This is a genomic window from Nocardioides anomalus, from assembly GCF_011046535.1.
In the GTDB taxonomy this organism is placed as follows: domain Bacteria; phylum Actinomycetota; class Actinomycetes; order Propionibacteriales; family Nocardioidaceae; genus Nocardioides; species Nocardioides anomalus.
The window spans coordinates 2,030,430-2,141,857 of record NZ_CP049257.1 but is presented as its reverse complement, the minus strand read 5'-3'; the positions used below and the strand labels follow the sequence as shown (position 1 = coordinate 2,141,857).

The 111,428-nt window shown below is 73.3% G+C and carries 115 protein-coding genes and 1 tRNA gene (2 of these 116 cut by a window edge); 49 read left to right on the top strand and 67 right to left on the bottom strand.

Translation table 11 applies throughout. The features are described from left to right. Together G5V58_RS10855 and G5V58_RS10850 are read left to right on the top strand one after the other, a co-directional pair. Positions 1-227, top strand: partial view of an aldo/keto reductase gene (locus tag G5V58_RS10855; RefSeq protein WP_230487268.1) — the final stretch only. Its footprint begins 727 nt before the window's first position; only the last 227 of its 954 coding nucleotides appear in the window; its start codon lies off the left edge, out of view; the stop codon is at positions 225-227. Then, on the top strand, positions 224-442 hold the full coding sequence (locus tag G5V58_RS10850; RefSeq protein ID WP_230487267.1) for a DUF5703 family protein: 219 nt from the start codon (positions 224-226) through the stop codon (positions 440-442). Before G5V58_RS10855 ends, G5V58_RS10850 begins: the two co-directional genes overlap by 4 nt. Here G5V58_RS10850 and G5V58_RS10845 read toward each other — a convergent pair whose 3' ends face one another. Continuing rightward, the gene (locus G5V58_RS10845; protein ID WP_165232214.1) at positions 443-1,756 is read right to left on the bottom strand and encodes a M20/M25/M40 family metallo-hydrolase; all 1,314 of its coding nucleotides are present in this window, start codon (positions 1,754-1,756) and stop codon (positions 443-445) included. A gap of 76 nt (positions 1,757-1,832) precedes the next feature. Between G5V58_RS10845 and G5V58_RS10840 the strand changes: the two genes are divergently transcribed. Further along, positions 1,833-1,920: transfer RNA gene (locus tag G5V58_RS10840), tRNA-Leu, on the top strand. Between the two features lie 77 nt (positions 1,921-1,997). Here G5V58_RS10840 and G5V58_RS10835 read toward each other — a convergent pair. The 12 genes from G5V58_RS10835 to G5V58_RS10780 all read right to left on the bottom strand — a co-directional run bounded on the left by G5V58_RS10835 (position 1,998) and on the right by G5V58_RS10780 (position 13,070). Continuing rightward, entirely contained in the window at positions 1,998-3,263 is a 1,266-nt protein-coding gene (locus tag G5V58_RS10835; protein WP_165232211.1) for an MmgE/PrpD family protein, read from the bottom strand. Positions 3,264-3,325: 62 nt separating this feature from the next. Next, positions 3,326-4,330 (bottom strand): LacI family DNA-binding transcriptional regulator, encoded by a 1,005-nt coding sequence (locus tag G5V58_RS10830; protein ID WP_165232208.1) that lies wholly within the window; start codon positions 4,328-4,330, stop codon positions 3,326-3,328. A 9-nt stretch (positions 4,331-4,339) separates the two neighbouring features. Then, complete coding sequence (locus tag G5V58_RS10825) at positions 4,340-5,002, bottom strand: SDR family NAD(P)-dependent oxidoreductase (protein ID WP_165232205.1); 663 nt, start codon at positions 5,000-5,002, stop codon at positions 4,340-4,342. Beyond that, positions 4,999-5,781, bottom strand: a complete 783-nt coding sequence (locus G5V58_RS10820) for an HpcH/HpaI aldolase family protein (protein WP_165232202.1) — start codon at positions 5,779-5,781, stop codon at positions 4,999-5,001. Before G5V58_RS10820 ends, G5V58_RS10825 begins: the two co-directional genes overlap by 4 nt. Next, the gene (locus G5V58_RS10815) at positions 5,778-6,863 is read right to left on the bottom strand and encodes an ABC transporter substrate-binding protein (RefSeq protein WP_165232199.1); all 1,086 of its coding nucleotides are present in this window, start codon (positions 6,861-6,863) and stop codon (positions 5,778-5,780) included. The genes G5V58_RS10820 and G5V58_RS10815 overlap by 4 nt, the downstream gene beginning before the upstream one ends. Beyond that, entirely contained in the window at positions 6,860-7,720 is an 861-nt protein-coding gene (locus G5V58_RS10810; protein WP_165232196.1) for an ABC transporter permease, read from the bottom strand. The genes G5V58_RS10815 and G5V58_RS10810 overlap by 4 nt, the downstream gene beginning before the upstream one ends. Next, positions 7,717-8,511, bottom strand: coding sequence for an ABC transporter ATP-binding protein (locus G5V58_RS10805; RefSeq protein ID WP_165232193.1), 795 nt, complete (start codon positions 8,509-8,511; stop codon positions 7,717-7,719). Before G5V58_RS10805 ends, G5V58_RS10810 begins: the two co-directional genes overlap by 4 nt. After that, positions 8,511-9,446: a polysaccharide deacetylase family protein gene (locus G5V58_RS10800; protein ID WP_165232190.1), complete on the bottom strand. Its 936-nt coding sequence runs from the start codon at positions 9,444-9,446 to the stop codon at positions 8,511-8,513. Before G5V58_RS10800 ends, G5V58_RS10805 begins: the two co-directional genes overlap by 1 nt. 44 nt (positions 9,447-9,490) lie before the next feature. Next, a complete protein-coding gene (locus tag G5V58_RS10795; protein ID WP_165232187.1) occupies positions 9,491-10,525 on the bottom strand; it encodes a quinone oxidoreductase family protein in 1,035 nt (344 codons plus the stop codon). Beyond that, complete coding sequence (locus G5V58_RS10790; protein WP_165232184.1) at positions 10,522-11,493, bottom strand: asparaginase domain-containing protein; 972 nt, start codon at positions 11,491-11,493, stop codon at positions 10,522-10,524. Before G5V58_RS10790 ends, G5V58_RS10795 begins: the two co-directional genes overlap by 4 nt. 176 nt (positions 11,494-11,669) lie before the next feature. Continuing rightward, a complete protein-coding gene (locus G5V58_RS10785) occupies positions 11,670-12,149 on the bottom strand; it encodes a nucleoside deaminase (RefSeq protein ID WP_165232181.1) in 480 nt (159 codons plus the stop codon). A gap of 69 nt (positions 12,150-12,218) precedes the next feature. Continuing rightward, on the bottom strand, positions 12,219-13,070 hold the full coding sequence (locus G5V58_RS10780; RefSeq protein WP_165232178.1) for a helix-turn-helix transcriptional regulator: 852 nt from the start codon (positions 13,068-13,070) through the stop codon (positions 12,219-12,221). 101 nt (positions 13,071-13,171) lie between these two features. Here G5V58_RS10780 and G5V58_RS10775 point away from each other — a divergent pair, with 101 nt between their 5' ends. Continuing rightward, positions 13,172-14,653, top strand: a complete 1,482-nt coding sequence (locus G5V58_RS10775; protein ID WP_230487266.1) for an MFS transporter — start codon at positions 13,172-13,174, stop codon at positions 14,651-14,653. Between the two features lie 35 nt (positions 14,654-14,688). Here G5V58_RS10775 and G5V58_RS10770 read toward each other — a convergent pair whose 3' ends face one another. From G5V58_RS10770 to G5V58_RS10760, 3 genes are read right to left on the bottom strand one after another with little or no spacing between them, the layout of a single operon-like run. After that, positions 14,689-18,108 carry an error-prone DNA polymerase gene (locus G5V58_RS10770; protein ID WP_165232175.1) on the bottom strand — a complete coding sequence of 1,140 codons (3,420 nt, stop codon included), beginning with the start codon at positions 18,106-18,108 and terminating at the stop codon, positions 14,689-14,691. Continuing rightward, positions 18,108-19,658, bottom strand: a complete 1,551-nt coding sequence (locus G5V58_RS10765; RefSeq protein ID WP_165232172.1) for a DNA polymerase Y family protein — start codon at positions 19,656-19,658, stop codon at positions 18,108-18,110. The genes G5V58_RS10770 and G5V58_RS10765 overlap by 1 nt, the downstream gene beginning before the upstream one ends. 7 nt (positions 19,659-19,665) lie before the next feature. Then, entirely contained in the window at positions 19,666-20,340 is a 675-nt protein-coding gene (locus tag G5V58_RS10760) for a hypothetical protein (RefSeq protein ID WP_165232170.1), read from the bottom strand. A 130-nt stretch (positions 20,341-20,470) separates the two neighbouring features. Between G5V58_RS10760 and G5V58_RS10755 the strand changes: the two genes are divergently transcribed. The 3 genes from G5V58_RS10755 to G5V58_RS10745 all read left to right on the top strand — a co-directional run bounded on the left by G5V58_RS10755 (position 20,471) and on the right by G5V58_RS10745 (position 23,856). Beyond that, positions 20,471-20,905 carry a Fur family transcriptional regulator gene (locus tag G5V58_RS10755; protein WP_329957565.1) on the top strand — a complete coding sequence of 145 codons (435 nt, stop codon included), beginning with the start codon at positions 20,471-20,473 and terminating at the stop codon, positions 20,903-20,905. A 28-nt stretch (positions 20,906-20,933) separates the two neighbouring features. After that, complete coding sequence (katG, locus tag G5V58_RS10750) at positions 20,934-23,213, top strand: catalase/peroxidase HPI (protein WP_165232167.1); 2,280 nt, start codon at positions 20,934-20,936, stop codon at positions 23,211-23,213. A 67-nt stretch (positions 23,214-23,280) separates the two neighbouring features. Beyond that, entirely contained in the window at positions 23,281-23,856 is a 576-nt protein-coding gene (locus G5V58_RS10745; protein ID WP_230487265.1) for a LysR substrate-binding domain-containing protein, read from the top strand. Here the strand turns inward: G5V58_RS10745 and G5V58_RS10740 are convergent, their stop codons facing one another. Further along, the gene (locus G5V58_RS10740; protein ID WP_165232165.1) at positions 23,857-25,293 is read right to left on the bottom strand and encodes a GuaB1 family IMP dehydrogenase-related protein; all 1,437 of its coding nucleotides are present in this window, start codon (positions 25,291-25,293) and stop codon (positions 23,857-23,859) included. It lies immediately after the preceding gene. Positions 25,294-25,310: 17 nt separating this feature from the next. Here G5V58_RS10740 and galK point away from each other — a divergent pair, with 17 nt between their 5' ends. Next, positions 25,311-26,474, top strand: coding sequence for a galactokinase (galK, locus tag G5V58_RS10735; protein WP_230487264.1), 1,164 nt, complete (start codon positions 25,311-25,313; stop codon positions 26,472-26,474). Here galK and G5V58_RS10730 read toward each other — a convergent pair. Continuing rightward, positions 26,471-27,787 (bottom strand): DUF2252 domain-containing protein, encoded by a 1,317-nt coding sequence (locus G5V58_RS10730; protein WP_230487263.1) that lies wholly within the window; start codon positions 27,785-27,787, stop codon positions 26,471-26,473. The genes galK and G5V58_RS10730 overlap by 4 nt on opposite strands. A gap of 81 nt (positions 27,788-27,868) precedes the next feature. Between G5V58_RS10730 and G5V58_RS10725 the strand changes: the two genes are divergently transcribed. The 4 genes from G5V58_RS10725 (at position 27,869) to G5V58_RS10710 (ending at position 30,875) form a co-directional block, all read left to right on the top strand. Next, positions 27,869-28,159, top strand: a complete 291-nt coding sequence (locus G5V58_RS10725) for a YiaA/YiaB family inner membrane protein (RefSeq protein ID WP_165232159.1) — start codon at positions 27,869-27,871, stop codon at positions 28,157-28,159. A 91-nt stretch (positions 28,160-28,250) separates the two neighbouring features. After that, positions 28,251-29,066 carry a histone H1 gene (locus tag G5V58_RS25625; protein WP_196240579.1) on the top strand — a complete coding sequence of 272 codons (816 nt, stop codon included), beginning with the start codon at positions 28,251-28,253 and terminating at the stop codon, positions 29,064-29,066. Between the two features lie 137 nt (positions 29,067-29,203). Further along, positions 29,204-29,452 (top strand): carbohydrate-binding protein, encoded by a 249-nt coding sequence (locus G5V58_RS10715; protein ID WP_230487262.1) that lies wholly within the window; start codon positions 29,204-29,206, stop codon positions 29,450-29,452. Between the two features lie 13 nt (positions 29,453-29,465). After that, positions 29,466-30,875, top strand: a complete 1,410-nt coding sequence (locus G5V58_RS10710) for an LLM class flavin-dependent oxidoreductase (protein WP_165232156.1) — start codon at positions 29,466-29,468, stop codon at positions 30,873-30,875. Between the two features lie 2 nt (positions 30,876-30,877). Here the strand turns inward: G5V58_RS10710 and G5V58_RS10705 are convergent, their stop codons facing one another. The 3 genes from G5V58_RS10705 to G5V58_RS10695 are packed head-to-tail and all read right to left on the bottom strand — an operon-like array spanning position 30,878 to position 33,921. Continuing rightward, complete coding sequence (locus G5V58_RS10705; RefSeq protein ID WP_165232153.1) at positions 30,878-31,318, bottom strand: hypothetical protein; 441 nt, start codon at positions 31,316-31,318, stop codon at positions 30,878-30,880. A gap of 24 nt (positions 31,319-31,342) precedes the next feature. Further along, positions 31,343-32,557, bottom strand: coding sequence for an acyl-CoA dehydrogenase family protein (locus G5V58_RS10700; protein ID WP_165232150.1), 1,215 nt, complete (start codon positions 32,555-32,557; stop codon positions 31,343-31,345). After that, on the bottom strand, positions 32,557-33,921 hold the full coding sequence (locus tag G5V58_RS10695; protein ID WP_165232147.1) for an acyl-CoA dehydrogenase family protein: 1,365 nt from the start codon (positions 33,919-33,921) through the stop codon (positions 32,557-32,559). Before G5V58_RS10695 ends, G5V58_RS10700 begins: the two co-directional genes overlap by 1 nt. A 106-nt stretch (positions 33,922-34,027) precedes the next feature. On the opposite strand from G5V58_RS10695, the gene def reads away from it, so the two are divergent. Together def and G5V58_RS10685 are read left to right on the top strand one after the other, a co-directional pair. Further along, on the top strand, positions 34,028-34,618 hold the full coding sequence (gene def, locus G5V58_RS10690) for a peptide deformylase (protein ID WP_407939734.1): 591 nt from the start codon (positions 34,028-34,030) through the stop codon (positions 34,616-34,618). Continuing rightward, the gene (locus G5V58_RS10685) at positions 34,615-35,142 is read left to right on the top strand and encodes a GNAT family N-acetyltransferase (protein ID WP_165232144.1); all 528 of its coding nucleotides are present in this window, start codon (positions 34,615-34,617) and stop codon (positions 35,140-35,142) included. Before def ends, G5V58_RS10685 begins: the two co-directional genes overlap by 4 nt. Here the strand turns inward: G5V58_RS10685 and G5V58_RS10680 are convergent. Beyond that, positions 35,109-35,924: a TrmH family RNA methyltransferase gene (locus G5V58_RS10680; protein WP_165232140.1), complete on the bottom strand. Its 816-nt coding sequence runs from the start codon at positions 35,922-35,924 to the stop codon at positions 35,109-35,111. The genes G5V58_RS10685 and G5V58_RS10680 overlap by 34 nt on opposite strands. Then, a complete protein-coding gene (gene cobA / locus G5V58_RS10675; protein ID WP_230487261.1) occupies positions 35,917-37,155 on the bottom strand; it encodes a uroporphyrinogen-III C-methyltransferase in 1,239 nt (412 codons plus the stop codon). Before cobA ends, G5V58_RS10680 begins: the two co-directional genes overlap by 8 nt. 31 nt (positions 37,156-37,186) lie before the next feature. Between cobA and G5V58_RS10670 the strand changes: the two genes are divergently transcribed. From G5V58_RS10670 to G5V58_RS10650, 5 genes are all read left to right on the top strand, one after another. Then, entirely contained in the window at positions 37,187-37,714 is a 528-nt protein-coding gene (locus G5V58_RS10670; protein ID WP_165232135.1) for a YbhB/YbcL family Raf kinase inhibitor-like protein, read from the top strand. Between the two features lie 72 nt (positions 37,715-37,786). Next, the gene (locus G5V58_RS10665) at positions 37,787-38,374 is read left to right on the top strand and encodes a hypothetical protein (RefSeq protein WP_230487260.1); all 588 of its coding nucleotides are present in this window, start codon (positions 37,787-37,789) and stop codon (positions 38,372-38,374) included. 21 nt (positions 38,375-38,395) lie between these two features. Continuing rightward, the gene (locus G5V58_RS10660) at positions 38,396-39,196 is read left to right on the top strand and encodes an ABC transporter permease (protein WP_165232132.1); all 801 of its coding nucleotides are present in this window, start codon (positions 38,396-38,398) and stop codon (positions 39,194-39,196) included. Then, positions 39,189-39,995 (top strand): ABC transporter permease, encoded by an 807-nt coding sequence (locus G5V58_RS10655; protein WP_230487259.1) that lies wholly within the window; start codon positions 39,189-39,191, stop codon positions 39,993-39,995. The genes G5V58_RS10660 and G5V58_RS10655 overlap by 8 nt, the downstream gene beginning before the upstream one ends. Continuing rightward, positions 39,995-40,918, top strand: a complete 924-nt coding sequence (locus G5V58_RS10650; protein ID WP_165232129.1) for an ABC transporter ATP-binding protein — start codon at positions 39,995-39,997, stop codon at positions 40,916-40,918. The genes G5V58_RS10655 and G5V58_RS10650 overlap by 1 nt, the downstream gene beginning before the upstream one ends. A gap of 16 nt (positions 40,919-40,934) precedes the next feature. Here G5V58_RS10650 and G5V58_RS10645 read toward each other — a convergent pair whose 3' ends face one another. From G5V58_RS10645 to G5V58_RS10625, 5 genes are all read right to left on the bottom strand, one after another. Further along, on the bottom strand, positions 40,935-42,035 hold the full coding sequence (locus G5V58_RS10645; RefSeq protein WP_165232126.1) for a PP2C family protein-serine/threonine phosphatase: 1,101 nt from the start codon (positions 42,033-42,035) through the stop codon (positions 40,935-40,937). A gap of 67 nt (positions 42,036-42,102) precedes the next feature. Then, the gene (locus G5V58_RS10640) at positions 42,103-42,570 is read right to left on the bottom strand and encodes an NUDIX hydrolase (protein WP_165232123.1); all 468 of its coding nucleotides are present in this window, start codon (positions 42,568-42,570) and stop codon (positions 42,103-42,105) included. Beyond that, a complete protein-coding gene (locus G5V58_RS10635; RefSeq protein WP_165232120.1) occupies positions 42,570-44,918 on the bottom strand; it encodes a GcvT family protein in 2,349 nt (782 codons plus the stop codon). Before G5V58_RS10635 ends, G5V58_RS10640 begins: the two co-directional genes overlap by 1 nt. Then, positions 44,902-45,804, bottom strand: a complete 903-nt coding sequence (locus G5V58_RS10630; protein WP_230487258.1) for a phosphotransferase — start codon at positions 45,802-45,804, stop codon at positions 44,902-44,904. Before G5V58_RS10630 ends, G5V58_RS10635 begins: the two co-directional genes overlap by 17 nt. Positions 45,805-45,811: 7 nt before the next feature. After that, positions 45,812-47,377, bottom strand: a complete 1,566-nt coding sequence (locus tag G5V58_RS10625; protein WP_165232115.1) for an amino acid permease — start codon at positions 47,375-47,377, stop codon at positions 45,812-45,814. A 171-nt stretch (positions 47,378-47,548) separates the two neighbouring features. On the opposite strand from G5V58_RS10625, the gene G5V58_RS10620 reads away from it, so the two are divergent. From G5V58_RS10620 to G5V58_RS10590, 7 genes are all read left to right on the top strand, one after another. Beyond that, the gene (locus G5V58_RS10620; RefSeq protein WP_165232112.1) at positions 47,549-48,280 is read left to right on the top strand and encodes a FadR/GntR family transcriptional regulator; all 732 of its coding nucleotides are present in this window, start codon (positions 47,549-47,551) and stop codon (positions 48,278-48,280) included. A 96-nt stretch (positions 48,281-48,376) separates the two neighbouring features. Continuing rightward, positions 48,377-48,622 carry a hypothetical protein gene (locus G5V58_RS10615; RefSeq protein ID WP_230487257.1) on the top strand — a complete coding sequence of 82 codons (246 nt, stop codon included), beginning with the start codon at positions 48,377-48,379 and terminating at the stop codon, positions 48,620-48,622. After that, a complete protein-coding gene (locus G5V58_RS10610; protein WP_165232109.1) occupies positions 48,615-49,985 on the top strand; it encodes a glutamine synthetase family protein in 1,371 nt (456 codons plus the stop codon). Before G5V58_RS10615 ends, G5V58_RS10610 begins: the two co-directional genes overlap by 8 nt. Continuing rightward, on the top strand, positions 49,982-51,340 hold the full coding sequence (locus G5V58_RS10605; protein WP_165232106.1) for an aldehyde dehydrogenase family protein: 1,359 nt from the start codon (positions 49,982-49,984) through the stop codon (positions 51,338-51,340). Before G5V58_RS10610 ends, G5V58_RS10605 begins: the two co-directional genes overlap by 4 nt. Positions 51,341-51,351: 11 nt before the next feature. Next, positions 51,352-52,131, top strand: a complete 780-nt coding sequence (locus tag G5V58_RS10600) for a 3-oxoacyl-ACP reductase (protein ID WP_165232102.1) — start codon at positions 51,352-51,354, stop codon at positions 52,129-52,131. Then, positions 52,128-52,832 carry a gamma-glutamyl-gamma-aminobutyrate hydrolase family protein gene (locus G5V58_RS10595; RefSeq protein ID WP_165232100.1) on the top strand — a complete coding sequence of 235 codons (705 nt, stop codon included), beginning with the start codon at positions 52,128-52,130 and terminating at the stop codon, positions 52,830-52,832. Before G5V58_RS10600 ends, G5V58_RS10595 begins: the two co-directional genes overlap by 4 nt. An 18-nt stretch (positions 52,833-52,850) precedes the next feature. Continuing rightward, positions 52,851-53,489, top strand: a complete 639-nt coding sequence (locus G5V58_RS10590; protein ID WP_165232096.1) for a glycerophosphodiester phosphodiesterase — start codon at positions 52,851-52,853, stop codon at positions 53,487-53,489. Between the two features lie 40 nt (positions 53,490-53,529). Here G5V58_RS10590 and G5V58_RS10585 read toward each other — a convergent pair whose 3' ends face one another. Then, positions 53,530-53,853, bottom strand: a complete 324-nt coding sequence (locus tag G5V58_RS10585) for a hypothetical protein (RefSeq protein WP_165232093.1) — start codon at positions 53,851-53,853, stop codon at positions 53,530-53,532. Positions 53,854-54,002: 149 nt separating this feature from the next. Between G5V58_RS10585 and G5V58_RS10580 the strand changes: the two genes are divergently transcribed. Then, positions 54,003-54,989: an alpha/beta hydrolase gene (locus G5V58_RS10580; protein WP_165232090.1), complete on the top strand. Its 987-nt coding sequence runs from the start codon at positions 54,003-54,005 to the stop codon at positions 54,987-54,989. Positions 54,990-55,017: 28 nt separating this feature from the next. Further along, positions 55,018-55,677 (top strand): hypothetical protein, encoded by a 660-nt coding sequence (locus G5V58_RS10575; RefSeq protein ID WP_165232088.1) that lies wholly within the window; start codon positions 55,018-55,020, stop codon positions 55,675-55,677. 2 nt (positions 55,678-55,679) lie between these two features. Here the strand turns inward: G5V58_RS10575 and G5V58_RS10570 are convergent, their stop codons facing one another. Then, a complete protein-coding gene (locus G5V58_RS10570; protein WP_165238952.1) occupies positions 55,680-56,462 on the bottom strand; it encodes an inositol monophosphatase family protein in 783 nt (260 codons plus the stop codon). Next, entirely contained in the window at positions 56,462-57,127 is a 666-nt protein-coding gene (locus G5V58_RS10565) for a nitroreductase family protein (protein ID WP_165232085.1), read from the bottom strand. Before G5V58_RS10565 ends, G5V58_RS10570 begins: the two co-directional genes overlap by 1 nt. 179 nt (positions 57,128-57,306) lie before the next feature. Between G5V58_RS10565 and G5V58_RS10560 the strand changes: the two genes are divergently transcribed. Continuing rightward, complete coding sequence (locus G5V58_RS10560; RefSeq protein ID WP_165232082.1) at positions 57,307-57,663, top strand: hypothetical protein; 357 nt, start codon at positions 57,307-57,309, stop codon at positions 57,661-57,663. On the opposite strand, the gene G5V58_RS10555 is transcribed toward G5V58_RS10560, so the two are convergent. Genes G5V58_RS10555 through G5V58_RS10540 form a run of 4 tightly spaced genes read right to left on the bottom strand, consistent with a single transcriptional unit; the run spans position 57,656 to position 61,010 of the window. Continuing rightward, positions 57,656-58,429 (bottom strand): sulfite exporter TauE/SafE family protein, encoded by a 774-nt coding sequence (locus G5V58_RS10555; protein WP_165232079.1) that lies wholly within the window; start codon positions 58,427-58,429, stop codon positions 57,656-57,658. The two genes, G5V58_RS10560 and G5V58_RS10555, sit on opposite strands and share 8 nt — an antisense overlap. Positions 58,430-58,438: 9 nt before the next feature. Then, positions 58,439-59,692, bottom strand: coding sequence for an SPFH domain-containing protein (locus G5V58_RS10550; RefSeq protein ID WP_165232075.1), 1,254 nt, complete (start codon positions 59,690-59,692; stop codon positions 58,439-58,441). 34 nt (positions 59,693-59,726) lie between these two features. Continuing rightward, on the bottom strand, positions 59,727-60,188 hold the full coding sequence (locus G5V58_RS10545) for an NfeD family protein (protein ID WP_165232072.1): 462 nt from the start codon (positions 60,186-60,188) through the stop codon (positions 59,727-59,729). A 9-nt stretch (positions 60,189-60,197) separates the two neighbouring features. Continuing rightward, positions 60,198-61,010, bottom strand: a complete 813-nt coding sequence (locus G5V58_RS10540; protein ID WP_165232069.1) for an ABC transporter ATP-binding protein — start codon at positions 61,008-61,010, stop codon at positions 60,198-60,200. A 53-nt stretch (positions 61,011-61,063) separates the two neighbouring features. Here G5V58_RS10540 and G5V58_RS10535 point away from each other — a divergent pair, with 53 nt between their 5' ends. Beyond that, positions 61,064-61,813: a hypothetical protein gene (locus tag G5V58_RS10535; protein ID WP_230487256.1), complete on the top strand. Its 750-nt coding sequence runs from the start codon at positions 61,064-61,066 to the stop codon at positions 61,811-61,813. 3 nt (positions 61,814-61,816) lie between these two features. On the opposite strand, the gene G5V58_RS10530 is transcribed toward G5V58_RS10535, so the two are convergent. Both G5V58_RS10530 and G5V58_RS10525 read right to left on the bottom strand, forming a co-directional pair. Continuing rightward, a complete protein-coding gene (locus G5V58_RS10530; RefSeq protein ID WP_165232066.1) occupies positions 61,817-62,182 on the bottom strand; it encodes a VOC family protein in 366 nt (121 codons plus the stop codon). After that, positions 62,179-62,559 carry a nuclear transport factor 2 family protein gene (locus G5V58_RS10525; RefSeq protein ID WP_165232063.1) on the bottom strand — a complete coding sequence of 127 codons (381 nt, stop codon included), beginning with the start codon at positions 62,557-62,559 and terminating at the stop codon, positions 62,179-62,181. The genes G5V58_RS10530 and G5V58_RS10525 overlap by 4 nt, the downstream gene beginning before the upstream one ends. 57 nt (positions 62,560-62,616) lie before the next feature. On the opposite strand from G5V58_RS10525, the gene serB reads away from it, so the two are divergent. Continuing rightward, a complete protein-coding gene (gene serB, locus G5V58_RS10520) occupies positions 62,617-63,840 on the top strand; it encodes a phosphoserine phosphatase SerB (RefSeq protein ID WP_165232060.1) in 1,224 nt (407 codons plus the stop codon). Positions 63,841-63,913: 73 nt separating this feature from the next. Here serB and G5V58_RS10515 read toward each other — a convergent pair whose 3' ends face one another. Together G5V58_RS10515 and sixA are read right to left on the bottom strand one after the other, a co-directional pair. Next, positions 63,914-64,126, bottom strand: a complete 213-nt coding sequence (locus G5V58_RS10515; protein ID WP_165232057.1) for a DUF1990 family protein — start codon at positions 64,124-64,126, stop codon at positions 63,914-63,916. Between the two features lie 173 nt (positions 64,127-64,299). Next, complete coding sequence (sixA, locus tag G5V58_RS10510; protein ID WP_165232054.1) at positions 64,300-64,806, bottom strand: phosphohistidine phosphatase SixA; 507 nt, start codon at positions 64,804-64,806, stop codon at positions 64,300-64,302. A gap of 50 nt (positions 64,807-64,856) precedes the next feature. Here sixA and G5V58_RS10505 point away from each other — a divergent pair, with 50 nt between their 5' ends. Together G5V58_RS10505 and cphA are read left to right on the top strand one after the other, a co-directional pair. Further along, entirely contained in the window at positions 64,857-65,846 is a 990-nt protein-coding gene (locus tag G5V58_RS10505) for a cyanophycinase (RefSeq protein WP_230487255.1), read from the top strand. Next, the gene (gene cphA / locus G5V58_RS10500; RefSeq protein WP_165232052.1) at positions 65,843-68,623 is read left to right on the top strand and encodes a cyanophycin synthetase; all 2,781 of its coding nucleotides are present in this window, start codon (positions 65,843-65,845) and stop codon (positions 68,621-68,623) included. Before G5V58_RS10505 ends, cphA begins: the two co-directional genes overlap by 4 nt. Here cphA and G5V58_RS10495 read toward each other — a convergent pair. Genes G5V58_RS10495 through G5V58_RS10480 form a run of 4 tightly spaced genes read right to left on the bottom strand, consistent with a single transcriptional unit; the run spans position 68,590 to position 72,143 of the window. Next, positions 68,590-70,329 carry a Mur ligase family protein gene (locus G5V58_RS10495; RefSeq protein ID WP_230487254.1) on the bottom strand — a complete coding sequence of 580 codons (1,740 nt, stop codon included), beginning with the start codon at positions 70,327-70,329 and terminating at the stop codon, positions 68,590-68,592. The genes cphA and G5V58_RS10495 overlap by 34 nt on opposite strands. 31 nt (positions 70,330-70,360) lie before the next feature. Next, positions 70,361-71,143 carry an enoyl-ACP reductase FabI gene (gene fabI, locus G5V58_RS10490; protein ID WP_165232048.1) on the bottom strand — a complete coding sequence of 261 codons (783 nt, stop codon included), beginning with the start codon at positions 71,141-71,143 and terminating at the stop codon, positions 70,361-70,363. Between the two features lies 1 nt (position 71,144). Beyond that, on the bottom strand, positions 71,145-71,870 hold the full coding sequence (gene fabG / locus G5V58_RS10485; protein WP_165232045.1) for a 3-oxoacyl-ACP reductase FabG: 726 nt from the start codon (positions 71,868-71,870) through the stop codon (positions 71,145-71,147). A gap of 57 nt (positions 71,871-71,927) precedes the next feature. After that, positions 71,928-72,143 (bottom strand): dodecin, encoded by a 216-nt coding sequence (locus G5V58_RS10480; RefSeq protein ID WP_165232043.1) that lies wholly within the window; start codon positions 72,141-72,143, stop codon positions 71,928-71,930. Between the two features lie 57 nt (positions 72,144-72,200). Between G5V58_RS10480 and G5V58_RS10475 the strand changes: the two genes are divergently transcribed. Together G5V58_RS10475 and G5V58_RS10470 are read left to right on the top strand one after the other, a co-directional pair. Beyond that, a complete protein-coding gene (locus G5V58_RS10475) occupies positions 72,201-72,515 on the top strand; it encodes a DUF3099 domain-containing protein (RefSeq protein ID WP_165232040.1) in 315 nt (104 codons plus the stop codon). A 159-nt stretch (positions 72,516-72,674) separates the two neighbouring features. After that, positions 72,675-72,881 carry an acetone carboxylase gene (locus G5V58_RS10470; RefSeq protein WP_165232037.1) on the top strand — a complete coding sequence of 69 codons (207 nt, stop codon included), beginning with the start codon at positions 72,675-72,677 and terminating at the stop codon, positions 72,879-72,881. Between the two features lie 13 nt (positions 72,882-72,894). On the opposite strand, the gene moaA is transcribed toward G5V58_RS10470, so the two are convergent. Further along, positions 72,895-73,887: a GTP 3',8-cyclase MoaA gene (gene moaA / locus G5V58_RS10465; protein ID WP_456237803.1), complete on the bottom strand. Its 993-nt coding sequence runs from the start codon at positions 73,885-73,887 to the stop codon at positions 72,895-72,897. 67 nt (positions 73,888-73,954) lie between these two features. Here moaA and G5V58_RS10460 point away from each other — a divergent pair, with 67 nt between their 5' ends. After that, on the top strand, positions 73,955-74,932 hold the full coding sequence (locus G5V58_RS10460; RefSeq protein ID WP_165232034.1) for an SURF1 family cytochrome oxidase biogenesis protein: 978 nt from the start codon (positions 73,955-73,957) through the stop codon (positions 74,930-74,932). On the opposite strand, the gene G5V58_RS10455 is transcribed toward G5V58_RS10460, so the two are convergent. From G5V58_RS10455 to G5V58_RS10440, 4 genes are read right to left on the bottom strand one after another with little or no spacing between them, the layout of a single operon-like run. Beyond that, positions 74,818-75,573 carry an SDR family oxidoreductase gene (locus tag G5V58_RS10455; protein WP_165232031.1) on the bottom strand — a complete coding sequence of 252 codons (756 nt, stop codon included), beginning with the start codon at positions 75,571-75,573 and terminating at the stop codon, positions 74,818-74,820. The two genes, G5V58_RS10460 and G5V58_RS10455, sit on opposite strands and share 115 nt — an antisense overlap. A 10-nt stretch (positions 75,574-75,583) precedes the next feature. Then, positions 75,584-77,458, bottom strand: coding sequence for an ABC transporter ATP-binding protein (locus tag G5V58_RS10450; RefSeq protein ID WP_165232028.1), 1,875 nt, complete (start codon positions 77,456-77,458; stop codon positions 75,584-75,586). Positions 77,459-77,468: 10 nt separating this feature from the next. Further along, positions 77,469-78,287, bottom strand: coding sequence for an enoyl-CoA hydratase/isomerase family protein (locus G5V58_RS10445; protein WP_165232024.1), 819 nt, complete (start codon positions 78,285-78,287; stop codon positions 77,469-77,471). A 29-nt stretch (positions 78,288-78,316) separates the two neighbouring features. Further along, entirely contained in the window at positions 78,317-79,915 is a 1,599-nt protein-coding gene (locus tag G5V58_RS10440) for an ABC-F family ATP-binding cassette domain-containing protein (RefSeq protein WP_165232021.1), read from the bottom strand. 21 nt (positions 79,916-79,936) lie between these two features. Here G5V58_RS10440 and ypfJ point away from each other — a divergent pair, with 21 nt between their 5' ends. Then, positions 79,937-80,839: a KPN_02809 family neutral zinc metallopeptidase gene (gene ypfJ, locus G5V58_RS10435; RefSeq protein WP_165232018.1), complete on the top strand. Its 903-nt coding sequence runs from the start codon at positions 79,937-79,939 to the stop codon at positions 80,837-80,839. A gap of 7 nt (positions 80,840-80,846) precedes the next feature. On the opposite strand, the gene G5V58_RS10430 is transcribed toward ypfJ, so the two are convergent. From G5V58_RS10430 to G5V58_RS10420, 3 genes are read right to left on the bottom strand one after another with little or no spacing between them, the layout of a single operon-like run. Next, positions 80,847-81,758: a phosphotransferase gene (locus G5V58_RS10430; RefSeq protein ID WP_165232015.1), complete on the bottom strand. Its 912-nt coding sequence runs from the start codon at positions 81,756-81,758 to the stop codon at positions 80,847-80,849. Positions 81,759-81,768: 10 nt separating this feature from the next. Further along, entirely contained in the window at positions 81,769-82,275 is a 507-nt protein-coding gene (locus G5V58_RS10425; protein WP_165232012.1) for a metallophosphoesterase family protein, read from the bottom strand. Next, positions 82,272-82,874 carry an acVLRF1 family peptidyl-tRNA hydrolase gene (locus tag G5V58_RS10420; protein WP_165232009.1) on the bottom strand — a complete coding sequence of 201 codons (603 nt, stop codon included), beginning with the start codon at positions 82,872-82,874 and terminating at the stop codon, positions 82,272-82,274. Before G5V58_RS10420 ends, G5V58_RS10425 begins: the two co-directional genes overlap by 4 nt. Positions 82,875-82,967: 93 nt before the next feature. Here G5V58_RS10420 and G5V58_RS10415 point away from each other — a divergent pair, with 93 nt between their 5' ends. The 5 genes from G5V58_RS10415 to G5V58_RS25620 all read left to right on the top strand — a co-directional run bounded on the left by G5V58_RS10415 (position 82,968) and on the right by G5V58_RS25620 (position 86,621). Beyond that, positions 82,968-83,456 carry a VOC family protein gene (locus G5V58_RS10415; protein WP_165232006.1) on the top strand — a complete coding sequence of 163 codons (489 nt, stop codon included), beginning with the start codon at positions 82,968-82,970 and terminating at the stop codon, positions 83,454-83,456. Positions 83,457-83,716: 260 nt separating this feature from the next. Next, on the top strand, positions 83,717-83,917 hold the full coding sequence (locus G5V58_RS10410; RefSeq protein ID WP_165232003.1) for a hypothetical protein: 201 nt from the start codon (positions 83,717-83,719) through the stop codon (positions 83,915-83,917). 63 nt (positions 83,918-83,980) lie between these two features. Further along, entirely contained in the window at positions 83,981-84,949 is a 969-nt protein-coding gene (locus G5V58_RS10405) for an ABC transporter ATP-binding protein (protein WP_165232000.1), read from the top strand. After that, complete coding sequence (locus G5V58_RS10400; RefSeq protein WP_165231997.1) at positions 84,946-85,818, top strand: ABC transporter permease; 873 nt, start codon at positions 84,946-84,948, stop codon at positions 85,816-85,818. The genes G5V58_RS10405 and G5V58_RS10400 overlap by 4 nt, the downstream gene beginning before the upstream one ends. A gap of 2 nt (positions 85,819-85,820) precedes the next feature. Beyond that, on the top strand, positions 85,821-86,621 hold the full coding sequence (locus G5V58_RS25620; RefSeq protein ID WP_196240578.1) for a hypothetical protein: 801 nt from the start codon (positions 85,821-85,823) through the stop codon (positions 86,619-86,621). A gap of 119 nt (positions 86,622-86,740) precedes the next feature. On the opposite strand, the gene G5V58_RS10390 is transcribed toward G5V58_RS25620, so the two are convergent. The 8 genes from G5V58_RS10390 to G5V58_RS10355 form a co-directional block, all read right to left on the bottom strand. Further along, on the bottom strand, positions 86,741-87,019 hold the full coding sequence (locus G5V58_RS10390; protein ID WP_230487346.1) for a metal-sulfur cluster assembly factor: 279 nt from the start codon (positions 87,017-87,019) through the stop codon (positions 86,741-86,743). Positions 87,020-87,134: 115 nt separating this feature from the next. Further along, entirely contained in the window at positions 87,135-87,581 is a 447-nt protein-coding gene (sufU, locus tag G5V58_RS10385) for a Fe-S cluster assembly sulfur transfer protein SufU (protein ID WP_165231991.1), read from the bottom strand. Between the two features lie 4 nt (positions 87,582-87,585). Further along, positions 87,586-88,827 (bottom strand): aminotransferase class V-fold PLP-dependent enzyme, encoded by a 1,242-nt coding sequence (locus G5V58_RS10380; RefSeq protein WP_165231988.1) that lies wholly within the window; start codon positions 88,825-88,827, stop codon positions 87,586-87,588. Beyond that, positions 88,827-89,585 carry a Fe-S cluster assembly ATPase SufC gene (gene sufC / locus G5V58_RS10375; protein WP_165231985.1) on the bottom strand — a complete coding sequence of 253 codons (759 nt, stop codon included), beginning with the start codon at positions 89,583-89,585 and terminating at the stop codon, positions 88,827-88,829. Before sufC ends, G5V58_RS10380 begins: the two co-directional genes overlap by 1 nt. Then, positions 89,582-89,917: a non-heme iron oxygenase ferredoxin subunit gene (locus tag G5V58_RS10370; protein WP_165231982.1), complete on the bottom strand. Its 336-nt coding sequence runs from the start codon at positions 89,915-89,917 to the stop codon at positions 89,582-89,584. Before G5V58_RS10370 ends, sufC begins: the two co-directional genes overlap by 4 nt. Continuing rightward, the gene (gene sufD / locus G5V58_RS10365; RefSeq protein ID WP_165231979.1) at positions 89,914-91,056 is read right to left on the bottom strand and encodes a Fe-S cluster assembly protein SufD; all 1,143 of its coding nucleotides are present in this window, start codon (positions 91,054-91,056) and stop codon (positions 89,914-89,916) included. The genes G5V58_RS10370 and sufD overlap by 4 nt, the downstream gene beginning before the upstream one ends. Next, positions 91,056-92,474: a Fe-S cluster assembly protein SufB gene (gene sufB / locus G5V58_RS10360; RefSeq protein WP_165231976.1), complete on the bottom strand. Its 1,419-nt coding sequence runs from the start codon at positions 92,472-92,474 to the stop codon at positions 91,056-91,058. Before sufB ends, sufD begins: the two co-directional genes overlap by 1 nt. After that, positions 92,471-93,127, bottom strand: coding sequence for a helix-turn-helix transcriptional regulator (locus G5V58_RS10355; protein WP_230487253.1), 657 nt, complete (start codon positions 93,125-93,127; stop codon positions 92,471-92,473). Before G5V58_RS10355 ends, sufB begins: the two co-directional genes overlap by 4 nt. Positions 93,128-93,283: 156 nt before the next feature. Here G5V58_RS10355 and G5V58_RS10350 point away from each other — a divergent pair, with 156 nt between their 5' ends. The 6 genes from G5V58_RS10350 (at position 93,284) to G5V58_RS10325 (ending at position 99,896) form a co-directional block, all read left to right on the top strand. Continuing rightward, positions 93,284-95,659, top strand: coding sequence for a xanthine dehydrogenase family protein molybdopterin-binding subunit (locus G5V58_RS10350; protein WP_165231970.1), 2,376 nt, complete (start codon positions 93,284-93,286; stop codon positions 95,657-95,659). Continuing rightward, entirely contained in the window at positions 95,659-96,483 is an 825-nt protein-coding gene (locus G5V58_RS10345; RefSeq protein WP_165231967.1) for an LLM class flavin-dependent oxidoreductase, read from the top strand. Before G5V58_RS10350 ends, G5V58_RS10345 begins: the two co-directional genes overlap by 1 nt. A gap of 81 nt (positions 96,484-96,564) precedes the next feature. After that, positions 96,565-97,497 carry an ABC transporter ATP-binding protein gene (locus G5V58_RS10340; RefSeq protein WP_230487252.1) on the top strand — a complete coding sequence of 311 codons (933 nt, stop codon included), beginning with the start codon at positions 96,565-96,567 and terminating at the stop codon, positions 97,495-97,497. Beyond that, positions 97,494-98,267, top strand: coding sequence for an ABC transporter permease (locus G5V58_RS10335; RefSeq protein ID WP_230487251.1), 774 nt, complete (start codon positions 97,494-97,496; stop codon positions 98,265-98,267). The genes G5V58_RS10340 and G5V58_RS10335 overlap by 4 nt, the downstream gene beginning before the upstream one ends. Continuing rightward, positions 98,258-99,139 carry a COX15/CtaA family protein gene (locus G5V58_RS10330; RefSeq protein WP_165231963.1) on the top strand — a complete coding sequence of 294 codons (882 nt, stop codon included), beginning with the start codon at positions 98,258-98,260 and terminating at the stop codon, positions 99,137-99,139. The genes G5V58_RS10335 and G5V58_RS10330 overlap by 10 nt, the downstream gene beginning before the upstream one ends. Then, positions 99,129-99,896, top strand: a complete 768-nt coding sequence (locus G5V58_RS10325) for an IclR family transcriptional regulator (protein WP_165231960.1) — start codon at positions 99,129-99,131, stop codon at positions 99,894-99,896. Before G5V58_RS10330 ends, G5V58_RS10325 begins: the two co-directional genes overlap by 11 nt. Here the strand turns inward: G5V58_RS10325 and G5V58_RS10320 are convergent. The 8 genes from G5V58_RS10320 to G5V58_RS10285 form a co-directional block, all read right to left on the bottom strand. After that, positions 99,886-101,097, bottom strand: coding sequence for a glycosyltransferase family 4 protein (locus tag G5V58_RS10320; protein ID WP_165231957.1), 1,212 nt, complete (start codon positions 101,095-101,097; stop codon positions 99,886-99,888). The genes G5V58_RS10325 and G5V58_RS10320 overlap by 11 nt on opposite strands. After that, the gene (locus tag G5V58_RS10315) at positions 101,094-102,047 is read right to left on the bottom strand and encodes a glycosyltransferase family 2 protein (RefSeq protein WP_165231954.1); all 954 of its coding nucleotides are present in this window, start codon (positions 102,045-102,047) and stop codon (positions 101,094-101,096) included. The genes G5V58_RS10320 and G5V58_RS10315 overlap by 4 nt, the downstream gene beginning before the upstream one ends. Then, positions 102,025-102,240, bottom strand: coding sequence for a hypothetical protein (locus G5V58_RS10310; protein ID WP_165231951.1), 216 nt, complete (start codon positions 102,238-102,240; stop codon positions 102,025-102,027). Before G5V58_RS10310 ends, G5V58_RS10315 begins: the two co-directional genes overlap by 23 nt. Positions 102,241-102,372: 132 nt before the next feature. Beyond that, positions 102,373-104,898 (bottom strand): oligosaccharide flippase family protein, encoded by a 2,526-nt coding sequence (locus tag G5V58_RS10305; RefSeq protein ID WP_165231948.1) that lies wholly within the window; start codon positions 104,896-104,898, stop codon positions 102,373-102,375. A gap of 12 nt (positions 104,899-104,910) precedes the next feature. Continuing rightward, positions 104,911-107,178 (bottom strand): glycosyltransferase family 39 protein, encoded by a 2,268-nt coding sequence (locus tag G5V58_RS10300; RefSeq protein WP_165231945.1) that lies wholly within the window; start codon positions 107,176-107,178, stop codon positions 104,911-104,913. A gap of 3 nt (positions 107,179-107,181) precedes the next feature. Beyond that, positions 107,182-108,270, bottom strand: coding sequence for a glycosyltransferase family 4 protein (locus G5V58_RS10295; protein WP_165231942.1), 1,089 nt, complete (start codon positions 108,268-108,270; stop codon positions 107,182-107,184). An 80-nt stretch (positions 108,271-108,350) separates the two neighbouring features. Next, positions 108,351-109,208, bottom strand: coding sequence for a glycosyltransferase family 2 protein (locus G5V58_RS10290; protein ID WP_165231939.1), 858 nt, complete (start codon positions 109,206-109,208; stop codon positions 108,351-108,353). 112 nt (positions 109,209-109,320) lie between these two features. Further along, positions 109,321-110,289 (bottom strand): heme o synthase, encoded by a 969-nt coding sequence (locus tag G5V58_RS10285; RefSeq protein ID WP_407939732.1) that lies wholly within the window; start codon positions 110,287-110,289, stop codon positions 109,321-109,323. A gap of 196 nt (positions 110,290-110,485) precedes the next feature. On the opposite strand from G5V58_RS10285, the gene tkt reads away from it, so the two are divergent. Then, positions 110,486-111,428, top strand: the 5' portion of a protein-coding gene (tkt, locus tag G5V58_RS10280) for a transketolase (RefSeq protein ID WP_230487345.1). The gene runs 1,091 nt beyond the window's last position; only the first 943 of its 2,034 coding nucleotides appear in the window; its start codon is at positions 110,486-110,488; its stop codon lies beyond the right edge, outside the window.

The following is a 111,428-nucleotide window of genomic DNA, read 5'->3' as shown; positions in this document are numbered from 1 at the left end:
AGAGCTCGTCGTACGTCGTGGAGGCGGTGGTCAAGGCGGCCGACGGGCTCGGCTGGAAGCCGCCGGAGGTCGCGATCGCCTGGGTGCGCGACCGGCCCGGCGTCACCGCGCCCATCGTCGGCGCCCGGACCGCGGGCCAGCTGCGCCAGGTGCTCGCCGTGGAGCAGCGCACCCTGCCTCCGGAGCTGATGGAGGCCCTCGACGACGCGTCCGCGGAGCGCCGGTGAGCAACCGGCACGCGGCGCGCCTGGGGCGCGGGGTCGAGTGGGAGTTCGACAAGGTCACCTTCAGCCGCGAGTTCTCGCGCAACGTGGTGACCAAGCTGCTGGTCGAGCGCGCCGAGCACGGCGGCTGGGAGCTCGACCGGGTCCGGATCACCGCCGACGGCACCCGCCGGGTCATCCTGCGGCGCCGGATCATCCGGGCCGTGCGGACCGCCTAGTCAGATCTCCTCGAGGAACCGGTCCATGACCCGGACGCCGAACTCCAGCGCGTCGGTCGGGACCCGCTCGTCGACGCCGTGGAACAGCGCGGTGAAGTCCAGGTCGGCGGGCAGCCGCAGCGGCGCGAAGCCGTAGGAGCGCATCCCGAGCTTGCGGAAGTGCTTGGCGTCGGTGCCCCCGCTCATGAGGTACGGCGCCACGACGGCCCCGGGGTCCTCGGCCAGCAGGCTGCGGTGCATCGCGTCGACCAGCTCGCCGTCGTACGGCGTCTCCCAGGGCTGCTGGTCGGAGAGGTACTCCACGTCGATCCCGTCGCCCAGCAGCTCGCGCAGGGTGTCGCGGAACTCGTCCTCGTAGCCGGGCAGGCTGCGCGCGTCGACGTGCGCAGTGGCCTCGGTCGGCACGACGTTCACCTTGTAGCCGGCGCCGAGCATCGTCGGGTTGACGGTGTTGCTCAGCACGGCGCCGAGCATCCGGCTGGCGCCGCCGAACTCACCGACCAGCTCGCGGGCGTTCTCCGGGGTCACCTCGGTGCCGGCCAGGTCCGCGACCACCCCGAGCAGCACCTGCATGGTGGGCGTCAGCCGCACCGGCCACTCGTGGGCGCCCAGTCGGGCCACCGCCGCGGTGATCCGGGTGACCGCGTTGTCCGGGTTGATCATCGAGCCGTGGCCCGCCGTCCCCCGGGCCGTGAGCTTCATCCAGGCCATGCCCTTCTCGGCCGCCTCGATGAGGTAGATCCGCTGGTCGCGCACCGTGGTGCTGAAGCCACCGACCTCGCCCACCGCCGCGGTGACGCCCTCGAACTCCTCACGGTGCTCGTTGACCAGCACCTCCGCGCCGCGGTGGCCGCCCGCCTCCTCGTCGGCGGTGAAGCACAGCACCACCGGCCGCGACGGCACCCGGCCCTCGCGCTGGCGCTGGCGCACCACGGCCAGCAGCATCGCGTCGAAGTCCTTCATGTCCACCGCGCCGCGGCCCCACAGGTAGCCATCCTCGACCTCGCCCGCGAACGGGTCGTGGCGCCAGTCCGAGGCCTCGGCCGGCACCACGTCGAGGTGGCCGTGGAGCAGCAGCCCCTCGCCCTCCTCGCCGCCCCACCGGGCCATGACCGACGTACGGCCGGGCTCGGACTCGTAGGTCCGGGTCTCGATCCCGACCTCCTCGAGCAGCGCCGCCACGTGCTCCGCCGCCTTGCGCTCCCCCGGCCCCGAGTCGTCCCCGAAGTTGCTGGTGTCGATGCGGATCAGGTCGCGGCACAGCTCGACGACCTCCGCCTCCCCGGCGCTCTGCTCCGCGCTCTGGTCAGCCATGGCCCGAGCATGTCACGGACCCCCTCCCGCGATGCGGGGACGGGGGCCGGCGTTTGCTATCGTTCCCGGCGCACTCGTCCGGGTGGCGGAATTGGCAGACGCGCTAGCTTGAGGTGCTAGTGCCCGTATAGGGCGTGGGGGTTCAAGTCCCCCCTCGGACACCAGGAACAGCACACGACCGGTGCTCGCCGACCCCCTCGGGGCCGGCTCAGCCGCTCGGTCCACCGCGAGCGGGGCCGGCTCAGGCCGGCGCGATCAGGGAGCGCAGCCAGTCACCCGCGGTGACGTCACCACGCACGCCGGAGAGCGTGCGGGTCGCCTCGCCGACGAAGCCCGGAGCCACTCCCGTGGTGAGCCGGCCGGCCTTGTCGAGGACGTCGGCCTCGCTCAGCGGCCGGTCCGGGCTGCCCTTCGCGCTCAGGCACGTCTCGGTGCGCACACCGCCGCCGACCAGGTGCACGGTGACGCGGGCCGCCCGGTCGTGGGGTGGCGCCGGCAGGGGCTGGAGGGGGCCCAAGGACGTCGCAGTGCGGAGGGCGGCCACGGCCGGGTGGTGCAGGAGCTCCGCGCCGAACACGTCCGGGTCTGCTCGCCCGGCGACGAGCACCGCGGCGACCGCGTGGGGGACGGAGAACTTCCCGGCCAGCACGGTCTGCGGTGCGGTTCCTTCGAGGGCCAGGGCGAGCGGGTGGGTCTCGACCGCGACCTCGCGGACGTCCTCGGGCCGCACCGTCGCTGCGAGGGCGAGGGCCGCCTCGATGGCGGCGTGTGCGTACTGACAGGCCGCGTAGGTCTTGTGGTACGCCGCCAGGACGGCCCAGTCGGTGTCGGGCAGGGCGTCCACGAACGGCGTGCGAGGAGCCAGCACGTCCAGCAGGGCGCCTGCGTCGGCCCCGAGACCCGCACCGGCCGCGTCCGCGGCCAGGAACCCTTGCTGGGCGCCCGCCCCGGCCCACACGTTGCGGACCAGGAGCCCCCGCGTGGCGTGCTGGAAGGGACCCCGGGCACCGAGGGTGATCGCGGCGTCGCCGGCCGCCAGCACAGCGGCGGAGCTCCGGGTGCGCAGCCAGGTCACCGCGGCAGCGGCACCGACGGGCGCCAGGGCGGCGTGGGGGTGGAGCTCGAGGGCCGGCGCCGGGGGGAACGCCTCGGCCACCGCAGCGGCCAGCTCGTAGCCGACCACGAGAGCGGACAGGAGGTCGTCGACGCGGGCGCCGGTGGCCTCCGCCTCCGCGAGCGCGGCCGGGACGGCGTACAGCCCGCCGTGGCACGGCGCGGGGCGGTACCCGCCGTCGAGCTCGTCCCAGCCGATCGCGACCGCGTTGGCCGCGGCCGCCCGCTCCCGGGACCCCCGGCCGCCGGCCAGCACCGTCGCCTCGCCGCCGGTCCGGTGACCGGTTCGGTGTGCGAACGCCGAGACCTCCGGGTGGGCCGTGGCCGCGAGCCCGCCGGCGAGGTCGTCGACCAGCACCAGGGTGGCCTTGCGGCGTACCGCAGGATCGGCCAACGGATCACGCCGCAGACGGTCCGCCAAGCGGGAGCGCCACCGGGACCAGGAGCCCTCGAGGCTCACCGGCGTCCCGGACCGACGCTGGACTCTCGGACCACCAGCTCGGTCGGGACGAGGTGGTCCGGTACCGGCTGGCCCTCGATCGCGCTGCGGACGGACTCGAAGGCGAGCCGACCCATGGCGTCGAGGTCGGCACGGACGCTGGTCAGGGGGACGAGCAGCTCGCCGCTGATGGCGATGTCGTTGTAGCCCACGACCGCGACGTCGCGGCCGGGCTGGAGTCCGTGCCGAGCCAGCGTCGACATCGCGCCGATCGCCGCGAAGTCGTTGACGGCGAAGACCGCGTCCGGCTTCTCCTCGTGGCTGAGGATCTCCTCCATGGTCGCCTGACCGGCCTCGAGGTCGAAGCCCGAGTGCCGCACCGTCACCTCGTGCGGCCCTCCGGACTCGGCCAGGCCCGCCAGGAAGCCCTCGGTCCGCTCCGTCGCCGTGCTCGCGTACTCCGGTCCGGCCAGCACGGCGACCCGGTGGGCCCCGGAGTCGCCCACGTGGCGACCAGCCAGTCGACCGCCGCCGACGTCGTCGCTGACGACGAAGGGGATGCCGGCGGTACGCCTGCTCGCCAGGACCAGGGGGGTGCCGGCCGCGTGGATCGCGAGCAGCTCGGGATCGGTGAGCCGGGCGTCGGCGACCACGATGCCGTCGACGCGTTGCTCGACGAAGCGTCGGATCCCCTCGGCGCGGTTCTCCTGGACGTCCCGGGTGCTCGCCACCAGCGACATGAACCCGGCTCGGGCCGCGGCCTGCTCGAACGACTCGAAGACCGTCGCCAGCACAGCGTCGGTGATGCGCGGCACCAGCATCCCCAGGACGTTGGTCCGCCCGCTGCGCAGGCTCGCGGCCCAGCGGTTCGCGGTGTAGCCCACCTCCGCGGCGTAGCTGAGGACCCGCTCCGCGGTCTCCGGCCGCACCCGGTGCCGGTCGCCGCGCAGGATGCGCGACACCGTCGAGGCGTGCACACCGGTCGCGGCGGCGACGTCGCGCAGAGTCACTGGGGTCGGCACGCAGGGCTCCTAGCTCAGGTGGCTTCCGCCGTTGACGTCGAACGTCATGCCGGTGACGCTCGCGCACGACTCGGAGAGCAGGAAGAGCACGATGTCGGCGATCTCCTGCGGCTCGGACACACGAGGCAGCGGCATCGCGGCCAGCAGCCCGGCCCGCTGCTCGGCGGTGAGCCGGTCGTGCACGCGGGTCCGGACGGGGCCCGGGGCGATCGCGTTGACGCGGACGCCGTGCGGACCCCAGTGCTTGGCGGCGTGCCGTGCGAGCCCGAGGACGCCGGCCTTGGCGCTGGCGTAGGCCACGCCCGACATGGTCGTCCCGCCGTCGCGGGCGTTCAGGCTGCTCATCAGCACCACCGCGCCGCCCCCGGCCTCGGCCATGCGTGGCACGACCTCGTTGGTCACCACGAAGGCCGAGGTCAGGTTGGCCCGGATCACCCGGTCCCAGTCGGACAGCTCCACCTCGCCGAGCCCGCCCCGGCCCACCACGCCGGCGATGTGGGCCACCCTGGTCGGGGTCGGGACGGACTCGACGAACTCGCGGACCGCGGCCGGATCGGCCGCGTCCACGCCGAGCTCGAGGTCCAGCACGTCGACACGCTCTCCTGTCGAGCGCGCCTTGTCCACGATCGCCGCGCCGATGCCCTGCGCTCCGCCGGTCACCAGCAGGCTCACGAGGCGCCTCCGCGCAACCCGGCGATGGCCTGCTGGTAGGCGTCACTCAGGAGCATCTCGGGCTGGGAGAAGACGACGAAGGAGACGCCGCGCGCCATCCACTCGTGCGCCTCCTCGACGCTGTAGGCCAGCACCCCGGGCGTCACTCCGGCGGCGAGCGCCCGCTCCACGACGTCGTACGACGCGGCGACCACGTCCGGGTGCCACGGGGCGTAGCCCAGCCCCATGTCGAGGGACAGGTCGGCGCGGCCGAGCATGACCACGTCGATACCCGAGGCCAGGATCGCGTCGAGCTCCTCGACCCCGCGACGGGTCTCGACCAGCCCGATCGTGAGGACGTTGCGCTCGGCCCAGGCGAGGTACTCACCGAAGTCCCGGCGCGCCGTTCCGTGGCCGGCGGCACGCGTGGCGGAACAGACCGTACGCCGCCCGCGCGGTGGGTAGTGCGCCGCGTCGACCACGGCCCGGGCCTGCTCCCCCGACTCCAGGACGGGCACGAGGACCCCTCCGGCTCCCGTGTCGAGCGCCCAGAGGATCTCCTTGCGCTCGGCGTGCCGCACCCGGACGATCGGCGTGCAGCCTGCCGACTGGGCACCGCGCACCATCGCCAGCACCGACTGCTCGTCGGCCGCCGCGTGCTCGCTGTCGATGACGAGGAAGTCGTAGCCGCAGCGACCGAGGATCTCCCCCACCGCCGGCTCCTGGAGGAGCGTGAGGCTGCCGAAGGCAGGCCGGCCCTCCTCCAGGGCGGCGACCACCTTGTTGGCCGAGCCGATCACGGGACCTGCAGGGGCTGCACGGTGGAGCAGTCACGCTCGGAGTCGACGGTGCCGACCTCCTCCAGGGCGGCCTTGACGACCGAGTCGTCGTACCACTCGTCGGTGTCCGGCATCTCCTCGATGACGCCGTTGTCCACCAGCCAGGCACCGTCGTCCGCGGTGGCCCGCTCGGTGTCGACCTCGCCGTTCGGGTTCTGGTAGGGCCACTGGTCGGTCCCGTAGAGCGCGTCGACGGTCTCGACGGGCACCTGGGTGTTGTCCGCGATGATCTTGACGACCTCGTCCCTGTTGGCTGGGTCCTGGAAGTACCGCACGCCCTTGAGCCAGCCGGCCATCCACTTCGCGGCCACCTCGGGGCGCTTGTCGATGAAGTCCTGCGACATCGAGATCACGCCCTGCTGGTTGTCCGGGACGATCTCGTACGTCGCGAGCATGCGCTCGGCGTCGCCGTCGGCCATCAGCCCGTAGGCGATGGGCTCGGTCATGAAGCCGGCGTCCACGGCGCCGGTCTTGAGCGCGTTGGCGATGTCGGGGTAGCCGAGCGTCGTCAGCCCGCCGAGGTCGTCGATGGTCAGTCCCTCGTCCTCGAGGGCCCGGCTCAGCCAGTACTCGGTCGACGAGCCCCGGGCCAGGATCGCGACCTTCTTGCCCTTCAGGTCCGCCACCGTCTCGAGCCCGGCCTCCTTGGCCTTGGTGCCGACCAGCAGGATGCTGTCGGAGGAGCACGTGTACTGGTTGCGGTCGGCGACGGCCTTGAGCTCCAGGTTCTGGTTGATGGCGTTGTAGAACGCGCCACCCAGGCCCGGGATGTTGACGTCGAGCTTGCCCTGGCTCTGCAGCGCGAGCTGGGCGTAGATGTCGGAGTCGGTGTAGGAGTTCTCGACGCCCTCCTCCTCGAAGAACCCCTTGTCCTCCGCCACGAACATCGGCGCCAGGGCCACGATGGGCAGGGTGTTCACGGTGACCTTCTGCATCCCGTCACCCGAGGCGGAGTCGTCGTCACCGGAGTCGCTGCCGCAAGCCGTCACGGCCAGGGCGAACCCGGCCACGAGGAACGCGGACAGGGCCTTCTTCGGGGTCATCGCGTGCTTCCTTCCGTCCAGTTGAAGAAGCGACGCTGCACTCGCAGCGTCACCGTGGTGAGGGCGAATCCCATGGCCGCGATGACCGCGAGCGTCGCGTACATGTTGCTGATCTGGTACACCTGCCAGTACTGCCAGGTGAGCGAGCCGATGCCGTCGGAGCCGGCGAGGAACTCACCGGCGATGACACCGAGCAGCGCGAGGCCGGCCGAGAGGCGGATGCCTGCGAAGATCGACGGGAGCGCGCCGGGCAGCACGACCTTCCACAGGATCTGGGCGCGGGAGGCGCCCATGTTGCGGGCCATGAGCACGAGGCGTTGGTCGTTCTGCTGGACGCCCGCCATGGCGTTCACCGCCGAGGGGAAGAACGAGATGATCCCGCCGAGCACGATGATCGGCGTACCGCCGGTGCCGAAGATGACGAGCAGGAGCGGCAGGATCGCCACGGCCGGGATCGGGTAGAGGATCGCGATCACCGGGTCGAGGACCACCTTGAGCCACGGGACCAGGCCCATCATGATCCCGACGACGACGGCCGGGACGACACCCAGAGCGAATCCGGCCAGGATCCGCTGCACGGTGATCCAGATGTTGGAGAGCAGGTCTCCGTCGGCCAGGAGGTCCTTCAGGGCCACGGCGCAGTCCCACGGCGCCGGGAAGAAGGTCTCGTCGATCAGCCCTGCTCGCGATCCGAGCTGCCACACGGCGAGGATCACCACGACCGGGACCAGGCTGCCGGCGGGGCTCGCCATGAAGCGGAACGCACGGCTCGGCCCCCTGGTGCCGCGTCGGCTCGGTCCGTAGACGACGGCTGGTGCGGCCGCCTCGGTCGGCGCAGGGGTGGACGTCGCGCTCATGCCGACACCTCCTCGGCCTCGGCCCATTCCGCGGCCAGCGTCGCGTCGCGCAGCCGCTCCCACAGGTGGGTCTTGAGCTCGGCGAAGCGGGGGTCCTCGGTCGTGGCCGTACCGCGGGGCCGGGCGAAGGGGACGCGGAGATCCTCGACGACCTTCGTGGGGCGGCCGCTCAGGACCAGGACCCGGTCGGCGAGGAGCAGCGCCTCCTCGATGCCGTGGGTGATGAAGAGCACCGTCTTCTGGTGCTTCTCCCAGACGTCGAGGAGCTCCTCCTGGAGCAGGGTCCGGGTCTGGGCGTCCACTGCCGCGAACGGCTCGTCCATCAGCAGGACCTCGGGGTCACTGGCCAGGGCGCGCGCGATGCCTGCGCGCTGGCGCATGCCACCCGAGAGCTGCTGCGGCCGCGACTTGGCGAAGGCCTCGATGCCCATCGTCTCGAGGTGCTCCAGGGCGACCGCTCGCCGCTTGCGCCTGGGCACGCCGCGCAGCTCGAGAGCGATGGCGACGTTGTCCACGATCGTGCGCCACGGGATGAGGGCGTAGTCCTGCCAGACGATGGAGGTCATCTCGCCCTGGGCGCTGCGCCGACCTGAGAACCGAACGGCCCCGGAGTCGGGAGCGTGCAGCCCGCCGAGCATGCCGAGCAGCGTGCTCTTGCCGCAGCCGCTCGGGCCGATGATGCAGACGAACTCCCCCTCCTCGATCGTGGCCGACAGCCCGTCGACGACGGGCAGCGGCGCCCCTTCGGGCGTCCGGTAGGACTTGCTGATCCGGTCGATCTCGACGCGCATCAGTCGTCACCTCCAAGCGTGGGAAGGTCGGAGTAGTGGTCGCTCCACCACTGGGCGATGTCGCGTCGGCGGGCGAACCAGACGGCGCCGGTCGACTGGCACCACTCGATGAGCTCGGCGAGCGCGGAGGTCCGGCCCGCCTGGCCGACCAGTCGCGCGTGGAGCCCGACCGAGATCATCTTGGGGTGCGTCTCCCCCTCCTCGATGAGGTAGGAGATCCCCCTGCGGACGTTCTCGAGGAAGTCCCCGGGCTGGGAGTAGCCAGGGTTGAAGGCGAAGCGGCCGTCGTTGTAGGTGTGGGTGTACGGCACCACCAGGTGCCGCTGGCCGCTGACGGAGGTCCAGTACGGCAGGTCGTCGTTGTAGGCGTCGGAGTCGTAGAGGAACCCGCCCTGGTCGACGAGGATCCGGCGCGTGTGCTCCGACGGGGCGTAGCGGGAGTACCAGCCGACCGGCCGCTCACCTGTGGTCCGCTCCAGGCTCTCGACGGCGCGGAGCACCTGGTCGCGCTCCTCCTCCGGAGTCATGGACGCGGGCTCCACCCAGCGCAGCCCGTGCGAGCAGACCTCGTGGCCGGCCGGCACGATGGCGCGTGCGACCTCGAGGTTGCGTTCGAGGGCCTGGGCGGCCGCGAAGAAGGTCACCGGGACCTGGGTCCGGTCGAAGAGCCGCATCAGTCGCCAGATGCCGGCCCGGCTGCCGTACTCGTAGACCGACTCCTGCGACAGGTCACGCCGGCTGGCGTCCGCCGGGGTGTAGGCGATCTCGCCCACCCACTCGTTGCGGTCGTCGCCGTCGAGGATGCTGTGCTCGGCCCCCTCCTCGTAGTTGAGGCAGAGACTCACCGCGACCTTCGCGCCGCCGGGCCACTCGATGGCGGGCGCGTCGCGGCCGTAGCCGATGAAGTCCCGGGTCTGCTGTCGGACGGTGCTCACCTTCGACCTCTCTTCTCCTGCTCCGGACGGTTCGGGTGGGGCGCTCACGGGACCAGGACGACCTTCCCGACGGCCTGGCGGCTGGCCACGCGTCGGTGCGCGTCCGCGGCCTGCTCGAGGCTGAACACCTGGTCGACCTGCGGGCGCAGCCGGCCCGCGGCAGCGAGGTCCAGCACGCGCTCGACGTCGTCGGGTCGCTGACTGCGCACGCCGTGGACGCGCAGTTCGTTGCGGAAGACCTCGATGACGTCCAGACGGGGGTGCTCGCCCCCATGGCCACCCGCCACGACGAGCGTGCCCCGAGGGGCCAGCGCCGCGAGACAGCCCTCGAAGCTGTCGCCGCCGACGTGCTCGACCACCACGTCCACTCCCCGGCCGTCGGTGAGTCCGCGCACCTCGTCCGGCCAGCCGTCGGTGTCGGTCAGCACGACGTGCTCGGCGCCGCACGCCTTCACGAAGTCGGCCTTCGCCGCGGACCGGACCAACCCGATGACCCGGGCTCCGGCCAGCGCGGCGACCTGCACCGAGGCGTGGCCGAGCCCGCCTCCGGCGCCGGGGACCAGGACCCAGTCCCCGGTGACGACCGAGGCCGCGGAGTGCAGGGCCCGCCAGGCCGTGCCGAACGAGATGGGAAGAGCCGCCAGGACCTCGACGGGGAGGTCCGGCACGTGGCGCAGTCCGCGCACGGGGGCCAGGACGTGACGCGCGTACCCACCCCACCCGTGGATCCCGGGCATCCAGCCGGCCAGGCAGATGTTCGCCGAGCCGGTGAGGCAGTGCCGGCACCGGCCGCACGGCACGTGGGGCAGCAGGACGACGCGATCGCCGGCGCTCCACTCGGAGCCGGCCGGGTCGCCCACCTCCACGACCTCGCCGACCAGCTCGCGGCCCAGGACGTGAGGAAAGGTCAGGGGCATGCGAGAGCGTCCGTCACGCAGCTCGAGGTCGAGGTGGTTGACCGCCACCGCGAGCACGCGCAGCAGCACCTCCCCCGGACCGGGTGCGGCCAGCTCGACGTCCTCCAGGTGCAGCACGGACTCGTCGCCGAGCTCACGCATCACCACTGCCTGGGTCCTCATGCGCTCTGCCCCCGCCACACCATCTCCAGTTGCTTGTCCACCGGCCCGAGCTCGGGGTGGGCCAGCGCGAGGCCCAGCGCGACGCGGGCTCGAGGGGCGGTGAGGTCACCGGCGAAGTCCGCGCCGGCGCGCGCCAGGTCGGCGCCGCCGCCCTGGCCGTACACCGGCCGCACCAGCCCGTGGCCGACACGGCTCGACACGAGGACGCGCACGCCTGCGGTGGTCGCGCGCTCGACGGCGTCGACGAGGCCGGGCCCGGCATTGCCGCGTCCGAAGGCCTCCAGGACGACGCCGGCTGCACCCGCGGCGACGGACGCGTCGACGTGAGCGCCATCGGTGCCGGCCCCGAGCTTGACCAGGTCGACCCGGGGCAGGGTGGGTGGGGTGACGTCGGCGAAGTTCCCGCCGCGGCACGGACGAGACAGCGGCACCACGTCGGGGCCGTCGATCAGCGCGATCGCACCGGCCGCCCCACCAGAGAACGCGGCCGTCGCCGAGGTGTGCACCTTGCGCGCCTCGAACGCGGCCACGGCGTACCCACCCATGACCACGCACGGCCCGAGCCCGGCCTGGAGAGCGGTCAGCGAGTCCGCGAGGTTGCCGGCGGCGTCCGAGTGCGGGTCGTCGGCCGGACGCTGCGAGCCGGTGAGGACCACGTGGGCGTCGGTGGGCATCAGCATCGAGACGAGGAAGGCCATCTCCTCCAGCGAATCGGTCCCGTGGGTGACCAGGACGGACTCATGCCCCCCGGCCAGCAGCCCGCGGACCCTCAGCACCACCGCGACCATCTCGTCGAGTCCCACCGCGAAGCTCGGAACCGGGGCCAGGTCGACGTACTCCACGTCCAGCCGGGGGTCGACCGGCACCGAGGCGAACAGCTCGCGGGCACCGTCGACGGGAACCACGTCCCCCCGGTCGTCGCGGCGGGACGCGATCGTCCCGCCCGTCGCCACCACAGCCACCCGCACGCGGTCCGCCTCTCTGCGCAAACGTTCTTTCCGACAGAGGCAGACAACAGGAATAACGATTGCGCAGTCAAGGGTCTGGTCCGAAGTCGTGTGTAAACGTCCTGTGACGTCGCGACCGAGCGCGCGCCGAGCGCTGGCGACGCTACGGGCTCAGGCCGCCAGGTCCGGCCCGGGGATCAGGCCCAGAAGCCCTGGTGCGGGACCGCGGCCTCGTCCTCGAGCAGCGGCCCGTCGACCTCGACGCGACGGCTGCCGGCCGCGAGGACGTCGCGGCTCGGGAGGTCCAGGGTGGGGTTGTCCGGGTGGGGGCCGGTGAGGCGGGCGAGGCCGGCCTCGCTCAGGGCGTAGACCACGCGACCGATGCCGGCCCAGTAGGCGGCGCCGGAGCACATGGCGCAGGGCTCGCAGCTGCTGTAGAGGGTGTGCGTGGCGAGCAGGTCGGGGGCGAGGTCGCGGGAGGCGAGGCGGACCAGGTTGGTCTCGGCGTGGCCGGTGACGTCGGCGCCGGTGACGACGGTGTTCTCGGCCTCGAGGACGACGCGGCCGTCGGCGTCGGCCAGGAGGGCGCCGAACGGGTGGTTGCCGTGGTCGCGGGCCGCCTGCGAGAGCGCGATGGCGCGGCGCAGGTGGTCGAGGTCGGGTGGGGAGGACGTCACCGGGAGATCATTCCCCGCTCCCCTGCGCTCCAGTCGCCCGGTCCAGTCGCCCGGCTCAACGCACGGCCCTCAGCCGGCGCGCCTCTGCTGGGCGGCGTCGAGCGAGACCAGCTGCTCGAGGCGCTCGCGGGTGGCCTCGTCGCGGGGGGTGTAGACCATCAGGCGGGTGCCGCCGGGGAGGTCGCCGACGCCGAGGCGCATGAGGTGCAGGTGCAGGTCGCCGACCGGGCTGGTGAAGTCCTTGGCGGGCATGGCGCGGCTGACCACGTCGTGGCGGCGCCAGAGGTCGTCGAACTCCTCCGAGGCCTCGCGCAGCCGGCGCACCAGCTCGCCCCACAGCGGGTCGTCCAGGTCGCCGGCCATGGCCACGCGCATGCCGCCGACCAGGTGGGCGGCGGCCTCGGGGCGGTTGCCGAGGCACAGGGTGCGGAAGTAGGGGTGGGTGAAGAACAGCCACAGGTGGTTGCGCTCGCTCGGGTCGACCGCGTCGAGGTCGCCGGTGACCTGGTTGTAGGCGCGGTTGTAGGCCAGGATCTCGTAGCGCGGCGAGAGCACCACGGCCGGGAACGGGTCGAGCTGCTCCAGCACGGCGTACGTCGCGTCACTGAGCACGTCGCACTGCGAGGTCGGGGCCACGACGGTGACGCCGGCGAGCTGGAAGAGGTGCCAGCGCTCCTGCGCATCCATCTTGAGGGTGCGGGCGATGGCCTCGAGGACCTGCACCGAGGCGTTGATCTCGCGGCCCTGCTCGAGCCAGGTGTACCAGGTGACGCCGACTCCGGCGAGCAGCGCGACCTCCTCGCGGCGCAGGCCCGGGGTCCGGCGCCGACCGCCCGCGGGCAGGCCGACGTCGTCGGGGCTGAGCCGCTCGCGGCGGGTGCGGAGGAAGTCCGCGAGCTCGGTGCGCCTGGAGACGGTCACCGCACCATGGTCACCTCACCCACGGGGGTTGTCCAGGTGCTGTCAGTACCAGCATCAGCAGACTCTCACCACCAGCATCGCGCGGGCCCCAGCCTGGTGGCGTGACCCACGACCTGACCCTCCCTGCCGGCGTGCCCGCGACACCCGGCGCTCCCGCTGCCGCCGGTGCCGCCGGCACCCCGGTGGCTCCCGACCCGACCGGGGGCGACGTCCCCGAGCTGCGCCGGATGCACCCGGTCGCGCTCGTCGCCGCGCTGACCGCGGTCGTGGTGCCGATCATGTCGGTCTTCAGCGTGAACGTGGCGCTGCGCCAGATCGGCACCGAGCTCGGCGCCTCGGCCGGCACGCTGCAGCTCGTCGTGGCGGCGTACGGCGTGGTGTACGCCGCGCTCGTCGTCATCGGCGGCCGCCTCGGCGACTCCTACGGCCGCAAGCGGCTCCTGCTGACCGGGCTCGGGCTGTTCGCCGCCACCAGCCTGCTCTGCTCGATCGCGCAGAGCCCGGACCAGCTGGTCGTGGCCCGCTTCGCGCAGGGCCTGTCGGCCGCCGTGCTCTCGCCGCAGGTGCTGGCCAGCATCCACGCCAACTCCGACGGCCACCACCGGTCGCGGGCGCTGGCGTGGTTCGGCGCGACGGCCGGGCTGGCCACGTCGCTGGCCTTCCTGGTCGGCGGCAGCCTGGCCGGCTCCGACCTCGGCTGGCGGGCCGTGTTCTGGGTCAACGCTCCGCTGGCCGCGCTCGTGGCCATCGGCGTGGCGAGGTACCTGCCCGAGACCAAGGCCCCGACCCGCAGCCGGCTGGACTGGCCGGGCGCGGTGCTGCTGGGCGCCACCATGACGCTGCTGATCCTGCCGTTGACCGAGGGGCGGGCCACGGGCTGGCCGGCCTGGACCTGGGCCTGCCTGGTCGCGGTACCGGTGGGCGGGGTCGCGGTGGTCTGGTGGGCGCTGCGCGTGCAGCGCCGCGGCGGGCTGCCGCTGGTGCCGCCGGAGCTGTTCGCGTTCCGGTCGGTGCGCATCGGGCTGCTGGTGGCCCTCCCGGTCTACGTCGCCTTCGGCGGCTTCATGTTCGTCTACTCCTTCATGGCCGGCAGCCACGGCCTCACCCCGCTGCACATCGGGCTGAGCCTGCTGCCGATGTCGCTGGGCTTCCTGGCCGCTTCGGTGGCCTCGGGCCGGCTGGTGCCGCGCTTCGGCGTGGCCGTCCTGGGCGCGGGCGCGGCGCTGACCGCCGTGGGCTTCGTCTGGATCGGGCTGGTGGTCGACGGCATCGCGGCCGTCACGACGTACGGCGCGATGCACGTGGCCGGGCCGATGGTCCTGGTCGGCGTGGGCATGGGCCTGGTCTGGTCGCCGCTGATGGGCGTCATCCTGAGCCAGGTGCACGGTCACCTGGCCGGGCTCGGCGGCGGCCTGCTGCTCACCACGATGCAGGCCGGCCTGGGCTCGGGCTCGGCGGTGGTGGGCTCGATCTACTTCGGGCTCGACGCCGCGCACGCCTTCGTCTGGACCGCGGTGGTCCTCGCCGCGGTCATGGCGATCGTCGCCCCGCTGACCGCGCTGCTGAGCCCGCGGCGGGGCTGAGCGACGGCCGGGGCCAGGGCCCTGGGCCGACCCGGTCACCGGAAGTCCCGGGACTGGGCGCGGGCCTGGAGGACGGCACCGGCGCCGGGCACCACGGCGTCGATGCCCTCGACCCGATCGGCGATGAGGTTCGTGGCGCCCTCCTCGCGCTCGAGGATCCCGCGGACGACGACCGCGACCTTGTTGCGGGCCGCCTGACGGTGGGCGCGCATCACGCCCACGGAGACGACGACGTTGAGCATGCCGGTCTCGTCCTCGAGGTTGAGGAATGTCGTGCCCTGGGCGGTGCCGGGCCGCTGCCGGTGGGTGATGAGGCCCGCCACGTGCACGCGACGGTTGGACTCGGCGGTGGCCAGGTCGGCCACCGACCTGATGCCGGCGCGGGCGAGCTCCTCGCGCAGGTGCTCGACGGGGTGGCGCTCGGGCGAGACCCGGGTGGCCCAGAGGTCGGCCAGGGTGAGCTCCACCTCGGTCATGCTCGGCAGCGGTGGCGGGGTGGGCGCCGGGGTGGTGCCGGCCAGGTGGTCGCCGCGCTCGGCGGCCCCGGCGGCCCACAAGGCCTGGCGCCGGTCGAGACCGAAGGAGTCGAACGCCCCGGCGGTGGCCAGCGCCTCGAGCTGGACCGAGGTCAGGCCGGCGCGGCGGGACAGGTCGGTGACGTCGGCGAACGGCCGCTCGGCGCGCGCGGCCACGATCCGCTCGGCCACGTCGAGCCCTGTGCCGCGCACCGAGTCGAGGCCCAGCCGGACCGCGTGGCGGCCGTCGCGGCGGTGGGTGAGCGTCGGGTCGGGGGTGTCGGCCGACCACTCGGTGCGCTCGAAGTGCGGCTGCCGGCACTCGTCCAACCCGGTCGGACCGGGCTGGTCGGCGCCGTCCACCAGCTCCAGTCCGGCGCGGGCGCCGGAGAGCTGGAGGTCCGGGCGGCGCACCTCGACGCCGTGCCGGCGGGCGTCGCCGACCAGGGACTGCGGTGAGTAGAAGCCCATGGGCTGGTTGCGCAGCAGCCCGGCCAGGAACGCGGCCGGGTAGTGCAGCTTGAACCACGAGCTCGCGTAGACCAGCAGCGCGAAGCTCAGCGCGTGGGACTCGGCGAAGCCGAAGTTGGCGAAGGACAGGATCTTGACGTAGATCGCGTCCGCGGCGTCGCCGACCAGGCCGCGGCGAGCCATGCCGGCGTAGAGCGTCGCCTTGATGCTCTCGATCCGCTCCACCCCGCGCTTGGAGCCCATGGCCCGGCGCAGCAGGTCGGCGTCGTCGCGCGAGCAGTCGCCGAGCGCCACCGCCATGGCCATCAGCTGCTCCTGGAACAGCGGGACCCCCCGGGTCCGCTCCAGGACGGGGACCAGGTCCGGGTGCTCGTAGGTCACCGGCTCCTGGCCGGTGGCGCGGCGGACGTAGGGGTGCACCGCGCCGCCCTGGATCGGCCCGGGCCGGATGAGCGCGATCTCGATGGCCAGGTCGTAGAACTCACGCGGCCGCAGCCGCGGCAGCGTGCCGATCTGGGCACGGCTCTCGACCTGGAAGACGCCAACCGAGTCGGCTCGGCAAAGCATGTCGTAGACCGCCGGCTCCTCCTTGGGCATCGTGGCCAGGTCCCACGACTCTCCCGTGTGCTCGGCGGCCAGCTGCATCATGTGGTCGAGCGCGCCGAGCATGCCGAGGCCGAGCAGGTCGAACTTCACCAGACCCATGGCCTCGCAGGCGTCCTTGTCCCACTGCAGGACGGTGCGCTTGTCCATCCGGGCCCGCTCGATCGGGCAGACCTCCCCGATGGGCCGCTCGGTGAGCACCATGCCGCCGGAGTGGATGCCGAGGTGGCGCGGCGCCCCCATCAGCTGGTCGGCCAGCGCGACCACCGGCGCGGGGACGTCGTGGGCCTGCGGGTCGCCCGCGTCGCCGGTCACGACGCCCTGCCAGCCGTCGATCTGCTTGGACCACGCGTCCTGCTGGCCCTGGGAGTGGCCGAGCGCCTTGGCCGCGTCGCGGACCGCCATCCGCGGGCGGTAGCTGATCACGTTGGCCACCTGCGCGGCGTTGTGCCGCCCGTAGGTGTCGTAGACCCACTGGATCACCTCCTCGCGCCGGTCGGAGTCGAAGTCGACGTCGATGTCGGGCTCCTCGTCGCGGTGGGCGGAGATGAAGCGCTCGAAGGGCAGGCGGTAGAACACGGCGTCGACCGCGGTGATCCCGAGGGCGTAGCAGATGGCCGAGCTGGCCGCCGAGCCCCGGCCCTGGCACAGGATGCGGCGGCTGCGGGCGAAGTCGACGATGTCGTGGACGATGACGAAGTAGCCGGAGAAGTCCTTCTCGGCCACGACCCGCAGCTCGTGCTCGATGCGCCGGCGGGCCTCCTCGGCGTGCGGGGTGGCGGCGTAGCGCTCCTCGAAGCCTCGCCACACCAGCTCGCTCAACCAGGAGTCGGCCGTGTGCCCGTCCGGGATGCGGTGCTTGGGCAGGCGGGGCGAGGCCTTGCGCAGGTCGAAGGCGAGCTCGTCGGCCAGCTCGACGCTGCGGGCCACCGCGTCCGGCCAGCGGCGCAGGGCCTGGGCCACCTCGGCGCCGCTGCGCAGGAAGGCGCTGCCGGACAGCTCCAGCCACCCGTCCATGTCGCCCAGGCTGCGCCGGGCGCGCACCGCGGCCATGGCCGAGGCCAGTCGCGCCGACGCCGGGCTGGCGTGGTGGACGTTGCCGGCCGCGACGAGCCCGAGCCCGTGGTCGGCGGCCAGCCCCGCCAGCACCGTGTTGGTCTCGTCGGCGGCCGGACCCGGCGCCGGCGACACCTCGACGACCACCGAGTCCAGCCCGAAGAGTCCGGTCAACCGGTCGAGCTCCTCGGCGGCGGCGCGCGGGCCGCCGTCGGCCAGCGCACCGCGGACCGTGCCCTTGCGGCAGCCGGTCAGCACCACCCAGTGGCCGCGGCCGCGGTCGGCCAGCTCGTCGAGGTCGTAGACCGGCCGGCCCTTCTCGTCGCCGCGCAGGTGCGCGGCGGTCATGGCCGCGGCGAGCCGGTGGTAGCCCTCCACGCCCCGGGCCAGCACGAGCAGGTGGTGGCCCTCGGGGTCGGGCACGCCGTTCTGCGGCCCGCTCAACCCGAGGGACAGCTCGGCGCCGTAGACCGTGCGCAGCTGCGTGCCGGCGTACGCCGCGGCGGCCTCCGCCAGCATCGGCGCGCCGTAGAAGCCGTCGTGGTCGGTGATCGCCAGCCCGTGCAGCCCGAGCCGCACCGCTTCCTCGACCAGCTCGGCGGGCGAGGACGCACCGTTTAGGAAGCTGTAGTGGCTGTGGCAGTGCAGCTCGGCGTACGGCGTGCGCTCGGCGCCCAGCGCCGGGGCGACGTCGCGCGCCACCGGACGCTGCCGCTTGCGTCGCGAGACCGGCGCGTCGTCGGCACCGGGCAGCCCGGTCAGGCGCCGCTCCAGCTCGGACCACGACATCGCGGGGTTGTTCCACCCCATCAGTCGTATCCCGCTTCCACCAGCCACCCGTCGCCGGTGCAGGTGAGCAGCCAGGCCCGGCCGTCGGCACCGACGACCTGGAACCGCGAGGCCCGTCGCCCGCCCTCGACCCACCAGCTCTCGTCGACCGGCCAGGGACCGGCCCAGGCGGCCACCGGCTGCCACGACCCGTCGAGCCGGAACCGGCTCGGCTCGCCGCTCACGGCCCCGCGGGCGGTCACGGCCACCGCCCGACCGGCCTGGTCGCGGACCTCCGCGACCAGCGGCGCGGCGAAGACCCGGCTGGGCGCCGGACCGGGGAGCTGCCCGGGCCAGGGACGCTCGCGCGGACGCAGGCCGGTGGCCCGCTCGCCCCACGGCACCGCCGCCTGCCGGTCGGCCGGACCGCGGCCGCCCTGGAGCACCGGGCGCGTGACCGCGTCGAAGCCGACCATGGCCTGCACCCGGGCCACCCCCCGCTCGACCAGCTCGGCGCCGCTGCCGCCCCAGAGCCCGTCGCTGTGGGCCGAGGCGGGCTCGACCACCTCGGGCAGGAACCGCACCCGCTCGACCGGCGCCCGCACCGCGCCGGAATCCTGCCGCGAGCGCAGCGCCGCGCCGCCCTGGAGCTGCCAGTGCACCCGGTCGACCAGGTCGCGCACCGAGAAGTAGCGCGGGTGCAGCCAGGTGCGCGCGGAGGCCACGGCCCCGTCGTGCTCGGCCTCGATGCGCACACCTGTGGCCACCAGCTGCCGAGACGCCAGGTCGGTGACCAGCCGCTCGGCGGTGGTGCGCACGCTGAAGCAGATGGCCTCCACCGAGTCCAGCGGCGGCTCGAAGGAGATCTCGGCGGTGAGGTCGGGCGGTGGCTGCCGCGCAGCGAGGTGGCTGCGCCCCTCGCCGCGGGCGGAGTGCCACACGCCGGCGCCGTAGCGGCCGAAGCGGCCCTGGACCGCGTCGAGCGGCAGCGCGGCCAGGTCACCGAGGCTGCGCAGCCCGAGTCGGCGCAGCAGGCTGACGGCCTCCCGGCCCTCCGACCCGTCGGCCTCGAGCACCTCCACCGGCAGCTGCTGGAGGTAGGCCGCCGAGCCGTCGACCGGCACCACCTCGCACTCCTGGACCGCCGCGCGACGCGCGGACTGCTCGGCGGTGAACAGGTCGTCGGCCACGCCCAGCCGCACGTCCCACACGTCGGCCTCGACCAGCGTCTCGGCCACCACCGCGGCGGCCTGGGCCTCGCCGCCGAACCACCGGCCCGGCGCCCGCACGGCCAGCAGCCCCGGGCGCAGGCAGGCCACCCCCGGGCGCAGCGCCTCGACCGTCTCGAGCACGGGCTCGAAGTGGCGGGCATCGCGGTCGGGGCTGGCCTCCAGCAGGACCAGCTCGGGGCACCGCGCCTGGGCGTCGCGCCGGCGCTGGCCACGGCGGACCCCCTCCTCGCGGGCGGCGGCGTTGCACACCTCGACCACGCCGGCCGCCAGGACCGCCGCCGGCTCCTGGGGCGACCGCTCGGCCTCGCGCAGCGCGGCCACGACCGACCAGTCCGGACACCACACCACCAGGACCCTCACGGCGCCCTCACCCGGACCGCCGCCAGCCCGTCGCCGCCGGCGCGTCGGTCGAGACCAGCGAGATGGGCGCCCCGTCGCCGGGGAAGGCCAGGTCGGCGCGCACCGGCGGCGCCGTCCCACGTCGGACCGCGACCCGCACCTGGCGCGAGCGCAGCCGGCCCTGGCCCTGCTCGGGGCCGGTCCAGCGCGCGTCCTCCAGGCTGAGCCGGGCCTCGCACCGTGGCCAGTCACCCCAGACCACCAGCACCGAGGACCGCTTGCGCAGCCGCGCGTCGAGGACCCCAGCCGCCCGGGCGTCCACCCGGGCCGGCGGGCGCAGCACCACCACACGGAGCACGTCGACGAGCGCCGCGGTGACCTCGAGCCAGTGCTCGCCCACGTCGGGCACCAGCACCGTCCGCTCCAGGTCGACCCCGAGGTCGGCCGCCGCCTCGGCCCCGAAGTCCGGCCATCCCGCGAAGCCGATCCACTCCCCCGCCGCCGAGGCGCCGGCCGCCAGCGCCAGCCCGAGCGAGGCGGAGTCGACGCCGTAGGACCCGCCCGTGCGCAGCGCGACCAGGCCGGACAGGGCCGGCAGCACCGGCACCGGTAGCCTCGCCGGCCCGCCCTCCAGCGCCGAGACCTTCTCGCGCAGCTGGTCCAGGACCGGGCGGTCCGGGTCCAGGGTGGCGGCGAGGGTCATGGAGACAGTTTCGAACACGTGTTCGAACGCGTCAAGCGGAACGTCCACACCTGTGCATCCATCGCGGACGGAGTCGGACGCGCCGCGCGAAGTCTTGAACCGTTCAAGGAAATGCGGTTGAGTGCAGGACGTGACTTCCCTCGACCTGAGCGCGACCCGGGCCGACGAGCTCCGGTCCGCCGGGCTCCGGGTCACCCAGCAGCGGCTGGCGGTGCTCGACGCCGTACGCCGACTGCCGCACGCCGACACCGACGCCGTGATCCAGGCGGTGCGCGCCGACACCGGGGAGATCAGCCACCAGGCGGTCTACGACGTGCTCAAGGCGCTCACCGACGCCGGGATCGTCCGCAAGATCCAGCCGCTGGGCCACATCGCGCGCTACGAGGGCCGGGTCGGCGACAACCACCACCACGTCGTGTGCCGCGGCTGCGGCGCGATCGCCGACGTGGACTGTGCCGTGGGCGAGGCCCCGTGCCTCACGGCCAGCCAGAGCAACGGCTTCGTCATCGACGAGGCCGAGGTCATCTACTGGGGCACGTGCGCCCAGTGCCGAACGACCGACTGACCGGACAACCGAGAGGGAAGACCTGCACATGAGCGAGACCCAGAGCCCCGACGAGCCCCACGGCAGCGCCCAGGGCAGCGACCGCAAGGAGGCCGCGGGCTGCCCCGTCATGGGTGACGGCGTGACCGCCGGGGGCAGCGAGAGCGAGAACCCCGTCATCGACTCGCCGACCCCGCACACCGGTGGGCGCCCGCACACCAACCGCGACTGGTGGCCCAACCAGCTCGACCTCGCCCCGCTCCACGCCCACTCCCCCAAGGGCAACCCGCTGGGCGCCGACTTCGACTACGCCGCGGCGTTCGCGGAGCTCGACGTCCAGGCGCTCAAGCGCGACGTCACCGAGGTGCTCACCACCTCCCAGGACTGGTGGCCGGCGGACTTCGGCCACTACGGCGGGCTGATGATCCGGCTCAGCTGGCACGCCGCCGGCACCTACCGGATCCACGACGGCCGCGGTGGTGCCGGCGACGGCAACCAGCGGTTCGCCCCGCTCAACAGCTGGCCCGACAACGCCAACCTCGACAAGGCCCGCCGGCTGCTGTGGCCGGTCAAGCAGAAGTACGGCCAGAGCATCTCCTGGGCCGATCTGCTCGTCCTGGCGGGCACGGTGGCCATGGAGTCGATGGGCTTCGAGACCTTCGGCTTCGGCTTCGGCCGGGTCGACGTGTGGGAGCCCGAGGAGATCATCTGGGGTCCCGAGGACGCGTGGCTCGGCGACGAGCGCTACCTCAGCGACGCCGAGATGGCCCCCGAGGTGGGCGCGACGGAGATGGGTCTGATCTACGTCAACCCCGAGGGCCCGCGCGGCAGCGGTGACCCCGCAGCGGCGGCGCACTTCATCCGCGAGACCTTCGCCCGGATGGCCATGAACGACGAGGAGACCGTCGCGCTCATCGCCGGCGGCCACACTTTCGGCAAGACCCACGGCGCCGGGCCGGCCGACGACCACGTCGGCCCCGAACCCGAGGGCGCGCCGCTCGAGGCGCAGGGCCTGGGCTGGCTGAGCACGTACGGCTCCGGCAAGGGCCCCGACCAGATCACCAGCGGCCTCGAGGTGACCTGGACCGACCGGCCCACGGAGTGGACCAACCGCTACTTCGAGATCCTCTACGGCTACGAGTGGGAGCTCACCACCAGCCCCGCGGGGGCCAAGCAGTGGGTGGCCAAGACCGACGACGAGATCATCCCCGACGCGTTCGACGAGTCCAAGAAGCACAAGCCGACGATGCTCACCACCGACCTCTCCCTGCGGGTGGACCCGGAGTACGACAAGATCTCGCGCCGGTTCCTGGAGAACCCCGAGGAGTTCCGCCTGGCCTTCGCCAAGGCCTGGTACAAGCTGCTGCACCGCGACATGGGTCCGGTCAGCCGCTTCCTGGGCCCCGAGGTCCCGGAGCCGCAGCTGTGGCAGGACCCGGTCCCGGCCCACGAGGGCGCGCTCATCGGCGACGCCGAGGTCGCGGCGCTCAAGGCCAAGGTCCTCGACTCCGGCCTGAGCGTCTCCCAGCTCGTCTCCACCGCGTGGGCCTCGGCCGCGAGCTTCCGCTCCACCGACAAGCGCGGCGGCGCGAACGGCGCCCGCATCCGCCTCGAGCCCCAGCGCAGCTGGGAGGTCAACCAGCCCGAGCAGCTCGCCACGGTGCTCGAGACCCTCGAGGGGATCCGGAGCGAGTTCAACGACGGCGGCGGCGCCCAGGTCTCCCTGGCCGACCTCATCGTCCTGGCCGGCTCGGCCGGGGTCGAGCAGGCGGCGCGGGACGCGGGCCACGACGTCACCGTGCCGTTCCACCCCGGTCGCACCGACGCCACCCAGGAGGACACCGACGTCGACTCCTTCACGGTGCTCGAGCCGCGGGCCGACGCCTTCCGCAGCTACGTCCGGTCCGGCGAGAAGCTGAACCCGGAGACGCTGCTGGTCGACCGCGCGTACATGCTCGGGCTCTCCGCACCCGAGATGACCGTCCTCCTCGGCGGCATGCGGGCGCTCGGGACCAACGTCGGCGGCAGCCGGCACGGGGTCTTCACCGACCGCCCGGGCGTGCTCACCACCGACTTCTTCGTGAAGCTGCTGGAGCCCGGCACCACCTGGAAGGCCGGCCACGACGAGCACGTCTACGAGGGCAGCGACGCCTCCGGCGCGGTCCAGCGGACCGCGACCGCGGTCGACCTGGTCTTCGGCTCGCACAGCCAGCTGCGCGCGCTGGCCGAGGTCTACGCCAGCGCCGACGCCGGCGAGAAGTTCGTCCAGGACTTCGTCGCGGCGTGGGTCAAGGTCATGGACAACGACCGGTTCGACCTGCACCGCTGAGCGACTCGCACCACCCGCACGACCACCTGTCCGCCGTCGGCTCCGGCCGGCGGCGGACACTGGTGTCGTGACCCCGTTCCGGATCGGCTTCGTCACCGGCGCGATGCCGGACCGCTGGGTGGAGACCTGGCGCGGACGTCGCCGCGAGCCCATCGAGCTGGTGCCGGTCAGCGAGGCCGACCAGGAGCGGGTGCTGCGGGCCGGTGCGGTCGACATGGCCATCGTCCGGCTCCCGGTCGACCGCGAGGGCCTGCACCTGGTCCACCTGTACGACGAGCTGCCGGTCGCGGTGATGAGCACCGAGCACCTGCTCACCCTGGCCGACGAGCTGACGACCGAGGACCTGGCCGACGAGCAGCTGGTGCGGCCCGAGCGCTCGGGTTGGCGGCCGACGGCCGAGCAGCTGCCCTGGCCGCCCATGTCGGAGCAGGACGCGGTCGAGACCGTCGCCGCCGGCACCGGCGTGGCCATCGTGCCGATGTCCCTGGCCCGGCTCCACCACCGGCGCGACGCGACCTACCGCGTGGTCACCGACCTGCCCACGACCGCCGTCGGGTTGGCCTGGCTGGTCGAGAACGACGGCGAGCTGCCGCAGGCGTTCGTCGGGATCGTGCGCGGGCGCCGCGAGCGCAGCAGCCGCTGATCACCAGCTGGTGGCCAGCGGGCGTCCCTCGGTGAAGCCGGCCGCGGACTGCACGCCGACCACCGCGCGCTCGTGCAGCTCGGCCAGCGACCGCGCGCCGGCGTACGTGGCCGCGGAGCGGACGCCCGAGCAGATCTCGTCGATGAGGTCCTCCACACCGGGCCGGGCCGGGTCGAGGTACATCCGCGACGACGAGATGCCCTCCTCGTAGAGCCCCTTGCGCGCCCGGTCGTACGCCGACTCGGTGCTGGTCCGGTTCGCCACGGCACGCGCGGACGCCATGCCGAAGGAGACCTTGTACGCGCGGCCGGTCGAGTCCTCGAGCAGGTCGCCCGGCGACTCGTGGGTGCCGGCGAACCACGAGCCGATCATCACCGCGGACGCGCCCGCGGCCAGAGCGAGGGCGACGTCGCGGGGGTGCCGCACGCCGCCGTCGGCCCAGACGTGCTTGCCGAGCTCGGCGGCGGCCGCGGCGCACTCGAGCACGGCCGAGAACTGCGGCCGCCCGACGCCGGTCATCATCCGCGTGGTGCACATGGCGCCGGGGCCGACGCCGACCTTGACGATGTCCGCGCCGGCCCCGACCAGCGCGCGGGTGCCGTCGGCCGAGACCACGTTGCCGGCCACGACGGGCACGGTCGGCGTCAGGGCCCGGATGGCCGCGAGCGCTTCGAGCATCCGGGCCTGGTGGCCGTGCGCGGTGTCGACCACGAGCGCGTCGACGCCCGCGGCGAGCAGGCGGGCGGCCTTGTCCGCCACGTCGCCGTTCACCCCGACCGCGGCGGCGACGCGCAGCCCTCCGGACGCGTCGACCGCGGGCTGGTAGAGCGTGGCCCGCAGGGCGCCGGTCCGGGTCAGCACGCCGACCAGCCGGCCGTCGCCGTCCACGCCCACCGCGACGCCCGCGTGCACCGCGTCGAGCTTGTCGAAGACCTCGCGCGGGTCGCTGTCGGCCCCCACCGTGACCGCGGCCGGACGCATCACGTCGCGCGCCTGGGCGAACCGGTCCACCTCGGCGCAGTCCTCGGCGGTGACCAGCCCGAGCGGCCGGCCGTCCTCGACCACCACGGCGCAGCGGTGCGCGCGCTTGGGCATGAGCGAGAGCGCCTCGGCCACGGTCTGGGTCGGGCTCAGCTCGATCGGGGTGTCGAAGACCAGGTGCCGGCGCTTCACCCACGCCACCACGTCGGCGACGACCGGGATCGGGATGTCCTGCGGGACGACGACCAGGCCGCCGCGACGCGCCACGGTCTCGGCCATCCGCTTGCCGGCGATGGCCGTCATGTTGGCCACGACCAGGGGGATCGTGGTCCCGGTGCCGTCGGTCGTGGCCAGGTCGACGTCGTAGCGGCTGGCCACGTCGGACCGGGCCGGGACCATGAACACGTCGTCGTAGGTCAGGTCGTGGGCGGGGACGCGGTCGTCGAGGAAGCGCACGTGGTCTGATGCTAGCCGTGACCACCGTGGAGCCCGGCCTTCCCGACGAGCTCGTCGCGGGCGCGCGCAGCGCCTTCGCCGACCAGTACGGCGAGCCGCCGGCCACCGTCGGCCGGGCCCCGGGCCGGGTCAACCTGATGGGCGAGCACACCGACTACAACGCCGGGCTGGTCCTCCCGGTCGCGCTCCCCCACGCGACGTACGCCGCCGCCCGCCCGCGGGGGGACGAGCAGGTGCGCGTCACCAGCCGCCAGCAGGAGGAGAGCTGGGAGGGCACGCTCGGCGAGCTCGGGCCGCGCAGCGTCGAGGGCTGGGCCGGGTACGCCGCCGGCGTGGTCTGGTCGCTGCGCGAGGCGGGGTACGCCGTCCCGGGCGTCGACCTCCTCGTCGACAGCACCGTCCCCGTCGGCGCGGGGCTGTCCTCCAGCGCCGCGATCGAGTGCGCGGTGGGCATCGCCCTGCTCGACCTGGTCGACGCAGCCGACGACGCCGATCCCCTGGTGGCCGCGGCCATCCGCGCCGAGACCGAGGTGGTCGGCGCGCCGACCGGGGGCATGGACCAGACCGTGGCCGTCCACGGGGAGCACGGCACCGCGCTGCTCATCGACTTCCGCTCCGGCGAGCACCGTCCGGTCCCGCTGGACCTGCGCGGCCACACCCTGCTGGTCACCGACACCCGCGTCTCCCACGCGCTGACCGACGGCGGCTACGGCTCGCGCCGCGAGGACTGCGAGGCCGCGGCCCGTGCGCTCGGCGTGCCGAGCCTGCGCGAGGCCACGCTCGAGCAGGTCGCGACGATCGAGGACGAGCGGATCCGGCGCCGGGCCACCCACATCGTCACCGAGACAGCCCGCACCACCGAGACCGTCGAGGCCCTGGAGGCCGGCGACTGGGACCGCGTGGGCGGCCTCTTCGACGCCTCGCACCGCTCGATGCGCGACGAATTCGAGATCTCCTGCCCCGAGCTCGACGCCGCCGTGTCGGTGGCGGTGGAGGCCGGCGCGGTCGCGGCCCGGATGACCGGCGGTGGCTTCGGCGGCTCGAGCGTCGCGGTCGTGCCGGACGAGCGGGTCGAGGCCGTGATGAACGCGATCGACGCGGCGTTCGTGCTCGAGGGCTTCCGGTCCCCGGTGCACCTGCGGGCCACGCCCTCCGGCGGCGCCAGCGTGCACCGGGCCTAGGTGGCGGAGACCCCGATCCGCCCGGCCCGGAACGCGTCGACGAAGAGGGCGTGGTCGGCGCGCACGCGCCCGGCGTACTCCAGGGCGAAGTCGGTGACCCAGCCGGTGAACTCCTTGCGGCGCCGGTGCAGCGACTCCCGGATCGCGCTCTCGACCTGGAAGTCGACCAGGTCCTCGTCGCTGTCCTCGTCGGAGGCGCAGTGGATCTTGGCCGTGGCCCGGCCGAGCAGGTCGACGACGGCGGCGATCTCGTCGGGCTCGGTGAGGTTCGACCAGTCCAGGTCCACCTCGTACGGCGAGACCTCGGCCACGACGTAGCCCACCCCGTCCAGCTCGGTGTGCCCGAGCAGCGGGTCGGTGTGCTTCTGCAGCGCGCGCTGGCTGACCACGGTGCGGTGGCCCTCGTGGTCGAAGTACGACTCGACGGCCTCGGAGTCCACGAACCGCGAGATCGCCGGCACGTTGGCCTGCTTCATGGACAGCAGCACGTCGTTGTCCAGCGCCTGGCTGTTGCCCTCGATGAGCAGGTTGTACGCCGGCAGCCCGGCCGAGCCGATGCCGAAGCCGCTCTTGCCGCACACGTCGAGCAGCTCGTAGAAGAGCGAGCGCGACCACCGCTTGTGGGCGGGGATCGTCTCGAGGTACGAGGCGTAGGCGGCCTCGACCCGCCGGCGCTCCTGCTTCCCCAACCGCCGCGTGGTGGCGTCCTCGACCAAGCGCCGCTCGCCGCCGTCGCGCACCGTGGCCTCCTCCAGCAGGTCCGAGCGGCGCATCGTGCGCGCCACCACCAGGGCCTCGTGGACCGGTCCGTCGGTGTTGTCCAGGTGCAGCGCGAAGTCGTCGTCCGCGCTGCCCTCGTACTCGTCGACCTGGCTGAGGTACGCGCGGAGAAAGCGGGCGACCAGCCGGCGCACGTCGTCCTCCGGCAGCGCCTTCTGCCAGCCGACGAGGGCCAGCGACGCCGCGAACCGCTGCAGGTCCCAGGTGAAGTGCCCGAGGTAGGCCTCGTCGAAGTCGTTGACGTCGAAGACCAGCAGCCCGTCGGAGTTGAGGTAGGTCCCGAAGTTCTCCACGTGCAGGTCGCCGTGCACCCAGATCCGGCCGCTGCGCTCGTCGACGTACGGGTCCTCGGCGGCGGTGACGTCGGCGTAGAACAGGCACGCCGTGCCGCGGTAGAACGCGTGCGGATCGGCCGACATGGTGCGGAACTTCCCGCGGAAGGCCACCGGGTCCGCCGCCATCAGGGGCGCGAACGCGTCCTCGAGCGTGGTCACGATGAGGTCGGTGCGGTCCCGCTCCCTCTTGCTGGTCACCCCAGATGAGTACCCGTACGCAGACCGGACCGGGTACGCCGGCCGGTGCGCCCGGCACCCGAGCGCGGCCAGGCTCCTCCCATGACCTCGAACCCGAACAGCAGCCGCAACACCTCCGCGTTCTTCGCCCAGGCCGGCATCTCCTTCGCCGTCGCCCTGCTGGCCATGTGCTTCGCGATCCTCTACCTGCCCGTCGGCCCCTGGGTCCGGGCGTTCCTGGGACTCGGCACCCTCTACCTCACGACCTCGGCCTTCACGCTGGCCAAGTGCATCCGCGACGCCCAGGAGTCGCAGGCCGTGGTCACCCGCCTCGACCAGGCCCGGGTGGACAAGATCCTGGCCGAGCACGACCCCTTCCGCACCGTCTCCTGAGGCCCACGTCACGCGCTGGACGTGGCTACTGGCGGGTACAACCCCCGTGGTTGACTCGAAACCGCTGCTCCTCGGACCGGAAGGACACCCCGTGGCCCGCAAGAACCCGCTCGGCAAGCTCAAGGACGTCGCCGACGTCGCCGTCGCCGTCGCGACGGAGACCGTGAAGAAGCCGGTCGGCACCGGCCAGAAGGTCGTCGAGAGCGCCGTCGGGCAGGCCCTGACCGTCGCCGGAGCCGTCACCGACAAGCTGCCCGGTCGTCGGCGCAGCGCCAAGAAGGCCCCGCAGAAGGCGGCTCAGCAGGCTCCCGCTCCCCCGGCTCCCGTCGCCCAGCCGCAGCCCGAGCCGACGCGCCCGCACGGCGACCCGGTCCAGTTGGCGGCCAAGAAGGCGCCCGCGAAGAAGGCCCCCGCGAAGGCCCCGGCCACGAAGGCCGCGGTGCCGGCCCCGGCGGCGAGGAAGGCGCCGGCTGCGCCCGCGCCGGTCGCGAAGAAGGCGCCGGCCAAGAAGGCGCCCGCCACGAAGGCCCCGGCACCCGCGCCGGCCCCGGCCGAGCCCGCGCCGGTGGCCAAGAAGGCCCCGGCGAAGAAGGCAGCGGCCAAGAAGGCGCCGCTGAAGAAGGCGCCGAGCAAGAAGGCCGCGGTCACCGCCCCGGCCAAGGCGGCTGCGAAGAAGGCCGCGGCCAAGAAGAGCGCGAAGAGCGCGGCGTCCCTGGCCGCCGTCGAGGACAACACCGTCGAGACGCCGGTCGGCACCACCGGCGCGGACCTGGGCACCAACCCGGACACCGCCGAGACCGACCTCCAGCAGCCCGGCACCGCGCCCCTGCTCGACCCGTCACTGACCGCCTCGATCAAGGCCGAGGCCGAGACCGGCGCAGCCGCCGCCGACCCCGACAAGGGCTGACCGGCTTCCTGCGCTGAGCCGCCGGGTCCTCCGGCCGGTGGCTCAGCGGCGCGTGAGCCGGCGCCTGCGGTCGGCAGGACGACGCAGATCGCGGTCGAGGCGCGGAGTCCGCGGCCGCGTGGCGGCTGATCGGCCCCGTGCTGCCGGGCGAGACACCGGAGCCCACGCCGACCGTCGCGGCCGGCACCTACCCGGCGTGGCACCCCGAGCGCGCCTACCTCAAGGACGACCGCGTCCTCTGGGACGGCTACGCCTACCTCGCCCTGTGGTGGACCCAGGGCGACCCGCCTGACGCGCAGTCCACCGCGAGCGAGCCGTCGCCGTGGCGGATGCTGCGACCGGCCGAGGTCACCGCCGGGGCCGGTCCGAGCACCGACGAGCCCTGACAGACTCGGGCGCGTGACCCTCCCCGACCCGGCGCTCGTCGTCCTGGTGGGGCCGTCGGGCTCCGGGAAGTCGACGTGGGCCGCCGCGCGCTACCGGGGCGAGGAGATCGTGTCCTCAGACGCCCTGCGCGGGGTCGTGGGCAGCGGTCCGCACGACCTGGACGCCAGCGCGGACGCGTTCGACCTGCTCGAGCGGGTGGTGGCGGCCCGCACCGGTCGCGGCTTGACCACGGTCGTGGACACGCTGGGCACCGACGAGGCGCGGCGGCGCGGCTGGCTCGCGCGCGCCCGGGAGGCCGGGCTGCCGGCCGTGCTCGTGGTCCTCGACACGCCGGCCGCGGAGTGCCGCCGTCGCAACGCGGCGCGCGACCGGCCGGTGCCCGCGCCGGTGCTGGCCGCCCAGCTGGCGCGGCACCGTGCGCTGGTGCCGCACCTGGCCCTCGAGGGCTGGGACGTCGTGGCGACGGTCACCGCCGAGGCGCCCGCGCCGACCGCACCGGCGCCTGCGGTGGCGCGAGCGGACCGCCGCACCTCGCAGGGCCTGGCCGTGGTGCTCCAGGTCAGCCGGTTCCCGTGGGGCGAGGAGCCGCTGGCCTGGCTCACCGGCGTGGCCCGCGCGGCCGCGGCGGCCGGCTTCGCGGGACTGTCGGTGATGGACCACCTGATCCAGATCCCGCAGGTCGACCGGGCCTGGGCGCCGATCCCCGAGCCCTGGGTGACGCTCGGGGCCGTGGCCGGCCTGGACCTGGGCCTCGAGCTCGGCACCCTGGTCACGCCGGTGACCTTCCGCGCTCCGGGCATCACCGCCAAGGCCGCCGCGACCCTCGACGTCCTCACCGGTGGGCGGGCCTTCGTCGGCGTCGGCGCGGGGTGGTTCGAGCGCGAGCACGCGGCGTACGGCCTGTCGTTCCCGCCGCCCCGGCAGCGCCTGGACGACCTCGAGCGCGGCATCGCCACCATGCGGGCGCTGTGGGCGCCCGGCACCAAGCCCGCGGCCGAGCTGCCCGAGACCACGAGCTATCCGCGTCCGGTCGGCCCGCTCCCGGTCGTGGTCGGCGGCACCGGCGCGCGCACGCTGCGGATCGCGGCCACCCTCGGCGACGCCGCCAACGTGCCGTCGGCGCGGCCGGCCCTGGACGGGTACGTCGCCGCCCTGCGCCGGCACTCGGAGACCGTGCGCCTCACGGTCCTGGACCTTCCGACGGTCGGCACCGACCGCGAGGACGCGTGGGCGCGGGTCGAGCGGCTGCGCGGGCGGACCTCCGCGGCGGCGTACGCCGAGCGCACGCACGCCGGCAGCGCGGCCGAGCACCGCGACCGGTGGGCCGGCCTCGCCGAGCTGGGGGTGGACACGGTCTTCCTCGGCCTGGCCGACCTCGAGCGGCCCGAGGACGTCGAGCGGCTGGCCCCGCTGCTGCGCTGAGCTCAGGCGGCCTCGTCGAGCCGGCGGATCTGGGCGATGACCTCCTGACCGGCGGCGTACAGCGTCCAGGCCGGGGTGTCGGGGGCCAGCGCGGTCTCGTCGAGGCGCAGCACGAGCGGTCCGTCGGCGGTGACCGCGACCAGGTTCACCTGCTCGTCACCCGGGACCGGGACGGTGCCGACCGGCACCAGCAGGTGCAGGTGCAGCTGGACCAGGTCGCGGAACGCCTCGGCCGCGCGCCGCACCGTCGCGTGGTCGCCGCAGCCGATCCGGCCACGGCCCCCGCTGAAGTAGATGCTGGTGCTGCCGTCGAAGATCGCCGCCACGGTCGCCGTACCGCCGCCGAAGCCGACCTCGAGCGCCGCGGCCCGCAGGTACGGCGCATCGGGGTCGTGCGCCAACGACAGGAAGCTGTCCCGCAGGCCGAGGTAGGGGTTGTCCATCCCCACCAGTGTGCCCGTCGGCCCCTACTTCAGCTCGGCACTGGACAGCCCGAGCACCCGGCGCGCCACGATGAGCTGCTGGATCTGCTGCGTGCCCTCGAAGATGTCGAGGATCTTGGAGTCGCGGGCCCACTTCTCCAGCAGCTCGCCCTCGCTGTAGCCGACAGCACCGCACAGCTCGACGCACGACAGCGTGACGTCGGAGCCGACCCGGCCGGCCTTGGCCTTGGCCATCGACGCCTCGAGCGAGTTGGGCTGGCGGTTGTCGGCCATCCAGGCGGCCTGCAGCATGAGCAGCCGCGCGCCCTCGAGGTCGGACTCGAGCTGGAGGAACTTGGCGGCGGCCGCGGACTGGGCGTACGCCGGCCGGTCGTGGTCGACCTCCACGCCGGCCGAGGCCAGCAGCTCGCGGGTCAGGTCCAGGGCCGCCGAGGCGCAGCCGACGGCCATCGAGGCGACCAGCGGGCGGGTGTTGTCGAAGGTGGCCATGGCGCCGGCGAACCCCTGCTTGGGGTCGACCTCGGGCGAGCCCAGCAGGTTGGCGGCAGGCACGCGGCAGTCCTCGAAGATGATCGTCGCGGTGTCCGAGGCGCGGATGCCGAGCTTGTGCTCGAGCCGGTCCACGCGCATCCCCGGCGTGCCCTTGGGCACGACGAACGACTTGATCGCGGCCCGGCCGAGCGAGCGGTCGAGGGTCGCCCAGACCACGATGTGGTCGGCGCGGTCGCCGGAGGTGACGTAGATCTTCTCGCCGTTGAGGACGTACTCGTCGCCGTCGAGGACGGCGGTGGTCTTGATGTTGGCCGAGTCCGAGCCGGTGCCGGGCTCGGTGATGGCCATGCCGGCCCACACGCCGTCGAAGCGCTCGAGCTGCTCGTCGTCGGCCACGCTGGCGATGGCCGAGTTGCCCAGGCCCTGGCGCGGCATGGAGAGCAGCAGGCCGACGTCGCCCCAGCACATCTCCTGGATGGACATGACCGAGGCCAGGTTGGTGCCGTTCTTGTTGCCGGCGTCCTCGGCCGACGAGCCGCGGCGGACGCCGGCCGCGCCCGCACCCTCCGAGGCGCCGGACTCGGCGAGCCCGTCGATCATCGCCGCGAGCATGTCGAGCTCCTTGGGGTACTCGTGCTCGGCGAGGTCGTACTTGCGGCTGATCGGGCGCAGCATGTTCATCGCGACCTGGTGGGCCTGGCCCACCAGCGTCTTGAACTTCTTCGGGTCGTCCAGGTTGATGGGCATCAGACCAGCACCGCGCCTTCCATGACTCCGACGGCCCGGAGGTCGCGGTACCACCGCTCCACCGGGTGCTCCTTGACGAACCCGTGGCCTCCGAGCAGCTGCACGCCGTCGAGGCCGATCCGCATCCCGTGCTCCTTGCAGGCCTGCCGGGCCAGCGCGACCTCGCGGGAGAAGTCCTTCCCGGCCGCGGCCCGGGCGGCCGCCTTCCAGGTCAGCAGCCGCATGGCCTGCAGCTCGATGGCGATGTTGGCCACCATGAACGCCACCGACTGGCGGTGCGCGACCGGCTCCCCGAACGCCTCGCGCTCCTTGACGTACGGCGTGACGTAGTCGAGCACGGCCTGGCCGGTCCCGACCGCGAGCGCGCACCAGGCCAGCCGGGACAGGCGCACGCACTCGGTGTACGTCGAGCCGTCGGTCGCCCCGAGGACCGCGTCCGGCCCGACCCGGACGCCGTCCAGCGTCAGCCTGGTCAGCGAGGCCGCCCGCACGCCCATGGCCGGGTCGCCCGCGACGGTGAGCCCGTCGGTGGAGGACTCGACCAGGAAGAGCACCGGCGCGCCGTCCAGGAGCGCGCCGACCACGAACAGCTCGGCGTCGGCCCCGCGCGGGACCAGCGACTTCACGCCGTCGAGGACGAAGCCGTCGCCGTCGCGGACCGCGGTGGTCGCGGGCGAGAGCACGTCGAAGAGGACCTGCGGCTCGGTCAGCGCCAGGGCGGCGGCGGGGACGTCCTCGCCCGTGAACGCGGGGAGGTAGGTCTGCTGCTGCTCGTCGGTGCCCCACAGCCCGATGGCCGTGGCCACCGAACCGGGGGCGAGCGCGGCGACGGCGAGCCCCAGGTCCCCGCGGGCGAGGGCCTCGGCCACCAGGGTCCCCGCCATCGCCGAGCGCTCCTCCGCGACGCCCCCCAGCGTCTCGGGGAGGCCCAGGATGGGCAGCCCGATCTCCAGGCTCGCCTCCAGCAGCTCCTGCGGCGCCGCGCAGGCCTCGTCGGCCTCGGTCGCGGCCGGGCGCACCACCTCGGTGGCGAACTCCGTCACCACGTCGACCAGCAGCTGCTCGTCCTCGGTCGGCGTGAGGTCGAACTGCCCGCTGGCCCTGGTCGACGGTGCCCGGACGCCGTCCCGGCCGCGCGAGCCGCTGCGGGTGAAGGTCCGGCTGGCCCGGGTCACGGTGCCGAATCCGGTCCGGGTCACGGTGAAGACCGCCTGCTCCGCCTGCTTGCGCAGGCCGAGCCGGTCCAGCACGTCGGTCTGTGCGAGCCGGCTCAGGCCGGCCACCAGGTAGCCGATCGGGTCGCGGGTCTCGGTGGACGCCACGCCGTGCCGGCCGCCCGGGCGGAGGTTCTGGAGCAACGACATGCGCCAACTGTAACTCCGAGTTGCACAGTGAGATACATGGTGCGGGTCACACCCTGCGGTGCCGGGGTTCCGTCCGCCACCGCCGCTGCTGGATAGGGTCGCCGTCGTGTCCGAGCAGCTCCCCCACGTGCCGTACGGCGCCCTGCCCGTCGGCGGGACGGTCCGCCCCATCACCCGCTGGGGCACCGACGTGATGCACCGCCCGCAGGCCCCGGTCACGGCCTACGACGAGGAGCTGGCCCGGCTGGTCGCCGACATGGTCGCCACGATGTACGCCGCCGACGGGGTCGGGCTCGCGGCCTGCCAGATCGGGGTGGACCGGGCGGTGTTCGTCTTCGACTGCCCCGACGACAGCGGGCGCCACACCGCCGGCGTGGTCTGCAACCCCGTGCTGACCCTGCCCGAGGGCAAGGACCGCCAGCTCGACGACGGTGACGAGGGCTGCCTGTCCTACCCGGGCGCGTTCGTGGAGTGCGCCCGTCCCGACCACGCGTCGGTGACCGGCACTGGCCTGGACGGCTCCGAGGTCCGCTTCGAGGGCACCGGCATGCTGGCCCGCTGCCTGCAGCACGAGACCGACCACACCCTGGGCACGGTCTTCGGCGACAGGTTGCCGACCAAGGCCCGCAAGCGGCTGCAGAAGCAGATGGAGAAGGCGGCCGACGAGTACCCCCTCGACTGGCCGGTCGAGGAGTGAGCACGCCCCGCGCGCGCGTCGTCCACCTCTCCCCCGAGGTCCTTGCGGCCCTCGCGGGCGGCGACGTGGCAGCGGCCGAGGTCCTGCTCGGGCGCCCGCTCCCGGCGTACCTGGTGTCGCCGGAGCGGCTCGGCGTGTGGCGGCGGCGGGCCACCCAGGTCGTCGAAACGCCGGAGGACCAGCCGTGGGTGACCGGGCTGCTGGTCGACGAGGACAGCGGTGAGGTGGTGGGCGCCGCGGGCTTCCACGGCGCCCCGGACGCCGACGGGATGGTCGAGGTGGGCTACGGCGTCGACCCGACGCACCGCCGGCGCGGGTACGCGCGGGCCGCGCTGCTGCACCTGCTCGAGCGCGCCCGGGCGCACCCCGACGTCCACACCCTGCGGGCCACGGTGTCGCCGTCCAACACCGCCTCGCTGGGGCTGATCGCCCAGCTGCCGTTCGTCGAGGTCGGCGAGCAGTGGGACGAGGAGGACGGGCTCGAGACGGTCTACGAGCTCGACGTCCGGCGCGCCGCCACGTAGCAGGCGACCGCGGTGGCCGCAGCGACGTTGAGCGAGTCGATGCCGGCGGCCATCGGGATCACCGCGCGGCGGTCGGCGCTCTGCTGCCAGCGCTCCGAGAGGCCGTGCCCCTCCGAGCCGAGCACCAGCGCGAGCCGGTCCACGCCGGCCACGGCGTCCTCGACCGGGACGGCGTCGGCGGCCAGGGTGAGGGCGACGGTGGTGAAGCCGCGCTCCGAGAGCGCCGGCAGCGCGTCGTACCAGTCGTCGAGGCGGGTCCACGGCAGCGCGAAGACCGCCCCCATGGCCACCTTGACCGCCCTCCGGTAGAGCGGGTCGGCGCAGCGGGGTGCGAGCAGGACGGCGTCGAAGCCGAGGGCAGCGCCGGAGCGGAAGATCGCGCCGACGTTGGTGTGGTCCACGACGTCCTCGAGCACGAGCACGGAGCGGGCGCCGGCCAGCACGTCGTCGAGGGACGGCAGCGGGCGCCGCTCGAGCGAGGCCAGCGCCCCGCGGTGCACGTGGAAGCCGGTGACCTGCTCGGCCAGGTCCTCGGAGACGACGAAGCAGGGGGCGTCGGTGCGGTCGAGGACGTCGGCCAGCCCCTCGAGCCAGCGCGGGGCCATCAGGAACGAGCGCGGCGCGTGGCCGGCCTCGACCGCGCGGCGCACCACCTTCTCGCCCTCGGCCAGGAACAGCCCGTGCTCGGCCTCGAGGTGCTTGCGCAGCTCCACGTCACGCAGGTCGCGGTAGTCGGCCAGTCGCGGGTCGGCCGGGTCCTCGACCGGGACGAGCTCAGCCACGCGCGGCCCGGGCGGCGTGCACGCCGCGGGCCACCGCGACCACCTCGCCGACGACGATGATCGCGGGCGGCTTGACCGCCTCGCGCTCGAGGTCCTCGGCCAGGTCGCCGAGGGTGGAGAAGACGGTCCGCTCCCCCGGCATGCTGCCGTCGCAGACGACCGCGACCGGCGTACCGGGCCCGCGGCCGCCGCCCAGCAGGGCGCGGGCGATGGCCGGGGCGTTCTCCACGGCCATCATCAGCAGCAGGGTGCCGCGCAGGCGAGCCACCGCGTCCCAGTCGGTCAGCGACTCGGGGTGGCCGGGCGGCAGGTGGCCGGAGATGACGGTGAAGTCGTGGGCGATGCCGCGGTGGGTGACCGGGATGCCGGCCAGGCCGGGCACGGTGATGGGGCTGGTCAGGCCGGGGACGACGGTGACCGGTACGCCGGCCGCGCGGCACGCCTCGAGCTCCTCGAAGCCGCGCCCGAAGACGAAGCTGTCGCCGCCCTTGAAGCGCACCACGCGCTTCCCGGCCCGCGCGCGGTCGACCAGGATCCGGTTGATCTCCTCCTGCTGGGCAGCCCGGCCGCGGGGCAGCTTGGCCACGTCGACGAGCTCCACGTCGGCGGGCAGCTCGCCGAGCAGCTCGCGTGGGGCGAGCCGGTCGGCCACCACCACGTCGGCCTCCATCAGCGCCTTGCGGCCGGCCACGGCGATCAGGTCCGGGTCGCCGGGCCCGCCCCCGACCAGGACGACACCCGGGGTGCGGTCGCGCTGGTGCCGGGCCACGATGGTGCCCTCGCGCAGCCCCTCGAGGATCTCGTCGCGCACGGCCGCGCTGCGGCGCGGCTCGCGCTGGCCGAGGACGGCCACGGTGACGCCGGCGTGCCGGCCGACCGCGGGGGTCCAGGCCGTGGCGCGGGTGGCGTCGTCGGCGCGCACGCAGAAGACCCGGCGCCGCTCGGCGCCCGCGACCACCGCGGCGTTGACGTCCGGGTCGTCGGTCGAGGCGATGGCGTACCACGCGCCCTCGAGGTCGGCGTCCTCGAAGCGGCGCCGGTGCCAGGTGATCTCGCCGGCGGTGGCCAGGCCCTCGACCGCCGGGGTCACCTCCGGGGAGACCAGGACGACCTCGGCGCCGACCGCGATGAGCTGCGGGATGCGGCGCTGGGCCACGTGACCGCCGCCGACGACCACGACCCGACGGGCGTCCAGGATGAGGCCGACGGGGTAGGGCACGAGCGAGTCCACCGGACCATCATCCCTGGGTACCGTCGTCGGCATGAGCCTCGACCGCCCGGTGAGCCCGGACCCCTACGACCTCCTGCCCGCCGTACCCTCCTTCACCGTCACCAGCGACGACGTCACCGACGGCCAGCCGCTCAAGGACGACCAGGTCAACTCCGGCGGCGACTCCTCGCCCCAGCTGTCCTGGTCCGGCTTCCCCGAGGACACCCAGAGCTTCACCGTCACCTGCTACGACCCCGACGCGCCCACCCCGAGCGGCTTCTGGCACTGGGTCCTGGTCGACCTGCCGGCCGACTGCACCTCGCTGGACGCCGGCGCCGGCGCCGAGGGCGCCTCGCTGCCCGGCGACGCCTTCATGTGCCGCAACGACATGGGCACCAAGGCCTTCACCGGCGCCGCACCGCCCGAGGGCGACCAGGTCCACCGCTACTACTTCGTGGTCCACGCCGTGAAGGAGCCGTCGCTCGGGGTCGACTCCGACGCCACGCCCGCGGTGGTGTCGTTCAACCTGGCCTTCAAGACCGCCGGCCGCGCGATCGTCCAGGGGACCTACCAGCACTAGCCAGGGCCGAGACGGCGGTCCGCACGGCGCGGAGCCTGGAGCGGGCCGCCGTCGACCGGCATGATGCCGCCCGTGGACCGCCGCCGCTCGCTCGTGTGGCTGCCCGCGCTGGTCCTGCTGCTCACCGTGGCCCAGCTCGCGGTGGCGACGTTCGTGCCGGGCATCGAGCGGTTCGCGGACAAGGCCTTCGGCGCCCGGCTCGCGGCGTACCCGGTCATGATGCTGCTGGTCCCGGCCCTGTGGTGGCTGGTGGTCAGGCGGCGCCGTCCGGACGCCGACCCGCCCCACGTCGCCTTCGCGCTGATCATGCTCGGCTTCCTGGTCGACACGACCGGCAACAGCCTCGACCTCTACGACTCCATCACGTGGTGGGACGACTCCAACCACTTCGTCAACTGGTTCTTCCTGCTCGGCGGGCTCGGGCTGGTCACCGCCCGCGAGCTGCGCCCGGCCTGGGCCCAGGTGCTGCTGATCACGGGGCTGGGCTGCCTGCTCGCGCTCGGGTGGGAGATCGGCGAGTGGTACACCTTCATCCGCCACGGCACCGAGCTGGACACGGCCTACGAGGACACGCTCGGCGACATGACGCTCGGCACCTGCGGGGCCTTCCTCGCCGCGCTGGTGGTGTTGCGAGTGTCGCGGGGATCCTCGCGGGGGTAGCCTCGCGCCGGTGATCCAGCAGTGAGCCTGCACGTCGCCGTCGCGACGCGCTCGTTCCGCCGCTACTCCACCTACACCGCGGCGACGCTGGCGGGGATCTTCACCAACTGCGTCTTCGGTGTCATCAACGCCCTCGTCCTGGTCGCGGTGTGGGAGCAGAACCCCGACGCGGGCGGGTACGACGTGCGCGACGCCGTCACCTACGTGTGGCTGGGCCAGGCCATGATCATGGTGATCGCGCTGTGGGGCGGCGGCTCGCCGACCGACCTGGCCACCCGGATCAAGACCGGCGACGTGGCTCTGGACTTCTACCGGCCGGTGGGGCTGCTGGGGTGGTACCTCGCGGCCGACCTCGGCCGCGCCGCCTTCCACCTCCTCAGCCGGGCCCTCGTCCCGACCGTCGTGGGCGCGCTGCTCTTCGACCTGCGCTGGCCCGGCGGCCCGTGGCCGGCCGTGGCCGTCGCGGTGAGCGTGGTCCTGGCCCTGCTGGTCAGCTTCGCCATCCGGTTCCTGGTGGCCATGACCACCTTCTGGGTGCTCGACGACCAGGGCACGGCGATCCTGGCCAGCACCGCGGCGGTCTTCTTCAGCGGGCTGACCGTGCCGCTCGTGCTGTTCCCGGGCTGGTTCGGCACCCTGGCGCGAGCGCTCCCCTGGGCGTCGTACGTCCAGGCCCCGGCCGACCTGTGGCTCGGCAAGCACCACGGCTGGGGTGTGGTGGGCACGCTCGGGCTGCAGGCGCTGTGGGCCGGGGTCCTGCTCGGCGCGTGCGCGGGGCTGCTGCGGCTGGCCGAGCGCAAGGTGGTGGTCCAGGGTGGCTGAGCTGCTGCAGCCGGTGGTCCGCTACGGCCAGATCGCCCGGATGTGGGTGCGGGCCTCGCGCGCCTACCCGGTGTCGTGGGCCATGCTGGTGGTGGGCGGGTTCCTCATCAACATCATCGAGTTCGTCGGCATCTGGATCCTGTTCCAGAACGTCGACGACCTGGGCGGCTTCACGCTGCGCCAAGTCGCCTTCCTGTACGGCGGCACGGGGGTGGCGTTCGCGCTGGCCGACCTGGTCGCGGGTCGGGCCGAGCGGCTCGGGCAGATGATCCGGCTCGGCAAGCTGGACCAGATGATGGTGCGCCCGGTGCCGCTGCTGGTGCAGGTCTGCGCCGACGAGTTCGCGCTGCGCCGGGTGTCCCGGGTCGCGCAGGCGGCGGTGGTGCTGGCCTGGGGCTGCGGCGCGGTGGACTGGACGGCGCCCCGCCTGCTGCTCACGGTGCTGATGGTGGCCTCGGCCACGGTCATCTTCGTGGCCGTCTTCGTGGCGCTGGCCTGCGTCCAGTTCTGGACCATCGACGCCGCGGAGGTGGCCAACGCCTTCACCTACGGTGGGGTCACCGTGACGGCGTACCCGCTCTCGATCTTCCCGGGCGAGCTGGTCAAGGCGCTGACCTTCGTGGTGCCGCTGGCCTTCGTGAACTGGTACCCCAGCCTCTACGTCCTCGGCGAGCCCGACCCGCTCGGCTACCCGGGCTGGACGCAGTGGCTCTCCCCCGCCGTGGCGGTGCTGTTCACCGCCGTGGCCGCCGTCGTGTGGCGCGCCGGCGTCCGCTCCTACCGCTCCACGGGGTCCTGATGGCGCTGATCGAGGTCGAGGGGCTGAGCCGCAGCTTCAAGGTGCGGGGCCGGCCGGACGTGGTCGCGGTGCGCGACCTGGACCTGAGCGTCGAGGCCGGGGAGATGGTCGGCTACATCGGGCCGAACGGCGCCGGGAAGTCGACGACGATCAAGATGCTCACCGGGATCCTGGTGCCGACGTCGGGACGGATCAGGGTCGCGGGGGTGGACCCGAGCCGGCGCCGGACCGACCTGGCCCGGCGCATCGGCGTGGTCTTCGGCCAGCGCACCACGCTGTGGTGGGACCTGCCGCTGCAGGACTCCTTCGCCCTGCTGCAGAAGGTCTACCGGGTCGACCCGGCCCGGCACCGCGCCAACCTGGCGGAGTTCGTGGAGCTGCTGGGCCTGGGCGACCTGCTCCCGGTGCCGGTGCGCCAGCTCAGCCTGGGCCAGCGGATGCGTGGCGACATCGCCGCCGCGCTGCTGCACGACCCGGAGCTGGTCTACCTCGACGAGCCGACCATCGGGCTGGACGTGGTGAGCAAGGGCCGGCTGCGGGAGTTCCTGCGCACGCTCAACGCAGAGCGCGGCACCACGCTGCTGCTCACCACGCACGACCTGCAGGACATCGAGGCCCTGTGCCGCCGGGTGGTGGTCATCGACCACGGCACGGCGGTGTACGACGGCACGCTGGCCGGGCTGCACGCCCAGGGCGGGTCCACGCGGACGCTGGTGGTCGACCTGGTCGACGAGCGGGCGCCGATCGAGGTGCCCGGCGCCACGGTCAGGCGGGTCGAGGGACCGCGGCAGTGGCTGTCCTTCCCGGCCGACGCCTCGGCCGCGCCGGTGGTCGCGGCCGTCGTGGCGGCCTACGCCGTGGCCGACCTGTCGGTCCAGGAGCCGGACATCGAGGACGTGATCCGGGAGCTGTACTCGCGCTGAGCCTCGTGCGGGCCGCTCAGATCGGCTGGCGGTCGCGGCTGGCGACCGGGCTGCGGCTGAGGATGAGCACGGCGCGGTCGTCGTCGCCGCTGTCGACCTGGTTGATGATCCGGCGGGCTGCGCCGCGGAAGCCGGAGCCGACCGCGTCGAGGGCGGTGTGCTGGAGCCAGGCGATGCCGGCGTCGAGGTGGCTGGTCCGGGTCTCGACGACGCCGTCGGTGTAGAACAGCAGCGCCTCGCCGTGGAAGAGCCGCCCCTGGCTGACGTGGAGCTCGGGGTCGGGCAGCACGCCGAGGGCGGTGCCGCGGGCGTTGTCGATGAGCCACTCGCCCTGGGGCAGGTCCCAGCGCAGCGCCGGCGGGTGACCGGCCGAGATGATCTGGTAGGCGCCGGTGTCGAGGTCGACGACCAGGTGCACGGCGGTCGCGAAGGCCTCGTCGCCCTGGCGCAGCAGGAAGGCGTTGGCCGCCCGCATCAGCTCCAGCGGCGCCATCGCCCCGATGAGCCCGCCGAGGGCGCCCGCGAACTGCAGCGCCGCCGGACCGGCCGCCGTGCCCTTGCCGCAGACGTCGACGAGGATCACCTCGAGGCGCCGGTCGCGCAGGTCGGCGACCAGGAAGTCCCCGGCGAAGGAGTCGCCGTGCGAGGCCACCATCGCGGTCTGCGAGTCCCAGCCCTCGGGCAGCGCGGGCACCCGGCCCTGGGCCTGGAGCCGCTCCTTGAGGTCGACGAGCAGCACCTCGCTCAGCGTGCCGGGCAGGGAGCTGCGCGACCGGCTGGCGACGTAGAGCACCAGGGCCACCGAGAGCAGGAACTCGACCACCGCGACCCAGCGCAGCGGCGTCATCTCCTCGGGGAGCACCAGCGACAGCGAGCCGACGACCGCGTCGAACGACGCCACCAGGACCAGCGGGCGGAAGCTGAGCAGGATGCGGGCGACGAGCAACCAGAGGAAGTACGCCGTGAGCGGCATCAGCCCGCGGTTGGTCAGCGAGACCACCAGCGAGACGCCGATGAGGGCGAGCAGGCTGGCGGCGATCGCCCACTGGGCGTGGACCGAGCCCGTGCGCCACGCGTCGAGACGCGCTCGCACCACCCCAGGCGCCCGGACAGCCATGCCGTCCAGCGTATCCGCCGACCGGCCCCGGGACCGGCTGGACGCGAGGTCCTGGGGAGGCGGCTCCTCAGGCCTTGAAGCGGGCCTCGCGCTCGCCGGAGAGCGCCGCCTCGACCCGCTCGCGCATCCAGGGACTCATCGCCGGCAGCTCGGCCAGCGGCCACCAGCGCGCGTCCACGGACTCGTCGTCGGCGACGTAGGGCTCGCCGGAGACCCACGAGCAGGCGAACGTCAGGTCGAGGTAGACGGCGTGGTCGCCGTTGTCGTAGACGTGCTCGCCGCTCACGCTGGTGCTGGCCAGCCGGTCGACGCGGATCTCGACGCCGGTCTCCTCCATCGCCTCGCGGCGAGCCGCGACGGCCGGCTCCTCGCCCGGGTCGACGATCCCGGTCACCGGGGTCCACGCATGGTTGTCCGCGCGCTGGACCATGAGCATCTGGTCGTCGCGCACCACGACGGCGGTCACGCCGGGCAGCCAGAGCCGGTCGTGGCCGATCTTCTCGCGCAGCTCGACGATGAAGTCTGGGATGGGCATCAGGGCCATGGTGCCCTGAGGCTGACCCGCACGGCGTACCGCTCCCCCGCCACGTCCACCTCGAGGCTCCCCTCGGTCACCGGTGCGTCGCCCACGCGGAGGTAGGCGAGACCGACGCACGAGCCGACGCTCTCCCCCCAGGCGGCGCTGGTGACCTGGCCCGCGGGGGCACCGTCACGCAGCACCAGCTCACCGCCCCAGAGCATCGGCTCGGGGTCCTCGACGACCAGGGAGACGAGCCGGTGCCTCGGTCCGGCCGCGCGGGCGGCCTCGAGGGCGGCCCGGCCCAGGAAGGGCTTGTCGCCCCGCAGCGCGGTGGCGAAGACCAGCCCGGCCTCGACCGGCGAGTGGTCCGGGGACAGCTCGCGCGGGAAGGCGCGGTAGCCCTTCTCCAGCCGCAGCGACTCCAGCGCGCTGTAGCCGGCGTCGACCGCGCCGGCGGCCGCGAGGTGCTCGTGGACCTCGAGCGCGCGGTCCACCGGCACGGTGAGCTCCCAGCCGGGCTCCCCGACGTACGTCATCCGGGTCGCGCGCACCTCGACGCCGGCGACGGTGGTGGTGCGGGTGGCACCGAGGGGCTCGTCCGGCCAGCCGAGCAGCGCGGGCGCCTGCGGACCCATGACGCCCAGCACCGAGAAGTCGTCGGTGCGGTCGGTGGCCTCGATGCCGCCCGCACGGCGCAGCCAGTCCAGGTCGCGCACCGTGGTGGCGGCCGAGCTGACGATCCAGAAGGACTCCGGACCGGTGCGGGCGACGGTGACGTCGGCCTCGTAGGTGCCGCGCTCGTTCAGCCACGGCGTGTAGACCACGCGTCCGACCGGGACGTCGACGTCGGCGGCGCACACCCACTGCAGCGCCTCGAGCGCGCCCGGCCCCTCGACGGCGTACTTGGAGAAGGAGGTCTGGTCGAAGACGGCGACGCCGGTGCGGCACGCGCGCTGCTCGCGTGCGGACGCGGCCAGCCAGTCGGGCTTGCCCCAGGTGTAGGCGAGCTCGCCGCCGAAGAACAGCGGTCGCTCCCAGCCGTTGCGGGTGCCGAAGACCGCGCCCCGCTCGGCCAGCCGCTCGTGCAGCGGCGAGCGGCGCACGTCGCGGGCGGTGGCGGGCTCGCGGTTGGGCCACGGGAGCGCGTAGTGCAGGCCGAGGGTCTCGACCACGCGGTCGCGGAGGTACGACGGGTCCGCGGCCCACGGCGAGAACCGCCGGATGTCCACGCTGGTGAGGTCGCTGGTCGGCTCGCCGGCCACGATCCACTCCGCCAGCGCCCGCCCGGCGCCGCCGGCCGAGGCGATGCCGACCGAGTTGAACCCGGCTCCCACGAAGACGTTGTCGCGCTCGGGCGCGCGGCCGAGCAGGAACTGGTTGTCGGGGGTGAAGGACTCCGGGCCGTCGTAGAACTTCCGGATGCCGGTGCGCTCCAGCACCGGGACCCGGCGCACGGCCTCGTCCATGAGGACCGAGAAGTGCTCCCAGTCGTCCTCCAGGAGCTGGAACTCGAACGGGTAGGGCAGGTCGTCGGGTGCGCGCCACGGCTTGGCCTCGGGCTCGAAGCCGCCGACGACCAGCCCGCCGACCTCCTCCTTGAAGTAGGTCCAGCCGTCCGGGTCGCGCATGATCGGCAGGTCCGGGTGGGTGCCCTCGACGGCCTCGGTGACGACGTAGAAGTGCTCGCAGGAGTGCAGCGGGACGGTGACGCCGGCCAGCGCGCCGACGGCCGCCGCCCACTGGCCGGCGCAGTTGACCACGACGTCGCACTCGACGTCGCCCCGGTCGGTGCGCACGCTCGTGACCCGCTGCCCGTCGGTCCCGAAGCCGGTCACCCGCACCTGTTCGCGCACCGTGACTCCACGCTGGCGCGCGCCCTTGGCCAGGGACTGGGTGAGGTCGGTGGGGTTGACCTTGCCGTCGCCGGGCAGCCACAGCGCGCCGAGCAGGTCCTCGACCTGCATCGGCGGCCAGAGCTCCCGGGCGCGCTCCGGGCTGACCAGCTCGCACGGCATGTCGTAGGCCGCGGCGTTGGCCGCGGTGCGCTTGAGCTGGACCAGCCGCTCGGGCGTGCGCGCCACGATCACGCCGCCGACCCCCCGGTAGCCGGTGCTCAGCCCGGTCTCGGCCTCGAGCTCGGCGTAGAGCTGGGCGGAGTACTGCACGAGGCGGGTGCCGCTCTCGCTCGCGCGCAGCGGACCGACCAGCCCGGCCGCGTGCCACGTCGTACCGCCCGACAGGTGGCCCTGCTCCAGGAGCAGCACGTCGGTCGTCCCGAGGGCGGCCAGGTGGTAGGCCACGGACGCGCCGACGACGCCCCCGCCGACGATGACCACCTCCGCGCGATCAGGCAGCGACGTCACGCAGCCAGCCTTCCAGGTCCGGTCCGCCGAACACCGCCTCGGCCCGCTCGAGGTGCTCGAGGCCCCAGGCCCAGAAGTCGTGGTCGATGGGGCTGGTGGCGGCCTGGATGAAGCCCCACAGTGACCAGCCGTACGCGCTCACCAGGGTCTGGAGACGCACCCGGGCCAGGTCCGCGCGGGTCGGGTGGTCGAAGTACGCCTCGACCCACGCCTCGGTCTGCTCGGGGGTGAAGCCGCACTCGGTCGCGGTGTTGCCGAGCTCGAAGCAGGCCTCGTTGTTGCCGCTGTACTCGTAGTCGATGAGCCAGACCCGCTCGCCGTCGTCGAGGTGGTTGGCCGCCAGCAGGTCGTTGTTGCACGGCACCGTGGGCCGCGGGTGGACCTGCAGCGCGCGCTGCACCTCGGCCCACGCGGCCGCGTGGTCGTCGTACGTCGGGGGCAGGGCGAACCCGCGCTCGCGGACCGTGCGGCGGTAGTCGGCCTGGCGCTGGAACATGTCGAAGTCGCCGACGAACCGCGGGCCGGCGTGGAGCTGCCGGCAGGCGCGGGCCGCGCGCCCGAGCACCCCGGCGTCGGTGAAGTCGGCGTCCTGGAGCGCCTCGGCGTGGAGGTACTCGATGACGAGCATCGCGAGGTCGGGGCGGTACTCGACCACCGCAGCCCCGACCCCCGCCGTCGCGGCCCGGGCGGTGTTGACGTGCTCGGCGTCCCGGTCGATGCCGAGCAGCGCGGCGTCACCGGACGAGCAGCGGACGACCAGGTCCAGCGGCGGCCCGTCGTCGTCGGTGACCACGTGCAGGTTGTGGTTGGTCAGCCCGCCCGGCAGCTCGCTGGCGCGCCAGGACCGCCCCGCCAGCGTGGCGAGGCGGTCCAGGTCGCCAGGCACGCTCAGCTCACTCGTCGAACGCCTCGACCACGGCCTGGTCGATGGTGTTGACCGGACCTGTGAACCACTTCTTGGCCGAGGCGTTCCACCAGATCGCGAGGATGAGGAAGACGCCCACGACCATGATCGGCGCGTAGTTGACCGCCGCCCAGTCGAACTCGTCGCGCCACGGCGCCCCGAACGGCGACGTCGGCAGCATGAGCATGATCCCGACCACGATGATCTCGATGACCGCGAGCAGGTTCATCCACCTGTACTTGCTGCCGTTGTTCCAGCTGCCCACCTCGAAGGAGTCCCCGGCCCGCCAGCGCAGGAAGATCGGGATCGCGAAGGAGAAGTAGAGCCCGATCACCGACACCGAGGTGACCGCGTAGAACGCGGTCGGGATGCCGTTGACCGACTTGAGCGCCGGCAGCGTGATGATCGCGCCGAGCACCGCGGCGAAGATGACCGCGTTGGCCGGCGTCCGTTGGGCGTTGACCTGCGACCACAGCCGCGAGCCCGGCACCGCCCGGTCGCGGCTGAAGGCGAACATCATCCGCGACGTCGACGTCAGGCACGCCGTCGCGCAGAACAGCTGCGCGCACGAGGAGATGAACAGCAGCAGCCCCGCCCAGTTCGAGCCCATCGCCGTCTCGAAGACGTAGGCCACGCCGCCCGCCGGGATGCTCCCGTAGTCCGGCTTGCCGTCGACCTGCGGGATCGCGAAGGTCACCGCCAGCAGCAGGATGTAGCCGCCCACCGCGGAGTAGAAGATCGACTGCCAGATGCCGCGCGCCGCCGTCTTGGCCGCGCCCTGGGTCTCCTCCGACAGGTGCACGGAGGCGTCGAACCCGGTGATCGTGTACTGGGTCAGGATGAAGCCGAACGGGATGATGGCCAGGAAGTAGACCCAGCTGCTCGTCGACCCGTCGGCCCACCCGGAGCCGTTGAACTTGTCGCTGAAGACCTGCGAGAAGCTCAGGTGCTGGTCCGGAACGAAGATCAGCACGAGCACCAGCACCGCCGCGCCCGCGACGTGCCACCACACCGAGATGTTGTTGATGAGCGCGAGCAGGTGGCTGGAGAAGATGTTGATGACGGTGATGAGCGCCAGGATCACCAGGAACAGCACGAAGATCGTGTTGAGCGAGAACTCGTCGAAGAGCCCCCACGCGATGAACGTCAGGTCGAAGAACGTCGCGCACCCGTAGGCCACCGACGCCGTCACCGCCACCAGGCCGATGAGGTTGAGCCACCCGGTGAAGAACCCGGCCGCCGGCCCGCCCAGCTTGGACGCCCAGTAGTAGATGCCGCCCGACGTCGGCATGGCCGAGACCAGCTCGGACATCGTGAAGCCGATGATGAGGATGAAGACCGAGATGATCGGCCACGACCACGAGATCGAGACCGGCCCGCCGTTCGCGATGCCCGCGCCGTACGTCGTGAGACAGCCGGCCAGGATCGAGATGATCGAGAACGAGATCGCGAAGTTCGAGAACCCCGACCACGACCGGCTGAGCTCCTGCTTGTAGCCGAGTCTGGCGAGGTGCGCTTCGTCGTCGTCGTGGACCTGGTCGCCTTGGACTGCCATGCCGCCCCCTCGGTGCGCGAACGGGACCCGTGCGGGAACCCGCGAGTTGGCCAGAAACTAGACCCGTCGCGAGCAGGGTGTAAACAGCCGTTTGTGAAAAAGGTATGAACTCCGACCATTGACGGCTCCGTGCGTTGACAGCCGGCCCCGCCGGAACCGAGAGTGACCGCCATGAGCGCGACCCCCGAGCACCTGCCGGCGGCGGTACTCCGCCCGGTGCGCGGGCACCACGCGTTCGAGGCGTGCGTGGAGCAGCTCGCGACCGCGATCCGGCTCGGCGTGTACCCGCGAGGCACCACGCTGCCGCCCGAGCGACTGCTGGCCGAGCACCTGCAGGTCTCCCGGGCCACGCTCCGCGAGGCCATGGCCGCCCTCCGCGAGGCCGGGCTGGTGGAGACCACGCGCGGTCGCGGCGGCGGCACCGTGGTGACCCTCAAGCCGCGGACCCCGTCCGCCCGTGCGGCGGCCCGGACCACCGCGGCCCGGCGCCGCGAGTGGCTCGACGTGCTCGACTTCCGGCGCATCGTGGAGCCCGGGGCGGCGGCCCTGGCCGCCTCGCGCGGCCTCGACGACGTGCGGCTCGGTCACCTCCAGCGCGCGCACGCCGAGGTGGTCGCGGCCCGCAAGCCCGCCGAGCACCGCCAGGCCGACTCGCGCTTCCACCTCACGGTCGCTGCCCTGGCCGAGTCCAGCCGGCTCGTCGAGTCGGTGACCTCGGTGCAGGCCACCCTGCACGAGATGCTGCTGGCCATCCCGGTCCTCGAGGCGAACATCGCCCACTCCGACCGCCAGCACGCCGCCCTGGTCAAGGCCATCACCGCCGGCCACGCCACCAAGGCGCGCACGGTCATGGAGGAGCACTGCGACGACACGGCCGCGCTGTTGCGCGGGCTGGTGGGTTAGGAGACCCGGTGGACAAGCGCAACGCGCGGCCCGATGACCGGCGGTGCCACTACCTGCGGACCTCACCACGACGACACGGGAAGGCGGTGCGGTCGCATGGCTGACAAGCGCAACGCGCGGCACCTCACGATGTCGGAGCTGGTCGAGAAGATCGACCTGGGCGACGTGGACACGGTGGTGGTCGCGTTCACCGACATGCAGGGCCGGCTCCAGGGCAAGCGGCTGCACGGGCGGTGCTTCGCGGACATCGTGGTCGAGCACGGCACGCCCGATGACCGGCGGTGCCACTACCTGCGGACCTCACCACGAGGACACGGGAAGGCGGTGCGGTCGCATGGCTGACAAGCGCAACGCGCGGCACCTCACGATGTCGGAGCTGGTCGAGAAGATCGACCTGGGCGACGTGGACACGGTGGTGGTCGCGTTCACCGACATGCAGGGCCGGCTCCAGGGCAAGCGGCTGCACGGGCGCTACTTCGCGGACATCGTGGTCGAGCACGGCACCGAGGGGTGCAACTACCTGCTCGCGGTGGACGTGGACATGAACACCGTGGGCGGCTACGCGATGTCGTCGTGGGACCACGGGTACGGCGACATGGAGTTCGTGCTCGACGAGCGGACGATCCGGCTGCTGACGCACCTGCCGGCGACGGCGATGGTGCAGTGCGACCTGGTGTGGATGGACCACTCCCCGGTGGTGCAGTCGCCGCGGACGGTGCTGCAGCGGCAGCTGGACCGGGCGGCGGAGCGCGGGTGGGCGGCGTACGCCGGGACCGAGCTGGAGTTCATCGCCTTCGACACGACCTACGAGGCGGCGGCGGACGCGGCGTACCGGGACCTCAAGCCGGTCAACCAGTACAACGTCGACTACTCGATCCTCGGCACGACGCGGGTGGAGCCGCTGCTGCGGGCGATCCGCAACACCATGTACGACGCGGGGCTGGACGTCGAGGGCGCGAAGGGCGAGTGCAACTTCGGTCAGCACGAGATCGGCTTCCTGTACGCCGACGCGCTGACGACCGCGGACAACCACAGCGTCTACAAGACGGTGGCCAAGGAGATCGCGGCGGAGCAGGGCAAGGCGCTCACGTTCATGGCCAAGTACAACGAGCGTGAGGGCAGCTCCTGCCACATCCACCTCTCGCTGCGCGGTGAGGACGGGTCGCTGGTGTTCTGGGACGCCGAGAAGGAGGAGCGGTCGCCGCTCTACGACCACTTCGTGGCCGGGGTGCTGGCGACGGTCGCGGACTTCACGCTCTTCTACGCGCCGAACATCAACTCCTACAAGCGCTTCGCCGCAGGGTCCTTCGCGCCGACCGCGATCGCGTGGGGCACCGACAACCGGACGTGCGCGGTCCGGCTGGTGGGGCACGGCGCTGGCGCGCGCATGGAGAACCGCGTGCCGGGCGCGGACGCCAACCCCTACCTCGCGCTGGCCGCGATGCTGGCGGGTGGCCTGCACGGGATCGAGCAGGAGCTCGAGCTCGAGCCCGAACTGGCGGGCAACGCCTACGAGTCCGATGCCGACCACGTGCCGAACACCCTGCTGGCGGCCCGGGACCGGTTCGCCGGCTCCGCGCTGGCGCGGGCGGCGTTCGGCGACGAGGTCGTCGACCACTACACGAACATGGCCGACGTCGAGCTGGCGGCGTACGCCGCGGCGGTGACCGACTGGGAGCTGAAGAGAGGATTCGAGCGCCTGTGAGCGAGACGTTCACCGTCGTCGACCCGTCGACGGAGCGGGCCGTCACCGACGTGCCGCTGACCGACTTGGCCGGCACCGACGCCGCCATCGAGGCGGCGCAGGAGGCGTTCCTGCACTGGCGGGGCATCGCGCCCGGCGAGCGGGCCGCGCTGCTGCGGCGCTTCGCGGCGGTCGTGGACGCCCACGTCGACGAGCTCGCCGAGATCGAGGTCCGCAACGCCGGCCACACGTGGGGCAACGCGCGCTGGGAGGCCGGCAACGTCCGCGACTGCCTCAACTACTACTCCGGCGCCCCGGAGCGGATGTTCGGCAGGCAGATCCCGGTGGCCGGCGGCACCGACGTCACCTTCCACGAACCGCTCGGCGTGGTCGGCATCATCGTGCCCTGGAACTTCCCCATGCCGATCGCCGGCTGGGGCTTCGCGCCGGCCCTGGCCGCGGGCAACACCGTGGTCCTCAAGCCGGCCGAGCTGACGCCGCTGACGGCGATCCGGATCGGCGAGCTCGCCCTCGAGGCCGGGCTGCCCGAGCACGTGCTGACCGTGCTGCCGGGCCGAGGCGACGTGGTCGGCCAGCGGTTCGTGACCCACGAGCTGGTCCGCAAGGTCTGCTTCACCGGCTCGACCAGGGTGGGCAAGCAGATCATGGCCGGCTGCGCGGAGCAGGTGAAGCGGGTGACCCTCGAGCTCGGCGGAAAGAGCTCCAACATCGTCTTCGCCGACGCCGACATCGCCGCCGCGGCCGCCGCCGCGCCGTACGCCGTGTTCGACAACGCCGGCCAGGACTGCTGCGCCCGCTCGCGGATCCTGGTCGAGCGCTCGGCGTACGACGAGTTCCTGTCGCTCCTGCAGCCGGCCGTCGAGGGCGTCAAGGTCGTCGACCCGCGCAGCGAGGACGCGGAGATGGGGCCGCTGGTCTCCGCCCACCAGCGCGACTCCGTGCAGGCCTACCTCGACGAGGTCGAGGTCGCCTTCGCGGGCAGTCGCCCGGACGGTCCCGGCTGGTGGCTCGCGCCGTCAGTGGTCACGGTCGAGGACCCCTCGACCCGGATCTGGCGCGAGGAGGTGTTCGGCCCGGTCGTCGCGGTGATGCCGTTCGACGACGAGGCCGACGCGGTGGCCAAGGCCAACGACACCGAGTACGGCCTGTCGGGCTCGATCTACACCTCCGACCTCGGCAAGGGGCTGCGTGTCGCGCGCGGCGTGGAGGCGGGCAACCTGTCGGTCAACAGCCACTCCTCGGTGCGCTACTGGACGCCGTTCGGCGGCTACAAGCAGTCCGGTCTCGGCCGCGAGCTCGGCCCGGACGCCCCCATGGCGTTCACCGAGGAGAAGAACGTCTTCATCAGTCACTGAAAGGAACGCAGGTGGCAGGCAGGATCCAGGACCGCGTCGCGGTCATCACCGGCGGCTGCTCGGGCATCGGCCTGGCGACCGTCGAGCGGTTCGTCGAGGAGGGCGCCAAGGTCGTCATCGGCGACCTGAACGACGAGCGCGGGCACCAGCTGGTCGGTCAGCTGGGCGGGGAGTCGGTGGCGACGTACGTCCACGTCGACGTGACGTCCAAGGAGGAGGTCGACGCGCTCTTCCAGACCGCCAAGGACACCTACGGCTCGGTCGACATCGCCTTCAACAACGCCGGCATCAGCCCGCCGGAGGACGACTCGATCCTCGACACCGACCTCGACGCGTGGCGGCGGGTGCAGGAGGTCAACCTCACCAGCGTCTACCTCTGCTGCAAGGCCGCGCTCCCCCACATGCTCGAGCAGGGGCGGGGCTCGATCATCAACACCGCGTCGTTCGTCGCGGTCATGGGCGCGGCGACGTCGCAGATCTCCTACTCGGCGTCCAAGGGCGGCGTGCTGTCCATGACCCGCGAGCTCGGCGTGCAGTTCGCGCGCCAGGGCGTGCGGGTCAACGCGCTGTGCCCGGGGCCGGTCAACACCCCGCTGCTGCAGGAGCTGTTCGCCTCCGACCCCGAGCGGGCCGCGCGCCGGCTCGTGCACGTCCCGATGGGCCGCTTCGGCGAGCCCAGCGAGATGGCGGCGGCGGTGCTGTTCCTGGCCTCCGACGACTCCTCGTTCATGACCGCCAACACCTTCCTGGTCGACGGCGGCATCTCCGGGGCGTACGTCACGCCGCTGTGACCCCTCTGATCGGGCTCAGCACCTACCGCGAGACCGCGCGGTGGGGGGTCTGGGACCAGCGTGCGGACCTGCTGCCCTCGCAGTACGCCGAGGCGGTGGTCGCGTGCGGCGGCGTACCGGTGCTGCTCCCGCCCGTGGTCACCGTGGGTGCCGCGGACGTCGCGGTCGCCCGGCTGGACGGGCTGGTCATCTCCGGCGGCGCGGACGTCGACCCGGCGGCGTACGGCGCCGAGCCGCACCCCCGGACCGCGGGCTGGCGGCCGGACCGGGACGCCTGGGAGCTGGCCCTGCTCACCGCGGCCGCGGCGGCCGGGCTGCCCACGCTGGGCGTGTGCCGCGGCATGCAGCTGATGGCGGTCCACGCCGGCGGCACGCTGGACCAGCACACGCCGGACCTGGTCGGCGACGACCGGCACAGCCCGGGGGGCGACGCCTTCGGTGCCGTGGCGGTCCGCACCGAGGCCGGCAGCCGGCTGGCCGGACTGGTCGGCGAGGAGCTGCGGGTCAACTGCCACCACCACCAGTCGGTGGCCAGTCACCCCGGGTTCGCCGCGGCCGCGCGGGCGGACGACGGGACGCTGGAGGCCATCGAGGCCGCCGGCGACCGGTTCTGCGTGGCCGTCCAGTGGCACCCGGAGACCGCGGCCGACGTCGGGCTGCTCGCGGGGCTGGTGCGGGCCGCCGCGGCGTACCGCTCGTGACCCGACGATGATGGAGCGGTGAGCCGGGTCCTGGTCAGCGCCCACCGGATGGGCGCCGGCGGCGACCGCACGCGCGAGAACTCCCTCGAGGCGCTCGAGGCCTCGCTGGCCCTCGGCGTGGACTACGTCGAGTTCGACGTGTGGCCCCGAGGGGACGGCACCTTCGTGGTGGCCCACGACCCCGAGCACGACCGGGGACTGGCGTACGGCGCCGTGCTCGACGCCGTGCGCGGGCGGGCGCGCGGCCACGTCGACCTCAAGGTGCGCACACGCGAGGACGCGGTGGCCGCAGCGCGCCAGGCGGTGGCGGTGCTCGGCGCCGAGGCCCTCGTCGTCACCATGGGCGGCGCGGGCTGCGTGCGCGCCGTGCGCGACTGGGCCGACGCCGAGGGCCTGACGCTCGCAGTGGGGCTGTCGCTGGGCCGGGCGCGCGAGCTGTTCCCGCACCGCAAGGTGCGCCGGTCGCGGGCCAACGTGGTCGTCGCCCACCACACGCTGGCCCGGCTCGGGCTGGCGGCGTTCGCCCGTCGTCGCGGGCTGCCGCTGCTGGTGTGGACCGTCGACACCGAGGACTCGCTGCGCTACTGGCTGCGGCCCGGCCGGGCGTGGCTGGTCACGACCAACCACCCCGGCCTGGCGCTGTCGCTGCGCGGGTGAGCGCCGGGTGAGCGTCGGGTGAGCGCCGGGTGCGCTCAGGTCAGCTGGTGACGCACTTGCCGATCTCGTCGGTGAGGTCGCCGCTGGAGATGACCTCCTGGTCCTTCTTGCTGCCGTCGAAGTCCTTGTCACCGTCGACCAGCGCCTGGAGCGCGTCGTCGGAGAGGTCGGAGTCGTGCAGCGCCTTGGCGATGCAGTCGATGACGTCATCGCTGGTGCCGCCGGACTGGAAGACCGAGCCGGCCGGGTTGTCGGAGTCCTTGAGGGCCTTGGCGATGTCGTCCTGCGACGGGCGGCCACCGCCGCCACCGCCGCACGCCGAGAGGGCGAAGAGCAGGGTGAACAGAGCGACGAGCTTCTTCATGGGGAGGGTTCCTTCGTTCAGGCAGCGGGTGACGCTGCGTCCGGGTCCGAGGGCACCCTTCCGGGTCGGAGGGAACCCTGTCCACTCGGCAGACGGGCGGCGGGTCGGGCCGGTTCCCTCCCCCGCGCGACGGCTGGGAGGATGCGTCCATGACCACGGAAGCGGGGCGTGAGGCCGTGACCGACGTGCTCGGCGAGCCGTACGTGGCCGAGACCTTGGAGCTGCCGCCCGACGACGAGGGCGAGGTGGTCGCGACCCTGGTGCACCGCTCCGCGGCGGCCACCAGCACCAAGGCCGTGCTGCACGTGCACGGGTTCGCGGACTACTTCTTCCAGACCGGGTACGCCGAGTGGTGGACCGAGCGCGGCTACGACTTCTACGCCCTCGACCTGCGCAAGTACGGCCGCTCGCTGGGCCCGCACCAGACCCCGACGTACGTCACCGACCTGGCCGAGTACGACGCCGAGCTCGACGAGGCCTGGCGCCGCATCACCGAGCGCGACGGCCACACCGAGGTCGTCCTGTCCGCCCACTCCACCGGCGGCCTGGTCACCGGCCTCTGGGCCGACCGCCGCCGCCCGGCCCAGCTCGTCGGCGCGGTCATGAACTCACCGTGGCTGGACCTCCAGGGCAGCACCCTGCGCCGCGTGGTCACGACCCCGATCATCAAGCAGCTCGGCGCCCGTCAGCCCCGGCGCGAGATCAAGCGGCACGTCACCGGCTTCTACACCCGCAGCCTGCACCGCGACCACGAGGGCGAGTGGGACTTCGACCTGCTCTGGAAGCCGATCGAGTCGTTCACGGTCTACGCCGGCTGGCTCCGCGCCGTGCGCGAGGGCCACGCCCGGCTGCACCGCGGCCTGGCCCTGTCCTGCCCCGTCCTCGTGCTGTCCTCCGGCCGCTCGGCCCTGCCCGAGGAGATGGGCGAGGAGGTGCACGGCACCGACATCGTCCTCGACGTCGAGCAGATCCGGCGCTGGGCCACGGCGTACGGCCCGCACGTCACCTACGTCGCCGTCGACGGCGCCCGCCACGACGTGGTGCTCTCGCGCGAGGAGCCGCGTGCCCGCGCCTACGCCGCCGTCGACACCTGGATGCGGGCCTGGGTCGACCCGCCGTCGCGATCGCTGCTCTGACCGGAGTGTCTTGACCTAGGGTGCCGCTGTGCGCGCACGTGCGGTCGCCCTCGCCCTGGCCCTCCTCGGCCTGACCGCACCCGCCGCGCAGGCCGAGACCTGGAGCGCCCGCGACGCCCGCGGCGACGCCGAGACGCTGGTCTACTCACCGGACCCGCCGCCGTGCGGCACCAGCACCCTCAGCCCGGCGCCGACGGCCAGGCGCCAAGACCTCACCGCCCTCCGCGTCGACCACGGCTCGCAGGCCGTCGTCATCCGCCTGCGCATGGCGGACGTGGCCCGGCGCGACCACTCGACGTCCTGGTCCGTGCACCTCCTCACCCCCGACCGGGGCTACCTCCTCGTGGTCTTCCCGCGCCGGCCGGGCGAGGCGGTGGACGCATTCCTCTCCGAGGAGCCGGAGGTGCCGGCCAACCCCGATCCGGCCGACTGCACGGTCGGCTCACTGGTCATCGGGAGAGGGGGCTGCGATGGGTTGAGCGTCCACCTGGACGCCGCTGCCGACCGGCTCGACCTCACCGTCCCCCGCCGCTGCCTCGGCCGGCCCCGGTGGGTCCGCGTCGGCGCGGACGTGTCCGGCGCGTTCACGGGCAGCGCGGAGACCGGCTACTCCGTCACCGGCGACACGTGGTCACCCGGCGCCGCCACGGCGTACCCGATCTACGGCCCGCGGGTGCACGCGGGCTGAGCTCAGGGCCAGGGCAGGTCGCCGACGAGCCCCTGGACCAGGTCGTACGTCGCGCGGCCGGCCGCGGCCACGAGCCCGCGGGGCGCCTCGTCCTGGGGCCGGTAGGCCCCGCCGTCGAAGGTGCCGACGTGACCACCGGCCTCGGCCAGCAGCAGCGAGCCGGGGGCGTGGTCCCAGGGCTTGGCCTTCTTGTAGAGCGCGTAGTCGGCCTCGCCCTCGACCAGCTTGGGGTAGTCCACGCCGCAGCAGACCCAGGTGAGCTCCAGGGCCTTGAGGGCGCCGAGAGCGCGGCCGAGCCAGCGGCGCCGGGAGGTGATGCCGCGCAGCTGGTCGCCGAGGGGCGGACGGTGCAGGCGCTCGCCGTTGCGCCAGGCGCCGCCGCCGAGCTCCGCGACGTACGCCGCCTCCAGCTGCGGCTGCCAGATCCAGCTGCGCACGACCTCACCGCCCCGCAGCTCGGCGGCCATGACCGCGTGCAGGGGCGAGCCGGCGACGAAGTTCTTGGTGCCGTCGACCGGGTCGACGGTGAAGGCGTGGTCGGCCTCGCGGAACCGCTCGAGCAGCGTCTCGTCGCCCTCGCTGGCCTCCTCGCCCAGGACCAGCGCGTCGGGGTAGGCCTCGGTCAGGGCGGCGGTGATGAGCTCCTCGGCCTCGCGGTCGGCCACGGTCACGAGGTCGCCGGGGTTCTTCTCGCTGACCTGGTCGTCGGACAGCGACCGGAAGCGCGGCGTGATCACCTTCGCCGCCACGTCCTGGAGCAGCTCGAGGACTTCCTGGGTCTCCATCACGACTCGAACGGTGCCCCGTCGAAGCGTTCCCACGTCACGAACTCCTCGACCGGTTGGCGGCGCAGCCGGGTCGGCTGCTTGACCGGCTTGCCGAGGGGGACGACCGCGGCGACGGCGTACTCCTCCGGCACGCCCAGCAGCTCCTTGACCTGCGGCTCCCGGGCCACGGCCATCGTGGTGAACGTCCCGCCGAACCCCTCGTTGCGCGCGGCGAGCAGCACGTTCCAGGCCAGCGGGTAGACCGACGCGCCCGCCACCATCCCGATCCGGTCGAGGTCCTGGTCGGTCGCGGCCACGGCGCCCAGGTCGACGAGGAACACCAGGACGACGGCGGCGGTGAGCACGGGCGTGATGAAGTAGGCCGGCACCTCGGTCGCCGCGATCTCCTCGGGCGACGGGCCGGGCGGGCGGAGCGGGTTCCACGGGGTCTCCCCCGCGGCCGACTGCGCGGCGTACCGGCGCACCGCCGGCTCGTTGAGCTCGGCCAGCGCCTGCCGCGTCTCCTGGTCGGTGACCAGGACGAGGTGGGCGCCCTGCCGGTTGCCGCCGCTCGGCGCGAACCGCGCGTGGTCCAGGATCCGGGCCAGCACCTCGTCGGGGATCGGGTCGTCGGTGAACTCGCGGATCGCCGCGGTGGTGCGCATCACCTCGTACAGCTCCATGCCCCCAGTGTCCCGGACCGGGCTCAGCGCACGCCGCACGCGCCCGCAGCACGCACCTCGCTGCGTTGCCGTCGCTCGGAAGACGTCCAGTCTGCCCACGCTCCGCCGCCTTGCGATGCACGCGCTGCGAACGCGTGCGCCGCACGCTGAGCCCGGTCCGGGACACTAGTCTTCCGCAGGTGGATCCCCTCTTCGGACTGTCCCTGGGCCGGATCGCCGTCGGCGCCGTCTCGCTCGCCAAGCCCGACACCGCCGCGGGGCTGCTGGGGCTGGATGCCCGGGCCAACCCGCAGGCAGGGTACGTCGCGCGGCTGTTCGGCTCCCGCGAGATCGCCCTCGGTGCGCTGACGCTGATCGCACGGGGCCGGGCCCGGCGCCACCTGGTGCTGGCCGGCATCGCCGTGGACGTGGCCGACGCCGCCGCGGGGGCGCTCGGGATCCGGGACCGCTCGATCAGCACGCGGGCCGGGGCCACCATGATCGGGCCCGCGCTGGGGGCCGTGGTGACCGGCGTCCGCGGGCTGCGCGTCAGCTGACGAGGAAGACCACCAGGGCGACCGCGCCCACCACCACGATCACCCCGCGCAGCACCGGCGCCGGGAGCCGGCGGCCGACGGTGGCGCCGAGCTGGCCGCCGATCACCGAGCCGATGCCGATGAGGGCGACGATGCGCCAGTCGACGTCGGCGACGACGGCGAAGAGCAGGCCGGCCACGGCGTTGACGATGGCGGCCAGGACGTTCTTGAGCCCGTTGAGCCGCTGCAGGGTCTCGGGGATGCCGACGCCCATGATGCCCATGAGCAGGACGCCCTGGGCGGCGCCGAAGTAGCCGCCGTACACCCCCGCCAGGAGCACCGCGGGCCACACCCACCAGGCGCCGTACGTCGGGTTGCGAGGCGCGGCGCCGGCGGCCTCGTGGCGCCGCGCGGTCCAGGCCGAGATGCGCGGCTGGAAGAGGACCAGCACGATCCCGAGCCCGACCAGGACCGGGACGATGGCCGAGAAGGCGTCCGCGGGCAGGACCAGCAGGAGGACCCCGCCGACGATCCCGCCGATGAGCGAGGCCACGCCGATGCGCAGCATCCGCGCGCGCTGGCCCACGAGCTCGCGGCGGTAGCCGACCACGCCGGACAGCGAGCCGGGGACCAGGCCGATCGTGTTGGAGACGTTGGCGGTCACAGGCGGCACCCCGAACGCCAGCAGGGTCGGGAACGTGATCAGCGTTCCCGACCCCACCACGGTGTTGATGGTCCCGGCCGCGAGCCCGGCCAGTCCGATGGCGAGGGCTTCGAGCGGCGACACGCCCCGACGTTACGAGGCGGGCGGCCCGGGGGGTGCAGCCGGGGGCGGCGGCTCCTGCGAGCCGGTCGCCGGCCCCGAGGGCGGCGCGGACGGGTCCACCGGCTGGTCGACCGGCTGATCCGGCGTCGCCGTCGACGCGGCCGCCGTCGGGTCCGGCGTGCCGCCGATCGCCGTGGACGGGTCTGCGACGCCGGGGTTCGCGGCCTGCGCGGCCTCGGCGATCGCCGCCTGGACCGCCTCGTTGGCCTTGCTGACCTCGGCGTCGGCCAGGGCTCCGCTGCCGGCCAGCTTGGCCGGCTCGTAGCTGCCCATGTCGACCCGCTTGCGCGGGCCGCCGGAGTTCTGCGGGATGCCCGCGATCTCGTGGATCGAGGAGCCCAGGCCCTCCAGCGCCTTGGTGATCTCGCTGGGGATGACCCACACCTTGTTGGCGTCGCCCTCGGCGATCTTCGGCATCATCTGGAGGTACTGGTAGGCCAGCAGCGACTGGTCGGGCTGGCCGTCGTGGATGGCCTGGAAGACCATCTGGATGGCCTGGCCCTCACCCTGGGCCCGCAGGATCGCGGACTCCCGGTCGGCCTGGGCCCGCAGGATCTGCGACTCGCGGTCGCCCTCGGCGTTCAGGATGGCGGACTGCTTGTTGCCCTCCGCGGTGAGGATCGACGACTGCCGCTGGCCCTCGGCGGAGAGGATGAGCGCGCGCTTGTCGCGGTCGGCACGCATCTGCTTCTCCATCGCGTCCTTGATCGAGGGCGGCGGGTCGATGCCCTTGATCTCGACGCGGTTGACGCGGATGCCCCACTTGCCGGTCGCCTCGTCGAGCACGCCCCGCAGGCCGTGGTTGATCTCCTCGCGGCTGGTCAGGGTCTGCTCCAGGTCCATGCCGCCGACGATGTTGCGCAGCGTGGTCATGGTCAGCTGCTCGACGGCCTGGATGTAGTTGGCGATCTCGTAGGTCGCGGCGATCGGGTCGGTCACCTGGAAGTAGATGACGGTGTCGATCGAGACGACCAGGTTGTCCTCGGTGATCACGGGCTGGGGCGGGAAGCTCACGACCTGCTCGCGCAGGTCGATGAGGTAGCGCACCTTGTCGATGAACGGCACGACGATGTTGAGGCCGGCCGGCAGGGTCTGCTTGTACTTGCCGAAGCGCTCCACGATGCCGGCGCGCGCCTGCGGGACGATCCGCACGGTCTTGGCCAGCAGGGTGACGACGAACAGGAACAGCAGCACCAGCAGGATGAGCACGATCAGTGCGCCCATGAGTACTCCTTCAGTCGGTGAGCCGGGGTCCGGGTCAGGACTCGATGCTCGGTACAGGATGGACGTACGCCGTGGCTCCGCGGATCTCCCAGACCTCGACGGTAGCCCCCGGCTCGATGGCCAGGCTGTCGTCGTAGGGCCTGGCCGACCAGATCTCGCCGCCCACCTTGATCCGGCCGGCCTCCAGACCGGTGATCCGCTGGGTCACCACCGCCTGCTGGCCGACCAGCTTGCCGTGGCCCAGGGACAGCTCCGGCCCGGTGTGCAGGCGCTTGACCAGCGGCGGGCGGACGACGGCCAGGCAGGCCACCGACGCCACGGCGGCCAGGATGGCCGAGACCGCGAACCCGGCGCCGAGGAGCGCGCTCACCATGCCCACGAGGGCGCCGAGCGCCAGCATCAGCAGGATCAGGTCGAGGCTGAACATCTCGGCGATGCCCAGGGCGATGGCCAGGGCGAGGAAGACCCCCGCCAGGTGGTCACCGATCCAGTCCATGCAGGAAACCTAGTCGACGCCACCCACGGGGGTGCGCCGTTGGCGCCGCCGCGCGTTCCACCGTCCGGCGACGTGCTGCAGGACCAGCGGCATGCCGAAGGTCTCGGACAGGTGCTCCTCGGTCAGCACGTGGTCGAGCAGCCCCGCGGCCACCACCCGGCCCTGCTTGAGCAGCAGCGCGTGGGTGAAGCCCGGCGGGATCTCCTCGACGTGGTGGCTGACCAGGACCGTGGCCGGGGAGTCGGCGTCGTGGGCCAGCACGCTGAGCGTGGACACCAGGTCCTCGCGGCCGCCGAGGTCGAGCCCCGCCGCCGGCTCGTCGAGGAGCAGCAGCTCGGGATCGGTCATCAGCGCTCGCGCGATCTGGACGCGCTTGCGCTCGCCCTCGCTGAGGGTGCCGAAGGTCCGGTCGGCCAGGTGCTTGACGCCGAGCTCCTCGAGCAGCTCGGCGGCCCGGGCGTGGTCCTGCTCGTCGTACTCCTCACGCCAGCGGCCGACCACGCCGTAGCCCGCGGACACCACGACGTCGCGCACCAGCTCGCCGCGCGGGACGCGCTCGGCCAGCGCCGCGCTGGTCAGGCCGATCCGCGGGCGCAGCTCGAACACGTCGACGGTCCCGAGCACCTCCTCGAGGATCCCGGCCACGCCGGTCGTCGGGTGCAGCTGGGCGCTCGCGACCTGCAGGAGCGTGGTCTTGCCGGCGCCGTTGGGGCCGAGGACCACCCAGCGCTCGTCCTCCTCGACGGTCCAGTCCACGCTGTCCAGGAGCGTGGCCCGGCCCTTGCGCACCGTGACCTCAGCGAACTCGAGGACGGCGGCCATGGCGGCCACCCTACTGACCCCGGCCAGGTCTCCCCGGCGTAGCCTCGCCGCCCGTGGACGACGTGCCCAGCCCGCTCCCGGCCGCCGTGCGGCTGGCCTGGTGGGGCACCGCCTGGCTGCGCGGCCACGTCGTCGCCGACCAGCTCATCGACGCCGTCGTCGACACCGACGCGGTGCACCTCCTGTCCTTCCCCGACGGCGCCGCCGAGCCGCTGGTGACCGGGCTGGGCGTGCTGCGCGGAGCCGGCGCGGACGCGTTCGGCGCCGCGCTGCCCGTCGAGGGCGACCCGGTCGGCCTCGGGGGGCCGCGGGCCTTCAACGACGCCGCCCTGGAGGCCGGTGAGGCGGTCGTGGCCCTGGACGCCGGTGGCTTCCCCGTGCAGGGGCTGGTGCCCGTGCGCGTGGGCGCGTCGGTGACCTGGACCGCCCTGGCCGCCCAGCGTCGACAGCTGCCCGACGTCGGCGACGCGGACCGGCTGCTGCGCGCCGAGCTCCCCGCCGCCGCCGACACCCTGGCCCGGCTCGAGGTCGCCCGCTGGCGGCCGGAGGTGGCCGACCGGCTGCTCAACCTGCGACACCGGGCGCGCGTGACGGCGCCGCCCGGCGTGCCGGCGCGGTGTGCGGAGCTGGCCGCACGAGCCCTGCAGGCGCTGGACATCGTCGAGCTGGCGCTGGACGACGACGGCGGCGCGATCACGGCGCACGAGGCCGAGTCCCGGCGCGGGGCCCTGGTGCCGCTCGGGCGCGCCGCGCGGGCGGCCCTCGTCGCCGCGGCGTCGCCCGAGGTGTGGCCACCCGCCTAGCCCCTAGCCGTCCGAGGGCTCGAAGACGCCGAGCACGTTGCCGGACGGGTCGCGGAAGTGCAAGCGCCTCCCTCCTGGGTAGTCGAACGGCCCCTCGACCACCTCACCGCCCCCGCCGCGGACGGCAGCCAGTGAGGCCTCGAGGTCGTCGCTGATCATGAGGACCAGCGGGCTCCCGCTCCCCCGCTGGTCGCCGGTGGTGATCCCACCGACCTCGCCGTCGCCGTCGGGCGCCCGGATGCCGGCGTAGGTCGGGCCGTAGTCGTTGAAGGCCCAGCCGAACACGTCGCCGTAGAACGCCTTGGCGGCCGCGACGTCGTCGACGTGGAGCTCGACGTAGTCGATCGAGTGGTGGGTGTGCCTGGTCATGCGCTTCCTCTCTCCTGGCTCCGCTGCGGGTGGGCGGCGACGGCCTCGCTCCAGACCTCGACCACGTCGCTCAGCCGGCCGGTGGCGTCGAGGCTGCCGAAGGTGGCGACGTGGAAGGTCGCCGCCTCGGCCTCGACGTGGGCGCGCAGCACGCCCCGGTCACCCGCGTCGACGACCTCGTCGCGGTGGAACGTCCACGGCCCGGGGTAGTCGCGGTTGAACGCGACGAACTGCTCCGCCCCGAAGCGCTCGCCGGTGTGCAGGAGCGTGACCGTCGCGTCGTCGGCCAGCAGCGCGCGCAGCCCGGGCCAGTCGTGACCGGCGATCGCGGCGGCGTACGCCTCGAGGGCGGCTCCGGCGCTCGGTGCGGTGTCCATCCCCCCACCCTGGACCCGACCACCGACAGTGCTCCCCCGGCGATAGCGTGGCGCGCGATGGACGACCACCGCGGGCCGAAGCCGGAGACGCTGCTCATCACGCTGACCGGCAAGGACCGTCCCGGCGTGACCTCGACGATCTTCGCCACGCTCTCCCGCGCCGGCGTCGAGGTCGTCGACATCGAGCAGATCGTGCTGCGCCGCCGACTGGTGCTCGGCGTACTCGTGACCGTGCCGCGGGACTGGAAGAAGCTGCGCGACGCCGTCGAGGCCACCGCCGCCGACCTGGACATGAACGTCGAGATCGACCGCGGCACCGGCGACAACCGGGTGCGCCGCGACGGGCGGTCCCACGTGACCGTCATCGGCTCGCCGCTCAAGGCCTCGGCCATGGCCGCCGTCGCGGGCCGGATCGCCGACACCGGGGCCAACATCGACCGGATCGAGCGGATGGCGCGCTATCCCGTCACCGCCATCGACCTGCACGTCTCTGGCCTCGACACCGAGGCGCTGCGCGGCATCCTGGCCGCCGAGGCCGCCGCGCAGGGCATCGACGTGGCCGTGCAGCCCGCCAACCTCCAGCGCCGCGGCATGCGCCTGATCGTCATGGACGTCGACTCCACGCTCATCCAGGGTGAGGTCATCGAGATGCTGGCCGAGCACGCCGGCTACCGCGCGGAGGTCGCCGAGGTCACCGAGCGCGCCATGCGCGGCGAGCTCGACTTCGAGCAGTCGCTGCGCGAGCGCGTCGCCCTCCTCGAGGGCGTGGACGAGTCGGCGTTCGACGCGGTGTACGACGGCATCGAGCTCGCCCCCGGCGCGCGCACCCTCGTCCGCATCCTGCGCCGCCTCGGCTACCGCTTCGCGCTCGTCTCCGGCGGCTTCAGCCAGATCACCGACCGCCTCGCCGCCGACCTCGGCATCCACTTCTCCCGCGCCAACCGGCTCGAGGTCGTCGACGGCAAGCTCACCGGCCGCATCCTCGGCGACGTCGTCGACCGCGCCGGCAAGGCCCGCGCGCTGCGCGAGTTCGCCGCCGAGCTAGGCCTCCCGGTCGGCGCCGTCATCGCCATCGGCGACGGCGCGAACGACCTCGACATGCTCAACGCCGCCGGCCTCGGCATCGCCTACAACGCCAAGCCGGTCGTGCAGGACGCCGCCGACACCGCCGTCAACGTGCCCTACCTCGACACGATCCTCTACCTGCTCGGCATCTCCCGCGAGGAGATCGAGGACGCCGACGCGGAGGAAGGCATCACGACACCGGCCCCGCCGGTGTGAACGGCCCTGCCCCCGGCGCGCCGAGCGTGCCGGTCGAGTCGAGTGCCTCCCTCCTCCGGAGGGCTGTCGACGCTCAGAGCTGTCCGGCGGCGCGGAGGTAGCGCTCGGTGACGAGGCGCTGCGCGAAGCGGCCGGCGGGGCCGCCGAGGCGGGCGTACCAGGTGCCGGGGCGGGAGATGGCGCGGACGTGGACCCAGGTTCCGTCGGCGTCGCGCTCGGCCAGGAAGGCCTCCTCGCCCACCTCCGGGTGGCCGGACAGGGTCCAGGCACTGCCGGTGCTCGGCAACGCTGAGCGGTCTCAGGCGGCCCGACCCGAGCGACACGGTCGGCGCGCCGGATGGCGCCGGGTGCCGCGATCCGGTGTGCGGAGTGCGTGCTGCGCGCGCAGCGCGCCGGGTCGTGGTGCCCGGCACCATCCGATGAGAGCGCGCCGAGCACGCCGTGCCGGAGGCGCGGCCATCAGGCTCGGTGGTACCCGATGACGCTGGCCGAGGCCTCGTCGAGGTCCGACCACTCGCCGTCGTACTCCAGCACCGCCACCGCACACGTGGGGAAGCCCAAGGTGAGCTCGTTGGCGGCCTCGTCGTCGCCGTTCCCGTCGTCCAGCAGGGCCGCGAGCGTGCCCATGGTCGGGTTGTGGCCGACGACCACCAGGGTGCGGACGTGGTCGTCGGCGGCGCGGAGCAGGTCGAGGGCGGTCTCGGTGCCGGCCTCGTAGAGCGAGTCCTCGGTGGTGGCCTCGAGGTCCCAGCCGGCGGCGTCGTTGACCGCTTCCCAGGTCTGCTGGGTGCGCACGGCGGCGGACACCAGGGCCTGGTCGGGCTCGACGCCGCGGGCGGCCAGCCACTCGCCGGCCTGGGCGGCGTCGACGAGGCCACGGTCGGTCAGCTGCCGGTCGAAGTCGCTCGCGCCGGACTGCTCGGCCTTGGCGTGGCGGATGATCACCAGGGTCCTGGGGTCGCTCACGGCCAGGAGTGTGCCACGGCCGTCTGAGCCTTGGCCCTAGGGTGAGCGGTGTGCCCTCCGGACCACTGATGATCATCGGCGGCGCTGAGGACAAGCTCCGCAAGCGTCGCGTGCTGAAGGAGTTCGTGGCCGCGGCGGGCGGGCCGGAGGCGCGGATCGCGGTGCTGCCGACGGCGTCGAGCCTGGGCGACGAGATCGTCGAGGTGTACGACGCGCTGTTCCGCGCGGAGGGCGCAGCGGAGGTGGTCGCCGTACGCCCCGAGAACCGCGACGAGGCCCACGACGCCGACCTCGTCGAGGAGCTCGGCAAGGCCACGGGCGTGTTCATGACCGGGGGCAACCAGCTCAAGCTCAGCGCGATCATCTGCGGTACGCCGGTCGGGGACGCGATCCTCGCGGCTCACCAGCGCGGCGCGGTCGTGGGCGGCACGTCGGCCGGCGCGTCCATCCAGTCCAGCCACATGATCGCCATGGGCGTGGGCGGCAGCACGCCCAAGCAGCGGATGACGCAGATGGCGGCGGGTCTGGGGCTGCTGCAGGGCGTGATCATCGACCAGCACTTCGAGCAGCGCAACCGCTACGGGCGCCTGCTCATGCTGGTCGCGCAGTCGCCGCAGCTGCTGGGCATCGGGGTCGACGAGGACACCGCGGCGGTGGTGACCGAGGACGTGCTCAGCGTGATCGGGCGCGGCGCGGTGACGATCCTGGACCCGAGCCGGATCACCACGAACGCCTTCGACGCCGGGCGCGCGGCGCCCCTGCTGGCCAGTGGGGTGGTCCTGCACGTGCTGCCGTCGGGAACCCGCTTCGACCTCACCACCCGCACGCTGCTGACGCCGGACCCCAGGGTCGACCCGCTGGAGGCCAAGGAGCTCGCCGAGGCCGGCCGCGACCTGAGCCAGATGGCCCGCGACATCGCCGCCGCCGACGCCTCCCCCGGCGCGCTGCGGCGCCGGCTGCGGCGCAAGCGCCGGCCACCGGAGGACGTCGAGTACGGCGAGTACGCAGAGCACGACCGACAGGACGGAGCCGACGCATGACCGAGCGACCCACCCCCGACCTCACCATCGTGGAGACCCGCGTCTACCGCGGCGCCAACGTGTGGTCCTACGAGCGGGCCATCCAGCTCGTGGTCGACCTCGGCTCGCTCGAGCGGTTCCCCACCAACACCATCCCCGGCTTCACCGACCACCTGCTCGAGATGCTGCCGGGGCTGCGCGAGCACTCGTGCTCGCGCGGCAAGCGCGGCGGCTTCGTGGAGCGGCTGCACGAGGGCACCTGGCTGGGCCACGTGGCCGAGCACTGCTCGCTCGCGCTGCAGCAGGTCGTCGGGCACGACGTACGGCGCGGCAAGACCCGCGGGGTCAAGGGCCAGCCCGGCCTCTACAACGTCATCTACGGCTACCAGGACGAGCAGGTCGGCCTGGCCGCCGGCCGGCTCGCCGTCCGCCTGGTCAACCACCTGGTGCAGGCCGACCCCGAGTTCGACTGGGACGCCGAGCTCGAGGCCTTCATAAAGCGCGCCCAGCGCACGGCGTTCGGCCCCTCGACCCAGGCGATCCTGGACGAGGCGGTCAGCCGCGACATCCCCTGGATCCGGCTCAACCAGTACTCCCTGGTCCAGCTCGGCCAGGGCGTCCACGCCAAGCGCATCCGCGCCACCATGACGTCGGCGACCAGCGCGATCGCGGTGGACATCGCCTCCGACAAGGACCTCACCACCACCCTGCTCGGCGCGGCCGGCCTGCCGGTGCCCAAGCAGGAGTCGGTGCGCACCGAGGACCAGGCCGTACGCGCGGCGAACCGGATCGGCTACCCCGTGGTGATCAAGCCGCTGGACGGCAACCACGGCCGCGGGGTGATGCTGGACCTGCAGGACGAGGCCGAGGTGCGCGAGGCGTTCCCGGTGGCGCAGGGAGAGTCGCGCCGCGGCGTGCTGGTGGTCGAGTCGTTCATCACCGGCAAGGACTACCGCTGCCTCATCATCGACGGGCGGGTCGCCGCGATCGCCGAGCGGGTGCCCGCGTCGGTGACCGGCGACGGCACCTCGACCATCGAGCAGCTCGTCGACACCGCGAACGCCGACCCGCGCCGCGGCGTGGGCCACGAGAAGGTGCTGACCCGCATCGCGGTCAACGACGCCGCGGTCGAGCTGGTCCGCGAGCAGGGCTTCGAGATGACCGACGTCCCGCCCGAGGGCCAGATGGTCAAGCTCGCGCTCACGGGCAACATGTCGACCGGCGGCATCTCCATCGACCGCACCTTCGAGGCCCACCCCGAGAACGTCGAGATCGCCGAGGAGGCCGCCCGCATGGTCGGCCTGGACATCGCCGGCATCGACTTCATCTGTCCTGACATCACCGAGCCGGTCCGCGAGACCGGCGGCGCGATCTGCGAGGTGAACGCCGCGCCGGGCTTCCGCATGCACACCCACCCGACCATCGGCGAGCCGCAGTTCATCGCCAAGCCGGTCGTCGACATGCTGTTCCCGCCGGGCTCGCAGTCGCGGATCCCGATCGTGGCCGTCACCGGCACCAACGGCAAGACGACGACCAGCCGGATGATCAGCCACATCTTCAAGGGCATGGGCCGCAAGGTCGGCATGACCTCGACCGACGGCGTCGTCATCGACGAGCGCCTGGTCATCCGGGCCGACTCCTCCGGTCCCCGCTCCGCGCGGATGGTCCTGCAGAACCCCCGCGTCGACTTCGCGGTCTTCGAGGTCGCCCGCGGCGGCATCCTGCGCGAGGGCCTGGGCTACGAGCGCAACGACGTCGCCGTCGTGCTCAACGTCCAGCCCGACCACCTGGGGCTGCGCGGCATCGACACCGTCGAGCAGCTCGCCGACGTCAAGGCCGTGATCGTCGAGGCGGTGCCGCGCGACGGCCACGCGGTGCTCAACGCCGACGACCCGCTCGTGCGCGAGATGCGGCGGCGCTGCTCGGGCCAGGTCGTGTGGTTCTCCATGGAGGAGCCCGGCACCGAGACCCGCGACATGATCGACGCGCACTGCCGCCGCGGGGGCAAGGCGCTCGTGCTCAACCCGTCGGAGCGCGGCGAGATGATCGTGGTCAAGCACGGTCCGCGCGAGATGCAGCTGGCCTGGACCCACCTGCTGCCGGCGACGTTCAGCGGCCGGGCCCGGATGAACGTCCAGAACGCCCTCGCGGCGGCCGCGGCGGCGTTCGCGGCCGGGGCGCCCCTGCACGACATCCGCCAGGGCCTGCGGTCGTTCTCGACCAACTACTACCTCGCACCGGGCCGCCTCAACGAGGTCGAGGTGAACGGCGTCAACGTCATCGTCGACTACTGCCACAACGCGCCCGGCATGGTCGCGCTCGGCGACTTCGTGGACCGGCTCGGCGACTCGCTGGAGACCTCGCACGAGCTGGCCCGGCCCTCGCGCATCGGCATCGTCGCCACCGCGGGCGACCGCCGCGACCAGGACATGGTGGACCTCGGGCTCGAGGCGGCCAAGCATTTCGACGTGGTCATCGTCCGCGAGGACGCCCACTCCCGCGGCCGCGCCCGCGGCGAGGTGGCCGGGCTCATCTCCGAGGGTGTGCAGAAGTCCATGGCTGACGGCGCGCGCTGCAAGCAGGTCGAGGAGGCGCTCGACGAGATCGACGCCGTGCGCCACGCCATGAGCCGGGCCAACGCGGGCGACCTGCTGGTCATCTGCGTCGACAAGCACGCCGCGGTCATGACCGAGCTGGAGAACTGGAGCCCGCAGGCCCAGGCCGGCGCCGGCGTCAGCCCCGACAACCCGGCCGCCGACCCGGACTACGTGCCGGCGGAGGCCGCCCCCGAGTCCTGAGCCCGGGCGGCCCGGACCTTCTCGCGCAGGACGTCCGGGCTGTCCACGGTCGCGCCGTGCTCCTCGAGCCAGGCGAAGACCGCGTGGTGCTCGGCGTGCGTCATCAGCGCGATCACGTCGCCGGGCAGGGACTGGCCGACCAGGGCGGCCAGGCAGTCCACCTCGGTGGGGTACGCCGGCACGTCGGTCACGCCGACGCGGGCGGCCCCGGCGCGCAGCAGCTCCTCGAGCTCCTCCTCGGTGCGGCCGCGGAGGTACTTCTTCTTGTGCCCGATGGCCACGACGTCAGCCGCGCGGGCGCCGATCTCGCCGAGGGCCTCGGTCAGCTCCTCGGTCCGGTCGCCCACCGCGCCGAGGCCGAGCAACAGGCGCCCGCCCGGTGCCCGCAGCCCGGCCGCCACCTCGGTGAGCGACTCCAGGCTGGCCTCGTTGTGGGCGTTGTCGATGATCACCGTCGCCGCGCCGCCGGTGCGCGGCACCGAGAAGATGTTCAGCCGGCCCCAGTTGTGCTCCGGGCCGGGCTCGAAGGTCCGGAGCCCCTCGACCACCCGGTCGCGCGGGATGCCGACGGCCAGCGCGGCCGAGGCGGCGGCCAAGGCGTTCTCGACGTTGAACCGGGACAGCCCGGACAGGGTCATCGGCACGTCCACGAGCTCCACGAGCGGGTCGGGATCGGCGTTCGGCGCGAGCACCGAGATCCAGCCGTCGATGACCGTTGTCGCCCGACCGCCGTCGTCGAGCACCACCCGGATCGCCGGCGCGTCCGGGTCGCGCGAGAAGACCCACGGCTGCGCCTTGATCACCGCGCGCATGGCCAGCACCCGTGGGTCGTCGCCGTTCAGCACCGCCCAGCCGCTCCTGCGGGTGATCTTGGGGACCACGCTCTTGACCTCGGCGAGCTGCTCGAGGGTGTCGATGCCGTGCAGCCCCAGGTGGTCGGCGGTGACGTTGGTGACCACCGAGACGTCGTTGCGGGCCACCCCGATGCCCTTGAGCAGGATGCCGCCACGGGCGGTCTCGGTCACCGCGAGCTGCACGCCCGGCTGGGCCAGGACCCGGCCGGCGCCCGAGGGACCGGAGTAGTCGCCGGCCTCGACCAGCTCGCCGTCGACGTAGATCCCGTCGGTGCTCGACCAGCCCACGTGCCGGCCGTCGGCCCGGGCGATGTGGGCGATCATGCGCGAGGTGGTGGTCTTGCCGTTGGTGCCGGTCACCGCCACCACCGGGATCCGCGGGGTCAGGGTGTGCGGCTTGGCGCCCGGCTCGGCGGCGGCCACGCGAGCCGCCACCTCGTCGACGACCCGGTCGGTGTCCCCACCGGGGATGGCGTCGAGGACCTCCGCGATCGCCGTACCCATGACCTGGGCGCGGTTGCGGTGCACCCAGGGGTAGGCCACCACGATCCGGTGCGGGTCGCTGGTCGGCCGGACCCGGACGGCGAGGCGGGTCGCGCCCGACTCGGCGGTGATCGCGCGCACCAGCCGGCCCACCGCTCGCAGCGCGAACCGCTGGCGGAACCCCGAGTCCGGTGCCCCCGGCCGCGCGTTGCGCAGCCCGATCCGGGCCGCGAACCGGCGCGCGGTGTCCTCCGGCACGGCGGCCAGCCCGCTGATGTCGAGCGTCAGCTTGATCGCGGCGCGCGGGAAGTAGAGGTTCGGCCCCTCCAGCACCCGCAGCTCGACCAGGGACCCGGGTGCGTCTGCCACGCGGGGGACGTTACCCAAGTCTCGCGGTGGCTCAGGCACCCATCGCGTGGAAGCCGCCGTCGACGTGGATGATCTCTCCGGTCGTGGCCGGGAACAGGTCCGAGAGCAGGGCGCCGATGGCCTTGGCGGTCGGCTCCAGGTCGGTGTTGTCCCAGCCCAGCGGCGCGCGCGAGCCCCACATGTCCTCGAGGTCGCTGAAGCCCGGGATGGCCTTGGCCGCCAGCGAGCGCAGCGGCCCGGCGGAGACCAGGTTGACCCGGATCCCCTCGGGCCCCAGGTCGCGGGCCAGGTAGCGCGAGGTCGACTCGAGCCCGGCCTTGGCCACACCCATCCAGTCGTACGCCGGCCACGCGACGGTCGCGTCGAAGGTGAGGCCCACGATCGAGGCGCCGGAGGACAGCAGCGGCCGGCAGGCCTGGGTCAGCGACATGAGCGAGTAGGCCGAGACCTGGAAGGACTGCGCGACGTCCTCCCACGGCCCGCCCAGGAACTTGCCGCCCAGCAGCGTCTCCGGGTTGCCGTAGGCGATCGAGTGCAGCACGCCGTCCAGGCTGGCCCCCTCGCCCAGGTGCTCGCGCACCTGGTCGGCCAGCCCGTCCAGGTGCGCCTGGTCGGTCACGTCCAGCTCGAGCACGGGCGGCTCGGTCGGCAGCCGCTTGGCGATGCGCCGGGTGATGCCCAGCGCACGGCCGAAGTTGGAGATCAGCACGGTCGCGCCCTGCTCCTGCGCGAACTTCGCCGCCGCGAACGCGATCGAGCTGTCCATGGTCACGCCCGTGACCAGGATCCGCTTGCCGTCGAGGATGCCGCTCATCTCAGTGCCCCATTCCGAGTCCACCGTCGACCGGGACGACCGCCCCGGTGACGTACGCCGCGCCGTCGCTCGCCAGCCAGGTCACCGCGGAGGCGACCTCCTGCGGCGAGGCGTACCGCTGGAGCGGCACGCTGGCCTTGATCGCCGCCTGCTGCTCGTCGGTGAGCTCGGCGGTCATGTCGGTCTCCACGAAGCCCGGCGCGACGACGTTCGCCGTGATCGAGCGTGAGCCCAGCTCCCGCGCGATCGAGCGCGCCATGCCCACCAGGCCCGCCTTGCTGGCCGCGTAGTTGACCTGGCCGGGGTTGCCCAGCAGCCCGACCACGGAGGAGATGAAGACGATGCGCCCGCGCCGCAGCCGCAGCATGCCCTTGGAGGCCCGCTTGGCCAGCCGGTACGACGCGGTGAGGTTGGTGTCGATCACCGTGGACCAGTCGTCCTCGGACATCCGCAGCAGCAGGGTGTCCTTGGTGATCCCGGCGTTGGCCACCAGGACCTCGACCGGTCCGTGCGCCTCCTCGGCGGCCGCGAACGCCGCCTCGACCTGCGCGGGGTCGGTGATGTCGCAGGTCAGGTCCAGCGCACCCGCCGGGGCGCCGCCGCCACGACTGGTCACCGCGACCCGGTCGCCCTGGGCCACGAAGGCCTCGGCGATGGCTCGTCCGATCCCCCGGCTGCCGCCGGTGACCAGCACCGACCGGGCCTGCGGCTCACTCTCCTGCGTCACCCGCTCGACGCTAGTGCTTACCGCGGGGTAGGCGGAAACGGGCCCGCCGTGGTGCGGCTACTCCTCGTCCTCGAGGCGGAAGCCGACCTTGAGCCCGACCTGGAAGTGCTCGACCGTGCCGTCCTTGATCTGGCCGCGGACCTCGGTCACCTCGAACCAGTCGCAGTGCCGCAACGTCTGGCTGGCGCGCTCGACGGCGTTGCGGATGGCGGGCTCGATCCCGTCCGGGGAGGTCCCGACGATCTCGGTGACGCGGTACGTGCGGTTCGTCATGTGAGGCCTCCTGCTGGCGCGCGTGGGATCCGGACTCTACCGACGTAGGCTTCAGACATGGCCCGGGAGCGCAGTCGTGAGCCCGAGGCGGTGCGGATCACCTCCGCGGCGTCCAGTCGAAACGACGACATCCGCACGCGTCAGCGCCGCTACCTCATCTCCATGATGCTGCGCACCGTGTGCTTCATCGGGATGATCCTCGCCTCGCTGGCCGGCATCCACTGGCTGTGGCCGATCTTCCTGGTCGGCGCGATCGTGCTGCCGTACGTCGCGGTGGTGATGGCCAACGCGACCACCTCGCGCAGCGACGGCTTCGACCTGCTCGACGGCGGTCCGGCGCGGCCCCAGCTGGGCCCCGGTCCGGGCCGTTGACGAACCTGCGGTCTGTACGTGTTTGAAACTGCGCGAAGAAGTGCCATGCTTGCAGTGCCGCCGGGTTCGCTCGGCGGTGTGGTGCCGGACAGCTCTCCCCGTGGTTGGCCGGCACCACTTTTTCACATTTGTGCCCCTTCCGGCTCGCAGCGGGCGCGCATGAGTGACGTCTGCTCCGCCAAGGGATGTCAGCAGCCCGCCGTCTGGGCGCTGCGCTGGAACAACCCCAAGATCCACACCCCGGAGCGCCGCAAGGTCTGGCTGGCGTGCGTGGACCACCGGGAGTCGCTGGGCGACTTCCTGGGCGCGCGCGGGTTCCTGCGCGAGGCCGTCGAGCACGTCGAAGGTGCCGACGAGTCGGTCTGAGCGACCGGACGGCTCAGCCGCCGATGGCCGACATCGGCCGGTCCGGCTGCAGGAACGTCGGGTCGTCGATGCCGTGGCCGGGCAGCTTGGTGGCCATCGCGGCCAGCCAGCGCTCGGCCAGCTCCGCGTCGGAGGCACCGGCCCGCAGCGCGGAGCGCAGGTCGGACTCCTCGCGGGCGAACAGGCAGTTGCGGATCTGGCCGTCGGCGGTGAGCCGGACCCGGTCGCAGGCGCCGCAGAACGGGCGCGTGACCGACGCGATGACCCCGACCGTGCCCGGGCCGCCGTCGACCAGGAAGCGCTCGGCAGGCGCGCTCCCCCGCGGCTCCTCGGCCGGCACCAGCACGAACCGCTCCTCCAGCGCCGCCAGGATCTCGTCGGCGGTCACCATCTCCTCGCGCGACCAGCCGTGCTGGGCGTCGAGGGGCATCTGCTCGATGAAGCGCAGCTCGTAGCCGCGCTCCAAGCACCAGGCGAGCAGCTCGGGCGCCTGGTCGTCGTTCACACCGCGCAGCAGGACCGCGTTGACCTTGACCGGTCCGAGCCCGGCGGCCTGGGCCGCCTCGAGCCCGGCGGCGACGTCGTGGAACCGGTCGCGGCGGGTGATCGCGTGGAAGGTCTCGGGACGCACCGTGTCCAGGCTGACGTTGACCCGATCGAGGCCGGCCTCGGCCAGCGCGGTGGCGGTGCGGGCCAGGCCCAGCGCGTTGGTCGTCACCGAGGTCTCGGGCCGGGGCTCGAGGGCCGCCGTGCGCCGCACGATGTCGACCAGACCCCGGCGCACCATCGGCTCACCCCCGGTGAAGCGGACCTCACGGACCCCGAGCCGCTCCACGGCCACGCCGATCAGGCGCACGACCTCGTCGTCGCTCAGTTGCGAGTCCAGGGGCATCCAGTCCAGGCCCTCGGCGGGCATGCAGTAGGTGCAGCGCAGGTTGCAGCGGTCGGTCAGGCTGACGCGCAGGTCCGTGGCGACCCGGCCGAAGGCGTCAGTGAGCGGTTGCACACGTCCGATCCTACGGTTCAGGCGGTTGGCCCGCGGCTGGGCGTGTCGGCCTGGGTAGCGTGGCGTGGTGCGATCGTTGCGGTTCCTGCTCAGTAGGCGCTGGATCCTGTTCGCGCTGGTCGTCGTGATGCTGACGTACGCCGCGTGGTGGCTGGGCGGGTGGCAGTTCCGCCGGCTCGACGACCGCAAGGCCAGCAACGAGATCGTGCGCACCAACGAGCACCGCCAGGTCACGCCCGTGGGCGAGGTGCTGACGCCCGACGGCGACCCGACCGACGCCGACGAGTGGCGGGTGGTGAGCGCGAGCGGCACCTACGACGCGGACTCCACCGTGCTGGTCCGCTACCGCACCCGCGACGGCGCCCAGGGGGTGGACGTGGTGGTGCCCCTGGTGACGGCGGACGGCACGGCCCTGCTGGTCGACCGTGGCTGGCTGGAGACCGACCCGAGCGGCGCGGACGCCGACGTCCCAGCGCCCCCGTCGGGCGAGGTGGAGGTGACCGGCTACGTGCGCGCCAACGGCACCGGCGACAGCACGCGCGTCGACGACCTGTCCACCCGGGCGATCAGCAGCGACGCGATCGGGCCGGCCATCGGGCGCCCGGTGTACGGCGGCTTCGTGGAGCTGCGCTCGGAGGACCCCGAGCCGGCCACCAGCCTGGAGGCGGTCGAGCTGCCCGAGCTGAACAACGGCCCGCACTTCTTCTACGGCCTGCAGTGGTGGTTCTTCGGGCTGCTGGCGGTCTTCGGCTTCTTCTACCTGCTCGTCGACGAGTGGCGCAACGGGCCGGCGTCCGAGCGCCCCCCGGTGCGGAGGAAGGACAAGGCGCCGAGGCCGAAGTCGCGGGCCCGGCTGCAGGCCGACGCGGCCCGGCGCCAGATCGAGGCCGAGAAGGCGGCCAAGAAGGCGGCCCAGGGCCGGCCGGTCGATCAGAGCGCCCGCAGCGCCCCACCGTCGACGGGCAGCATGGCGCCGGACACGAACGACGCCGCCGGCGAGAGCAGGAAGGCCGCCGCCCGGCCGAACTCCTCCGGCTCGCCCTGACGGCGCAGCGGGATCGCGGCCGCCGCCTCGCGGCGGGCCCGCTCGGGGTCGCCGCTCGCGGCGTCCAGCTCGTCGAGCCGCTCGGTGGCCACCCGGCCCGGCAGCAGCCCGTTGACGCGGACGCCCTGCGGACCGAGCTCGTCGGCCAGTGCCTTGGCCACCATGGCCAGCCCCGGCCGCAGGCCGTTGGAGATGGCCAACCCGGCGATCGGGCTGCGCACGCTGGACGACAGCACGAAGGCGATCGAGCCGCCGTCGCCGAGGCGGGCCGCGACCTCGCGGGCCACCCGGACGGCGCCGAGGAACACCGCCTCGAAGGACGCCGTCCACTGCTCGTCGGTGATGGCGGTGACCGCCCCGGGCGGCGGTCCGCCCACGCTGATGAGCGCGCCGTCCAGGCGGCCCCAGGCGCTGAGCGCCGCGTCGACCACGCGCCCGGGCGTGCCGGCGTCGGCGTTGTCGGCGACCACGGCCACGGCGCGCTCCCCCAGCTCGCCGACGGCCGCGTCCAGGCTCTCCTGGGACCGACCGGAGAGGACGACACGGGCCCCCTCGGCCACGAGCACCTCGGCCGTGGCCCGGCCCAGGCCCCGGGCGCCCCCGGTCACGACGTACACGCGGTCGGTCAGTCCGAGGTCCATGCGGGCGAGCCTAGGCGGGGACGTCCTCGACGAGCTGGGTGCGGTAGAGGTCGGCGTAGAGGCCGCCGGCGCGCAGGAGCTGGATGTGCGTGCCGGACTGGACGATCCGGCCGCCGTCGACGACCAGGATGAGGTCGGCGCCGCGCACGGTGGAGAGCCGGTGGGCGATGACCAGGCTGGTGCGGCCCTCGAGCGCGGCGTCCAGGGCGCGCTGCACGGCGGCCTCGGACTCGGAGTCGAGGTGGGCGGTGGCCTCGTCGAGGACCACGATCGCCGGCGACTTGAGCAGCAGCCGGGCGATGGCCAGCCGCTGGCGCTCGCCGCCGGACAGGCGGTAGCCGCGGTCGCCGACCACGGTGTCGAGGCCGTCGGGCAGGCCGCGGATCAGCGTGGCGATCTGGGCGGCCTCGAGCGCGCGCCAGACCGCGTCGTCGGTGGCGCCGGGGGCGGCGTACTGCAGGTTGGCCCGGATGGTGTCGTGGAACATGTGGGCGTCCTGGGTGACGTAGCCGACCGCGTCCTCCAGGGACTCCAGGGTCACGTCGCGGACGTCCTCGCCGCCCACCCGGACCGCGCCGCCGTCGACGTCGTAGAGCCGGGCCACCAGGTGGGTGATCGTGGTCTTGCCGGCGCCGGACGGACCGACGAGCGCCACCATCTGGCCGGGGTGGGCGGTGAAGGTGACGTCGTGGAGGACCTGCACGTGGTCACGCGACTCCACGCGGGCCACGGCCTCCAGGCTGGCCAGGCTGACGTCGTCGGCCTTGGGGTAGGTGAAGGAGACCGCGTCGAACTCCACCCTGGCCGCGCTGCGGGGCAGCACGACGGCGTCGGGCCGCTCCTGGACCAGGCTGGGCAGGTCGAGGACCTCGAAGACCCGCTCGAAGCTGACCAGCGCGGTCATCACGTCGATGCGCACGTTGGACAGGCCCTGCAGCGGCCCGAGCAGGCGCAGCAGCAGCGTGGCCAGGGCCAGCAGGGTGCCGACGGTGAGGGTGCGGTCGATGGCCAGGTTCCCGCCGACGCCGTAGACCAGGGCCGTGGCCAGCGCCGGGACCGCCATCATGCTGGCCCCGAAGATCCGGGTGGTGAGCGCGATCTTGATCCCGAGGTCGCGGACCACGGCGGCCTTGTCGGCGAAGAGCGCGTCCTCCTCGGACCGGCGGCCGAACAGCTTGAGCAGCATCGCGCCGCCCACGTTGAAGCGCTCGGTCATCACGTTGCCGAGATCGGCGTTGCCGTCCATCTGGCGGCGGGTGAGCCCGGCCAGCCGGCCGCTGACGTAGCGGCTGATGAGGAACAGCACCGGGAACATGGCCAGGCACAGCAGCGTCACCTGCCAGCTGAGCGCCACCATGGTCACCCCGACCACGACCACCGCGATGGTGTTGGCGACCGTGCTGGACAGGGTGCTGGTGAAGGCGCGCTGGGCGCCGATGACGTCGTTGTTGAGCCGGCTCACCAGCGCACCGGTCTGGGTGCGGGTGAAGAAGGCCAGGCTCTGGCGCTGGACGTGGCCGAACACCTGGGTGCGCAGGTCGAAGATGAGGCCCTCGCCGATCCGGCTGGACAGCCAGCCCGACAGCACGCTGAGCACGCCGCTGAACACCGCCACCCCGGCCATCGCGAGCGCCAGCGTGACGACCAGGCCCCGGTCGCCGGCCAGGATGCCGTCGTCGACGATCTTCTGCACCAGCAGCGGCGTGACCACGACCATGGCCGCGTCGATGACGGTGAGGGTCAAGAAGACGCTGATGAGCCGCCGGTGCGGGCCGGCGAAGCGCAGGATCCGGCCGACCGTACGGCGGTCGACGCGGTTGTTGACGACGCTGCGGTCCGATCGGAGGTGGCGCCACGCCGCCCCCGGACCCGGTCCGCCCGCCATCGACATGTGCCTACTCCTGTGCTCGTGCGGGTGTCTGGGTCTGTCTCATCAGCGGCTCCAGCTCGCGGAACCGGCGCACCTGCGCCTCCCGCTCGAGTCGCCGCTGGGTCTCGAGGTCCGCGGCCGTCGCGCTGAGCAGCAGCCGCTTGGTCTCGGTCACCGCACCGGCGACCGGGGCGGTGAGCGCCTGGACGAGGTCGGCCACCGTCTGCTCCAGTTGGTCGGCCGGCACCGCCGTCAGCGCCAGCCCGACGTCCACGGCCTCGGCGGCCCCGACCATCCGGGTGGTGGCGCAGATCTCCAGCGCTCGCTGGTAGCCAACCGCCTCGACCAGGGGCTTTGTTCCCGTCAGGTCCGGCACCAGGCCCAGGGCCGGCTCCTTCATCGACAGCTGGGCGTCGTCGGCCAGCACCCGCAGGTCGCAGGACAGCGCCAGCTGGAAGCCCGCGCCGATCGCGTGGCCCTGGACCGCGGCGATGCTGACGAAGCGCGGGTCGCGCAGCCAGGTGAAGCCCTGCTGGTAGCCGTCAATCGCCGCCGCGATGGCCTCGTCGCTCTCCGACAGCAGCCGCCCGACGTCACCCGTGGCCGGGTCGAGCATCGCCCGGTCCAGGCCCGCGCTGAAGCTCTGCCCGGCGCCGCGCACCACGACCACGCGCACCGTCGCCGGCAGGGTCGCGCCGATCCCGGCCAGCGCGTGCCACATCGCCGGGGTCTGCGCGTTGCGCACCTCGGGCCGGCTGAGGGTCACCGTGGCCACCGCGCCGCTGACGTCGAGGTGCAGCCCCGCGGCGGTGAGGTCCTCGGCGGTCAGCGGCGTGCTGGTCATGTCGCGAGCGTAGGTGAGAGCACCGACGCTCAGGCGAGCGCCACCAGGTCGGCGTACTCCTCGTTCCAGAGGTCCTCGTCGCCGTCGGGGAGCAGGAGCACCCGGTCGGGCTCGAGGGCGCGGACGGCGCCCTCGTCGTGGGTGACCAGGATGATCGCGCCCTCGTAGCTGCGGATGGCGGCCAGGACCTCCTCGCGGGAGGCGGGGTCGAGGTTGTTGGTGGGCTCGTCGAGGAGCAGCACGTTGGCGCTGGAGACGACCAGGGAGGCCAGGGCGAGGCGGGTCTTCTCGCCGCCCGAGAGCACGCCGGCCGGCTTGTGGGCGTCCTCGCCGGAGAACAGGAAGGAGCCGAGCACGCTGCGGGCCTCGGTGTCGGTGAGCTGGGGCGCGGCGCTCTGCATGTTCTCCAGCACGGTGCGGCCGGTGTCGAGCGTCTCGTGCTCCTGGGCGTAGTAGCCGATCTTGAGCCCGTGGCCGGGCACGACCCGACCGGTGTCGGGGTTGTCCACGCCGGCCAGGATCCGCAGCATCGTGGTCTTGCCGGCGCCGTTGAGGCCCAGGATCACCACCCGGCTGCCCTTGTCGACGGCCAGGTCGACGTCGGTGAACACCTCGAGCGATCCGTAGGACTTCGACAGCTCGGCCGCGGTGAGCGGGGTCCGCCCGCAGGGCGCGGGGGCGGGGAACTTGATGCGCGCCACCTTGTCGTCCGCGCGCTCGCCCTCGATGCCGGCCATCATCTTCTCGGCGCGCTTGAGCATGTTCTGCGCGGCGGTGGCCTTGGTGGCCTTGGCGCGCATCTTGTTGGCCTGGTCGGTGAGGGTCTTGGCCTTGTTCTCGGCGTTCACCCGCTCGCGCTTGCGCCGCCGCTCGTCGGTCTCGCGCTGCTCGAGGTAGGCCTTCCAGCCCATGTTGTAGACGTCGACGGTGGCCCGGTTGGCGTCCAGGTGGAGCACCTTGGTCACCGTGGCGTCCAGCAGGGCCACGTCGTGGGAGATCACCACGAGCCCGCCGCGGAACGCGCGCAGGAAGTCGCGCAGCCACACCACCGAGTCGGCGTCGAGGTGGTTGGTCGGCTCGTCCAGCAGCAGGGTGTCGGCGCCGGAGAAGAGGATGCGGGCCAGCTCGACGCGGCGGCGCTGCCCGCCCGAGAGGGTGCGCAGCGGTTGGGTCATCAGCCGGTCGGCGATGCCGAGGGAGGAGGCGATCTGGGCGGCCTCCGCGTCCGCGGCGTACCCACCGCCGGCGTGCAGCTCGGCGTCGGCCGAGGCGTAGCGCCGCATGCCGCGCTCGGCCACCGCCGGGTCCGGCGAGGCCATCTCGGTCTCGGCGGCGCGCAGCCGTCGTACGACGTCGTCGAGGCCGCGCGCGGACAGGATGCGTTCGCGCACGGGCACGTCGGGGTCGCCGGTGCGAGGGTCCTGGGGCAGGTAGCCGACCGGTCCGGTCGTCTCGACCCGTCCGGCGGCCGGCAGCCCCTCGCCGGCGAGGATCTTGGTGAGGGTGGTCTTCCCGGCGCCGTTGCGCCCGACCAACCCGACCTTGTCACCCGCTCCGACCCGGAAGCTGACGTCTGCCATCAGGAGTCTCGCCCCAGCACGGACTTCCAGCTGGTGAGCAGTGATCATGACTGGCCCTAGTCTAGGGCCGTGCGTTTCAACCCGAAGGCCGACATCAGCGGAGGACGGGTCAAGGACGTCCGGGGCGGGGGCGGCGGTGGCGGCGGCATGGGCAACCTGCCCATCGGCGGCATCACCGGTGGCGGCATCGGCACGACCATCGTGGTGGTCGTGATCTACCTCATCGTGCAGTTCGCCGGCGGCGGCTCCGGTGGCGGCGGGCCGGCGACCGAGACCGACCGCTACGACCAGTGCAAGACCGGCGCGGACGCCAACAACAGCGCCGACTGCGCCCGCAAGGCCGTCGAGGTCTCGCTGGAGTCCTACTGGTCGCAGGTGCTCCCCCAGCAGACGAACACGGCGTTCCGGCCGACCCAGGTCGTGACCTTCGACGGGTCCACCAACACCGGCTGCGGCGCGGCGAGCAAGGACGTCGGGCCGTTCTACTGCCCGACCGACCAGACCATCTACCTCGACACCACGTTCTTCGCCGACGTGCTCGAGGGCCAGCTCGGCGGGCAGGGCGGCGACTTCGTGGAGCCGTACGTCATCGGCCACGAGTTCGGCCACCACATCCAGAACCTGCTCGGGACCATGGGCCGGGTCCGCACCCAGACCGGGCCCACCAGCGACTCGGTGCGCCTGGAGCTCCAGGCGGACTGCTACGCCGGCATGTGGGCCAAGGGCGCCACCGGCACCACCGACGGCTCGGGGGTGAAGATCTTCGAGTCCATCGACGACGGCGACATCCAGGAGGCGCTGGACGCCGCCAAGACCGTCGGCGACGACCGGATCCAGCAGGCCGGCGGCGGCGACGTCAACAAGGAGCAGTGGACCCACGGCTCCTCGGCCGAGCGGATGAAGTGGTTCAAGACCGGCTACTCGGCCACGAACATCAAGCAGTGCGACACCTTCTCGGCCGCGTCGCTCTGACCCGCGTCTAGCCCCCGACCAGGGCCTCGATCTGCGGGAACTGCCGCTGCAGAGAGCGCAGGTGCGGCGCGACGGCGGGGTGGCGGTACTTGCCGGCCAGCGCGCCCTCCCCGCCGGCCACCCGGGCCAGCGCCCACTCGGCGCGGCTGAGCGCGGTCAGCACGGCGGTCACGCGGGCGCCCTGCGCGGCCTGCTCGGGTGTGGCGGTGCCCGGCGGCAGGCCGAGCAGGTAGGCGTCCAGGAGCGGCTCGAACTCCTCGCGCGCGCTCAGCATGTGCAGGCCCAGGTCGCCCCCGACCGGCCCGGTGCCGAGGGTGCCCCAGTCGATGGCGACGATGTCGTCCTCGTCGCGCCCGGGGAGGTTGGTGGGCGTCGGGTCGCCGTGCTGGGTCACCTGCGGCAGGGCGTCGAGCTCGTCCAGCAGTGCCCCGCGCCGGGCCCACAGGTGGTCCGCGACGTCCGCGACCGTCGTACGGGCGAGGGTCGGCCAGCCGCCGCGCCGCTCGGTGCGCGCCATCCGGTCCCGCAGCGGAGCGCGCGCCCAGAACGCCTGCTCGCCCAGGTCCGCGCCGGTGAACCGACCCAGCGCGAGCGCCGAGAACAGCCCGGAGTTGGCGGCGTCCTCCACCCAGTCCTGGACGAGCGTGATGCCCTCCTCGTCCTCCTCGACCGAGGTCAGGCGCGGCGCCCGCAGTCCCGGCGTCCGGTCGAGCGGCAGCCGCGCGGTGACCACGTCGGCCGCGCGCCGCCAGTAGGCGAAGTGGCGCGGGTCGGACAGCTCGGCCGGGTCCCGGGGCGCCGGGCGGGCGAGCCGCTTGACCACCACCGGGCGGCCGCCGAGCACGGTGCGCCAGACGCCGACGGTGGACGTGCCGCTCCCGCCGGGCAGCGGGTGCCACCCCGGCTCGGGCTGCCACATGCTGCGGACGCTAGCCGATCCGGGGCTCGATCCGGTGCAGGACGACCTCACGCAGCGCGCCGTCCGTGGCGAGCGCGGTGAGGTAGGTGCAGAAGGGCTGGCGGCGCCGGTCGGTCGGCGAGCCCGGGTTGAGCAGCCGCAGCCCGGTCTCGGCCGTGGTGTCCCACGGGATGTGGCTGTGGCCGAAGACGAGCACGTCGACGTCGGGGTACGTCGCCGCCGCGCGCTGCTCGCGGCCCAGCTTGGCGCCGGTCTCGTGCACCACCGCGAACCGGACCCCGCCCAGCTCGACGCGGGCCACCTCGGGCAGCCGCGCCCGCAGCGCCGGCCCGTCGTTGTTGCCGTAGACGCCGACGACCCGCCGGGCCCGCGCCTCGAGCTCGTCCAGCAGCGCGACGTCGACCCAGTCGCCCGCGTGCAGGACCACGTCGGCGCGCTCGACCTCGGCCCAGACCTCGGCCGACAGGTCCCTGGCCCGCCGGGGCAGGTGGGTGTCGGCCAGGAGCAGCAGCCTCACGCGTTCTCCACCTCCACGACCGCGGACGAGCCGTCGGCCACCGCCTGCTCGAGCACGTCACGCCGCGGGTCCGGCACCGGCAGCCACGGCCCGACCACCCGCAGCCCGGCCAGCCGCGGGTCGGCGAGCACCTCCTCGACCGCGGTCCGGTCACCACCGGTCACCACCGCCGCCATGGTCAGGATCCGCGCCGCGTGGTCGGCCGCCGCCTCGTAGGCCTGCCGCGCCTGGTTGTCGCGCCGTCGCGCGAACCGCTGCTGGCTCTGCCCGCCGGCCTTGGTCCGGCCCTGCACGTGCCGCTGCCCGACCTTGGACTCCACCGTCCGCCCGCCCTCCAGCCGGGCCACCGCGAACCCGCCCTTGCGCACCAGCAGCACGCCCCACTCCCCCTCCGGCCGCACCCGCTCGGCGAACGCGGCCGCACCCGCCGGTCCGTCGTACGCCGCGCCGAGGGGCAGCCGGGCCTCGAAGGTCGAGCCGTCCGCGGCCGCGCCGCGCAGGGCGCCGTCGGTCACCGCGAGGCTCGCGTCGCCGTGGCGGCCCCGGAAGTTGGCCACCCACCGCTCGAACCGCTCGCGCGGGACCAGGACCGTGGGCACTCCGCGACGCTAGCCCAGGAACAGGTTCCCTGGCGCCCGGCGGTCCGCCGTCCTAGCGTCGAGGCACCGATCCTGTCTCCGGAGGTCCCCGTGGTGACGTTCGCCGGTGTCGACCACCTGTCCTTCACGGTCACCGACCTGGACCGCAGCCAGCGCTTCTGGACCGAGGTGTTCGACTTCGTGCTCGTCCTCGACGTCGGGTACGGCCGCATCCTCATGCACCCCGGGACCGGCTTCACGCTCTCGGTCGTGCGGCACGACGGCGCCGCCGGCGGGCCGTTCAGCGAGCTCCACACCGGCGTGGACCACGTCGGTCTGACCGCGAGCTCCCGCGAGGAGCTCGAGGCGTGGGAGCGCCGCTTCGACGAGCACGGCGTGGTCTACACGCCGATCCGCGACATGGAGTTCGGCCACCACCTGAACTTCCGCGACCCCGACGGCATCGCGCTCGAGCTGACCGCGCCGTACGAGGTCCTGCTCGCCGCCAAGCAGGCGCTGGCCGCCGGCCAGACCAGCCAGGACGACATCGACGCCTTCATCGCCGAGCACGACCTCGACCTGCCCCGCGCGGAACCGACCTGACCGGGCGGGCGTCGGAGCACCCGTGCGGACCACCGCCGTCTCCCTGGCCTGCCTGCTCGCCGTCGTGGCCGCCGGCTGCGGCGGCGCCAGACGCCGGCGGGGGCGGCGCCTCGTGCGCGGGGCCGCAGCTCGACGACGCTCACGACACGCACCGCCGTGGTCGACCGGCGCCGACCGTCGCCCCGGGAGAGGCGCTGGAGCTGCACGGCGAGTGGTACACGAGCACCTGCAACGACACCTCCGACGCGGACGACCCGCTCGTGCCGCTGCCCGACGTGACGCTGACCGTCACCTTCCCCGACGGCAGCGTCGCCGACCTCGGTCCCTTCACGCCGGCGGGCGACCGCCTCGGCTTCGTCGCCACCGTCGAGGTCCCGGCGGGCACGAGCAGCGGGGAGGCCGCGGTCGACGACGGGCTCGGCGGGCCGCCGTACACGTTCCGCATCGGGGCCGACGACTAGTCCGCCGGGGAGGGGCCGTCGCCTTCACCCGCCCTTCATCCGCACGTTCCTACCGTGCAGGACATGGCACGCACCCCTGACCACGCGCTGGCCGTCGAGGCGGTCGACGTCACCAAGCGCTACGGCCCGCTGGTCGCCGTCGACCACCTGTCCCTGCGGGTCGCCCAGGGCGAGGTCTACGGGATCCTCGGGCCGAACGGCGCGGGGAAGACGACGTTCCTGCGGATGCTCTTCGGCCTCATCCGCCCCGACTCCGGCACGGTCCGCGTCTTCGGGCGCACCTGGGACGAGTCCGGGGTCGGGGTGCTGGACGGGGTCGCGGGCTTCATCGAGAGTCCTCGCTTCTACCCCTACCTGACCGGGAGGGAGAACCTCGAGGGGCTCGCGCTGCTCGACGGCGGGGAGCGCGCCACCCGGGCCGGCCGGGTCGCGGAGGTGCTCGACGTCGTCGACCTCACCGGGCGTGAGGAGGACAAGGTCGCCGGCTACTCCTACGGCATGCGGCAGCGGCTCGGTGTCGCCGCCAGCCTGCTGCGCGACCCGCGGCTGCTGATCCTCGACGAGCCGGCCAACGGCCTGGACCCGGGAGGCATCCGCGACATGCGGGCGCTGGTGAAGCGGCTGGCCGACAGCGGACTGACCGTCCTGCTGTCCTCCCACCACATGGACGAGGTCGAGGAGATCTGCGACAACGTCACGATCATGGCCCGCGGGAAGGTCGCCTTCCACGGCTCGCTCGGCCAGCTGCGCGCCATGGCCCCCGACCCCGGCCACCTGCTCAGCACCGACGACGACGCCCGCGCCGTCGCCCTGGCCATCGCGAGCCACCCCGAGGTGGCCGTGGAGGTCGACCCGGACGGCGGGCTCGTGGCCGTCGGGCCGCCCGCGCGGCTCTCGGCGTACGTCGCCGACCTGGTCCGCGCCGGCATCGGGCTGCGCCAGTTCACCCCGACCCAGACCCCCCTGGAGGCCCTGTTCTTCATGCTCACCGACGCCGAGCCGGACGACCGCACCACGGTGACCGTCCGATGACCACGACCGCCCTCCCGAGCCGCGAGGCCGGCGTACGCGCGTCCGCCGCCCGGCGCCCGGGCCTCGCCGCCGCGCTGGTGTGGGAGACCCGCAAGCTGCGCGCCCAGCTGCGCACCAAGGCGCTGCTGATCGGTGCGGTCCTCGCCCCGATCGCGGTCGTCGTGGTCGTGCACGCCCAGCCCCGCCCGCCGAAGGACACGCTCTTCGGCCGGTTCGCGACCGAGAACGGCTTCGCGATGGCGCTGCTGGTCCTCGGCTTCGCCTCCCAGTGGGTGCTGCCGCTGCTGACCGCGGTCGTGGCCGGCGACATCTTCGCCAGCGAGGACCAGCACGGCACCTGGAAGACGGTCCTCACCCGGTCCACCGGGCGGGCCACGCTCTTCTGGGCCAAGACCGTCGTCGCGGTGGTCTTCGCGCTCGTCGCCCTCGCGCTGCTCGCCGCCGCCACCATCGCGGCCAGCTGGGTGGTCGTCGGCCACCAGCCCCTGACCGGCCTGTCCGGACAGACCGTGCAGCCGCACGCCGCGCTGGGGCTGGTCGCCGCCGCCTGGGCCACGATGGCCCTGCCCATGGTCGGGTTCACCTGTCTGGCCCTGCTGTTCTCGGTGTGGTCGCGCAACGCCGCGGTCGGGATCGCCGCGCCCGTCGTGCTCGGGCTGGTCATGCAGCTCGTCGGCGCGCTGGGCGGCATCGAGACCCTGCGCCCGTACCTCCTCTCCACCCCCTTCGAGGCCTGGCACGGCCTCCTCGCGGCACCCCGGTTCACCGGGCCGCTCCTCGAGTCCGTCGTCACCTGCGCCGGGTGGAGCGCGGTCTGCCTCGCAGCCGCCTTCCTCGTCCTGCGCCGTCGCGACATCACCGGAGGCTGACCATGCGTCGATTCGTCATCACCGTCGTCCTGGCGCTCGTCGCCCTCGTCGCCATCGCCGGTGCCGTCCTCGCCGGCACCGGCGGCGGCAGCGCGGTCACCCAGGCCCGCCTGGAGCGCTCCCTGCCCACCGAGTTCGCCAACCTGTACGCCCAGCAGGCCCGCCTGCTCGGCCACCAGGGCGTCACCCCGGCCTCCCTCGACGCACGAGCCATGTGCGACAAGGGCGGCGCCGTCGAGGCGAACGTCGGCCCCGGCAGCAACTGGAACTGCCTGGTCTCCTGGACCGACCCGAACAACCCCATGCCCCCCGAGGGCTACGGCAAGTTCGAGCTCGACGTCCACTCCAACGGCTGCTGGACCGCCGGCGGCCCGAGCAAGCTCGTCGGCTTCCAGACCCTCACCGACCGCAAGGGCGCCGAGGTCACCAACCCCGTCTACGAGTTCGACGGCTGCTTCGACCCGAACGGCGACGACACCCCGACCGGCAACGAGTTCCCCTCGCTGGTCAACGTCACCACCACCGCCCTCCAGCCCGACGCCGGCGGCCGGGTCTCGCTCCAGCTCAGCTGCGGGACGGGCGCCGACGGGTGCCAGGGCACGGTCGACGCGAAGGCCGGCGACACCGACCTCGGGAGCGTCCCCTTCGACATCCCCGAGGAACAGACCGCGAGCCTGCCCTTCGCGACCCCGGTCCCGAAGGGCGCGGACAGCGTGGACTTCACGGTCACGGTCACCCGGGGCGTCAGCACGAAGGGGCCAGGGACCCCGGCCACCACCACCCTCACCCTGCCGCCGGGCTGAGGCGGTCGGCCAGACTCCGGCCGCGGTCCCCCGTCCGCGCAACCGGAACGAGCCCCGGACGACCACGAGTCGTCCGGGGCTCCCCTGTCGTGGCCCTGAGGCGCAGACGGATGACGAAGTCAGACGTTGAAGCCGAGGGCCCGCAGCATCTCGCGGCCGTCCGGGGTGATCTTGTCCGGGCCCCACGGGGGCATCCAGACCCAGTTGATGGCCACGTCGTTGACGAGGCCCTCGAGGGCGGAGTTGGTCTGGTCCTGGATGACGTCGGTCAGGGGGCAGGCCGCGGAGGTGAGGGTCATGTCCAGGACGACGTTGTGGCCGTCGTCGAGGTGCACGCCGTAGACCAGGCCGAGGTCGACGACGTTGATGCCGAGCTCGGGGTCGACGACGTCCTTCATCGCCTCGGTGACGTCGTCGACGCTGACGGTCGCGGTGCCGCCGCCGCCGGCCTCGGGGACCACGGGCAGGCCGCCGTGGTCGACGGTGTGCGCAGAGGTGGACTCGGGGGTGGACTCAACCATTGCTGGCCTCCAGGGATTGGGCGGTGGCGTCCTTCCAGGCCATCCACGACAACAGAGCGCACTTCACGCGCGCGGGGAACTTCGCGACGCCGGCGAAGGCGATCCCGTCCTCCAGGACCTCCTCGTCCGGCTCGACGGTGCCCTTGCCCTGCATGAGGGAGAGGAACTCGCCGTGGATGCGCATGGCCTCGTCGACGCTCTTGCCGATGACCAGGTCCGTCATGACCGAGGCGGAGGCCTGCGAGATCGAGCAGCCCACCGAGTCGTACGACACGTCGGAGACGACGCCGTCGGCGACGTGCACGCGCAGCGTCACCTCGTCGCCGCAGGTGGGGTTGACGTGGTGCACCTCCGCCTCGAAGGGCTCGCGGAGCCCCTTGTGGTGGGGGTGCTTGTAGTGGTCCAGGATGATCTCCTGGTAGAGGCTGTCGAGGTCCATGGCTTCAGTCCAACCCGAAGTACGCGCGGGTTTGTTCCAGGCCCTCGACCAGGGCGTCGATCTCCTCCGGCGTGGTGTAGAGGTACGACGACATGCGCGTCGTGCTCTGCACGCCGTAGCGCGCGTGGGCGGGCTTGGCGCAGTGGTGACCGGCGCGCACGGCGATGCCGCGGGTGTCCAGGACGGTGGCGATGTCGTGCGGGTGCACGCCGGCCAGCTCGAAGGAGATCGCTCCCCCGCGCTGGGTGGCGTCGAGCGGCCCGAGGACGCGCAGCCCCTTGACGGTCGCGAGGCCTTCGAGGGCGTAGGCGGTGATGGTCTGCTCGTGGCGGTGCACGGCGTCCAGCCCCACCTGGCTCAGGTAGTCCAGGGCCGCCCCGAGCCCGACGGCCTCGACGATCGGCGGGGTGCCGGCCTCGAAGCGGTGGGGTGCGGCGGCGTACGTCGAGCGCTCCATGGTGACGGTCTCGATCATCTCGCCGCCGCCGTGGAACGGCGGCAGTGCGTTGAGCAGCTCCTCGCGGCCCCAGAGCACGCCGATGCCGGTGGGACCGACCGTCTTGTGGCCGGTGAACACCAGGAAGTCGCAGCCGACCTCGGTGACGTCGATGGGCAGCTGGGGGGCGGCCTGCGAGGCGTCGACGACCGAGTAGGCGCCGACCGCACGGGCCAGCTCGGAGAGCCGGGCGACCGGGTTGACGGTGCCGAGCATGTTGGAGACCCAGGTGAAGGCCACGACCTTGGTGTGCTCGTCGACCAGCTGGTCGGCGTTCGACAGGTCGAGGTGGCCGTCCTCGGTCAGCCCGAACCACCGCAGCTCGGCGCCGGACCGCTCGCAGGCGAGCTGCCAGGACACGATGTTGGAGTGGTGCTCCATCTCGGTGATGACCACGTTGTCGCCGGGCTGCAGCTCGATGGTGCGGGCGAGCAGGTTGAGCGCCTCGGTGGCGTTCTTGGTGAAGACGACCTCGTTCCGCGAGGGCGCGTGCAGGAAGGCCGCGACCTGGTCGCGCGCCGCCTCGTAGGCCTCGGTCGACTCCGCGCCGAGCTGGTGCATGGCGCGAGCGATGTTGGCGTTGTGGCGCTCGAGGTGGTCGACCATCGTGTCGATGACCACCTGGGGCTTCTGCGAGGTGTTGGCGCTGTCCAGGTAGACCAGCGGCTTCCCGTCCGCGAGCTGACGCTCGAGGATCGGGAAGTCCTTGCGGATGACCTCCAGCTCAGGCAGGAGCCCGTCGAGGGTCATCAGACCGTGGCCCCGAGGTACTTCTCGTAGCCGTTGGCCTCGAGCTCCTCGGCCAGCTCCGCGCCGCCGGACTCGGCGACCTTGCCGGCCACGAAGACGTGGACGACGTCGGGCTGGATGTAGCGCAGGATCCGGGTGTAGTGGGTGATGAGCAGGACGCCCTTGCCCTCCTTGGCGCGGAACCGGTTCACGCCCTCCGAGACCACCTTGAGCGCGTCGATGTCGAGGCCGGAGTCGGTCTCGTCGAGGATCGCGACCTTGGGGTCGAGCAGCTCGAGCTGGGCGATCTCGTGGCGCTTCTTCTCACCGCCGGAGAAGCCCTCGTTGACCGAGCGCTGGGAGAACGTCGCGTCGAGGTTGAGGTTGTCCAGCGCGGTGTTGACGTCCTTGACCCAGGTGCGGAGCTTGGGCGCCTCGCCGTCGATGGCGGTCTTGGCCGTGCGCAGGAAGTTGGCCACCGAGACGCCGGGGACCTCGACGGGGTACTGCATCGCGAGGAACAGCCCGGCCCGGGCGCGCTCGTCGACGCTCATCGCGAGGACGTCCTCGCCGTCGAGGGTCACCGAGCCGCCGGTGACGTCGTACTTCGGGTGGCCCGCGATGGAGTAGGCCAGCGTCGACTTGCCCGAGCCGTTCGGGCCCATGATCGCGTGCGTCTCGCCGCTGTTGATGGTCAGCGTGACGCCCTTGAGGATCTCCTTCGGACCGTCCTCGGTCGCGACCGAGACGTGCAGGTCCTTGATGTCCAACGTGCTCACTGGGGAGTCACTCCGTTCAGCGTGGTGGTGGTGTCTACGTAGATGTCGCCGCCTCGGACCTCGACGGCGAAGGTGGCCACCGGCTCGGTGGCGGGCAGCCCGGTGGGCTTGCCGGTGCGCAGGTCGAAGCGCGAGCCGTGCAGCCAGCACTCGAGCGTGCAGTCGTCGACCTCGCCCTCGGAGAGCGCGACCGCGGCGTGCGAGCAGACGTCCTCGAGCGCGAAGACCTCCTCGCCGTGCCGGGCCACCGCGACGGCCTGGTCGCCCACCGTGACGCCGAGCGCCTCGTCGGTGGGTACGTCGGCCAGCGCGCAGGCCCGCTCGAAGCTCATGCGAGCTCCTTGAGGACGTTCTTGGCCAACTCGGCCTCGACCGTCGAGGTCAGCGACTCCTCGAGCTCGGGCACGGCGATCTTGCGGATCAGGTCGTTGAAGAACCCGTGCACGACCAGCCGCTGGGCCTCCTGCTCGGAGATGCCGCGCGCGCGCAGGTAGAACAGCTGCTCGTCGTCGAAGCGGGCGGTCGCCGACGCGTGGCCCGCGCCCTCGATCTCGCCGGTCTCGATCTCCAGGTTGGGCACCGAGTCGGCCTGGCAGCCGTCGGTGAGCACGAGGTTGCGGTTCTCCTCGTAGGTCTCGATGCCCTCAGCCTCCTTGCGGATCAGCACGTTGCCGATCCACACGGTGTGCGCACCCTGGCCCTGCAGCGCGCCCTTGTAGGACACGTTGCTGCGGGTCTTGGGGGCGTTGTGGTCGACGAAGAGCCGGTGCTCGAGGTGCTGGCCGTCGTCGGCGAAGTAGAGGCCGAGCATCTCCACCGAGCCGCCCGGACCGTCGTACGTCGCGGTGGCGTCGTGGCGGACCAGGTCGCCACCGAAGCTGACGGCGACGTGCTTGAGCGTGGCGTCGCGCCCGACCTTGGCGTGCTGGGTCGAGTGGTGGACCGCGTCGTCGGCCCAGTCCTGGACCGTGACGTAGGTCAGCTGCGCGCCGTCGCCGACGACGAGCTCGACGGTGTCGGCCCAGACCGCGGAGCCCTCCCAGCGCAGGACCACGGTGGCCTTGGCGTGGGACCCGACCTTGACCAGGATCTGGCGGGCCACCGGGTCGCCGGAACCGCGGCCGGTGACGGTGAGCACCACCGGCTCGGTGAGCTCGGTGTCGGCGGGCACGTCGATGGTGCGGACGTAGGGCGCCTCGGCCCAGACCCGCGCGGCGACCCGGTCGGTCGGCACGAAGCCGGACAGCCCGCGCTCGGACTCCGCGACCGGGACGGCCTCGGCGGTGACGCCCTCGGGGACCTCGAGCTTCACGTCGTAGCCGTCGCCGGTCAGCGGTGCCTCGTCGTGCAGACCCTTGAGCCGCTTGAGCGGGGTGAACCGCCAGACCTCCTCGCGCCCGGTGGGCACGGGGTGGTCGGCCAGGTCGAAGGAGCCCACCGGGTGCAGGTGGGAGACGACATCCAGACCCATCAGCCGACAGCGCCTTCCATCTGCAGCTCGATGAGCCGGTTGAGCTCGAGGGCGTACTCCATCGGGAGCTCCTTGGCGATCGGCTCGACGAAGCCGCGCACGATCATCGCCATGGCCTCGTCCTGCTCCATGCCGCGCGACATGAGGTAGAAGAGCTGGTCGTCGGAGACCTTGGAGACGCTCGCCTCGTGACCCATCGACACGTCGTCCTCGCGGATGTCGACGTAGGGGTAGGTGTCGGAGCGGCTGATCTGGTCGACCAGCAGCGCGTCGCAGAGCACGTTGGACTTCGAGCCGTAGGCGCCCTCGTTGACCTGGATCAGCCCGCGGTACGACGTCCGCCCGCCCCCGCGCGCCACCGACTTGCTCAGGATCGAGCTGGAGGTGTGCGGCGCGGCGTGCACCATCTTGGCGCCGGCGTCCTGGTGCTGGCCCTCGCCGGCGAACGCGATGGAGAGCGTCTCGCCCTTGGCGTGCTCGCCCATGAGGTAGATGGCGGGGTACTTCATCGTCACCTTGGAGCCGATGTTGCCGTCGACCCACTCCATGGTCGCGCCGGCCTCGCACGTCGCGCGCTTGGTGACGAGGTTGTAGACGTTGTTCGACCAGTTCTGGATGGTCGTGTAGCGGCAGCGGCCGCCCTTCTTGACGATGATCTCCACGACCGCGCTGTGCAGCGAGTCCGAGGAGTAGATCGGGGCCGTGCAGCCCTCGACGTAGTGCACGTAGGCGCCCTCGTCGACGATGATCAGGGTCCGCTCGAACTGGCCCATGTTCTCGGTGTTGATCCGGAAGTAGGCCTGCAGCGGGATGTCGACCTGCACGCCCTTGGGCACGTAGATGAACGAGCCGCCCGACCACACCGCGGTGTTGAGCGCAGCGAACTTGTTGTCGCCGACCGGGATGACGGTGCCGAAGTACTCCTTGAAGAGCTCCTCGTGCTCCTTCAGCGCCGTGTCGGTGTCGACGAAGATGACGCCCTGCTCCTCGAGGTCCTCACGGATCGAGTGGTAGACGACCTCCGACTCGTACTGTGCGGCCACGCCGGCGACGAGGCGCTGCTTCTCCGCCTCGGGGATGCCGAGCTTGTCGTAGGTGTTCTTGATGTCCTCGGGGAGCTCCTCCCACGAGGTCGCCTGCTTCTCGCTGGAGCGCACGAAGTACTTGATGTTGTCGAAGTCGATGCCCGACAGGTCCGAGCCCCAGGTCGGCATGGGCTTGCGACCGAACAGCTTGAGCCCCTTGAGCCGGAGGTCCAGCATCCAGGCGGGCTCGGACTTCTTGCCCGAGATGTCGCGGACCACCGTGTCGTTGAGCCCACGCGTCGCCGCGGCACCGGCCGCGTCGCTGTCGGCCCAGCCGAACTGGTAGCGCCCGAGCCCCTCGAGCTCGGGGTTCCGCTCCTCGATGGAGGTCATGAAGTGACCTTCTCCTTCTCGTTGGTGGTGCTGGGACTGTGCTGGACCGGAGGGCCAGGGATGCAGGTGGTGCACACGCCGTCGCCGTGGGCGATGGTGGCGAGCCGCTGCACGTGGCGGCCGAGGACCCGGCCGATGGCCTGGGTCTCGGCCTCGCACAGCTGCGGGAACTCGTGGGCGACGTGGGAGACCGGGCAGTGCTGCTGGCACAGCTGCTCGCCGGCCAGCGGCAGCTCGCGCACGGCCGCGGCGTAGCCCTCGTCGGTCAGGACGGTGGCGACGACCTCGGCCGGGCTCAGCTCGGGCCGGGCCTGCGAGACCGCGCCGAAGCGCTCCTCGATGAAGGCCGCGCGCCGCTCGGCGAACGCCCGCACGCCCTCCTCGCCCGCGGTGTCGCGGACGAAGCGCAGCGCGTCGACGGCCAGGTCGTCGTACTTCTGGTCGAAGCCCTCGCGGCCGAGCTCGGTGAGCGCGAAGACCTTGGCCGGGCGGCCGCGGCCGCGCTGGGCCTGGGGCCGCGGGTCGCGGGCCTCGACGGCGCCCTCGTCGACCATCTGGTCGAGGTGGCGGCGCACGGCGGCCGGGGTGAGGTCGAGCCGCTCACCCAGCGCCGCGGCGGTGGAGGGACCGCTGACGAGGATGGAGCGGGCCACGCGCTGGCGCGTCGACCGGTCGTCCTCGAATATCACAACACCAGTGTGCCTTTATTGGATCGGCCCCTTCAAGGAAGGCTGCCCTTACCTCACCGGGGCCGGTCCGGACCGGCATCCGGCGTGAGGACCAGGATAACCGGGGCTAGTCTCCGGATCATGGTCGGATCGCTGCTCGGCAACCACGTCCCCCGGGTCGAGGACCCGGACCTCATCACGGGTCGCAGCACCTACGTCGACGACCTGCGCGTCGAGGGGACGGCGCACGCGGTCTTCCTGCGCAGCCCGATGGCGCACGCCCGGATCACCCACCTCGACACCTCCAACGCCGAGCGCGCCGAGGGCGTGCTGGCGGTGCACACGGCCGAGACGCTGGGTCTCGAGGCGGTGCCGTCGTTCGCTCAGATCCACCCCCAGGTCGAGCACGGGCCCCTGGCCCACGAGGTGGTCCGCTACGTCGGCGACCCGGTCGCCCTGGTCGTCGCCGAGACCCGCGCCCAGGCGGTGGACGCGGTGGAGCTCATCGACGCGGAGTACGACCCGCTGCCGGCCGTGGTGGACATGGAGGCGGCGCTGGCGCCCGACGCCCCGCTGCAGTTCCCCGAGATCGGCACCAACGTGGCCCAGTCGGTGCACGCCGTGCACCCGGAGGGCGCCGGCGACGTGCTCGCCGACGCCGAGCTCGTGGTCCGCGCGCGCATCGAGAACCAGCGCATCGCCACCGCGCCCATCGAGGGCAACGCGATCCTGGTCGACCCGCGCCCCGACCCGGAGCGGCCCGGCGTGCGGCTGACGGCGCACATCGCCACCCAGCACCCGCACATGGCCCGGAACCTCCTGGCGACCTACACCGGGCTCGGGCACGACGAGCTGCGCGTCGTGGCCCCGCACGTCGGCGGTGCCTTCGGCGGCAAGGCCGGCATCTCGTTCCCGCACGGGGCGGTGGTCAGGGCCGCGCAGCTCCTGGGCCGCCCGGTCGCCTGGACCGAGACCCGCAGCGAGGCGATGCTGTCGATGACCGGGCGCGGGGCGGTGCAGTTCGCCGAGCTGGGGCTGAGGCGCGACGGCACCATCACCGGACTGCGCTGCCGCAACGTCGGCGACTGCGGGGCGTACGCCGGGTTCGGCGGCTCCCTGGTCGTCGGGCCGGGCCACATCATGGCCCAGGGTCCCTACGAGATCCCGAAGATCGACTACGCCGCGGTCGCGGTGATGACCAACACCGCGCCCAACGGCGCCTTCCGCGGTGCCGGGCGGCCCGAGGCCGCCGCGCTGCTGGAGCGGGTGCTCGACCTCGCCGCGGCCGAGCTCGGCCTCGCGCCGGAGGAGCTGCGCCGGCGCAACCTGATCCCGAAGGACGCCTTCCCCTACGCCACGCGCACCGGGCTGACCTACGACGTGGGCGACTACCAGCTCGCCCTGGACGAGGCGCTCGCCGTCGCCGGCGTCGACGAGCTCCGTGCGGAGCAGCGCCGGCGCCGCGAGGCCGGCGACGTCAAGCAGCTGGGGATCGGCGTGGCGACCTACGTCGAGATCACCGGGTTCGGCGGCAAGGAGCTCGGCTCTGTCGTGATCGAGGAGGACGGCGGCGCGACCGTGATGTCCGGGACCTCCGCCCACGGCCAGGGCCACGCGACGTCGTTCGCGATGATCGTCTCCGACCGGCTCGGCATCGCGATGGAGAAGATCCGCTACGTCCAGTCCGACACCGCCCTGGTCCGCTCCGGCGGCGGCACCGGCGGCTCCCGGTCGTTGCAGCTCGGCGGCAGCGCGGTCTCCGCGGCCGCCCGCGCGGTGCACGACCAGGCCGTGGAGCTGGCCGCGTCGCTGCTCGAGGCCGCGCCCGAGGACGTCGAGGTGACCGACGACGGGCTCCAGGTCCGCGGGGTGCCCGGTCAGCGGGTCTCCTGGGCCGAGCTGGCCGCGGAGGCCACCCGCCGCGAGGGGGCCCTGCGCGCGGACCTCGACGTGCCGCAGGACGGCGCGACGTTCCCGTTCGGCGCGCACGTCTCCGTGGTCGAGGTGGACACCGAGACCGGCTTCGTCACGCCGCTGCGCCACGTCGCCGTGGACGACTGCGGGCGGATCCTCAACCCGACCATCGTGGCCGGCCAGCAGCACGGCGGCATCGCCCAGGGCATCTCCCAGGCACTGTGGGAGCAGTTCCTCTACAGCGAGGACGGGCAGCCGGTGACCTCGACGTTCGCGGACTACCAGATGCCGACGACCGCCGACACGATCAGCTTCGAGGCCCTCAACACCGAGACCCCGACGCCGCTCAACGAGCTCGGGGCCAAGGGCATCGGCGAGTCCGGCAGCCTCGGCTCCACGCCGGCGGTGCAGAGCGCGGTCGTCGACGCGCTGAGCCACCTCGGGGTGCGCCACGTCGACATCCCCTGCACGCCCGAGCGGGTGTGGACGGCCGTCCAGCAGGCCCGGGCCGGCCGCCTGCCCGACCCCTGGCGCGAGCCGCCGTCGGTCTTCGACACCCTCGAGGTGCAGGGCGGCGACGCCGACGGCGGGGTGGAGGTCTGATGGCCGCCCTGGACGTCAGCGTCATGGTCAGCAGCGGCCGCCCGTGGGACGAGGTGCTGCGGATCGCGCAGGCCCTCGACGAGGCCGGGGCGTACGCCGTCTACGTGCCCGACCACTTCATGCCCAACACCGCCGACGGCTCGATCGTGGACGGGCCGCGGCTGGAGTGCTGGACGCTGCTGGCGGCGCTGTCCCAGCAGACGACGTCGGTGCGGCTAGGCCCGCTCGTGCTGGGTGGCACCTACCGCCACCCGGCCGTGGTGGCCAACCAGGTCGCCGCGCTCGACCACGTCAGCGGTGGCCGGGCCATCGCCGGGCTGGGCGCGGGCTGGCAGGTCAACGAGCACCTCGCCTACGGCATCGACCGGCTCTCGACCCGCGACCGCGCCGACCGCTTCGAGGAGTCGGTCCACGTGGTGGCCTCGCTGCTGCGCGAGGAGCGCACGACCTTCGAGGGCCGCTTCTTCCGGCTCGAGGACGCGCCCAACCAGCCGCGCCCGGTCCAGGACCGGCTGCCGGTGCTCGTCGCCGGCGGGGGTGAGCGGCGCACGCTGCCGATGGTGGCGCGGTACGCCGACGTCTGGCACACCTGGGGCACGCCGGAGTCGTTCGCCGCGAAGAGCCGGCTGCTGGACGAGCGGCTGTCCGGGGCCGGCCGCGACCGGTCCGCGGTCCGGCGCGCGTCCGGCTTCTTCGTCGAGGACCTCGCCGACGGCGCGGCCACCGTCGCCCCATGGGCCGGCGTCTGCGACGAGTTCGTCTTCGGCGACACCGGCCAGCCCGCCGACGCCCTCGTGGGTGCCGTCCGGGCCGCCGTCGGCTGAGTCCGCCCGCGGTGTGGTCCAGGCCGCACCCGGCGAGGGCCGCGGCCGGCTGGTGGGGCCCGGCCGGTTAGGTTCGACCTCGTGTCCGAGCCCGCTGTCGCCGTGGCCGGGCTGGTCATGCGGTACGGCGCGACCACCGCGGTCGACGACCTCTCGCTGAGCGTCGAGCGGGGCACCATCACCGCGGTGCTCGGCCCGAACGGCGCCGGCAAGACCACGACCCTGGAGACGTGCGAGGGCTTCCGTGCGCCCCAGGACGGCACCGTCCGGGTCCTCGGCCTGGACCCGCGCCGCCAGGCCCGCGAGCTGCTCCCCCGCATCGGCGTGATGCTGCAGGACGGCGGGGCGTGGAGCGGCGCCCGCGCGCCCGAGATGCTGCGCCACGTGGCCGCGCTGCACGCCCACCCGCTCGACCCGGTGGTGCTGGAGGAGCGGCTCGGCCTGGAGGAGTGCGGCCGCACGCCGTACCGCCGCCTCTCCGGCGGACAGAGGCAGCGGCTTGGGCTGGCCATGGCCCTCATCGGTCGTCCCGAGGTCGTCTTCGTCGACGAGCCCACCGCGGGGCTGGACCCGGCGGTGCGCCGCACGGTCTGGGAGCTGTTCGACGAGCTGCGCGCCGACGGCGTGACCGTGGTGCTGACCACGCACTACATGGACGAGGCCGAGAAGCTCGCCGACCGGATCCACATCATCGACCGCGGCCGGCTCATCGCCAGCGGGACGCCGATCGAGCTCACCCGCGGCGGGCGGCACTCCACGATCCGCCTGGTGGTGACCAAGCCGTTCCCGCCCGGCGCCCCCGACTCGCTCAAGGCCGCCCTCGGGGCGGACATCGAGGTCACCCAGCTCGACGAGCTGAGCCTCATCGTCACCGGCCCGGCCGACGCCTCGACCCTGGCCAAGGTCTCGCGCTGGTGCGAGGAGAACGGCGTGCTGCCCGAGTCGCTGGCCCTGGGCACCCGCACCCTCGAGGACGTGTTCCTGGAGCTGACGGGGAGAGGGCTCGAGCCGTGACCGGCACCTTCACCCCCCAGCCGGGGGCGGCACCGCTCCCGCGGATGGTGCTGGCCCAGGCCCGCATGGAGGCCAAGTTGCTGCTGCGCAACGGCGAGCAGCTGCTCATCGCCGTGGTCATCCCGGTCCTGGTCCTGATCGGCGTGGTCCGGGGCGCCGACCGGCTCGGGCTGGACTACGACCACCCGGTCGTCGACGTCACCACGCCGGGCGTGTTGGCCCTGGCGGTCCTGTCCACGTCGTTCACCTCGCTGGCCATCGCCACCGGCTTCGAGCGCCGCTACGGGATCCTCAAGCGCCTCGGCGCCTCCCCGCTCCCCCGCTCCGGGCTGCTGGCCGGCAAGGTCGCCGCGCTCCTGCTCGTCGAGGTCGTCCAGCTGGTCGTGCTGACGGTGGTCGGGCAGCTGCTGGGCTGGGACCCGGTCGTCTCCGGCGCGGCGCTGGCCGGCTTCGTGCTGGCAGTGCTGCTCGGCACCTTCGCCTTCGCCTCGCTCGGCCTGCTCATGGCCGGCGCCCTGCGCGCCGAGGCCACCCTGGCCGCCGCCAACCTGGTCTACCTCCTGCTCCTGGCCGGCGGCGCCGTGGTGCTCCCGGCGTCGGCGTACGGCGGGTTCGGCGACGTCGCCGCCTGGCTGCCGTCGGGCGCCCTCGGCGAGGCCGTCCGCGACGCCTTCCTCGACGGCACCGTGGCCTGGCGCGACCTGGCCGTGCTCCTCGGCTGGGGCGTCCTCGGCACCCTGGCCACCGCGAGGACGTTCTCGTGGGAGTGAGGACCGACCGGCTCGTCCGGCCGCTGGCCTGGGCCAGCGTGGTGGCGAACGTGCTCATCGTGGTGACCGGCGGCGCGGTGCGGCTGACCGGCTCCGGGCTGGGCTGCCCGACCTGGCCCCGGTGCACCGACGAGTCGTTCCGCCCGCACGGCGCGCTGCAGTTCCACCAGGCCGTCGAGTTCGGCAACCGCACGCTCACCTTCGTGCTCACCGCGGTGGCCATCGCGACGCTGGTCGTGTGCTGGCGCACCGGCCGGCGCGACCTGCGGCTGATGTCGGCCATCGCCTTCCTCGGCATCCCGTTCCAGGCCGTCATCGGTGGCATCACGGTGCTCACCGACCTCAACCCGTGGATCGTCTCGCTGCACCTGCTGCTGTCGATGGCGATCATCGGCGTCACGGTCCGGCTGCTGCTCGCGGTCCGCGGGCCGCTGCCGCCCGCGCGCCGCGGACCGACCGTGGGCCTGGCCTGGGCGACGTTCGCGGCGGCCTGGGCCGTGCTGTACGTCGGCACGGTGGTCACCGGCTCCGGTCCGCACGCGGGCGACGCCGAGACCGAGCGGAACGGGCTGGACCCGCTCCAGGTGAGCCAGCTGCACGCCGACCTGGTCTTCCTCTTCGTCGGGCTCACGCTCGGGCTGTTGTTCCTGCTGATGGCGGTCGGCGCACCCCACGCGGCGCGCCAGGCGGTCCTGGTGCTGCTCGTGGTGGAGCTCGCGCAGGGCACCATCGGCTTCGTGCAGTACTTCACCGACCTCCCCGAGGTGCTCGTCGGCTTCCACATGCTCGGCGCCGCCCTGGTCTCCGCCTGCGTGACCTGGGTGCTGCTGCGGGTGCGCCGGCCCGTCCTCGACGCCGCCCATGCCTCCTGAGACCCGCGCGGACGACGACAAGGCCCGGGTCCAGTCGGTCGAGCGGGCCACGGCGCTGCTGCGAGCCGTGGCCCGGGCCACCGGCCCCGACGCCCGGGTGCGCGAGCTGGCGGCCGTGACCGGGCTCAACCGGGTCACGGCCTGGCGGATCCTGCGCACCCTCGAGGGCCAGGGCATGGTCCACCTGGACCCGCACACCCGGCAGTACGCCATCGGCACCACGGTGGTCGAGCTGGCCCGCTCGGCCCCGGCCCAGACCTGGACGTCGCGGGCCCACGACGTGCTCCAGACGCTCAGCCTGCAGACCCGCGAGACCACCGCGCTCGCGCTGTGCGAGGCGCGCGACCTGCGCTACGTCGACCAGGTCGACTCCCCTGGCTCGGACGAGGAGAGCTGGCTCGGCACCAGCGCCGAGCCGATGCACGCGACCTCGACCGGCAAGGTGTTCCTGGCGTACGCCGGCCGGCCCGCCGCGGCCCTGCTGGCCGAGCCGCTCGAGCGGTTCACCGACACCACCATCACCGCGCTCCCCGCGCTCGAGGAGGAGCTGGCCGTGGTCCGCCGGCAGGGCTACGCGCTGTGCCGGGGCGAGTTCTCCGAGGCCACCTGGGGCGTGGCCGCGCCGCTGCTGGGCGAGGACCAGCGGCTGCTCGGCGTGCTCAGCTGCTGGGGCCCGGCCACCCGAGGCGAGCCGGAGCGCTTCGCCGCGCTCGGCTCGCTGGTCCGCGACACCGCACGGCGCCTGGTCACGGCCTGAGGGAGGCGTAGACCCCCTCGAGCTGGGCGGCCACCGCCGACTGGAGGTAGCGCCGCACCTCGACCCGCGCGGCTGCGGCCAGGGCCGGGCCGAGCCCGGGGTCGCCGAGCAGCCGCTCCAACGCGGCGTGCGTGGCGGCCACGTCGGCGGGAGGTACGACGAGCGCGGAGTCGCCGTCGCGGACCATGTCGGCGATGCCGCCCATGTGCGTGGTCACCAGGGGTGCCCCCAGGGCCATCGCCTCCAGCACCGTGGTCGGGCACGGGTCCGGCCACTGCGAGGCCAGCACGGCCGCCCGGGCGTGGGCGAACCCGGAGACCACCCGTTCGTGGTCCCACTTCTCCTCGGCGCGGGCGCCGCGGGGCAGGGCGGACAGGTCCATCGCCTCCCGGCCGACGAGCAGCAGCGGCGGCCGGGTGACGGGGTCGAGCCGGTCGTAGGCCGCGAGCAGGGTGCCCACGCCCTTCTGCTCCGACAGGTCGCCGGCGAAGAACAGGTAGTCGCCCTCGGGCAGGGCCGGGTCGCGGGGCGGGTCCGCCGTGAGCAGGACGTCGGGCACGAAGTTGGGCACGACCTGCCACGGCACGTCCTGCTCGTCGAGCCGGTTGGCCCGCCCGACGTAGGAGGAGACCGGGGTGAACAGGTCGACGACCCGGTTGCGGACCGGCCGGCCGGTGCGGACCATCGCCTGGATCGCCGGGCCGCGCCCCGCGCCGTACCAGTCGGTGGTGCACTCGAAGCACTTGCGCAGCCCCGGCCCCGAGCACGGCTCCTGGCCCAGGTGCATGAGCCGCTTGGTCGGGCAGACGTGGCTGTAGTCGTGCAGGGAGTAGACGAGCGGGCGCCGGCGTGCGGCCGGCAGCGGCAGGTAGGAGTTGATGATCCAGTTGTGCGCGTGCACCACGTCCGGGTCGACGTCGGCCACGACCCGGGAGAGCGCACGGGTGACGTAGGGGTCGGGCAGCGGCAGCGCCAGCGGCCGGTCCGCGGTCGGGTAGAGCGCCGGCACCCGGACGCCCAGGTTGGGCAGCACGTGCAGGGTGACGCCGGGGTCGGACACCGGCGCCTCGCCGCGGACGTCGAGACAGGCCACGTGCACGTCGTGACCGCGACCCGCCAGCTCGACCGCGAGGTTGCGGACGTGGCGCTCCTCGCCCCCGATCACCGGCGGGTAGAACTGCGCGAGCTGCAGGATCCTCACGACGCCCGCGCCTGCGAGCCGGCCGCGCCGATGTGGGAGGCGTGGCCCAGGCGGCCGCGGGCGTACCACCACGCGGTCACGGCCAGGCAGGTCACGATGCCGGCGGCGCCGCGCAGGTTGCCACGAGCCAGCTCGCGCACCACCCCGCGGGGCAGCACGCGGGTGGCGTAGCGGCGCTCCTCCGACGTGGCGTCACCCTGGCCGACCACCCGCGACATGGCGGCCTTGGAGACGCCCTCGGCGTGCGAGCGCGAGACCAGGTAGGCCCACTCGCAGCGCGCCTCGGTGACCCGGTGGTGCACGACCGCGGACGGCTCGTAGACCACGCGGGCGCCCGGGATGCGCTGTCCGATCCGGATGCAGAGCTCGGTCTCCTCGTTGCCGAGCGGGATCAGCCCGACCCGCCCGACCTGCTCGTCGAAGTCGCCGATCTCGGCGAAGACCTCCGTGCGCACCGACATGTTGCAGCCCCACAGGTTGCGCACGTCGGTGCGGACCGTGGGCTGGCCGAGGTAGGAGCAGCCGACCAGCCAGTCCAGCTCCGGGGGCAGGTGCGCCGGTCGGCGATCGGGCCAGACCGGTCGGGCCACTCCGCCGACGGCGCGCACCGCCGGGTCGTCGTACGCCGCGAGCAGCCGCTCGAGCCAGTCCGGCTCCGGCCGCGCGTCGTCGTCGAGGAAGGCCACGACCGCGCCCTTGGCCTCGGCGATGCCGGTGTTGCGCGCCCCGGACGCCCCGGGGAGGCGGCGGTTGGCCAGCACCCGGACCGCGGGCAGCTCGTCGCGGGCGCGGGCCAGCAGCGCGTCGTTGTGGTCGACGACCAGCAGCACCTCGAGCGGCGCCACGGTCTGCCGCGCCAGGGCCTGCGCGCCGGCCACGATGTCGGGCCACCGGTCGAGCGTGTGGGCCGCGACGACGACCGAGACGTCAGGCCGCCCGGGCCCGCTCACCGCCGGCCCCCCGCGAGCCGCGCTCGTCGCGCGACGGCGCCGCGGCGGCACCGGCCTTGAACTTGGGGCAGCTGCACAGCGCGCAGTCCGAGCCGCGCCGGTAGTGCTCGTGGGCGCGCGGGCCGTGGCCGCAGCGGCAGTCGCGCGGTCCCTGGTCGCGCGGGCCGAACGGGAGGACGCGGGGGATGTGCACCCGACTCCACCTCCTGCACCTGACAGGGCGCACCCGGGGCGCCGCTGCTGGGACCGACCGGGCCGAGTCTGTCAGGGCCGGGCCGTCGGCGTGAGGGGTTCGGGGAAAACAGGGGCCGGCTACGCAGCGGGTTCATCCCTTGGGGTGAGCGGTGCCGGCCGCCTCGTCGCGCTGCCGGCCCCAGGCCACCAGCGCGTCGTAGGTCTTCGTGGGCCGCAGCTGCCGGTCGACGAGGGTGTACTCCTGCGGGTCCCACGGGGTGGGGTGCAGGGCGTACCAGCTGAAGACCGGGACGTACGGCACGCAGGTGGCCTGCTTGAAGGCCTGGGTCAGGTAGCTCGCGCGCAGGTCGTCGGGGACCGCCTCGCGACCCTGGCCCGCGCGGGTGGAGTAGCCGAACTGGGTGATGTAGACCGGCAGGTCGCCGTCGCCGTGCTGGGCCATCACCTCGTGCAGCCCCATGAACCCGGTGAAGTTCTCGTCGTAGAGGCCGAACGGGTTCCGCTCGTAGCGCTTGGTGGGGTCCACCGAGTCCGGGGCGTGGTCGCCGGCGAACGGGTGGGCGCCGACCATGTCGAACGGGCTCCGCTCCAGCCCCAGCTGGTCGATGCCGCGGTAGACCCAGGTGAGGAAGCCGATGTCGTTGCTGGCCAGCCCGCCGCTGATCACCTTGGTCTGCGGGGCGACCGCGTGGACCGCGCGGTCGGTGACGTCCATCAGCCGGGCGAACTCGACCGGGTCGGGCCCGGTCGGCCACCACTTGGCCTCGTTGGGCTCGTTCCAGACCTCGAGGTAGTCGACCTGGCCGGCGACGTGCTTCATCACCTCGGTGACGAACGTCGACCAGGCGGCCAGCTCGGGCTGCGAGCGCGGCGCCTGGTTCTCGAACTGCGGCTCGTCGAGGGCCCAGTCGGGCATCCCGATCAGCTGCAGGCGCACCTGCATCCCGGCCGCGCGGGCCGCGGCGATGGTGCGGTCGACGTACTCGAACTCGATGGGGCCGCCCTGGACCGGCTGCATGGTGCGGAACGACGTCGTGGTGGAGATGACCCCCGCCCCGGCGGCCTGGGCCAGGCCGACCAGGCGGCGCAGGTCGGCGGCGCTGCGGATCGGGTGCGCCGGGTCGCCGGTGGCCGACTGGACGTTGAGGTCGATGGCCGGGCCGGGCTGCTCGGCGGTCGGCTCACAGGTCGGCACCGGGGCGCCGGGCTCGAGGAGCCCCGTGGAGGCGTCGATGCTGCGGTCGGGCGCGGCCTGGCGCTGGGTGACCACCCAGAACGTGCCGGCGGCGAGCGTCACCACCAGGACCGCGCCGAGCACGACCTGGGAGGCGGCGACCCCGGCCTCGGTGCGGCGGGCGGGCAGCGGCGAGCGCCAGTGCAGCCCACCGAAGGCGCGGCGCAGCCACGGCAGCCCCAGCACCATCTCCACCCCCATCGCGGCCAACCAGCCGAGGCAGAGCCCCCTGGCTCCACCGATGATCCCACCGGACGTGGCCCCGAGCACCTCGATCACCAGAGCCGTACCTGTGAGCCGCGTCGCCAGCGAGAAAGCCTGCTGGGAGCGCCACAGCACGACCAGGTGGTCCTTGAGCACCATCCACAGTCCCGCTGGCACCAACAACGCGAGGATGGCCCAGGAGTGACGGGCGTAGTCGCCGCCGAAGATCCACAGCACCGGCTCCCCCAGCACCCACGCGCCCACGCAGAGCAGCAGGCTGAGCGACAGCGCGGCCGGGATGGTCCGCTCCATGCTGCGGCGGAACTCCTCGGTCGTGGCGTTCGCGGCGTGCGCGAACAGCGCCGTGGCCAGCAGGTACGGCGGCAGGAAGACGAAGTTGGCCATCAGCCAGGCGATCGCGAACTCGGCGTTGCCCACCGAGCTCAGGGTCAGCGCGGCGACCACCGGCACCATCTGGGAGCCGGCGGCCAGGCACAGGCTGAGCAGGTGGTTGCGGATGGCCAGGGACTGGAAGGCGCGGATGTCGCGCAGCAGCGGCGGGCTGGTCCGGTCCCCGCGCGGCAGCCGGAGCCGCCACAGGGTGAAGGGGATCGAGCCGAGCAGCGGCAGCACCCAGCACAGCTGGAGCACGTGCGCCTCGGTGAAGCCCAGGACGAGCAGCAGCGCGGTGAGCGGGAAGCGCAGGCTGGAGGCCAGCAGGTTGCGCCACACCTGGAGCCCCGACTGCTTCACCCCCAGGCAGGCGTCGTCGACGACCAGCGCCCACGCGAACCCCGCCGTGCCCAGCACGAAGCAGGCGGCGCCGATCGGGTTGCCCAGCGCGTCGGCGAGGTTGGAGGACAGCAGCGGCGAGACCGCGACCAGCACGCCGCCCGCCACGGCCGAGGAGACCAGCACCACGAGCAGCGAGCGCAGGATCATCGTGCGCTGCCGGGCCGGCTCGTGCTTGGGCAGCTCGGAGACCAGCGTGGTGCTGTGGCCCAGGACGGTGACGATGCCGAGCAGGGTCTGGGCGTTGATGGCCGCGGCCGCGACGCCGACGTCGTGGGCGTCGACCAGGCGGGCCACGACGACCCAGAAGACGAGCCCCAGGAGCGCGGTGAGGACCTGCGCGGCCAGCAGCGAGCGGAACGGCGACCAGATGCCGGTCCGCACCGCCTCCGCAGACGCGACGTCGTCGCCGTACTGCTCAGCCATGGTGGGCGGCCATCAGCCGTCCCGGCCCAGCGCGGGCGGCGGGAGGGCGGTGTGGTCGAGCAGGCCGTGGTAGGCCGACCACACAGCCAGCGCGACCGCGGCCACGACCACCAGGGTGGTCGGCACGCCCCACGCCCAGGTGGTGAGCCGGCCGCGGCCCAGCGGCGCCGGCTGCTCGGTCAGGCTGACCAGGGCGTAGAGCACCACCGCGGCGGCGATCACGCCGGCCAGCGGGTTGAAGCCGGCCAGCACGCCGAGCACGCCCAGCACCATCGCGGCGGGCAGGGTCACCGCCGGGCGCCACACGTCGCGGGCCCGGAACCGGCGCGGGTCGAGGAGCCGGCCGCGCAGCACGAGGCCGATGAGGAGCAGCACCGAGACCGCGACGACCTGGTACGGCGTCCAGCTGCCCGGGATCCCCGGCGGGTCGTTGTGCACGTAGGTCTGGTGGGCTCCGCGCAGCGGGCGCACGTCGTACACGCGCACCGGTCCGTCCACGACCAGGTCGAAGCCGTCCTGGTCCTCGAACTTGGTCACCTGGTCGGCCTTGATCGTCATCGCGTCCGGGCCGTAGCCGCAGCTGGCCTCGAAGAAGCAGCCCGAGCGCACGGTCTGGCCGACCATGCGCGTGTCGACGACGATGAAGTCGACGTCGTTCTGAAGGACCAGGCGCAGCACGGTCTGGTCGACCGAGTGGGCGATGAACAACGGCGTCATGCTGTCGTAGCCGGCCGGCTGGGTGATGGTCGTGACCGGCGCGAAGTTGGGCAGCAGCCGGTTGAAGGTCGAGTCCGCGGCGATCCGGGATCCCGGCGGGACGTAGGTGCCGACCCACTGCGCCACCGCCACGGTGTCGGAGTCGATGGAGCGCTGCTCGGCCCCCGCCAGGTAGGGACCGGGGACCCGCTGCCAGTCCGGGCCGCTGCCCAGCAGCGTGCCGCCCATCACCAGCAGGAGCAGGGCAGGGACGACCAGGAGCCCGAAGCGGCGCAGCCGCGGGGCCAGCCAGGCGCCGACGACCAGGGCCATGGCCATGGTGACGAACGTCGAGGCGCGGTCGGCGACCTCGGCCGCGGACGGCGCGAAGCGGGCCAGCTGCAGCGCCGGGTAGGCCACCGCGATGGCCAGCGGCACGTAGCGCGCCTTGGTCGGGCCGACGCTGCCCTTGCGCCACGCCTGCCATGCCGCCGGCACCAGCAGCAGGCACCAGAGCAGGATCGAGCCGAACATCACGGCCAGCTCCCACGAGGGCTGCGGCGTACCGCCGGAGGACCCGATCTGCCGCTCGGGCTGGCTGCCGTCGATGACGGTCAGCAGCTCGCTGCTGGCCACGTCGAAGATCGGGCGCAGGTAGCTGATGAGCAGCGGGGCGATGACGGCGGTCCAGGCCAGCACCACCACGGTGCCGATCTCGGCGGTGATGAGCGTGAGCCGGAAGCGCCGCTCCTCCTGCCCGCGCCAGAAGAAGAAGGCCAGCACCCACAGCAGGACCAGCATCAGCCAGCTCGTGAGGTGGTGGGTGATCGCCAGCCCGCCCAGGCACACCTGGGCCGCGACCAGCTCCTTCCACGGCCGCTCCTTCTCGGAGTCGAAGCCCCGGACCACCAGGTACAGCGCGGCCATGAGCATCGCGATCGCGACGGTCTGGTAGCTGAACTGGCTGTTGAAGAAGTAGAACTGCGCGCTGCCGGCGTACAGCAGGACGGTGGCGGCGCCGACCTGGGTGGAGCGGCCGATCCGGCTGGCCAGCAGGAACAGGGCCAGGATGAAGACCGAGCGCGCGGTGAGCACGACCAGCACCTGGCAGGCGATGAGCGGCAGGCCGGTCAGCCAGTGCACGCCGGCCGTGGCGAACTCCAGGCCCGGGTAGTGCGGTGAGACCGGGAGCATGGTGTTGAGCTGGAAGAACTGCGCGTCCTCGACCAGGTCGACCAGCGTGGTGACGTGGAGGTTCTCGTCGAAGCGCGTGGAGAGCACCGGGTCGGTGAGGAACCACGAGGCGTACATGACCAGCCCGAAGGCCAGCGCCGAGCCGAGCCGCTGGTGCCCGGTCCGCGCCGGGGCCAGCAGCAGCCACGCGAACGGCACGACGATGAGGACGAAGCCGACGTACCAGAGGCCGATGGCCGTGGCCTCGTCGCCCTGCCAGCCCCAGTAGTAGCCGAGGACCTGGACGAGCAGGCCGACGCAGGACAGCAGCGTGGCCAGCGCCTCGAGGCGACGCGAGCTCGGGGCGGCGTCCTCGGGCACGCTGGGGCGTGCGTCGACTGCGGTGGCCACGGGTCAGCGGGCCAGGACGGACTGGTAGGTGTCGACCACGCCGGCGACGCTGGTCTCCCAGGTCGGCAGGGCCTCGACCGCCGGCCGCACCGGGTCGTCGAGCTGACGCTCGATCGCGCGGGCCGTCTCCTCGGCGCTGGCGTCGACGTCCACGCCCAGGGCCCAGCCGAGCTCCTCGAGCTCGGTGAGCCCGGACGTGCGCGCGACCACGGCGGGCCGCCCGAGGGCGAGCGCCTCCATCACCGCGACCGGGTGGGCCTCGTAGTCGCTCAGCAGCACCATCACGCCGGCCCGGGCCAGCGTGTCGGCCATGGCGGAGCGGTCGTCCGGCGGGACCAGCCGCACCTCGACCCGGTCGGCCACGCCGAGCTCGGCGGCCAGGCGCCGCAGCTCGTCCTCGTAGGGACCCGAGCCCAGCACCTCGAGCCGGGCGTCGGGCCGGACCTTGAGCAGGTAGGGCAGCGCCGCGACCGCGCGGTGGTGGCCCTTGTAGCGCTCCACCCGGCCCACGCTCACCACCAGCCCGGGCTCGGGCACCACCCCCGGGCTGACCGGCGGCAGCGCACCGCCGTTGCGGACCACGGCGATCCCCCCGGGCGGCAGGCCGAGGACCTCCTCGAAGCGCCGCGCCTCGTACTGCGAGACGCCCATCAGCCGCCGCGCGCGCCGCAGCAGCGGGCTCAGGACCCGCCACTGGGTGCTGCGCGCCCGCTCCCGGAACGCGCTGCTGTTGCCGCCGGTGTGGAAGGTCAGGACGTACGGCGTGCGCCGCAGCAGCGCCGCGAGCATGGCCAGGGGCGGCACCAGCGTGTGGATCCCCTGCACGTGCAGCAGGTCGTAGCGCCGGCGCAGCAGCGCCCAGAACAGCCCCGGGCTGAAGTACCAGTCCCGGCTGGCCGGGTAGGCCCGGAAGCGGCGGACCGTGTAGCCGTCGACGCGCTCGACCCGCGGCAGCCGCCCACTGCGGTCGGTGGTGAGCACCTCGAGGTCGTAGCCGCGCGCGACGACGCGCCCGGCCACCTCGGCCACGACCGACTCGATGCCGCCGATCTCCGGGCGGCACCGCGTCGCGACCATCCCGACACGCGTCACCGGATCATGGTCCCAGAGCGACCCCAGGCCCCGGGCCCCTTTGGCCGGGTGTCGCCCGTCTCGGCGGCGCCGGCGCGCCGTCAGTCGAGCAGCTCGCGGTCCAGGCGGCGGTCGCGGGCCAGGCGGGCCTTCTCGGTGCGCAGCGTGTGGAGCACGCGGAAGCCGTCGCGGAAGGTCCGCAGGTTGGTCTCACCGTGGATCCGGGCCCGCTCGACGCTGGGCACCTCCGTGACCGCGAGGCCGGCGGCCGCGACCCGGCAGGTGAGCAGCGTCTCGATCTCGAAGCCGTCGCCCCACAGCATCGGCGTGCCGGCGGGCGTGACGAGCTCGTGGTCGGGCAGGTCGAGGAGCGGGACGAGGTCGGCCCAGAAGGCGTTGTAGCCGTAGCAGAGGTCGGTGAAGCGGGTCCGGAACGAGACGTTCATCCAGGTGTGCAGGAACCGGTTGCCCAGCCGGCGCACCGGGGTGATGTCCTCGCTGCCGCCGCCGGGGCGGAAGCGCGTGCCCTTGGCGAAGTCGGCCCCGTCGACCAGCGCCGCGACGAAGCGCGGGATCTCGGCGGGGTCGGCTGAGCCGTCGGCGTCCAGCATGACCACGACGTCGCCGGTCACCTTCGCGAACCCGGCGGCCAGCGCGTTGCCCTTGCCGCGGCGCAGCTGGGCCACCGTCACCACGCCGGGGAGCAGCTCGCGGGCGGTCTCGACGGTGCCGTCGACCGATCCGCCGTCGACGAGGACCACCTCGTGGACCGGCGGCAGCGCGGGCAGCACCTCGCGCAGGTTGCGGGCCTCGTTGAGCGCCGGCACCACCACGCTGATCCGCGGCTGCGCCGGTCGCGTCGACATCCGCTCGGACGACTGCGCGGACCGGTGTGCGGACCGGTGCGCGGACAGGTCACCGCGGGCCACCGTCTCCGCCTCGCGGCGTGACACCCCCATGCCTTCGACCCCCCAGCCGAACGCCCGACCGCACGGCCCCCCACGGGCGCACTGGTCAAGCCAGGTCGACCTTACCCCGACGGGCGAGCCCGGCCGCGCGGCCGTACGCCGGTCAGCGGGTCAGCAGCGGGTCGAGCGCGACCGCGACGAACAGCAGGGAGAGGTAGAGGTTGGAGGCGTGGAACAGCCGCATCGGCTGGATGGCGGTGAGGTCCTCGGTGCCGCGCGTGCGCGCCCACATCCGGTGCGCCTCGAGCAGGAAGACGGCGCCGAGCACCGCGGCGGCGACCGGGTAGACCAGACCGGTGCCGGCCACCGGCCACAGCAGCAGCGACGTGGCCACCATCACCCAGCTGTAGACCACGACCTGGCGGCCGACCTCGCGGGCCGGGGCCACGACGGGCAGCATCGGCACGTCGACGTTGGCGTAGTCCTCGCGGTAGCGCAGGGCCAGCGCCCAGGTGTGGGGCGGGGTCCAGAAGAAGACCACCGCGAACAGCACGACCGGCACCCACGACAGCTCGCCGGTGACCGCGGTCCAGCCGATGAGGGCCGGGAAGCAGCCCGCGAGCCCGCCCCAGACGATGTTCTGGGTGGTGCGCCGCTTGAGCAGCATGGTGTAGCCGAAGACGTAGAACGCGTTGGCGCCCAGCGACAGCGCCGCCGAGAGCGGGTTGACCCACAGCAGCAGGACCGCGGTGGACAGCGCGGCCAGCACGACGCCGAAGACCAGCGCGGCCCGCGGCGAGACCAGGTGGCGCGGGAGCGCCCGGCGCCGGGTGCGGCGCATCTGCTCGTCGATGTCGCGGTCGTAGACGCAGTTGAAGACCGAGGCCGAGCCGGCCGAGAAGGTGCCGCCGACGACCGTCGCGGCCACCAGTCCGAGCGAGGGCACGCCCTGGGCGGCGAAGAACATCACCGGCACCGTGGTGAGCAGCAGCAGCTCGATGACACGGGGCTTGGTGAGCCCCACGTAGGCGGCCACCACGTCGCGGAAGGTGGCGGGCTCGACCCCGCCGTCAACCGGGGTCAGGACACCGCGGTGCGCGGTGCGCGGCACCGACTGGCCGACGTAGGTCACGGAACCTCGGAATAGGCGTTCGACGGGTGGGATTGGGGCACTGAGTCGCTGTGAGTCTAACCGCGGCGCTGAGTAGTCTCGGCAGTGCCCGCACCCCACCAGAAGGAGCACCGTGAGCACCACCTCCCAACCCCTGCCTGACCTCGAGTGGGACGAGCTCGACGACAAGGCTGTGGACACCGCTCGGGTGCTGGCGATGGACGCGGTGCAGAAGGTCGGCAACGGCCACCCGGGCACGGCCATGAGCCTGGCCCCGGCGGCGTACCTGCTCTTCCAGAAGGTCATGCGCCACGACCCCGCCGACACCGAGTGGATCGCCCGCGACCGCTTCGTGCTCTCGTGCGGGCACTCGAGCATCACGCTCTACACCCAGCTCTTCCTCGGCGGCTTCGGCCTCGAGCTCGAGGACCTCCAGGCGCTCCGCACCTGGGGCTCCAAGACCCCGGGCCACCCCGAGCTCCACCACACCCCCGGCGTGGAGGTCACCACGGGTCCCCTGGGCCAGGGCGTGGCCAACGCCGTCGGCATGGCGATGTCCGCGCGCCGCGTCCACGGCCTGCTGGACCCGGGCGCGGCGCCCGGCGAGAGCCTGTTCGACCACCACGTCTACGCGATCTGCTCCGACGGCGACCTCGAGGAGGGCGTCAGCGGCGAGGCCAGCTCGATCGCCGGCACGCAGCAGCTCGGCAACATCACGATGATCTACGACCGCAACCGGATCTCGATCGAGGGCGACACCGACGTGGCCTTCACCGAGGACGTCGCGAAGCGCTACGAGGCCTACGGCTGGCACGTCCAGACCGTCGACTGGACCAACGGCGGCACGGAGTACCGCGAGGACGTCCCGGCGCTGTACGACGCCATCCGGGCGGCCGGCGAGGTCACCGACCAGCCGTCGCTCATCGTGCTGGACACGATCATCGCCTGGCCCGCACCCCACGCCCAGGGCACCGAGAAGGCGCACGGCAGCGCGCTCGGCGCCGACGAGGTCGCTGCGACCAAGGAGATCCTCGGGTGGGACCCGGACAAGACCTTCGAGGTGCCCGCCGACGTCCTCGAGCGCACCCGCGGCCTGCGTGAGCGCGGTGCCGCGTGGGGCGCGGAGTGGGACGAGCGCTACGACCAGTGGTCCGCCGAGC

Excerpts from the sequence above, each read along its gene's own strand:
- G5V58_RS10805 (WP_165232193.1), bottom strand. The coding sequence starts at position 8,511 with ATGCGCGTCGAGATCGACCGGATCAGCAAGTCCTACCGGACGCCCGAA.
- G5V58_RS10705 (WP_165232153.1), bottom strand. The coding sequence starts at position 31,318 with ATGGACAACCCCTACCTCGGCCTGCGGGACAGCTTCCTGTCGTTGGCG.
- G5V58_RS10550 (WP_165232075.1), bottom strand. The coding sequence starts at position 59,692 with ATGGGCGCACTGATCGTGCTCATCCTGCTGGTGCTGCTGTTCCTGTTC.
- G5V58_RS10845 (WP_165232214.1), bottom strand. The coding sequence starts at position 1,756 with ATGGCTGACCAGAGCGCGGAGCAGAGCGCCGGGGAGGCGGAGGTCGTC.
- G5V58_RS10640 (WP_165232123.1), bottom strand. The coding sequence starts at position 42,570 with ATGCCCATCCCAGACTTCATCGTCGAGCTGCGCGAGAAGATCGGCCAC.
- G5V58_RS10795 (WP_165232187.1), bottom strand. The coding sequence starts at position 10,525 with ATGAGGACCCAGGCAGTGGTGATGCGTGAGCTCGGCGACGAGTCCGTG.
- G5V58_RS10305 (WP_165231948.1), bottom strand. The coding sequence starts at position 104,898 with ATGGCTGAGCAGTACGGCGACGACGTCGCGTCTGCGGAGGCGGTGCGG.
- G5V58_RS10530 (WP_165232066.1), bottom strand. The coding sequence starts at position 62,182 with ATGACCAGGCACACCCACCACTCGATCGACTACGTCGAGCTCCACGTC.
- G5V58_RS10760 (WP_165232170.1), bottom strand. The coding sequence starts at position 20,340 with ATGACCCTCGCCGCCACCCTGGACCCGGACCGCCCGGTCCTGGACCAG.
- G5V58_RS10615 (WP_230487257.1), top strand. The coding sequence starts at position 48,377 with ATGGCTGACAAGCGCAACGCGCGGCACCTCACGATGTCGGAGCTGGTC.
- G5V58_RS10390 (WP_230487346.1), bottom strand. The coding sequence starts at position 87,019 with ATGAAGGACGTCGTCGACCCCGAGCTCGGCATCAACGTCGTCGACCTC.
- G5V58_RS10565 (WP_165232085.1), bottom strand. The coding sequence starts at position 57,127 with ATGGAGCTGTACGAGGTGATGCGCACCACCGCGGCGATCCGCGAGTTC.
- G5V58_RS10695 (WP_165232147.1), bottom strand. The coding sequence starts at position 33,921 with ATGTCGTTGCTCCAGAACCTCCGCCCGGGCGGCCGGCACGGCGTGGCG.
- G5V58_RS10625 (WP_165232115.1), bottom strand. The coding sequence starts at position 47,377 with ATGGCAGTCCAAGGCGACCAGGTCCACGACGACGACGAAGCGCACCTC.
- G5V58_RS10645 (WP_165232126.1), bottom strand. The coding sequence starts at position 42,035 with ATGGCTGTCCGGGCGCCTGGGGTGGTGCGAGCGCGTCTCGACGCGTGG.
- G5V58_RS10670 (WP_165232135.1), top strand. The coding sequence starts at position 37,187 with ATGAGCCTCGACCGCCCGGTGAGCCCGGACCCCTACGACCTCCTGCCC.
- G5V58_RS10380 (WP_165231988.1), bottom strand. The coding sequence starts at position 88,827 with ATGACCCTCGACGGGCTCCTGCCTGAGCTGGAGGTCATCCGCAAGGAC.
- G5V58_RS10725 (WP_165232159.1), top strand. The coding sequence starts at position 27,869 with ATGACCTCGAACCCGAACAGCAGCCGCAACACCTCCGCGTTCTTCGCC.
- G5V58_RS10580 (WP_165232090.1), top strand. The coding sequence starts at position 54,003 with ATGACCACGGAAGCGGGGCGTGAGGCCGTGACCGACGTGCTCGGCGAG.
- G5V58_RS10345 (WP_165231967.1), top strand. The coding sequence starts at position 95,659 with ATGGCCGCCCTGGACGTCAGCGTCATGGTCAGCAGCGGCCGCCCGTGG.
- G5V58_RS10475 (WP_165232040.1), top strand. The coding sequence starts at position 72,201 with ATGGCCCGGGAGCGCAGTCGTGAGCCCGAGGCGGTGCGGATCACCTCC.
- fabI (WP_165232048.1), bottom strand. The coding sequence starts at position 71,143 with ATGAGCGGCATCCTCGACGGCAAGCGGATCCTGGTCACGGGCGTGACC.
- G5V58_RS10445 (WP_165232024.1), bottom strand. The coding sequence starts at position 78,287 with ATGACCAGCACGCCGCTGACCGCCGAGGACCTCACCGCCGCGGGGCTG.
- sufU (WP_165231991.1), bottom strand. The coding sequence starts at position 87,581 with ATGGACCTCGACAGCCTCTACCAGGAGATCATCCTGGACCACTACAAG.
- G5V58_RS25620 (WP_196240578.1), top strand. The coding sequence starts at position 85,821 with ATGCGTCGATTCGTCATCACCGTCGTCCTGGCGCTCGTCGCCCTCGTC.
- G5V58_RS10370 (WP_165231982.1), bottom strand. The coding sequence starts at position 89,917 with ATGAGCTTCGAGCGGGCCTGCGCGCTGGCCGACGTACCCACCGACGAG.
- G5V58_RS10455 (WP_165232031.1), bottom strand. The coding sequence starts at position 75,573 with ATGGACCTCGGACTGACCGACCGCGTGTACGTCGTGACCGGGGGCGCC.
- G5V58_RS10430 (WP_165232015.1), bottom strand. The coding sequence starts at position 81,758 with ATGTGGCAGCCCGAGCCGGGGTGGCACCCGCTGCCCGGCGGGAGCGGC.
- katG (WP_165232167.1), top strand. The coding sequence starts at position 20,934 with ATGAGCGAGACCCAGAGCCCCGACGAGCCCCACGGCAGCGCCCAGGGC.
- G5V58_RS10440 (WP_165232021.1), bottom strand. The coding sequence starts at position 79,915 with ATGATCACTGCTCACCAGCTGGAAGTCCGTGCTGGGGCGAGACTCCTG.
- cphA (WP_165232052.1), top strand. The coding sequence starts at position 65,843 with ATGACCGAGCGACCCACCCCCGACCTCACCATCGTGGAGACCCGCGTC.
- G5V58_RS10525 (WP_165232063.1), bottom strand. The coding sequence starts at position 62,559 with ATGGACACCGCACCGAGCGCCGGAGCCGCCCTCGAGGCGTACGCCGCC.
- G5V58_RS10480 (WP_165232043.1), bottom strand. The coding sequence starts at position 72,143 with ATGACGAACCGCACGTACCGCGTCACCGAGATCGTCGGGACCTCCCCG.
- G5V58_RS10540 (WP_165232069.1), bottom strand. The coding sequence starts at position 61,010 with ATGGCCGCCGTCCTCGAGTTCGCTGAGGTCACGGTGCGCAAGGGCCGG.
- G5V58_RS10585 (WP_165232093.1), bottom strand. The coding sequence starts at position 53,853 with ATGAAGAAGCTCGTCGCTCTGTTCACCCTGCTCTTCGCCCTCTCGGCG.
- serB (WP_165232060.1), top strand. The coding sequence starts at position 62,617 with ATGGACGACCACCGCGGGCCGAAGCCGGAGACGCTGCTCATCACGCTG.
- G5V58_RS10545 (WP_165232072.1), bottom strand. The coding sequence starts at position 60,188 with ATGGACTGGATCGGTGACCACCTGGCGGGGGTCTTCCTCGCCCTGGCC.
- G5V58_RS10350 (WP_165231970.1), top strand. The coding sequence starts at position 93,284 with ATGGTCGGATCGCTGCTCGGCAACCACGTCCCCCGGGTCGAGGACCCG.
- G5V58_RS10810 (WP_165232196.1), bottom strand. The coding sequence starts at position 7,720 with ATGAGCGCGACGTCCACCCCTGCGCCGACCGAGGCGGCCGCACCAGCC.
- G5V58_RS10325 (WP_165231960.1), top strand. The coding sequence starts at position 99,129 with ATGCCTCCTGAGACCCGCGCGGACGACGACAAGGCCCGGGTCCAGTCG.
- sufB (WP_165231976.1), bottom strand. The coding sequence starts at position 92,474 with ATGACCTCCATCGAGGAGCGGAACCCCGAGCTCGAGGGGCTCGGGCGC.
- sufD (WP_165231979.1), bottom strand. The coding sequence starts at position 91,056 with ATGGGTCTGGATGTCGTCTCCCACCTGCACCCGGTGGGCTCCTTCGAC.
- G5V58_RS10610 (WP_165232109.1), top strand. The coding sequence starts at position 48,615 with ATGGCTGACAAGCGCAACGCGCGGCACCTCACGATGTCGGAGCTGGTC.
- G5V58_RS10405 (WP_165232000.1), top strand. The coding sequence starts at position 83,981 with ATGGCACGCACCCCTGACCACGCGCTGGCCGTCGAGGCGGTCGACGTC.
- G5V58_RS10470 (WP_165232037.1), top strand. The coding sequence starts at position 72,675 with ATGAGTGACGTCTGCTCCGCCAAGGGATGTCAGCAGCCCGCCGTCTGG.
- G5V58_RS10650 (WP_165232129.1), top strand. The coding sequence starts at position 39,995 with ATGGCGCTGATCGAGGTCGAGGGGCTGAGCCGCAGCTTCAAGGTGCGG.
- G5V58_RS10620 (WP_165232112.1), top strand. The coding sequence starts at position 47,549 with ATGAGCGCGACCCCCGAGCACCTGCCGGCGGCGGTACTCCGCCCGGTG.
- G5V58_RS10290 (WP_165231939.1), bottom strand. The coding sequence starts at position 109,208 with ATGGGGGTGTCACGCCGCGAGGCGGAGACGGTGGCCCGCGGTGACCTG.
- G5V58_RS10770 (WP_165232175.1), bottom strand. The coding sequence starts at position 18,108 with ATGGGGTGGAACAACCCCGCGATGTCGTGGTCCGAGCTGGAGCGGCGC.
- G5V58_RS10815 (WP_165232199.1), bottom strand. The coding sequence starts at position 6,863 with ATGACCCCGAAGAAGGCCCTGTCCGCGTTCCTCGTGGCCGGGTTCGCC.
- G5V58_RS10700 (WP_165232150.1), bottom strand. The coding sequence starts at position 32,557 with ATGCCCATCAACCTGGACGACCCGAAGAAGTTCAAGACGCTGGTGGGC.
- G5V58_RS10450 (WP_165232028.1), bottom strand. The coding sequence starts at position 77,458 with ATGGCGGGCGGACCGGGTCCGGGGGCGGCGTGGCGCCACCTCCGATCG.
- G5V58_RS10400 (WP_165231997.1), top strand. The coding sequence starts at position 84,946 with ATGACCACGACCGCCCTCCCGAGCCGCGAGGCCGGCGTACGCGCGTCC.
- G5V58_RS10570 (WP_165238952.1), bottom strand. The coding sequence starts at position 56,462 with ATGGAGACCCAGGAAGTCCTCGAGCTGCTCCAGGACGTGGCGGCGAAG.